The organism is Acinetobacter sp. 226-1, from assembly GCF_030329325.1.
GTDB lineage: Bacteria > Pseudomonadota > Gammaproteobacteria > Pseudomonadales > Moraxellaceae > Acinetobacter > Acinetobacter sichuanensis.
Window position 1 is genome coordinate 1 of sequence record NZ_JACANU010000005.1, and the last position, 115,343, is coordinate 115,343.

General features: G+C 36.9%; 109 protein-coding genes and 2 pseudogenes (1 of these 111 running past the window's edge). 87 read left to right on the forward strand and 24 right to left on the reverse strand.

Going from position 1 to position 115,343, the window contains the following annotated elements:
- Positions 1-127 precede the first annotated feature (127 nt).
- The 29 genes and pseudogenes from HX124_RS09965 to HX124_RS10105 all read left to right on the forward strand — a co-directional run bounded on the left by HX124_RS09965 (position 128) and on the right by HX124_RS10105 (position 18,962).
- Positions 128-1,672 (forward strand): DNA cytosine methyltransferase, encoded by a 1,545-nt coding sequence (locus tag HX124_RS09965; RefSeq protein WP_286384382.1) that lies wholly within the window; start codon positions 128-130, stop codon positions 1,670-1,672.
- Complete coding sequence (locus tag HX124_RS09970; protein ID WP_286384380.1) at positions 1,673-2,074, forward strand: DUF559 domain-containing protein; 402 nt, start codon at positions 1,673-1,675, stop codon at positions 2,072-2,074.
- Entirely contained in the window at positions 2,071-2,214 is a 144-nt protein-coding gene (locus HX124_RS09975; protein ID WP_286383991.1) for a hypothetical protein, read from the forward strand. Before HX124_RS09970 ends, HX124_RS09975 begins: the two co-directional genes overlap by 4 nt.
- Positions 2,215-2,224: 10 nt before the next feature.
- On the forward strand, positions 2,225-2,911 hold the full coding sequence (locus HX124_RS09980) for a hypothetical protein (RefSeq protein ID WP_286418681.1): 687 nt from the start codon (positions 2,225-2,227) through the stop codon (positions 2,909-2,911).
- Between the two features lie 120 nt (positions 2,912-3,031).
- Complete coding sequence (locus tag HX124_RS09985) at positions 3,032-3,373, forward strand: hypothetical protein (RefSeq protein WP_286384376.1); 342 nt, start codon at positions 3,032-3,034, stop codon at positions 3,371-3,373.
- Positions 3,374-3,573: 200 nt separating this feature from the next.
- On the forward strand, positions 3,574-3,732 hold the full coding sequence (locus HX124_RS09990; protein WP_286418683.1) for a hypothetical protein: 159 nt from the start codon (positions 3,574-3,576) through the stop codon (positions 3,730-3,732).
- Between the two features lie 950 nt (positions 3,733-4,682).
- The gene (locus HX124_RS09995; protein ID WP_286377385.1) at positions 4,683-5,132 is read left to right on the forward strand and encodes a hypothetical protein; all 450 of its coding nucleotides are present in this window, start codon (positions 4,683-4,685) and stop codon (positions 5,130-5,132) included.
- 86 nt (positions 5,133-5,218) lie between these two features.
- Positions 5,219-5,446, forward strand: a complete 228-nt coding sequence (locus tag HX124_RS10000) for a hypothetical protein (RefSeq protein WP_286418694.1) — start codon at positions 5,219-5,221, stop codon at positions 5,444-5,446.
- Entirely contained in the window at positions 5,443-6,375 is a 933-nt protein-coding gene (locus HX124_RS10005; RefSeq protein WP_180109598.1) for an IS5 family transposase, read from the forward strand. The genes HX124_RS10000 and HX124_RS10005 overlap by 4 nt, the downstream gene beginning before the upstream one ends.
- Positions 6,376-6,426: 51 nt before the next feature.
- A pseudogene (locus HX124_RS10010) lies at positions 6,427-6,648 on the forward strand (putative metallopeptidase); the annotation flags it as partial.
- Positions 6,649-6,706: 58 nt separating this feature from the next.
- On the forward strand, positions 6,707-7,171 hold the full coding sequence (locus HX124_RS10015) for a DUF2280 domain-containing protein (protein ID WP_286418685.1): 465 nt from the start codon (positions 6,707-6,709) through the stop codon (positions 7,169-7,171).
- Entirely contained in the window at positions 7,161-8,588 is a 1,428-nt protein-coding gene (gene terL / locus HX124_RS10020) for a phage terminase large subunit (protein WP_286383390.1), read from the forward strand. Before HX124_RS10015 ends, terL begins: the two co-directional genes overlap by 11 nt.
- Positions 8,585-10,081, forward strand: coding sequence for a DUF4055 domain-containing protein (locus HX124_RS10025; RefSeq protein ID WP_286383391.1), 1,497 nt, complete (start codon positions 8,585-8,587; stop codon positions 10,079-10,081). Before terL ends, HX124_RS10025 begins: the two co-directional genes overlap by 4 nt.
- Positions 10,047-11,156, forward strand: a complete 1,110-nt coding sequence (locus tag HX124_RS10030; RefSeq protein WP_286383392.1) for a phage minor head protein — start codon at positions 10,047-10,049, stop codon at positions 11,154-11,156. The genes HX124_RS10025 and HX124_RS10030 overlap by 35 nt, the downstream gene beginning before the upstream one ends.
- Entirely contained in the window at positions 11,153-11,368 is a 216-nt protein-coding gene (locus HX124_RS10035; protein WP_286383393.1) for a hypothetical protein, read from the forward strand. Before HX124_RS10030 ends, HX124_RS10035 begins: the two co-directional genes overlap by 4 nt.
- 114 nt (positions 11,369-11,482) lie before the next feature.
- Positions 11,483-12,247, forward strand: coding sequence for a DUF6651 domain-containing protein (locus HX124_RS10040; RefSeq protein ID WP_286383394.1), 765 nt, complete (start codon positions 11,483-11,485; stop codon positions 12,245-12,247).
- A gap of 9 nt (positions 12,248-12,256) precedes the next feature.
- Complete coding sequence (locus tag HX124_RS10045) at positions 12,257-13,204, forward strand: major capsid protein (RefSeq protein ID WP_107010288.1); 948 nt, start codon at positions 12,257-12,259, stop codon at positions 13,202-13,204.
- Between the two features lie 37 nt (positions 13,205-13,241).
- Complete coding sequence (locus tag HX124_RS10050; RefSeq protein WP_286383395.1) at positions 13,242-13,853, forward strand: hypothetical protein; 612 nt, start codon at positions 13,242-13,244, stop codon at positions 13,851-13,853.
- A gap of 4 nt (positions 13,854-13,857) precedes the next feature.
- A complete protein-coding gene (locus HX124_RS10055) occupies positions 13,858-14,241 on the forward strand; it encodes a hypothetical protein (protein WP_286383396.1) in 384 nt (127 codons plus the stop codon).
- Positions 14,242-14,248: 7 nt separating this feature from the next.
- Positions 14,249-14,626 carry a hypothetical protein gene (locus HX124_RS10060; RefSeq protein WP_286383397.1) on the forward strand — a complete coding sequence of 126 codons (378 nt, stop codon included), beginning with the start codon at positions 14,249-14,251 and terminating at the stop codon, positions 14,624-14,626.
- Entirely contained in the window at positions 14,619-14,990 is a 372-nt protein-coding gene (locus tag HX124_RS10065) for a glutamate 5-kinase (RefSeq protein WP_502872821.1), read from the forward strand. The genes HX124_RS10060 and HX124_RS10065 overlap by 8 nt, the downstream gene beginning before the upstream one ends.
- Positions 14,991-15,045: 55 nt before the next feature.
- Positions 15,046-15,348, forward strand: a complete 303-nt coding sequence (locus tag HX124_RS10070) for a hypothetical protein (protein ID WP_286383398.1) — start codon at positions 15,046-15,048, stop codon at positions 15,346-15,348.
- A 42-nt stretch (positions 15,349-15,390) separates the two neighbouring features.
- Entirely contained in the window at positions 15,391-15,645 is a 255-nt protein-coding gene (locus tag HX124_RS10075) for a hypothetical protein (protein WP_286383399.1), read from the forward strand.
- 5 nt (positions 15,646-15,650) lie between these two features.
- Entirely contained in the window at positions 15,651-16,031 is a 381-nt protein-coding gene (locus HX124_RS10080; protein WP_286383400.1) for a hypothetical protein, read from the forward strand.
- Positions 16,028-16,432 carry a hypothetical protein gene (locus tag HX124_RS10085; protein ID WP_286383401.1) on the forward strand — a complete coding sequence of 135 codons (405 nt, stop codon included), beginning with the start codon at positions 16,028-16,030 and terminating at the stop codon, positions 16,430-16,432. Before HX124_RS10080 ends, HX124_RS10085 begins: the two co-directional genes overlap by 4 nt.
- A gap of 264 nt (positions 16,433-16,696) precedes the next feature.
- Positions 16,697-17,206, forward strand: coding sequence for a Rha family transcriptional regulator (locus HX124_RS10090; protein WP_286383402.1), 510 nt, complete (start codon positions 16,697-16,699; stop codon positions 17,204-17,206).
- A 56-nt stretch (positions 17,207-17,262) separates the two neighbouring features.
- Positions 17,263-18,183 carry a phage tail tube protein gene (locus tag HX124_RS10095; protein WP_286383403.1) on the forward strand — a complete coding sequence of 307 codons (921 nt, stop codon included), beginning with the start codon at positions 17,263-17,265 and terminating at the stop codon, positions 18,181-18,183.
- 39 nt (positions 18,184-18,222) lie between these two features.
- Positions 18,223-18,738 (forward strand): phage-derived protein YdaY family protein, encoded by a 516-nt coding sequence (locus HX124_RS10100; protein WP_286383404.1) that lies wholly within the window; start codon positions 18,223-18,225, stop codon positions 18,736-18,738.
- Between the two features lie 53 nt (positions 18,739-18,791).
- Positions 18,792-18,962 carry a hypothetical protein gene (locus HX124_RS10105; protein ID WP_228199118.1) on the forward strand — a complete coding sequence of 57 codons (171 nt, stop codon included), beginning with the start codon at positions 18,792-18,794 and terminating at the stop codon, positions 18,960-18,962.
- A 28-nt stretch (positions 18,963-18,990) separates the two neighbouring features.
- On the opposite strand, the gene HX124_RS10110 is transcribed toward HX124_RS10105, so the two are convergent.
- Both HX124_RS10110 and HX124_RS10115 read right to left on the reverse strand, forming a co-directional pair.
- Positions 18,991-19,320 (reverse strand): four-helix bundle copper-binding protein, encoded by a 330-nt coding sequence (locus tag HX124_RS10110; protein WP_286383405.1) that lies wholly within the window; start codon positions 19,318-19,320, stop codon positions 18,991-18,993.
- Between the two features lie 74 nt (positions 19,321-19,394).
- Positions 19,395-19,628, reverse strand: coding sequence for a DUF2171 domain-containing protein (locus HX124_RS10115; protein ID WP_286383406.1), 234 nt, complete (start codon positions 19,626-19,628; stop codon positions 19,395-19,397).
- Positions 19,629-19,857: 229 nt separating this feature from the next.
- Here HX124_RS10115 and HX124_RS10120 point away from each other — a divergent pair, with 229 nt between their 5' ends.
- Positions 19,858-20,034 (forward strand): YdcA family protein, encoded by a 177-nt coding sequence (locus tag HX124_RS10120; RefSeq protein WP_286383407.1) that lies wholly within the window; start codon positions 19,858-19,860, stop codon positions 20,032-20,034.
- 70 nt (positions 20,035-20,104) lie between these two features.
- Here HX124_RS10120 and HX124_RS10125 read toward each other — a convergent pair whose 3' ends face one another.
- Positions 20,105-20,326 carry a hypothetical protein gene (locus HX124_RS10125; protein ID WP_286383408.1) on the reverse strand — a complete coding sequence of 74 codons (222 nt, stop codon included), beginning with the start codon at positions 20,324-20,326 and terminating at the stop codon, positions 20,105-20,107.
- 176 nt (positions 20,327-20,502) lie between these two features.
- Here HX124_RS10125 and HX124_RS10130 point away from each other — a divergent pair, with 176 nt between their 5' ends.
- The 12 genes from HX124_RS10130 (at position 20,503) to HX124_RS10185 (ending at position 33,722) form a co-directional block, all read left to right on the forward strand.
- Complete coding sequence (locus HX124_RS10130) at positions 20,503-21,114, forward strand: DUF3761 domain-containing protein (protein WP_286383409.1); 612 nt, start codon at positions 20,503-20,505, stop codon at positions 21,112-21,114.
- 77 nt (positions 21,115-21,191) lie between these two features.
- Positions 21,192-21,695, forward strand: coding sequence for a hypothetical protein (locus HX124_RS10135; protein WP_286383410.1), 504 nt, complete (start codon positions 21,192-21,194; stop codon positions 21,693-21,695).
- Between the two features lie 91 nt (positions 21,696-21,786).
- Complete coding sequence (locus tag HX124_RS10140; RefSeq protein ID WP_286383411.1) at positions 21,787-26,301, forward strand: tape measure protein; 4,515 nt, start codon at positions 21,787-21,789, stop codon at positions 26,299-26,301.
- Positions 26,302-26,393: 92 nt separating this feature from the next.
- Complete coding sequence (locus HX124_RS10145; RefSeq protein WP_286383412.1) at positions 26,394-26,810, forward strand: Sbal_3080 family lipoprotein; 417 nt, start codon at positions 26,394-26,396, stop codon at positions 26,808-26,810.
- A gap of 49 nt (positions 26,811-26,859) precedes the next feature.
- Positions 26,860-28,047 carry a hypothetical protein gene (locus HX124_RS10150; protein WP_286383413.1) on the forward strand — a complete coding sequence of 396 codons (1,188 nt, stop codon included), beginning with the start codon at positions 26,860-26,862 and terminating at the stop codon, positions 28,045-28,047.
- On the forward strand, positions 28,044-28,835 hold the full coding sequence (locus tag HX124_RS10155; RefSeq protein WP_286383414.1) for a phage BR0599 family protein: 792 nt from the start codon (positions 28,044-28,046) through the stop codon (positions 28,833-28,835). Before HX124_RS10150 ends, HX124_RS10155 begins: the two co-directional genes overlap by 4 nt.
- 2 nt (positions 28,836-28,837) lie before the next feature.
- The gene (locus tag HX124_RS10160; RefSeq protein ID WP_286383415.1) at positions 28,838-29,068 is read left to right on the forward strand and encodes a hypothetical protein; all 231 of its coding nucleotides are present in this window, start codon (positions 28,838-28,840) and stop codon (positions 29,066-29,068) included.
- 8 nt (positions 29,069-29,076) lie between these two features.
- Positions 29,077-29,253 carry a hypothetical protein gene (locus tag HX124_RS10165; protein ID WP_286383416.1) on the forward strand — a complete coding sequence of 59 codons (177 nt, stop codon included), beginning with the start codon at positions 29,077-29,079 and terminating at the stop codon, positions 29,251-29,253.
- Positions 29,240-31,930, forward strand: a complete 2,691-nt coding sequence (locus HX124_RS10170; RefSeq protein ID WP_286383417.1) for a phage tail protein — start codon at positions 29,240-29,242, stop codon at positions 31,928-31,930. The genes HX124_RS10165 and HX124_RS10170 overlap by 14 nt, the downstream gene beginning before the upstream one ends.
- On the forward strand, positions 31,923-32,615 hold the full coding sequence (locus HX124_RS10175) for a discoidin domain-containing protein (RefSeq protein WP_286383418.1): 693 nt from the start codon (positions 31,923-31,925) through the stop codon (positions 32,613-32,615). The genes HX124_RS10170 and HX124_RS10175 overlap by 8 nt, the downstream gene beginning before the upstream one ends.
- A 46-nt stretch (positions 32,616-32,661) precedes the next feature.
- Positions 32,662-32,976 carry a hypothetical protein gene (locus tag HX124_RS10180; protein WP_286377413.1) on the forward strand — a complete coding sequence of 105 codons (315 nt, stop codon included), beginning with the start codon at positions 32,662-32,664 and terminating at the stop codon, positions 32,974-32,976.
- On the forward strand, positions 32,973-33,722 hold the full coding sequence (locus tag HX124_RS10185; RefSeq protein WP_286383419.1) for an NlpC/P60 family protein: 750 nt from the start codon (positions 32,973-32,975) through the stop codon (positions 33,720-33,722). The genes HX124_RS10180 and HX124_RS10185 overlap by 4 nt, the downstream gene beginning before the upstream one ends.
- Positions 33,723-33,779: 57 nt before the next feature.
- Here the strand turns inward: HX124_RS10185 and HX124_RS10190 are convergent, their stop codons facing one another.
- Both HX124_RS10190 and HX124_RS10195 read right to left on the reverse strand, forming a co-directional pair.
- Positions 33,780-34,457 (reverse strand): DUF421 domain-containing protein, encoded by a 678-nt coding sequence (locus tag HX124_RS10190; RefSeq protein WP_286377415.1) that lies wholly within the window; start codon positions 34,455-34,457, stop codon positions 33,780-33,782.
- 101 nt (positions 34,458-34,558) lie between these two features.
- Positions 34,559-35,116 carry a lipocalin family protein gene (locus HX124_RS10195; protein ID WP_286377416.1) on the reverse strand — a complete coding sequence of 186 codons (558 nt, stop codon included), beginning with the start codon at positions 35,114-35,116 and terminating at the stop codon, positions 34,559-34,561.
- 305 nt (positions 35,117-35,421) lie between these two features.
- Here HX124_RS10195 and HX124_RS10200 point away from each other — a divergent pair, with 305 nt between their 5' ends.
- Complete coding sequence (locus HX124_RS10200; RefSeq protein ID WP_286383420.1) at positions 35,422-35,961, forward strand: hypothetical protein; 540 nt, start codon at positions 35,422-35,424, stop codon at positions 35,959-35,961.
- A gap of 75 nt (positions 35,962-36,036) precedes the next feature.
- The gene (locus tag HX124_RS10205; RefSeq protein ID WP_286383421.1) at positions 36,037-38,115 is read left to right on the forward strand and encodes a catalase; all 2,079 of its coding nucleotides are present in this window, start codon (positions 36,037-36,039) and stop codon (positions 38,113-38,115) included.
- Positions 38,116-38,250: 135 nt separating this feature from the next.
- Here the strand turns inward: HX124_RS10205 and HX124_RS10210 are convergent, their stop codons facing one another.
- A complete protein-coding gene (locus HX124_RS10210; protein WP_286377419.1) occupies positions 38,251-39,861 on the reverse strand; it encodes a tyrosine-type recombinase/integrase in 1,611 nt (536 codons plus the stop codon).
- A gap of 129 nt (positions 39,862-39,990) precedes the next feature.
- On the opposite strand from HX124_RS10210, the gene dusB reads away from it, so the two are divergent.
- Positions 39,991-41,010 (forward strand): tRNA dihydrouridine synthase DusB, encoded by a 1,020-nt coding sequence (gene dusB / locus HX124_RS10215; RefSeq protein WP_265935924.1) that lies wholly within the window; start codon positions 39,991-39,993, stop codon positions 41,008-41,010.
- 67 nt (positions 41,011-41,077) lie between these two features.
- Here dusB and ahpC read toward each other — a convergent pair whose 3' ends face one another.
- Positions 41,078-41,641, reverse strand: a complete 564-nt coding sequence (ahpC, locus tag HX124_RS10220; protein WP_068972746.1) for an alkyl hydroperoxide reductase subunit C — start codon at positions 41,639-41,641, stop codon at positions 41,078-41,080.
- Between the two features lie 352 nt (positions 41,642-41,993).
- On the opposite strand from ahpC, the gene HX124_RS10225 reads away from it, so the two are divergent.
- From HX124_RS10225 to HX124_RS10265, 9 genes are all read left to right on the forward strand, one after another.
- Positions 41,994-42,422, forward strand: a complete 429-nt coding sequence (locus HX124_RS10225; protein ID WP_286383422.1) for a hypothetical protein — start codon at positions 41,994-41,996, stop codon at positions 42,420-42,422.
- 125 nt (positions 42,423-42,547) lie between these two features.
- Positions 42,548-42,979, forward strand: a complete 432-nt coding sequence (locus HX124_RS10230; RefSeq protein ID WP_286383423.1) for a hypothetical protein — start codon at positions 42,548-42,550, stop codon at positions 42,977-42,979.
- Between the two features lie 79 nt (positions 42,980-43,058).
- On the forward strand, positions 43,059-46,913 hold the full coding sequence (hrpA, locus tag HX124_RS10235) for an ATP-dependent RNA helicase HrpA (RefSeq protein ID WP_286383424.1): 3,855 nt from the start codon (positions 43,059-43,061) through the stop codon (positions 46,911-46,913).
- Positions 46,914-46,960: 47 nt separating this feature from the next.
- Positions 46,961-48,076: a beta-ketoacyl-ACP synthase III gene (locus tag HX124_RS10240; RefSeq protein ID WP_286383425.1), complete on the forward strand. Its 1,116-nt coding sequence runs from the start codon at positions 46,961-46,963 to the stop codon at positions 48,074-48,076.
- Positions 48,077-48,299: 223 nt separating this feature from the next.
- A complete protein-coding gene (locus HX124_RS10245) occupies positions 48,300-49,073 on the forward strand; it encodes a lysophospholipid acyltransferase family protein (protein WP_286383426.1) in 774 nt (257 codons plus the stop codon).
- A gap of 91 nt (positions 49,074-49,164) precedes the next feature.
- A complete protein-coding gene (locus HX124_RS10250; RefSeq protein WP_286383427.1) occupies positions 49,165-49,563 on the forward strand; it encodes a GFA family protein in 399 nt (132 codons plus the stop codon).
- A 181-nt stretch (positions 49,564-49,744) separates the two neighbouring features.
- A complete protein-coding gene (locus tag HX124_RS10255) occupies positions 49,745-51,229 on the forward strand; it encodes an OmpA family protein (protein ID WP_502872822.1) in 1,485 nt (494 codons plus the stop codon).
- 115 nt (positions 51,230-51,344) lie between these two features.
- Positions 51,345-52,124, forward strand: a complete 780-nt coding sequence (locus HX124_RS10260) for a Rossmann-like and DUF2520 domain-containing protein (protein WP_286383471.1) — start codon at positions 51,345-51,347, stop codon at positions 52,122-52,124.
- A gap of 78 nt (positions 52,125-52,202) precedes the next feature.
- Positions 52,203-52,991, forward strand: coding sequence for a fatty acid desaturase family protein (locus HX124_RS10265; RefSeq protein ID WP_286383429.1), 789 nt, complete (start codon positions 52,203-52,205; stop codon positions 52,989-52,991).
- A 180-nt stretch (positions 52,992-53,171) separates the two neighbouring features.
- On the opposite strand, the gene HX124_RS10270 is transcribed toward HX124_RS10265, so the two are convergent.
- A complete protein-coding gene (locus HX124_RS10270; RefSeq protein ID WP_286383430.1) occupies positions 53,172-54,572 on the reverse strand; it encodes an aminotransferase-like domain-containing protein in 1,401 nt (466 codons plus the stop codon).
- Positions 54,573-54,762: 190 nt separating this feature from the next.
- On the opposite strand from HX124_RS10270, the gene HX124_RS10275 reads away from it, so the two are divergent.
- The 4 genes from HX124_RS10275 to HX124_RS10290 all read left to right on the forward strand — a co-directional run bounded on the left by HX124_RS10275 (position 54,763) and on the right by HX124_RS10290 (position 58,383).
- Positions 54,763-55,584 carry a hypothetical protein gene (locus HX124_RS10275; RefSeq protein ID WP_286383431.1) on the forward strand — a complete coding sequence of 274 codons (822 nt, stop codon included), beginning with the start codon at positions 54,763-54,765 and terminating at the stop codon, positions 55,582-55,584.
- A gap of 54 nt (positions 55,585-55,638) precedes the next feature.
- The gene (locus tag HX124_RS10280; RefSeq protein ID WP_286383432.1) at positions 55,639-56,019 is read left to right on the forward strand and encodes a CidA/LrgA family protein; all 381 of its coding nucleotides are present in this window, start codon (positions 55,639-55,641) and stop codon (positions 56,017-56,019) included.
- A complete protein-coding gene (locus tag HX124_RS10285) occupies positions 56,016-56,714 on the forward strand; it encodes an LrgB family protein (protein ID WP_286383433.1) in 699 nt (232 codons plus the stop codon). Before HX124_RS10280 ends, HX124_RS10285 begins: the two co-directional genes overlap by 4 nt.
- Before the next feature lie 151 nt (positions 56,715-56,865).
- Positions 56,866-58,383 carry a flavin-containing monooxygenase gene (locus HX124_RS10290; protein WP_286383434.1) on the forward strand — a complete coding sequence of 506 codons (1,518 nt, stop codon included), beginning with the start codon at positions 56,866-56,868 and terminating at the stop codon, positions 58,381-58,383.
- Positions 58,384-58,505: 122 nt separating this feature from the next.
- Here the strand turns inward: HX124_RS10290 and HX124_RS10295 are convergent, their stop codons facing one another.
- Complete coding sequence (locus HX124_RS10295; RefSeq protein WP_107008015.1) at positions 58,506-58,967, reverse strand: DUF441 domain-containing protein; 462 nt, start codon at positions 58,965-58,967, stop codon at positions 58,506-58,508.
- Between the two features lie 123 nt (positions 58,968-59,090).
- Here HX124_RS10295 and HX124_RS10300 point away from each other — a divergent pair, with 123 nt between their 5' ends.
- Entirely contained in the window at positions 59,091-59,813 is a 723-nt protein-coding gene (locus HX124_RS10300) for a pseudouridine synthase (protein ID WP_286383435.1), read from the forward strand.
- A gap of 63 nt (positions 59,814-59,876) precedes the next feature.
- On the opposite strand, the gene HX124_RS10305 is transcribed toward HX124_RS10300, so the two are convergent.
- From HX124_RS10305 to HX124_RS10315, 3 genes are all read right to left on the reverse strand, one after another.
- Positions 59,877-60,320 (reverse strand): GNAT family N-acetyltransferase, encoded by a 444-nt coding sequence (locus HX124_RS10305; RefSeq protein ID WP_286383436.1) that lies wholly within the window; start codon positions 60,318-60,320, stop codon positions 59,877-59,879.
- An 88-nt stretch (positions 60,321-60,408) separates the two neighbouring features.
- On the reverse strand, positions 60,409-60,705 hold the full coding sequence (locus HX124_RS10310) for a type II toxin-antitoxin system RelB/DinJ family antitoxin (protein WP_286383437.1): 297 nt from the start codon (positions 60,703-60,705) through the stop codon (positions 60,409-60,411).
- A 102-nt stretch (positions 60,706-60,807) separates the two neighbouring features.
- Positions 60,808-61,722, reverse strand: a complete 915-nt coding sequence (locus tag HX124_RS10315) for a pseudouridine synthase (RefSeq protein ID WP_286383438.1) — start codon at positions 61,720-61,722, stop codon at positions 60,808-60,810.
- Between the two features lie 147 nt (positions 61,723-61,869).
- Between HX124_RS10315 and tsaE the strand changes: the two genes are divergently transcribed.
- The 4 genes from tsaE (at position 61,870) to hfq (ending at position 65,934) form a co-directional block, all read left to right on the forward strand.
- Positions 61,870-62,340: a tRNA (adenosine(37)-N6)-threonylcarbamoyltransferase complex ATPase subunit type 1 TsaE gene (gene tsaE, locus HX124_RS10320; protein ID WP_107007993.1), complete on the forward strand. Its 471-nt coding sequence runs from the start codon at positions 61,870-61,872 to the stop codon at positions 62,338-62,340.
- An 8-nt stretch (positions 62,341-62,348) separates the two neighbouring features.
- The gene (mutL, locus tag HX124_RS10325) at positions 62,349-64,370 is read left to right on the forward strand and encodes a DNA mismatch repair endonuclease MutL (RefSeq protein WP_286383439.1); all 2,022 of its coding nucleotides are present in this window, start codon (positions 62,349-62,351) and stop codon (positions 64,368-64,370) included.
- Positions 64,371-64,376: 6 nt separating this feature from the next.
- The gene (gene miaA, locus HX124_RS10330; RefSeq protein ID WP_107007991.1) at positions 64,377-65,321 is read left to right on the forward strand and encodes a tRNA (adenosine(37)-N6)-dimethylallyltransferase MiaA; all 945 of its coding nucleotides are present in this window, start codon (positions 64,377-64,379) and stop codon (positions 65,319-65,321) included.
- A gap of 91 nt (positions 65,322-65,412) precedes the next feature.
- Positions 65,413-65,934, forward strand: a complete 522-nt coding sequence (gene hfq / locus HX124_RS10335) for an RNA chaperone Hfq (RefSeq protein ID WP_286383440.1) — start codon at positions 65,413-65,415, stop codon at positions 65,932-65,934.
- A gap of 419 nt (positions 65,935-66,353) precedes the next feature.
- On the opposite strand, the gene HX124_RS10340 is transcribed toward hfq, so the two are convergent.
- Both HX124_RS10340 and HX124_RS10345 read right to left on the reverse strand, forming a co-directional pair.
- On the reverse strand, positions 66,354-67,670 hold the full coding sequence (locus HX124_RS10340; protein WP_286383441.1) for a peptidylprolyl isomerase: 1,317 nt from the start codon (positions 67,668-67,670) through the stop codon (positions 66,354-66,356).
- A complete protein-coding gene (locus HX124_RS10345) occupies positions 67,670-70,156 on the reverse strand; it encodes an LPS-assembly protein LptD (protein WP_107007988.1) in 2,487 nt (828 codons plus the stop codon). The genes HX124_RS10340 and HX124_RS10345 overlap by 1 nt, the downstream gene beginning before the upstream one ends.
- Positions 70,157-70,275: 119 nt before the next feature.
- Between HX124_RS10345 and HX124_RS10350 the strand changes: the two genes are divergently transcribed.
- The 5 genes from HX124_RS10350 (at position 70,276) to HX124_RS10370 (ending at position 74,415) form a co-directional block, all read left to right on the forward strand.
- Entirely contained in the window at positions 70,276-71,289 is a 1,014-nt protein-coding gene (locus HX124_RS10350) for an aminoglycoside phosphotransferase family protein (protein WP_286383442.1), read from the forward strand.
- On the forward strand, positions 71,289-71,978 hold the full coding sequence (gene murU / locus HX124_RS10355) for an N-acetylmuramate alpha-1-phosphate uridylyltransferase MurU (RefSeq protein ID WP_286383443.1): 690 nt from the start codon (positions 71,289-71,291) through the stop codon (positions 71,976-71,978). The genes HX124_RS10350 and murU overlap by 1 nt, the downstream gene beginning before the upstream one ends.
- Positions 71,979-72,084: 106 nt before the next feature.
- On the forward strand, positions 72,085-72,717 hold the full coding sequence (gene rsmG, locus HX124_RS10360; protein ID WP_107007985.1) for a 16S rRNA (guanine(527)-N(7))-methyltransferase RsmG: 633 nt from the start codon (positions 72,085-72,087) through the stop codon (positions 72,715-72,717).
- Positions 72,718-72,742: 25 nt separating this feature from the next.
- Complete coding sequence (locus tag HX124_RS10365; protein WP_107007984.1) at positions 72,743-73,525, forward strand: ParA family protein; 783 nt, start codon at positions 72,743-72,745, stop codon at positions 73,523-73,525.
- The gene (locus HX124_RS10370; protein WP_107007983.1) at positions 73,522-74,415 is read left to right on the forward strand and encodes a ParB/RepB/Spo0J family partition protein; all 894 of its coding nucleotides are present in this window, start codon (positions 73,522-73,524) and stop codon (positions 74,413-74,415) included. Before HX124_RS10365 ends, HX124_RS10370 begins: the two co-directional genes overlap by 4 nt.
- 60 nt (positions 74,416-74,475) lie before the next feature.
- Here HX124_RS10370 and HX124_RS10375 read toward each other — a convergent pair whose 3' ends face one another.
- Positions 74,476-76,893: a penicillin acylase family protein gene (locus tag HX124_RS10375; protein WP_286383472.1), complete on the reverse strand. Its 2,418-nt coding sequence runs from the start codon at positions 76,891-76,893 to the stop codon at positions 74,476-74,478.
- 362 nt (positions 76,894-77,255) lie between these two features.
- The gene (gene trmB, locus HX124_RS10380; protein ID WP_107007982.1) at positions 77,256-77,972 is read right to left on the reverse strand and encodes a tRNA (guanosine(46)-N7)-methyltransferase TrmB; all 717 of its coding nucleotides are present in this window, start codon (positions 77,970-77,972) and stop codon (positions 77,256-77,258) included.
- Between the two features lie 192 nt (positions 77,973-78,164).
- Between trmB and HX124_RS10385 the strand changes: the two genes are divergently transcribed.
- Positions 78,165-80,612: an ExeM/NucH family extracellular endonuclease gene (locus HX124_RS10385; RefSeq protein ID WP_286383444.1), complete on the forward strand. Its 2,448-nt coding sequence runs from the start codon at positions 78,165-78,167 to the stop codon at positions 80,610-80,612.
- 54 nt (positions 80,613-80,666) lie between these two features.
- Here HX124_RS10385 and HX124_RS10390 read toward each other — a convergent pair whose 3' ends face one another.
- The 5 genes from HX124_RS10390 to HX124_RS10410 all read right to left on the reverse strand — a co-directional run bounded on the left by HX124_RS10390 (position 80,667) and on the right by HX124_RS10410 (position 87,385).
- Positions 80,667-82,502, reverse strand: coding sequence for a sensor histidine kinase (locus HX124_RS10390; RefSeq protein ID WP_286383445.1), 1,836 nt, complete (start codon positions 82,500-82,502; stop codon positions 80,667-80,669).
- A 115-nt stretch (positions 82,503-82,617) separates the two neighbouring features.
- Positions 82,618-84,468 carry a sensor histidine kinase gene (locus HX124_RS10395; RefSeq protein ID WP_107007979.1) on the reverse strand — a complete coding sequence of 617 codons (1,851 nt, stop codon included), beginning with the start codon at positions 84,466-84,468 and terminating at the stop codon, positions 82,618-82,620.
- Positions 84,469-84,518: 50 nt separating this feature from the next.
- Complete coding sequence (locus HX124_RS10400; RefSeq protein ID WP_286383446.1) at positions 84,519-85,205, reverse strand: response regulator; 687 nt, start codon at positions 85,203-85,205, stop codon at positions 84,519-84,521.
- A gap of 223 nt (positions 85,206-85,428) precedes the next feature.
- Entirely contained in the window at positions 85,429-86,064 is a 636-nt protein-coding gene (gene coq7, locus HX124_RS10405) for a 2-polyprenyl-3-methyl-6-methoxy-1,4-benzoquinone monooxygenase (RefSeq protein WP_286377446.1), read from the reverse strand.
- 1 nt (position 86,065) lies between these two features.
- The gene (locus tag HX124_RS10410) at positions 86,066-87,385 is read right to left on the reverse strand and encodes an MFS transporter (RefSeq protein WP_286383447.1); all 1,320 of its coding nucleotides are present in this window, start codon (positions 87,383-87,385) and stop codon (positions 86,066-86,068) included.
- A gap of 181 nt (positions 87,386-87,566) precedes the next feature.
- On the opposite strand from HX124_RS10410, the gene HX124_RS10415 reads away from it, so the two are divergent.
- The 9 genes from HX124_RS10415 (at position 87,567) to HX124_RS10455 (ending at position 102,586) form a co-directional block, all read left to right on the forward strand.
- The gene (locus HX124_RS10415; RefSeq protein ID WP_286383448.1) at positions 87,567-90,293 is read left to right on the forward strand and encodes an autotransporter assembly complex protein TamA; all 2,727 of its coding nucleotides are present in this window, start codon (positions 87,567-87,569) and stop codon (positions 90,291-90,293) included.
- A 29-nt stretch (positions 90,294-90,322) separates the two neighbouring features.
- Entirely contained in the window at positions 90,323-94,861 is a 4,539-nt protein-coding gene (locus HX124_RS10420) for a translocation/assembly module TamB domain-containing protein (protein ID WP_286383449.1), read from the forward strand.
- Positions 94,862-95,074: 213 nt separating this feature from the next.
- On the forward strand, positions 95,075-95,449 hold the full coding sequence (locus tag HX124_RS10425; RefSeq protein ID WP_107007973.1) for a hypothetical protein: 375 nt from the start codon (positions 95,075-95,077) through the stop codon (positions 95,447-95,449).
- 116 nt (positions 95,450-95,565) lie between these two features.
- Complete coding sequence (locus HX124_RS10430; RefSeq protein ID WP_286383450.1) at positions 95,566-96,474, forward strand: tetratricopeptide repeat protein; 909 nt, start codon at positions 95,566-95,568, stop codon at positions 96,472-96,474.
- 169 nt (positions 96,475-96,643) lie between these two features.
- Positions 96,644-96,913: a hypothetical protein gene (locus tag HX124_RS10435; protein WP_286377452.1), complete on the forward strand. Its 270-nt coding sequence runs from the start codon at positions 96,644-96,646 to the stop codon at positions 96,911-96,913.
- 388 nt (positions 96,914-97,301) lie between these two features.
- Positions 97,302-99,941, forward strand: coding sequence for a bifunctional aconitate hydratase 2/2-methylisocitrate dehydratase (locus HX124_RS10440; RefSeq protein WP_107007970.1), 2,640 nt, complete (start codon positions 97,302-97,304; stop codon positions 99,939-99,941).
- Positions 99,942-100,001: 60 nt separating this feature from the next.
- Complete coding sequence (locus HX124_RS10445) at positions 100,002-101,012, forward strand: hypothetical protein (protein ID WP_286383451.1); 1,011 nt, start codon at positions 100,002-100,004, stop codon at positions 101,010-101,012.
- Positions 101,013-101,257: 245 nt separating this feature from the next.
- Positions 101,258-102,316 (forward strand): hypothetical protein, encoded by a 1,059-nt coding sequence (locus HX124_RS10450; RefSeq protein ID WP_286383452.1) that lies wholly within the window; start codon positions 101,258-101,260, stop codon positions 102,314-102,316.
- Positions 102,317-102,370: 54 nt separating this feature from the next.
- Positions 102,371-102,586 (forward strand): hypothetical protein, encoded by a 216-nt coding sequence (locus HX124_RS10455; protein ID WP_286383453.1) that lies wholly within the window; start codon positions 102,371-102,373, stop codon positions 102,584-102,586.
- A gap of 111 nt (positions 102,587-102,697) precedes the next feature.
- Here the strand turns inward: HX124_RS10455 and HX124_RS10460 are convergent, their stop codons facing one another.
- Positions 102,698-103,183, reverse strand: coding sequence for an Lrp/AsnC family transcriptional regulator (locus HX124_RS10460; protein WP_107007967.1), 486 nt, complete (start codon positions 103,181-103,183; stop codon positions 102,698-102,700).
- Between the two features lie 403 nt (positions 103,184-103,586).
- On the opposite strand from HX124_RS10460, the gene HX124_RS10465 reads away from it, so the two are divergent.
- Complete coding sequence (locus HX124_RS10465) at positions 103,587-104,594, forward strand: sensor domain-containing diguanylate cyclase (protein ID WP_286383454.1); 1,008 nt, start codon at positions 103,587-103,589, stop codon at positions 104,592-104,594.
- Between the two features lie 44 nt (positions 104,595-104,638).
- Here HX124_RS10465 and HX124_RS10470 read toward each other — a convergent pair whose 3' ends face one another.
- The gene (locus HX124_RS10470) at positions 104,639-105,553 is read right to left on the reverse strand and encodes a LysR family transcriptional regulator (RefSeq protein WP_107007965.1); all 915 of its coding nucleotides are present in this window, start codon (positions 105,551-105,553) and stop codon (positions 104,639-104,641) included.
- Positions 105,554-105,656: 103 nt separating this feature from the next.
- Here HX124_RS10470 and aptA point away from each other — a divergent pair, with 103 nt between their 5' ends.
- From aptA to HX124_RS10505, 7 genes and pseudogenes are all read left to right on the forward strand, one after another.
- A complete protein-coding gene (aptA, locus tag HX124_RS10475) occupies positions 105,657-107,027 on the forward strand; it encodes an omega-aminotransferase AptA (RefSeq protein ID WP_502872820.1) in 1,371 nt (456 codons plus the stop codon).
- Positions 107,028-107,082: 55 nt separating this feature from the next.
- Positions 107,083-107,391, forward strand: a complete 309-nt coding sequence (locus HX124_RS10480; protein ID WP_286383455.1) for a hypothetical protein — start codon at positions 107,083-107,085, stop codon at positions 107,389-107,391.
- A gap of 102 nt (positions 107,392-107,493) precedes the next feature.
- A complete protein-coding gene (locus HX124_RS10485) occupies positions 107,494-108,885 on the forward strand; it encodes an amino acid permease (protein WP_107007962.1) in 1,392 nt (463 codons plus the stop codon).
- 420 nt (positions 108,886-109,305) lie between these two features.
- On the forward strand, positions 109,306-110,664 hold the full coding sequence (locus HX124_RS10490) for a spinster family MFS transporter (RefSeq protein ID WP_286383456.1): 1,359 nt from the start codon (positions 109,306-109,308) through the stop codon (positions 110,662-110,664).
- Between the two features lie 217 nt (positions 110,665-110,881).
- Entirely contained in the window at positions 110,882-111,871 is a 990-nt protein-coding gene (locus tag HX124_RS10495) for an AraC family transcriptional regulator (RefSeq protein ID WP_286383457.1), read from the forward strand.
- A gap of 113 nt (positions 111,872-111,984) precedes the next feature.
- Positions 111,985-113,089, forward strand: a pseudogene (locus tag HX124_RS10500) (NAD/NADP octopine/nopaline dehydrogenase family protein).
- A 1-nt stretch (position 113,090) separates the two neighbouring features.
- Complete coding sequence (locus HX124_RS10505; RefSeq protein ID WP_286383458.1) at positions 113,091-114,074, forward strand: 3-hydroxybutyryl-CoA dehydrogenase; 984 nt, start codon at positions 113,091-113,093, stop codon at positions 114,072-114,074.
- Between the two features lie 111 nt (positions 114,075-114,185).
- Here HX124_RS10505 and HX124_RS10510 read toward each other — a convergent pair whose 3' ends face one another.
- Complete coding sequence (locus HX124_RS10510) at positions 114,186-114,653, reverse strand: MarR family winged helix-turn-helix transcriptional regulator (RefSeq protein WP_107007957.1); 468 nt, start codon at positions 114,651-114,653, stop codon at positions 114,186-114,188.
- 148 nt (positions 114,654-114,801) lie between these two features.
- On the opposite strand from HX124_RS10510, the gene HX124_RS10515 reads away from it, so the two are divergent.
- Positions 114,802-115,343 carry the 5' portion of an amidase gene (locus HX124_RS10515; protein ID WP_286383459.1) on the forward strand. 571 nt of this gene lie beyond the right edge of the window, so 542 of the gene's 1,113 nt are visible here — the first part of the coding sequence; the start codon lies at positions 114,802-114,804; its stop codon lies off the right edge, out of view.

The window sequence follows — 115,343 nt, forward strand, 5'->3', positions numbered from 1 at the left end:
CCGTTGAACACGCCCATCATCAATGAATGGCCAGATCCATTTGAACAACCTGATGCGTATTTAAAACAATGCGAGTTAGATGGTTGTGTGGTACCTGCAACGATTCGTAAGCAGTTGGGAGGTGGTCATGTTTAATTTACTTCCTCATGAACTTATTGTTGACAATTTTGCAGGTGGCGGCGGTACCAGTACGGGTTTAGAGCAAGCTTTCAATCGTCCAGTTGATGTCGCAATAAACCATGATCCAAAAGCTTTAGCGATGCATCGAGTGAATCACCCTGAGACTAGGCATTACTGTGAGTCTGTTTGGGATATAGATCCGATTCAAGTTACAGGTAATCAACCAGTAGGGTTGGTTTGGCTTTCTCCAGACTGTAAACATTTTTCAAAAGCCAAAGGTGGTAAACCTGTTGAAAAGAAAATTCGTGGTCTTGCTTGGGTGGCACTACGTTGGGCAGCTAAAACTCGCCCTCGAGTCATCATGCTTGAAAATGTTGAAGAGTTTAAAACATGGGGTGATCTTGCTGCAGATGGAAAACCATGCCCGAAAAACAAAGGACGTACTTTCAAGTCATTTGTAAACGCACTTAAAAAACAAGGTTACCAAGTTGACTATCGAGAATTACGAGCGTGTGACTATGGTTCACCAACTATCCGTAAGCGGTTTTTCTTAATTGCACGTCGTGATGGTTTAAAAATTCAATGGCCACAACCGACACACGGTCATCCTGATTCTATCCAAGTTCAAAAAGGAAATTTAAAACCTTGGCGTACGGCTGCAGAGTGTATTGATTGGAGTATTGAGGCACCAAGTATTTTTACTCGTAATCGTCCATTGGCTACAGCAACCATGGAGCGTATTGCTGCAGGTATTAAGAAGTTTGTATTAGATGTTCAAGATCCTTTTGTTGTAAACGGAATTGCACCTGTATTAACTGAATGTGCTAATGCATCAAATAAACGATCTATGCCGATTGATGAGCCTTTGCGTACGATCTGCGCTCAGACTAAAGGTGGTCATCATGCTTTGATTGCACCCAGTCTTGTTGTGAATACGAGTAATCATCCTGGTAATCATGTTTCTAAACCCTTGCATACGATTACTACAGGTGGACATCATGGTTTGGTCTCTGCATTTTTAGCAAAAAATTATACTGGTGTGATTGGGAGTTCAGCACAAGAGCCAGTACATACAATTACAGCTAAAGACCATAATTCACTTGTAATCAGTCATCTTTCTAAAATGAAAAATAATTGTGTTGGCCAAGATTTAAATGAGCCGATTCATACCATGACGACAGTTAATCAATTTGCTGAAGTTCGTGCTTTTTTAACAGCATTCTATGGTAATGAAAAAGATGGTAATTCGGTTAATGAGCCTTTACGGACAATTCCAACTCGTGATCGGTTTGGATTGGTAACTGTTGGTCAACAACAATATCAAATTGCAGATATTGGTTTTCGCATGTTGCAACCCGTTGAACTTTTTAAAGCACAAGGTTTTCCAGATTCTTATATTTTTGAAAAAGGGCTGGACGAGGCAGGCAATGAAATCAAGCTAACTAAAACAGAGCAAACACGGATGGTGGGTAATTCAGTTTGTCCCCAACTTGCGCGTGCATTGGTCGAAGCAAACTTTATGCATGAGAAGAAATATAGAGGTGCGGCTTAAGTGACGAGTATCTCCATTGCTGATTATAAAGCCAAATATGCAAAACCACGGCGTACCAAGCGCCGTGTTGTTGTGAAGAAGGAGCGAGTTATTAGTGAGGGTGAGGCTAAACTCGCTCAGCATTTGAAGTCGTACAAGATCGAGTTCCAGACCGAGTTTCAATTTAATCCTGAACGGAAGTGGAGAGCAGATTTTTATATTTTAGGTAGTAAGGTGTTAATCGAAGTTGAAGGTGGGATCTGGAGTAATGGGAGGCATACAAGGGCACAGGGTTATTTAGGGGATATGGAGAAATATAACTCGGCACAAGAGTTAGGTTATTCAGTGTATCGGTATAGCACTGAGCAGGTGAAAAGCGGTAAGGCGATTGAAGACATTAGACGGTTGATAGGTGATTTATGAATGGAATTGAATTTCTTGCATGGGTAGCAGCTGGAGCAATCATCTTTGGTGTAACTGCGGCAATTTTTATTTTTCGAATGACGTGTCGGGAAAATAAAAAAGCGGTTGAAGAATTTAAGAAACGTAGAAATTTAGGGTGATGGAATGAATATGGCGACAGAAGATTTTGCAAAACATAAAGACTTAATGATTGTTCATGATTTACGCCGTTTATTGTTTAAACCAAGTGCTGCACTTGTAGATTTCACACTATTGGATCTTGCACAAAAAACAATGGATGGTTTTAAAGATGGGGTGGGTGGTGCTCCCACATATGGTAGCAAAGCAAATAGTTCTGCTTTGATGATGCAGGATATGAATGTAGAAAATTGTGCAATGTTATGGGCTTTGGTTCGATCAATTACTCCGAATGATCGTCACTTTGCCTTATTACATAATCTCCTAACCAGTGAGATCCGTTTAAAATTTAAAGAAGATGGATTCCAAACAAAGCAGATCCCAAGCAAAGAGGCTGCTAAAGGTGTGGCGCGTTCTGCATTGATTCAGTTTTTATTTAAACGCGGTCTTTGTGCTAAGTGTAATGGCAAGGGTTTTTTATTTGCTAAAGATGCTAGAAAGCATATTGAATGTAGCAAGTGTGAGGGTAAAAAAGAGAACTCTTATAATCAGTCTGAGCGTCATCGTATTTCAGGGTTAGCAATTGCTCGACAATCTTATATGGAAAGTTATGCAAAATATGAGCAATACGCCTTAGTGAAACTTGGTGATTGGCGAGTTGACTTGGATGCACATTTGCGTGGTTACTTCTTTAAAGTTGCTGAAGAGTATGATTTGTAATTGCATACCTGCAAAAAACAGGGTATATTTTTCTATACTGGTCGTATTACGGTTTTCCGAGACCAAATCATTAAAACCTCGCATTTGCGGGGTTTTGTTTTATTAAGGGTTGCAATAGAAATGAAATGGATTTTACCTTTAGCTTTTACAATATTTTCTACATCAAGTTTTGCTTATAAAATTACTGATTATTCAGGTAAATGTTTTACAGTAAATGAGAACAAAACTGAATCTTGCTTAATTCAAAGAGGTGTAAGCTCTGGTGGTGGTTTTATATATTTAGAAGTTGGTCAAAAAGAATACCTGATTGAGCAATCGACTACTTGTGGTGGTAATTGTAAGCCTTATTTGGGTACGACTCCTGAAGATGTTCTTCCTGCTAAAAAATATAAGAAAGGACAGTGGGATTGTTATAAGCAAGAAAAAGGGAAACTAGATTTGTGTTACTCAATTTCTAAATAAGCCTTATATTTATAAGCTTGGCTCACATTAGTGGGCTTTTTTGTAAAAAAGATAATTATTTAGCGGTAAAAGGTGAGTATAACTTTAGATTATACAATCCAAAATTGTAGATACATTATCGATTAGAAACTTTATTAGTGGTTGATACCACAGCTAATAATTGATAATTTATTGTTTACAAATAAATTGTAGAGATAATAATGGGTAGTTCTAATGACAAAGAAAATAAAAGTACATTGCTTTCAATTATCTTATTTATTTTGTTGATGGTAGCTTATGCATTTATTGGAACTAGCCTTTTGAAAACAGATAAAAATAATGTACAGATTAAACAGGCGAAGTCTCAAAAGTATTTTTAAGCAATAAAATTTAAAGAACCATATTCATACTCCTGATGATCTGGGTATTTTTTTACTTATTATTTAAGTGATTAATTAGGTTATATAGGTTTATTGTTGTATATTAATTAAGCAGTAATTAAATAAGGTAGTAAGATCATGGACTACTTTTTAAATGTTGTGTTTTTCTTTGCTGTATTTTTGGTAGCCACATTAACTATTTTTCTTTTTGGAAACATTGATTCTGGTATGTGGTTTATAGGTAGTGTTCAGTCATAAATAAAGCTCACTTTTTAGTGAGCTTTTTTGTAGTTTGCAAAAAGAGGTAGTCAAATCGAATCAGTTGTATCGGTTACTAAATTACATAAATCCATCATTAAGGTGGTTAAAAACATATAAGCTTTGTAATCTGATCTAAAAAGTGGTTTTATGAGAATAGTGTAAATGGTTTCACTATTTTGAAAAAACGATTAACAGTTTATATTTCCACAGATCAGCAAATATTAATACTCACTACTCCGCAGAGTGAGTATTTTTTTCATTTGTAATTTTATTGACACTTATTTGCTTTTCTCTAACAAACTTACCAATGATGTTTACTTTTAGAATCATTATGATGTCATTCTATTCTAATAAATAGATAGAAATAACCTTGATCAGCGCAAACAATTAAGGTCAAAAGCCTCATAGCAATATGAGGCTTTTTATTTGCAGGTAATAAAATCTTTGGAAGACCATAATTTATAGCTTTATTTATATAGTAAAAAATGTAACTAATTAATTATTTTAGGATATTTTTTTTAGAGCCTTTAGAAAAAATAAGAAAATATTGAGACTTAGTTATATTTTTGTGTAAATGACAATTACAAAAGTTACTTAACACGTCATTTTTGTAACTTTTGATTGTAGTTTTTATTGCACATCTCTTTATTCTTAAATTTCTATAGATTACAACTTAACAGGAGTACGAAATGCCTCAATATCTCGCACTAGCTGAAAGTGTACTGGAGCGTATTAAAAGGGATGATCTTCAAATTAATAAGATGGACAGATATGATTTTTTAAATTTAATCATTTCTAATGTTAGAGAGTTAACTCAGTCAACCCATTTAAAAATGAATCAAAAAATTTGTAATGCAATTTTTAATTTTGAATCGAAAGTTATAGATTTGAGTTTGCTTCCTAATAATCTAGAATATGAAGATGAATTTTTATTATGGTTAGCAGGGTTTATTGAGCAAATAACAATAGATGAAAATAGAGTAGATCTCCCGCCCTTAAAAACACTAATAAAAGATCGTGATAAAAACAAGGTATCCAAGGAAGTAAAGGAGTTGTTTACCGATAACTTAAAGTCTGCTGAAGAAATTAACCAATATTTCCGTCAGAATAAAAATCAAGTAGCAGCTCAAGTAAATTAACTTATACATAGACAGTTGTGAAATTGCCTATTAATTTTATACCTACGATTTCCTACAAATTGTAGGTTTTTTTATGGGCTAAATTTATGGAAACTTCCGAATACACCGCACTCACCAAGAAGCAACCATTAAAACCAAAATCCAAAACTCGACCATTACCCAAAGCAACACAAAAATATTTAGAAGCTGAAGAAACCTTATTCCAAGAATTAGAAGAAAATAACATTGGTTATCGAAGAAAATTCCAATTTGAATCGGCTTTGTTGCACAAAGCTATTCTTGAAGGCTTCTTCAGCAATATAATTTCCAGATGAAGAAGCCTGCACCTAAAATCTACCGTACAACCAATTGGTCCTCGTATAACCAAGCTTTAATCAAGCGAGGAAATATTTCAATCTGGTTTGATCCTAAGACCCAATGGTATGCACAACCACAAGGCAAGCACGGACGAAATCAAACTTATTCCGATACAGCGATTCAATGCTGTTTAATGATCAAATCTCTATTCCGTCTTTCTTTACGTATGGTCACTGGCTTTGCTCAAAGCCTGATTAAACTCTGTGGCTTGAATTGGACAGCACCAGATTACTCCACCCTCTGTAGACGACAAAAGCATATTGATATTGCGATAAGCTATCAGAAAAGTCGTGATGGGTTACACCTACTCGTCGACTCTACGGGTTTAAAATTTTTAGGTGAAGGCGAATGGAAGCGTAAGAAACATCAGCCTGAATACCGTCGGCAATGGCGTAAACTGCATATTGGTATAGATGCTGAAACACTGCAAATACGTGCCGTTCAGCTTACGACAAATAATGTCAGTGATTCACAAGTACTAAGTGATTTACTTGATCAAATCCCACCAGATGAGCGAATAGATTCTGTCTATACCGATGGGGCGTACGACACGAAGTGCTGCAGACAAGTGATTTCAGATCGTCAAGCACATGCAGTAATTCCACCCAGAAAGAATGCCAAGCCCTGGAAAGATTCTAAAATCAGTTCAATAGAACGAAATGAGTTACTTCAAACAGTTAAACATTTGGGCAGAACCCTATGGAAAAAATGGTCGGGTTATCACCGTCGCAGTTTGGTGGAAACCAAGATGCATTGCATCAAATTATTAGGAGATAAGCTGACGGCAAGACATTTTCAAAGTCAGGTCAATGAAATTCATGCGCGTGTGGCAGTTCTGAATAGATTTACGGAATTAGGTAGACCTCACACCCAAGTTGTCACTTAAATTTGAATGGATTGGGGAAAACTCAGCTTTTGAATGTTTATGCAACAAAGCCACATTGGTGTAGAACGCGATGAAGATGGTGAAACGCTTTATAGCGATATGACAGGTTTACCTAAACACTATTTGGCAGGTCACGACGTTGAAGAATTCTTTGGTGTTGTTAGACGTTGGGGTGCGAATGAGTCAGTTAAACGTTTGGTCGAAATCACAAAGCATGCACCGTTTGTTCCTGATGTTGATATTTCCAAGTGTTGTGGGACGTGTGTGATTTGAGCTGAAAGGCTCTTTTTTTTGGCAATCTTGCTTGACGTAGCATGACAAAGGTGAGTTTATGGCAGCACTAAAAGAGCCTGTAAAAATCTTTATAGTTCAGTCTCTTGCTTGCTTTGAAACCCCTCAACAAGTAGCTGATGCTGTCAAGCAAAGATTTGGGTTAGAAATTGAAAGACAGCAATGTGAAAATTACGATCCGACCAAATATGCAGGTCGAAACCTGAGTAAAAAATTAAAGGATCTATTTGAGCGAACTCGAACAGACTTTAGAGAAAATATTGAAGATATTGCGATTGCGAATAAAGCATTCCGACTTAAAGAACTTCAAGGGATGTATGACGACTCTGGTAGGAATAAGCGACTTAAGCAGAATCTACTAAAACAAGCTTTTCAAGAAACAGATGGGCGAGTTACACGGCAAGAAATAGACCATACAACCAATGGTGAATCAATTCAAAAGACGGTTAATGTCTCTAAAGATGAATATCTAAAAGCCCGTCAGGAGGTAGTGAATGACTACTGATTCTGCACGTGACTTGGCGATTGAGGTTGAAGCACAGCAGGATTTATATTTCTTCACTCGCTATATGTTCAAGGAACGCCGTGGCTATAAATGGAAACATAACTGGCATCATCGGGAAATCTGTGATGCTTTGATGCGTGTTTATAACGGTGAGATCAAGCGATTAATTATCAATGTTCCACCGCGTTACTCTAAAACTGAAATTGCTGTGATTAATTTTATGGCTTGGTCATTGGGTAAAAAGCCTGACTGCGAGTTTATTCATATTAGTTATTCTGCAATGTTGGCTGCAAACAATGCCTTTCAAACACGAAATTTAGTACAGGAAGAAGCCTATAAGAAAGTTTTTCCTGATTTAAAACTACGTGATGACAGCAAAGCCAAGGATAACTGGCGTACAGCAGGTGGCGGTGTGTGCTATGCCACAGGGACAGGCGGTACGATCACAGGCTTTGGTGCTGGCAAGATGCGAGACGGTTTTGGTGGATGCATTATTATTGATGATCCACATAAGGCAGATGAAGCATCCTCAAAAACTATCCGTGAAGGTGTTATTGACTGGTTTCAGAACACGCTTGAGTCGCGGACGAACTCGCCTGAAACCCCGATCATTGTCATTATGCAGCGCCTCCATGAAGAAGATCTTGCAGGTTGGTTGTTGGGGGATAGAAAAGACGGCGTTTCTATTGCTGGTGGTAATGGTGAGGTCTGGGATCATATCTGCTTATCCGCCATTCAGGATGATGGATCTGCTTTATGGCCAGCGAAGCATAACATCCAAAAACTTACTTTAATGGAAAAAGCAGCGCCTTATGTTTTTGCGGGGCAATACCGACAGCGTCCAGCACCACCTGCGGGTGGTTTTTTTAAACCTGATGAAATTGAAATCGTTGATGCTTTGCCTGCGGGTATTTTGAAAAAAACGCGCGCATGGGACTTGGCGAGTTCAGAAGGTGAAGGTGCTTATACAGCAGGTGTCGGTATGGCAAGTGCCAGTGATGGATACACCTATATTTTTGGTGTAGAGCGTGAGCAACTTGGTCCAGAGAATGTCAATAAACGTATTAAAAGTACTGCTGATCTTGATGGTACAGCCGTCACCATTCGATTACCGCAAGATCCTGGTCAAGCAGGTAAATCACAAGTGAAATCTTTTACTAAGCTTTTAGCTGGATATAACGTAGTGGCTTTACCTGTTTCAGGGGATAAGGTCACACGTGCACAACCATTTGCAGCACAGGTCAACGTAGGCAATGTGCGAATGCTGCGTGGTGAATGGAATAAGGATTTCAAAGATGAACTCCGTAACTTTCCAAACGGTAAATACAAGGACCAAGTGGACGCGGCTGCGGATGCTTTTAATGATTTATACGAAGGCTTTATGCCATTCTTTCCTACAATGGGGTTTGCTCGATGAGTGACGTAACTTTTCAACATCCAGAGTATGTTAAAAATCTTCCCTTATGGGAACAGGTGGATGATGTCTGTAAAGGGCAAAAATCGGTTAAGGATAAAAAAGAAGTCTATTTACCACGAAATAACCCGCAAGATCACAGTCAAGAAGCCAAAGGTTTTTATGACTCATATTTAAAACGCGCTGTATTTTATGGGGTAACAGGAAAAACACTAGGTAGTCTAGTTGGCGCTGCATTTGCAAAGGATCCAAACTTTAAGTGCCCAGCAGAATTAGAGCATTTAAAGAGAAATGCCAACGGTGCCGGTTTAAGTTTATATCAGCTTTCCCAATCTACCTTACGCCACACACTTAAACATTATCGTAGTGCTCTATATGTTGATTTTCCTGATGTCGCTCCATCACGTAATCGTGCTGAGGAAAAAGCCAAACAAGCTTATCCAATGATTCATTTACTTTCAGCTAAGGTGGTCATTAATTGGGATACGATCACTGTAGGTAACCAAACCAAGCTCAATTTAGTAGTGATTGCGGAGTCTGTATCTGAACGCGGTAAAGATGGTTTTAGTATTGAAACAAAACAGCAATATCGAGTATTGCGTCTCGAAGATGTTGGTTTGGGCGAGTTTGTATACACGATTGAGATTTATACCAAGTCGGATCAAGGGATCTGGACAGGTCAGGGGCGTAAGATTCCAACGGACTATAATGGTGATGTGTGGAGTTATATTCCATTTACCTTTGTGGGTGCAGTGGATAACTCGGCACAAATTGAAAATTCACCTTTATTGGAACTCGCGGATCTAAATCTTGCTCATTATCGTGATAGTGCAGACTTTCAGGAATCTGTGTATTACATGGGGCATCCACAATATTATGCTTCTGGCATGGATTGGAATTGGTTTGATAAGGCGCAGGAACGTGGTGTTTATATTGGTGCAAAGGTCATGTTACCCCTGCCACAAGGTGGGACTTTAGGTATTGCACAAGCACAACCGAATACGCTTTCACGTGAAGCCATGAAAGACAAATGGCAACAAATGAAAGAAATGGGCGCACGTTTAGTTGAGAAAGGCTCTGCAAATAAAACAGCAACTGAGGCTGATAATGATGATGCAGTACAGCATTCTGTACTTTCGTTATGTGTGGTCAATGTCAATGAAGCGGTGAATATGGCATTGCGTTGGTGTACTAAGTTTGTGATGTCAAATCATGATCTAAAACCTGATGTATTGACCTATGTGATTGCTCAAGACTTTAATAAACAAAAATATAGTGTAGAGCGCTCTAGATTGATTTTAGAAATGGTACAGGGCGAGTTACTCCCACCAGAAGTACTTTATCACTACGAGCAAACAGGTACTTTCCCAGAGGATAAATGGGAAGATATCGAAAAGAAAATTGAAGAATATCGTATGAGTAAGCCATTAGGTGGTTATCAACCTTATCAGGGTGTAGGTGATGGACAAGAAGGAAATACAGCAGGCAATTCTTGATGCTTTGAATCAGCATAATTCTTATCTACAACGCTTATCTTCTTCTGCAATCAATGAGCTGCTTAAAAAGTTTGATGGCTATTCTTTGGAGATGCTGACCAAGCTTAGAGAGTTACTAGACGACTTAACTGAAGCTGAAAAAACGATTTTAATGAGTGGCAAATACAGCACGGCATCATTAAAAGAGCTTCAGAGTGTCATGGCGAGTTGGCAACAAGCAATCGCGGTGAATTTGCCACAATTGCTTGATGTGTCGATGGTTGCTTTGGCGACATATGAAGCGGCTTATATTTATAAACTCGCAAATAAAGATGCTCCAGCAATCAGTGGTGAGTCTTTACTGAAAAAAGCTAAGAAAGCGCCGTATGCAGGTGGTCAATTAATCGATCATATCTTTCCCGGTATTGCGGATAGTGTCCGAAAGAAAGTTGAGTATGTTATTCGTGATGGCATTGATAACGGTCAAACCAATCAAGAGATTATTCGACGGATCAAAGGGACTAAGCAGCAAAACTATGCAGATGGTTTATTAAATCAAACACGCAGTTCAATAGATGCAGAGGTGAGAACAGCCAGAGCGCATATTAGTTCAACCACTTACTTAGATACTTGGATAGCCTTAGGTTATAAGTACACCAAAGATGTCGCCACTTTAGATGGTCGAACTTCAAAAGGCTGTGCAATGAGAGATGGTCGGATTCAAAAACTTGGAGAAGGGCATCAAAAACCACCTTATCACCGCCGTTGTCGTACCACTCAGATTGGCTGTAATTCAGATGGTGTAGTTGAAGGAGTTCGACCCTTTGTAGCAGATAAACGCGCTGTGAAAGATATTCCTAAAGATCAGCGCGTTGGCAAGATTGGTCAGATTGATGCAAATACGACATATAAAGCTTGGTTTGCACAGCAAGATGAGAGCTTTCAACGCGAATGGCTTGGACCATCGAAATACAAGCTTTATAAGGAAGGTGGCTATCCTTTGGATAAATTTGTGGATCCACTGAGCGGACAGCCTTTTACATTGAAGCAATTAAAGGCTGTGGATGAAAAGACGTTTAAGGAGTTGGGGTTGTGAGTTTAACAATTGATGAATATTTAAAGCTTAAACAGCAGTTTCAAGATGAAATTGCAGCATATCTTGTTAAAAAGAAAGAGCAGTTTCAAGGGGAGTCTGGTATAGAGGTTCAGGATATTTTTGTTTATTCAGATGAAATTACAGCTATTGGTGATAAGGAATCTCGGTTTGTAATTACTGGGGTAAGCATGAAAACCAAGGTATCTGACTAAACAACCAAGTTTTAAAGAATACAGCACCTATCAAGGTGCTTTTTTATTGCCTGAATTTCGGATGAATAAGGCGTAACGAGCGGATGCTCAAATCAAATTAAGGTCGGATGACTTATGAAACTTAAAACAACTCAGATTGATGGCAAAACATATGCAGAAGTGAATGAACAAGGTTTGCCTTTGTATATTCATGATGACGGTAAGGAGGTTGCACACGATGCAGCACAAACCGTAGCAACGATTACCCGTATAAATGGTGAAGCTAAATCAAATCGTGAGCGTTATGAAAAAGCCGAAACAGCATTAACGACTTTTGCAGGTATTGAAGATCCAGTTGCTGCCAAAAAAGCAATGGAAACTTTAAAAAACTTTGACGATAAAAAGCTTGTGGATGCAGGTGAAGTCGAAAAAGTTAAAGCGGAAGCAATTAAAGCCGTAGAAGAAAAGTATGCCCCAATCGTGCAGGAGCGCGATGCACTACAAAATCAATTACACGGCGAGTTGATTGGTGGTGGTTTTGCGCGTTCTCAAATGATCAAAGACAAAATCTCAGTACCTGCGGACATGGTACAGGCTCAGTTCGGTCGTAATTTTAAAGTCGAAAACGGCAAAGTCGTGGCTTATGACAATCATGGCCAACAAATCTATTCGCGTTCTCGTCCTGGTGAATTGGCTGATTTCGATGAAGCGTTAGATCAGTTGATTGATGGCTATCAGTACAAAGATCACATTTTAAAAGGTGGTCAAGGTTCAGGTGGCAACTTCCAAGGCAATACCAATACAAATACAGGTCTGAAACGCAGTCAAATGGATGCTAAGGCTAAATCAGACTTCATTCAAACTCATGGTCAAGCAGCATATTTAAAACTTGAAAAATAAGGAGTCATTATGACTACAACTGTAAATAGCGACATGATTATCTACAATCAATTGGCGCAAACTGCATATTTGGAACGTCTACAAGATAATCTGAATGTATTTAACCAAGCTTCAAACGGTGCAATCCGTTATGTCAATGAAATCATTCAAGGTGATTTTAATCAACAGTCTTTTTATCGTGTTGGCGGTAGCATTGAACACCGTGATGTGAACTCGACAGCGAAAGTGACCAATAAAAAAATTGGTGCAGGTGAATCTGTGGGGGTGAAAGTACCATTTAAATATGGTCCTTATGCTTCAACTGAGGAAGCGTTTAAACGCCGTGCGCGTTCTCCAGAAGAGTTTGCTGAAATTATTGGTTATGACTTAGCAGATGCTCTGGTACATGGTCGTTTGCAATACAGCTTAGCTGCACTTAAGGCGGCAATCACTAGTAATCCTGACATGATTGCCAAAGGCAGTATTGCTACAGATGGTCGTAAAGCCTTAACCAAAGGTATGCGTAAGTTTGGTGATAAGTTTGGTCGCATCTCACTTTGGGTGATGAACTCGGATACTTATTTCGACATTGTGGATGAAGCATTAACAAATCAAATTTATGGTGAATCTGAAATTGTGATTTATGGTGGTTTACCAGGTACGTTGGGCAAGCCTGTTTTAGTCACAGATTTGATTGAAGATGATGATGCTTTTGGTTTGCAGACTGGTGCAGTAACTGTCACTGAGTCTCAGGCACCGGGTTTCCGTGCATACGACATTAATGATGAAGAAAACTTGGCAATTGGTATGCGTGCTGAAGGAACTTTTAATCTGGATTTACTGGGTTACTCTTGGGATACCACAAAAGGCGCTAATCCAACCTTGGCACTATTGGGTGCTGATGCGAATTGGAAAAAACACGCGACCAGCAACAAGATGACAGCAGGTACATTGTTGGATCTCTCTGGCACACCATAACAATCGGGGCTTTAAGCCCCATTTTTGTGAGAACAAGATGAAAATTATTTATGCTCAAAAAAGCGCAGGGATTGATGAAAAAGGTTCATTTCAAAATCCAAAGTACTTTGATCGTCCAGATGTAAATGCAACATCAGTTTTGATTTACGGTGATTATCCTCAAATCAAAGCAGCTTATGATGCACTTGGTGTGGAAGTTGAGGTGCGTGAAGTACCAGAGCGCAAAGCTAAAGTAGAAAAAATTACTGTTCAATTGGGTGTTGAAACATCACCTGAACTAGAAAAAGTTCTTGCGGATACCAAAGCTGAATGTGAAAAAGTAGTTACTGAAAATGAAGCTTTGCAAGGTCAACTCAAAAAAGCCATTGCAGATCTAGAAACAGAACGCGCTGTACATCTTGCATTTATGAATGATGTGAGTGCGATGCAAGCTCGAATTGATGAGCTTAAGTCAGCTGCTGCAAATCCTGATCCGAGTGTTGAACAGTCTTCTGAAGCTCCGAAAGAAATGGAATTACTAAAATCTACTGAAAATGACTTTGCGAGTTGGACCATTCCACAAATCAAAGATTATTTGGCAGCAAAAGAAATTGGCTTTAAGGCATCTGCATCTAAAGATGAGCTTTTAGCATTAATTCCAAAGGGGTGATTTTATGAGCTTTATTACCATCAATGATGCAGATCGAATTTTAGGAAGTGACTTTGCACCAGGTGGTGATAAAGCGCGTTTGATCTTATTAGCAAATACTTGGATGAAGAATGAGGTTAGCTTTGTTCCTGATCCAGTTGATCCACTTCTACAAGATGCTGCATGCGAAATTATCAAAGGTATTCAAGCAGGGGTAATTTACAGTGGTGTTGCTCGGCAGACGGTCAGTGAAAGCGTAAAAGCTGACACGGTACAGGTCACAGAAACCTTTGTTGAGGGCAGTGTTGAGATTTCAGAGTTTGAACAAATTGCCAAAGCTTTGATTGCTTCACTTGATTTAGTAAATCCAAACAAAATGCCGTTTGGTATTTTGATCACGCGAGTTTGATACAGGTATGATTAATAATAATTATGTGCCTGAATGGTATATATCGCCATTCCAACATGTCAAATATACATTGGTTCGTAATCAGATTCACATGGATCTGCTATTTGAAAACATGAACGATGTAGATGAGTTTATGTCAAATGGTTGTGATGCTCAGGTGAATTTTTACAATGATGATTCAATGGCAATTGTCCAGATTCAAGACAGTGAGCGTCCTTTAATTGAAGTACATGGACTATTACTGCATGAAGCTGTTCATATTTGGCAGCGTATTAAACAGCGAATGAATGAGCGTGATCCAAGCACTGAATTTGAAGCCTACTCAATTCAGGCAATTGCTCAGGATTTATTTGCAATGTTTGAAGAGAGTCAATGTGATGATTAAGAATAAAATTCAATCCAAAGTTGCCAAAGCCTTTGATAAAAAACTCGCTGATGCAGTAGCGAGTTTTATCTGTACTAAAATGATCAACTCTGGCAAATATGATCCAGTCACTGAAACGTATCCTAATCAAATTGATGGTTCTTATTCAGGTCGTGGCGTGTTGTTTGGGAGCTATAAAAAAGATTTGGTTAAGCCTACGGATTACCAGGTGACAGATTCCAAAGCAACAGTTCTTCAAAATGAGGTTACGAGAGTACCGCAGATTGGTGATGTTTGGACAACGGCTAAAGGTGATTTTAAGGTATTGAATGTGGGTGCAGATCCCATCTCAGCTACATATTTAATACAGTTACGGAAATATTAAGTCATTGGATTAAACAAAAAGGCAAGCTATAAAAGTCTAAAAAGAAATCATACACTTGGCTTGGCTTGAAATGGACTACTTTGTAATTCAGGTGGATATACCTGCTGATAAGTGCCCTAAAGTGAGGGGGCGGAAATATTTAATAAAACAAGGAAGAGCAAAACTTTTACTATCAAATAATACTTCAATAAGACGTTCACTTCAGGGATTTACAAGGTATGGAGTGTCTAGTGGTAGAAATGTCATAGTTTTAACTTGTCATGAATTTAAGTATCGTGAATCTGAAATCACGGATTTTTTGGATAAGAGATTTGAGAACAATTGGGGGCTTAAGCTCATACCAATTCAAATTATTTAATGCAGCAACCCACTTCGGTGGGTTTTTTAATGGGTGAAAATTATGATTTATATAGAAGATTCTCAGTTAAAAGACAGAGCAGCAAATAGCGATAAGGCGCTTCATGCCAACATAAAAAATACAAACATTGAAGCAGTGTTTTTAAATGGTGAGCGTATTTTTGATGCGCTTTATGTTGATATTGAAAAAGGATTTTTAATAAAAGTAAAGTCCGATGTTGCGGGTAAAACTTTAGTGGTAAATGGTGAAATTGGGCATGAAGTTTTATTCGGCGATGTAACTGTTAAATACAGGTGAAAATTATGTCATGGCAAGGTACACGATTATCACAGTTCACCTTTGAAGTACTGCAAAGCGCAACTGTTCTACAAAGAAAAATCATTAGCGAGTTCCTACAAGGTGTTGTGCTTGCAAGTCCTGTGGATACAGGCGCATTCCGTGGTAATAACCTCGTTTCAATTGGCTCTGTGGATGTTCGCTATGATTTAAATAAAGTAGATAAAGTAGGTGGGCAAACAATTGCTGAGGGGAATATCAAAGTTCTTCAGGCAAAGATTGGTGATCTGGTCTATGTACAGAATAATTTGCCTTATTCCGTTGCTTTGGAAAATGGGTATTCTCAACAAGCACCAACAGGGATCTATGCCTTAACCTTTCAGCGAGTGACGAGTAAATACAAATGATGACACTTGAACAAGCAGAATTAGAGATCAGGACGCGCTTGGCACAGTTTGACGGTGTGGATGTGATTCAATTTGAAAACCAGGCACTTGATGAAGGGCAGCACTTCAAACCACCTAAGGATAAGTTGTGGTGCAAAGTTTATATTCAGTATTCAGGAAGTAATGTTGTAGGTATTGGTAACCAGCCCTGCATTCGTGACCATGGCATGATTTCAATCCAATGTTTTGCGCCGTTGAATTCAGGTACCACAGCAATGGCGAAGTTATGTGATGGGTGGCGCGCGTTCCTACAAAACTTCGGTGTTTCTCATTTAGAAGTTTATTTAGTTCATGCACCGCAATATATGGACGATAAACATTTTTACGCCAAGATCATTCGTGCTGAGTTTCGAGTGAATTAGTTTAATTACTTAGATTGAACCGTCCTTTTGGGCGGTTTTTTATTGCCTGAAATTTAAAAAATGAATTGGAACTTGGCATAAATCATCAATTTAAACCCTGAAAAAATAACTCCAATCAGTTATGTGTCGAAAACACACAACCAATCCTAACTACCCATGATCCCTAATATGAGAATCAGGAATGTTTATGCCTGAAATATCACAAAAACTACACATGCCATCCTATTTGCATTCAGGCATGTGTTTTATTCCAAGGAGATTTATATGAATGCGAAGTTTAATTTAGTTGATGTAAAAGATGCTCAACCACAGACAACCACTTTGCAAATTGCATTGGGATTGGGATTGCAGCATGCAAGTGTTATTAAGTTAGTTCGTACATATCGCCCCGATTTTGCCGAATTTAGCCCTATCAGATTTGAAATCCGAAAGGGTGAGGCTTTACCACAAGGTGGTTTTGCTAAAGCGACTGAATATGCTGTATTGGATGAGCAACAAGCCACTTTTTTAATGACTTTGCTGAAAAATAGCCCGCGTGTTATTGCATTCAAAAAAGCATTAGTGAAAGCCTTTTTTGAAGCAAGGGCATTACTGCAAACGGATTATTTTGCACTTGTTAAACAGCGAGAGGTGCTTAATGCGAAACTTGAATGTGAAAAAGATATCGCAAGTGTATGTGGTAAAGGTTTATCAGAATGGCGTAAACAGCGTGATTGCTTACAAACAGCAATTGCAAATGTAGATCGTCAAATTCAACCTTGCTTATTTGAATAAATAAACCAATCACCACCTTCGGGTGGTTTTTTAATGCCTAAAAATAGGAGAAAGCCATGTCGAGTGGTGCAAAAATCAAACTGTACTATTGTGTAGAAATAGAAGCGGGTGTAACACCTGCAAGCCCAACGTGGAAGACAGTACGCCGTGTAACGGATGGTTTAACTGAAAGTGTCACCACCGAAACATCAAACAGTGTAGCGGATAGTCGTTTTCGCCAAGGGGGTATGGCAACTGAAGCAGAAATCACAGGAACTTTGGAAGTCGAACTATCAATAGGTTTGTTTGATGACTTCTGGTCAGCTGTTGCTATGAATGATTGGGCAACTGATGTTCTTAAGTTTGGTGGTGATCTACGTAAAACATTTACTTTTGCCAAAGTTTTTGAAGATGTTGGGCAGATCTTTATTTATCGTGGTGTGCGTATTGGTGAAGCCAAAATGTCGATTGCGACCACAGGTAAAATTACTGCCTCATTTGGCTTAGTTGGTACCGAGTTTGAACGTACCACTACAAACCCAGTTACCTCTCCAACCTCTGTACCTGATGCAGTTCTTGTTTCGGCAATTAATGTGGGTGATTTAACCGTTAATGGTGAAACTATTGTAGGTAAAGCGTGTTTGCAATCGCTTGAATTGAATATCACCAATAATCTAGAAGCGATTCGCTGTATTGGTAATCAAAAGCTAACAGCGCAAATGTATCTAGAGAAGATGGTAGATATCACCTTATCAACGCAATACATGTTTAGTGCTCAATCTGCGGGATATATTGATTTTATTAAAACTCGCGCCGTGATGCCTATTAACTTCTCAATTGAAGATTCCAAAGGTAATGGTTACGCTTTTGAATTTCCAAGCTTGGAGGTATCAGAAGCCAATCACCCAGATGGTGGTGGTGAAGATACCATTACTATCGATATCAACTATAACCACATCAAAACATCACCGATTATTACTCGAATTCTCGTACCTTAATTCACACCGCCTTAGGGCGGTTTTTACTGAGATCAAATCATGGCTTTAAAAGTAGCAATTAAAGAAAGCAAAGAAATTTCATTATGGCGTGAATACAAAGATAAAGAAGGCAAAGTATTAGCGCGTTTTAAAATTCGTGGCATTGAGCATCAAGCCTATCAAGTGGCATTAGAACGCGCACAGAATCAGATTGTGTCTAAAGGCTATGACGTTAGTAAAGCCTCTGTTGATGACAAAGTGTGGTACCAGTTAACAATGGAGGCGGCAGCATGTCACCTGATTGAAGATTGGGAGGGCATTGAGTTTGAAGAAGGTGGGGTTGTTCGGGAGCAACCATACTCTGAGGAAAACGCAACAAAGCTTTTTCACATGGGTGATTTAGGTTGGCAGATCTGGGGCTTTGTAAAGTCTGAGGCTGAAAAGATTCAAAAGGAAGCCAATCAAGTCAAAGAAGAAGTTTTGGGAAAGTCCGAGAGCTCTACGACTGGCAAACCCTATACGGTGTCCTCACCGACCACGAAAAAAAGCAACGCCAAGCGCTCAACATCGAAATAGTTGAACCACCTGAATATTCTTATACTGCACATACCGTATTGCATGCTTATAACATGATCGCGCGTTCTAGACGATATGAACAAGGTACGCCGTTGGCATTGAGCATTGCGGATATCGAATCATATTTAGAATTACATGATTCTCCAGTTGAACTACATGTTTTTGTTGAATGTGTCTTGATGTTGGATAATTTATTTCTAGATCAGGCTTATAAGAAGAAGTGAAACCATCTTTCGGTGGTTCCACTCTACCTTAAGATGCCATTTGACGGCATTCATTTGCACATTTACGGCAAATTTCTGCACATTCTTGACAATGTGTATGGTCGTGTTTTTCACATTCCATAGCACAAGCATCACAAGCTAAAGCACAAATATTGCAAATTTCTTTCAAAAAGGATGATTGTCTTTGCTCCATTTTTGCACATAATTGGCAAATATCGGAACATTCCAAGCACTTTTTGATACATTCACGCATCATGTCTAGATGATCTTCATTCAGGCATTCGGAAGCACATGTGACACATGCTAAAGAACATTGATTGCATATTTCTGCACATTTTGAGAAGTTCAATGAATCCATTTTATTCATCCTGAATATTTATAATTTAAATAAAAATACTAAAAGAGCCTGCTAAGGCAAGCTCTTCATATCTTTTAGGCTTCCAACCAATTATCTTTAACTTCCTGTGAGTTTTTGGTCAAAACAATTCCGTTATCAGTGATTTCACCAACCCACGAAACAGGAATTAAGTGATGAAGACCATCCTCATGTTTTGTTAATTTGATTTGTTCCGTACCTTGCATGTGGTCAACTTCGCCAACCTTAGTACCACATGAAGCAATAACATTTGCATGGTGTTTGATATTCTCAACATTAATAGTAGTCATTTGATTGCTGTCCTATTTGAATGTGATTGAGTATTTAGCCTATATGAAATGATTTTAGATATCTAAGATTGAAATAGAAGGGCGACAAATAGGAGCTGATTCTTACGTTCTTATATAAATTCATTACATTGTAATATTTAGAAATAAGCTCTTATCAAATAGTTTGTTATTGATGTTTTAATGATCTATCTGTTAAATTCCAAATACATAAATGACAATGGTTTTCAGGATGAAAATATTTGTAATTGGGGTGACTTTGGCAATGGGTTTGGTTTCAGTTGCTGAGGCAAAAGGGCGTCAACCTTGTTCTGGTAGTAAAGGCGGGATTAGTCATTGTGATGGATCTAAATTTATTTGTAATGATGGTTCAACAAGTGCTTCTAAAAAGCATTGTAGTAAGCAATGATGATTAAGATTAAAAACATAAAACCACCGAAAGGTGGTTTTTTTAATTATCGTGTTTAGATCACTATAAATTACTCTTCAGATGTAGGCTGTTCTACAGATGTAGGTTGCGGCGAGTTGATCTGTTCTTGTTGAGCAACTTTAGCTTTACGACTAGGCATATAGTCAGGTTCATGAGACATCGCTAAATAGAGAAAAGTAAAAAATATAGTGGTTATAAGAGCGATAATGGCAACAAACTTCCATCCTAATGCAGTTGATTCTAAATGGTCTGATGAGGAGGTTTTTTTCATAAAAATGCCTAAAGAGCAAAAAGTTACAAAGAGTGTCCCTTATAACATGAATTGATTTATTGAAAGAAGTATTAATCTCCTATGTAGAGGTTCCTCTTATCTATACACTTTTGGGTAATGTTTATTAAATGCAACTTTGTTATTATGCTTACGAAAATTAACAAAGTTGATACATTATGAATAAAACTTTAATTCTGACATTATTGGGAATTACCATTTGTACAAATACGCAGGCTGGTAACTTGTCTCCAAAATCATTATTTGTTGAATATTCAACTGAAAAAGGCGAGTTTGAAAACAATATTGATGCTGACATGGATGGTTTTGGTGTGGGTATTTCTAGCTCACCTAAGGGTCATGGCTGGTGGGGGAAATTTGAGCACCAAAGTAATAGCGACTATGACGGTAAATATTATGAAGTTTCAGGTGGTGCACATATTAATTTTTTGAATACTGAACGTTTCTATGCTTTAGGTACTTTGGGTATGGGTATTGGCGCGTTAGATGTGGATGATTTTGATACATCTACATACTTTACAATTCCAGTGGGGGTTGAAGCAGGTGTAAATATTACTAGAAACCTCTCAATGTATGGTGGTATTGGTTATAAGTGGGCAGTGGATATTAGCAACAACGAAGGAACTCGCTGTAATGATGGCACAACAAGTAATAGTAGTGGATCAGGAACATGTTCATGGCATGGTGGTGTAGATTATTATTATACAAATAATACCATTGGTGACTTTGATGGGGTGACCTATAAAGCTGGTATGCGATATAACTTCTAAAATATAAAACCACCGAAAGGTGGTTTTTTTATAGCTAAATTAGTATCTTGGTCTAAATTTTAGGTTTGGAGTGGGGTATGGAAAAGCTAAATTCACCATTAACAGAGGATGAGTTGAGGAAGATCGATCAGTTTTATGAGATAAATAAAAGCCTTATTACATTACCTAAAAATGTTACGAATCTTGATACATTTATTAAAGAAAATAAGATATTTCTTGAAATGATAAAAGGATTATCTAATTTTGAAAAAACTAAGGCTTGGATGTACCTTTATAAGTTGGTTACTAATCAAAATAAAAATCTCAAGGGGGTACGGGAAGAAAATAAAACTAGATCGTTTTATGATCACATATCACTTGTAATTACTTGTGTAATAGTTTTTCTTATAATTTTACCAATAGCTTACTTTCTAGTTACCAAGGAACCTAAAAAAAGCAATTATGGTAAATGTGTTGAAAATGGTGTTCAGTATTTTAAAGATATCGGATCTTATCCAAGGCTTTCAGATGGTAAGCATGCTGAAAATGTTGTTAGAGAAAGGTGCAATAGAAGTTCAGTTGCCTTTGGATCAATAGATTAATTTTAATCAAAAAGCGCTTTAGTACGCTTTTTACTACCCTAAATTTATAGCCCGCATCTGCGGGCTTTTTTATGTCCGTAGGAAAGTAGATATGGCTCAAGAATCAATTTTAAGAATCGTGATTGACTCACGAAATGCTGAACGCAATGCACAAGCATTAGATCGCGAGTTGAGAAGTATTCAGAGAAGTGGTGATTTTGCCAGTCGCTCTACAGATGGTCTTTCTGAAGCCACTCGTCAACTTGCTAGTTACATGATGGGAGTTCTAACGGTTGGAGCGGCTATTGCAAAAACAGACATGTATACGGGTTTAAGAAATAGATTAAAACTAGTAACAGAAGATCAATATGCTCTTAATAAAGCCATGTTAGATACATTTAAAATTGCACAGAATACTGCACAAGCATGGGACTCTGTAGCACAAATCTACCAACGCTTTTCAGACAATGCAAAACGTTTAAATCTTACCCAAGAAAAGACAGCAGCATTAACAGATACGGTTGCAAAAGCCATCTCAATTAGCGGCGGTTCAGCCTCCTCCGCTGAGGCAGCATTAATTCAATTTTCACAAGCACTTGCGTCAAATGTGCTCAGAGGAGAGGAGCTGAATTCTGTCATGGAGCAAGCTCCTGGTCTTGCTAAAGCCATTGCTCAGGGGATGGGTATTGCTGTTGGGCAGTTACGTTCGGTTGCTGCTGAAGGGAAAATTACAGGTGATGTTCTTGTTGAGGCTCTTACCAAAGCTAAAGATTCTGTAGATGATTTATTTGCAAAAACAGATTTTACAATTGGACAATCTCTTACTCAATTATCAAATGCAGTAACTCAGTTTATAGGTGAGGCAGGGCAAGGAAGTGGTGCAGCAACAATGCTGTCATCTTCTATTAAAAATTTAGCAGATAACCTTGATTTAGTTGTTAATGCAGGTACAGCAGTAGCAATGGGGTATGTAGCAAAATCAATGATGCTTGGAGCTATAGCAACATCAAAAGCAACATATTCATTGATTGCAAAAGTTGATGCAACCATCGCTGAAAGACAGGCTAATATTGCGGCAACCCAAGCGGAGGTTGCATCCGCAACAGCAGAAGCCCGTAGTACTGAAATTACATTAATAAACGCTAAAGCAACTCATGCTCAGATTATGGCTGAGATTGAGCTTGAGAAGGTTAGATTAACAGAGCAAATAACCAACCAAGGTCGCATGGCAACAATGACTCGTATGGCTCAACTTGGCACATTGCAGGCACAAGTTGCTTTAGAAATTGCAGCAGCGGAAACAGCACAAGCAGCCGCATCTGCAAGATTATCAACAGCACTAACAGCACAAGCAGCTGCAACAAGTCGTTTAGCTTTAGGCAAAGCAGCTCTTATGGCTATGTTTAGTCCAATGGGAATTGCAATTGCAGCCACGGCAGCAGCTTTCTATTTTTTAAGTAGCAGTGCTGAGGAAGTCAAGGAATCTCTTGCAACACAGTCAGAATCAGTTGAAGCTCTAACTAAAAAATATTTAGAGCTAAATTCAGTGCAAGCGCAAGTTGAAAGTGTGCGATTACGTAAAGAGGTGGATGCACAAAAAGATTCAATTGATGATGCTGAAAGCTCAATTGGTCGATTTATCTATCTTCAAAAAGAACTATTTAAAATCTCTGGTGATGACTATAAGCAATATAAGCAGGCAATAAAAGCTATCGCCACAGGTGCGGATGATGCAGGCGTAATGCTGCAAAAAATGGTCGCTTCGGGTCACTTTAGTCAAGATCAAGTCGATAGATTGGTTGAATATTCGGGTGAAGTTGCTGATTCTAAAAATAAAATTAATCAAAATAATACAGCTTTAGAGTTATTAACAAAGACTTCTGGGCAACATACAGTTGTGACAAAAGAAAGTACCAAACAATTGGCTGATCAAGCTGGTGCATTAAAAATAGCGACTCAAAATTTTTCAGATATGAAAGCGCATGTTATTGAGTCACTACAAGCACAGGTTGAATTTTCTAAGTTGAATGGTGCAAGTAAGGATCAAGTTAAAACTCTAAATGGTGTTATTAAGCAATATTCTTCAAATCAAATTTCTGCAACAGATGCAGTAAGTAATTTTAATGCATCAGCTAAAATGCCTAGCAATGTATTAACAGGTTTGCAGAATTATGCTACAAAAACTGATGGAGCAAAAAAGGAGGTAAATTCTCTTGCAGAAAAGATTAAGCAACTCAATATATTAAGTCCAAATACAGTCAAAGCTACAGATGATCGCGCAGCAGCAGCAGACCGTGAACGCAAAGCAATTGAAGCAACTACTAAAGCTTATGCTGAATATAGGAAAGATGCTTTAGCAGATATCAAGGAAATGGCTGCACGAGCAAAACTACAGGAAATGGGATTAAGTAAGAATCAAATTGAAGAACGCTTAAAAGTCCTCAAGGCATTGAATTATGATCCTGCTAAAACACACTCTCAGGTAGGTATTGAGATGAAAAAACTCGCTGATATTTCAGCGGGTATGAAGGATGTTGAGGATGCTAAAGCGGAGGCGATTAAGAAGCAGAATAAAGAACTAAAAGACCAAGAGAAAATTAAAAATCGCTTAGTCGGCTTGGTGGGTAGTACAGGAGGAAGCACAGGCAATCATCTTGATATTCGATATGATCGTTCGTATTCAAATGGCGCTATCTCTGCTGAGCATATGGCGCGTTTTAAATTAGGTGGGAAGGCATTAGATCCTAAAAATTCTAATTCTTCTTATGGTATGCGAACACACCCAATATCAGGCAAACAACAGTTGCATCGTGGTTATGATTTTCCTGCGCCAGCGGGTACAGAAGTCACCACTAATTTTGCAGTGAAAGATGTTCAAACTTTCTATGATAAGAAAGGCGGTGGCTACACATCTAGAGTGACATTTGAAGATGGTGTGGTTGTAAATCTGTTGCACCAAATTCCTGAAATGAAATCTAAGATTAAAGGTGGGGCAAGTAAAGGGCACTCAGCATCTAGTAATGAAGCTTATGAGGCTTTTGAAGCTCAACAAAAAGAGTTAGATCAATTAGAATTGGAGCAATATCAATCTCGTGAGCGAATTTTTTATGACTTTGCAGATCGAACTGGCAAGATTGAGAAAGATTTAGAAAATCAAATTCGTGAAATTCAGCAATCGAATTTCAGTCCTGAGCACACAAAGCAATATATTGATGCTGCTACAAATCGAGCGCAATTAGAGAAAGAGATTTTCATTTCCCAGATTGAGTTTCAAGTTAATGAGTTTCAACTTTCCGAAGAAGGCAAGCTTAAGGCAAGGCATCGGATTAACAAGTTAATGCTTCAGGCTGACAGAGATGTATCTGAGGAAAATAAAGAAATCCAAGAAACATTTCTTGAAAAACAGCATCAAAAAGAACTCGCTGTAATTCAGTTTGCAAGAGAAGAGCGCGAGTTCCAAATGCGTTTGCAATTTATATCTGAAACGCAAGCAATGGAAAAGCGTTATGAACTTGAGGAAAAGAAGCTTATTGAAGTTAATGATCTTCAGGAACGCAATTTCAAGCGTGAAATGCTGAGACTTCAGAAACAAGAGGAGGTAAAAAATAGATCAGATAATGCTCTGAAAAACTGGGGTTCGATTCAATCTGAGATTTATGGAACAGGTGAGATGGATCAGCTCGGTCATACTCGTAATGAGCGATATAATGCATCTGAAGAACTATTTAACTCAAATATGTCATCTATTGATCAGCAAGAGCAAGATCCAACTGCTGACTTGTTTGAGATTGCAGCATTGAGAGAAAAAGCTTGGCAAGAACACAACGATCGGATGCTATTAATTGATCAGCAATATTGGTTATCCACTCGCAGTTATCAGCTTAGTATGGCGGGAGGAATGTTTGGGAGTTTAGCTGATATTACAAAAGCGTATGTGGGTGAGTCATCTGGTGCTTACCATGCTTTAATTGCAATTCAAAAAGGGGCTAATTTAGCGAGTGTTTTAATGAATAGCGTGACAGCTATTTCAGCGGCATGGGCGTCTGCTCCCTTCCCATATAATCTACCAGCAGTTGGTATGACATTGTTAGAAACAGGTGCGTTGCAAGCAACATTACAAGCCTTTACTCCAACTGGCTTCGCCACAGGCGGTCATGTCCGTGGTCCTGGTACTTCAACAAGTGACTCTATTCCCGCAATGCTCTCAGACTACGAGTTTGTGACTAAAGCATCCGCGGTGAAGAAAATCGGCGTTGCGAATATGGAGTACATGAACCGCACAGGGGAAATGCCATTCCAGAAAGAGTACGAGGAATTACATAAGCGAATTGCAGGGAATCAACTTCCTGAACCATTTATTGTGCCTAAGTATAAAGATGGTGGTTTGGTCGGATCTTCGCGCGTTCAGCCTGATGCTTATTCGCAAATTCAGCGTGAACGTCAGGTTGTTAAACAGATGCAGCAGAAAGAGGAAAGACAAGCTGCACCAGTTCAAACCCAGCCACAAGTTATTGACAATAATCTAAAGGTCATAATAGTTAAGGATGAAGATGAGGCACGTGAGCTTCTTTTCAGTAAAGAGGGTGAAAAGGCTTTCTTGTATCACATGAAAAGAAATGGACGATAAACCAACTTTTCAAAGTAGTTTTTTATTGCCTAAATTGATATTTTATAAAGACTTTAAAGGGGATTTGATGTGAAAAAATATTAATTGGGGTGATGGTCTTGGCGATAGTAGGTTGTACATCAATCCAAGTCAACAATAGCAATGGTTTTCAGCCACAATCAGTAAAGCAAATCTGCGTAATTAAAAATCCAAAAGTCATCATTGATGGCTTTGAGAATTCAATAGTGCGTAGTTTTGCTCGATATAATGTTAAAGCTGAAATTTATCCTGAAAATGCAAAACCATTATTCTGTGAAACAACAATGCAGTACACAGCATTAAGGACTTGGGATGTTGTACCTTATTTGAGCTACGCACGATTTACTATTTTAAAAGATGGTCAATTTGCATCTGAAGCTGAGTTTAAATTAAAGGCAAATGGAGGTTTGGCTTTAAATAAATGGCGCAGTACAGATACTAAGATTGATGAACTTGTCGACCAACTCATGGGGCGAACACCAATTAAGTAAACCAAACCACCTTCGGGTGGTTTTTTAATACCTAAAATTCGAGGACACGATGCAAATACAAACAAAATATGGACCAGTACATGTATTAACTGCGTGTCCTCTTTTAAGTTCAACCGAAACATTGGAATTTCTGACTGAAGTACATGAAAGCTATAACGGCTCAGAAGATCGGAATAATTTAAGGGATAGACCACGGCAGATTTTAAATTTTAACTATGTGAACTTTAAAAAAGCCATGGGCGATATGTTTCACATGCTTTTTGCAAATCTGCGTGGCTTGTGGGGCATTCCACTCAAACAATGCGCTCAAGATCTACCTAGTGTTGATGGTGATTTCATTTCTTTTGACACTTCAAGAAATTTATCAGATTTGAATCTTGGCTATGCTTTTATTCAAAGTAAAACTGAAAATTTGGTTGTAGAAATCATTAGTATTGGTCGTACTGTGCAAAACGGTGTTGATGAAAATGACGAGCCAATCTTTGAATATGAAGATGGTTTTCAACTCAGTGAAGCAATCACAATTGACAACGCTACGATCTGTCCGCTTCGAGTCTGCATTATCGATAATGATGTCGCAATCAGTGCGGGTGGATTTTGGGCAAATCAGCAAATTAGTTTTAGAGTCTTAGCTGAAGATATGCCTGAAATTGATGGTCTTGAACCTGCACAATTTTTGAATGAAGATATTTATTTCAAATGCCTGTTGTTAGAGGGGGATTCACTTTCAATGACGTTGACTCAAAATCAAATTATTGTCGATGGTGACATTGGGGGATTCCAAGACTTTACAAATTGGAAAAATCCACGTTATTTAAAACCGTTTCGATCTGTACTCAGTAATGAGTTTGAATACTTTGATTACAAATCATTCTTGTATCGCAGGCTTGGCAAATATAAAGCATTTTGGTTGCCCCTTTATGAGCAACACTTAAATACAGTCAGTGCAGGCGCCAACTGGATTGACGTTGATAATGACTATGTGACTGAAGCAGATCGAAAGCATATTGCAGTCAAAATCAATGATATTTGGTCAGCGCATACTATTACTGACAAAGTTCAAAGTGTTGGAAAAGTGCGCTTAAGCATTACACCTGCGCTAAATGCCACGTTGTCACAAGTGCAATCATTATGTTATTTGGGCTTATATCGCCTTGCTGCTGATACTGCTGAATTCTCTTTTTTAGGCGCACGAAAAGCACAAGTTAATATTCCAATTGTGGAGCTAAATTCATGATATTTAAATCAAGAAAAGAGCTTTTTCAGTTTAAGTTAGGTGATAAAGCCTGGTACTTCACAAGTTCATCAAAACCTGTAATTCATAATGAAATTACTTATCTACCAATACGTGGCTTAAAACGAACAAATATTGAGGATTCGGGTATCGATAAAGCGGATATTGATCTGACATTTCCGCAAATTGCTTTAAAAAATGCGAATGGTGATGATTTAGCACAAGTATTCATTGGCAAGATTTACTTTGAATCTGTGACTGTGACGATACTTGAGCTTTATAAAAATGAAACGCTTGTATTGTTTAAAGGTCGTGTAACGCAGCCCAAATTTGATGAATCTGCAAAGACAATGACACTGGTTGCTTCAACAAATGAAACGTATCAGCATCGAAATATTTTAGTGCGAAAAGTGCAACGTACTTGTCCAAATAAGATTTATGACCGGTTTTGTGGTTTGAATTTTGGGGAATGGTCGCAGGAAGCAACAGTTACTGCGATTAATGGTTTAAGTGTGAGACTGCAAACTGTAGCACCGATTGCTAATAATTATTTAAACCGTGGATTGATCGAAAAAGATGGTATTTACATTTTTATTGTCTCCAATACTGCTAATCAGATCCGCATGTACAGACCATTTCATAATTTGAAAATCGGTGATGTAGTGCGAATTGCACCAGGTTGTGATCAATCAATCGCAACGTGTAATGAGAAATTCAACAATCATATTCACTTTGCAGGCTTTCCAAATATCCCAAATGAAAATCCTGTAAACAATCAAATTGTGAGGTAGAAATGGAATTAGCAACGATTGCTTTATATGCATTCTATGCACTGGTTTTTGCTGCAGCAGTATACTCATTTTATACAGCGCGAAAGATGCAGAAAAAAAATAAACCAACAGTAGGACAGTTGGATGGATCAATTGCAGATGAAGGCACTTCATTTAGCGACATTGCAGGATCACGACCAATGTTCGGTGTCATTGTAGATAAATTTGGTGAGCGGACTGAGAAGATCAAATGAAAATTTATATGTCTGACATACGAAAAGCAGGAATGTGTGCTCGCGGATGTCGGGCATTTTTTTTGTCTCAAGGTTGGGATTTTCAGGACTTTTTGAAAAATGGAATAGATCTTGAAAAAGTTCGTGCAACAAATGACGCAATGGCTTTGCAAGTGGTGGAGATAGTAGAAAATGGGCAAAAGTAGCAAGGGTACTAAGGGTTATAAATACTTCACAAGCCTTGTTTTGATGTTAGGGAATCGTATTGAGTGCTTGCTTGGTGTCAACTTTGATAAGAAAGGATGGCAAAAACCTGTTGTTTTAAAAGACGATGAAAATATGTTGGCAGGTGTACACCAGTTTGATTTGCCAGAACTTTACGGCGATACAGAAGGGGGGATTTCGGGGCAGTTGGCATTATACGATGGCAATACGGTACAAATGCCAGATCCACACTATCAACAATATTTTCCACTTGCACCCGCTTATCGTCACCAGTCATATGTTGTTTTACGTGATTTTTACGTTGGAAATTCACCGTATTTGAAAGATGTCATGTTTTTACCGAAGCGTACACGAATCAGAAATGATGGGAGTGAGCAATGGTATAGAGTGCGTGAAGATGGGGTTGTTGTTTGTGAAATTGGAAGTAGAAATTTTAAAGGCATTTCTGCGGATATTAAAGCTGAAATAGAGTCAGCAAAGTGGGTTATTAAAGATAAAAATAATGGGATAATACACACTGAAACAAATTTAGTTAACTCAATTAGTTATCTATTTAGCACTGGGACTGAGGTAGGGGCAACTGGTGAGTTTCAAGCAAACATTAAGTTTAGCAAACCTGTGCATAATGCTTATTTTTACATCATTGGTGAAGCTGATGATATCGGTGATTTAAGTGTCACGAATGCAAGAATTTTTAAACTAAGTGAAATCGATATTCCGAGTTTTGGTAAAGGTTATGAATGGGTCGTTGATATATATGACGGCACCATCGAAGTTGATCTATCTTTTAAAATTAAAAATCTATATGAGAGTGTTCATCAGGGTTCGATTCAATTGTCATTTGAAAGCGAAGCAAGCTCTAGTGAAGCCGAAATCCAAGGATTTGATATAAACCCAGTTCATAAAGCGCGTGAACTCATCACTGATTACACAGCGATGGGAAAACCTGAATCTGATATTCATGATGAAAATTTTCGTGCTGCTGCAAGCCGAATCTGGGATGAGGGTTTAGGGATTTCGTGGGCAATTCAAGAAAAATCATGTAAAGAAGCACTGCAAGAATTGGAAGCTCACATCGAAGGTGGGTTCCGGATTAATCGGCAAACTGGCTTGTATGAATGTGTTTTATTTCGTGATGATTTACTTGATTTAGAAAATGCTCTGAACTTTGATGAAAGTAATATCAAAACAATTGAGTTTGATACGATCAATGTAGACGATGCGATTAACTCATATAACGTGTCTTATTATGATCGTGAGAATCTAAAGGATTCAACATTTTCAATTGATGATGTTGGTTTAATCCATACAGTTGGACATGTAAACGCTGAAAAGCTTGATTTCCCGTATTTTATGAGCAGAAGAAATGCTGAAATCGTGGCAAATTGGAAACTAAAACAAGCGAGTACAGCAGCTTGGAAAGGCAGTTTTACAACTGGTCGTTATGATGCGCGTAAGATCAATAAATATGATGTGATTTTACTGTCTTGGCAAAGCAAGCAGCTTGTGAATGTGCCTATTCGCGTCTTAAATATTAGTCTTGGTGATGGGGTTGATAACACCGTAACGATTGATTTTATTGAAGTTGTATCATATTCAGAAAATATGAATACACAGATCAATAGCGACGAATCAATGAATACAGTGCTTGAACCACAGCAAAATAATGCAGTTGTTTTTGAAGCACCATATTACGAACTTGTTCAAGAAAATGGACAAGCAAATGTAAATCTAGAGTTAGAAAATAATGCTGAAGCAGGGTATTTAATGACAGCTGTCAGCAAGCCACAAAACAATTCTATTTACGCTCTGCTTTATACAGATAAAGCGACTGAAGACTACACACAAATGCAAAAAGTTGGCTATGTTGATTACTGTCCAAGTCTTACACTTGATCAAGATATTTCTTTTACAGATTCTGTTTTTAGTGTCAAAAATGCAACAGAAATATTGCTTGCAGCCGCAGGCACATTGATTTTGCTTGATGGTGAATTGCTTGTATATCAAAGCTATGATGCTGTAACAAATAAGCTCACAGTCAAGCGAGCCGCACTTGATACAGTACCTAAACCGCATCTTTTAAATGCGGTTTTTTATTTCTTTGATGAGTTTCGATTTATTGATACTGAGCAGTATGTTGCAAGTGAAACAGTGCAGACACAAGTGTTAACGACAACACCAAGCGCTACACAAAAACGTGATCCGATTGATGTTAAAACACTTGAGCTGAATGCACGTGCGATCCGACCATATCCGCCCGCGAATGTAAAAATTAATGACGAATACTATCCTGCGGAAATTGATTCAGATTTGGTTTTAACGTGGGTAAATCGAAATCGATTACAACAAACTGGGGGTGAAATTCTTGGGTATTTCGATGGCGGAGTGACATTAGAAAATGGTGTGAATTATCAACTTATTCTCACGGAATTTGATGAAGATCAAATTGAACTTAGAACACAAAGCATCAATGTTGGTCAGCTTAATTCATACACTTTCAGTGCAGGTGCAATGCAAGCAAATACATTTGCTATTCAAATCACGTTGAAATCGATTAGAGACAGTTACGAGTGCTTTCAATTTTTTACACATACAGTGGAGTTATCACGTTTTTATTCAGCACCGTATGACCTAACAGTTGAGTTTAAAAATGACTAATCGCTTAGAACTAAATTGGAAATTGGATGGGTTTATTGATGAGCAGCGTTACTATTGCTCTGAAACGCCAATCAATACTAATAATTTGCCTTTGCCAAAATTTATTCTTGATAGCAGTGCTAGAAGTTACATTGATTCGGATATAGAGTTAGGAAAAACTTATTATATTCGTCTTGGAGCAGTAAAAAATAGTATTGAGAAGCTAAGTAATGAAATCATAGTGTTAGCATCAAATACATTCCGTTTTTACAGAATTTATATTACTAAAAATTCTGGAAATTTAGATAATTATAGTGAGATGCAAGAAGTTGAGTTTGCTGAAAATGAGGGTGGCGCTGATATCACAACACCGCAAACACAAACGGATCAAAGCTCTTATTTCGCATCAAGAACAGCAGCAAAGCTTGTTGATAATGATTTGACCGGGGGTGAAGCAATTTGGACATCAGGGAATCAGACTTTTCCGCAGTGGGTTTCTTTTGATCTAGATTTGCAAAGAGATATAGTTGAAATTCGAATCTATCCATCTTACTTAAATAACTATTATTTGCGAGCACCGACTGAATTTATTGTTCAAGCTTCAAATGATCAAGTGCTGTGGCATGATATTAGAAGTTTTGAAACTTCTAACTGGCAAGCTGGTATAGCAAAGAAATTTAATTTAAAAACAGGTGAAATCTCATAGCGCCCAATAGGGCGTTTTTTATTGCCAAAAAATTAAGGGGGCATATGTGAATGAGCCAAGCGCATCAATTTGGAAAAAGTTAAACGAAGTATCAGATCGACTGCAAAAAGTATCAGAGCAGTTGGTAGAAACAAATGCAATTAATAAGGGTTATCACCAGGCGCTTGATCAGCAACGAGTAAAAGTGGAATTGCTTGAGCAGCAAAACCATAAAGCACAAGGCGCAATTGCAATGCTGAAATGGGGGCTTGGTGTGGTGCTGACTGTTGCGTTGTCGGGTGGCACATGGACCATCAATTCAATTAATCAACTTAAACAAGATATGGCGATTATGCAAAGCCATCGAGAGGACAATAAATGAAATTAATCAATGAAAACCCGTGGCAATATTTGTCAGTAAAGCTCCCAATGTTGGGAGCTTTTTTTATGCTTGTATTAATTCCGCTTTTACAATGGGCATTAGATTTTCAGCTCATTCCAAAACAGCATGAAGCCGTAGTTGTTGGAATTATAATTCCATTACTTGGCTTGATCGGCAAGAAGATCTATCAACCAGAGCTACATGCACCACAATTAAATAGCATCAATAGTCTTTTAGCCACACCGCACTCAAATGATCTGGCGTGGATGGTTGAAGCGAAAAAACATATTGGCTTACGTGAAATTGTAGGTAAGCAACATAACAAAACTATCTTAGGATGGATCAAAGGACTTGGTGGTTGGTTCACTGATGATGAAACGCCGTGGTGCGGAACTTTCGTAGCTCATTGCTTAAAAGTGGCAGGTGTGAAATATCCAAAACATTGGTACCGCGCACTCGACTATGTGAACTACGGATCTAAACTCGCTAAGCCTGCTTATGGTTGTGTTGCGATTAAAACCCGCAAGGGCGGTGGTCATGTGTGTTTCGTAGTTGGTCGTGATCAAAAAACTAAAAAATTAGTCTGCTTAGGTGGGAACCAAGGCAATGCTGTCTCTTATGCCTTATACAGTGATTCAGATTTTCAGGAATTTCGTTGGTATGGGAAAACTAGCCGACCTGCTGAGTCGCGTTATAATTTAGCAGTACTGAGTGGAGTGAGTGCGACGAAGGTGAGTGAGGCTTAAAGTAAAATATCTAGATTTGTTCTGAGTAGCTTATAAAATAAGTTACTCAGTTGGATATTATTTGCTTCTTTTAGTATTAATAGATAGAACCCAATGCTGTTTTTGGCAGCGCTCACATATTTGGTCAATTTTCTTAATTAAATGAGTATTTCCACAAAACATACATGAGTAAAATCTTTCAGGATAATAGTTAATTGTTTGTTTGTATTGATCTGGAAAAATTGGAAGCCCCCATTTTACTTCATCATCGTGAAATAGTATTAAACTTAAGCAACCTTCTGTTTCCAATAATGCAATTTTTATTTGCCCTAAATGTTCAATTTGCTGTTGGCGCATCTCAGAAAAAAATTCATCATAAGAATATTTTTCATTTTTAATGCCATCTAAAACCAACATACCATCTCGGACAATATACATAGGTTTGCCTTCTAGTAAGCTTTCAATTTTTTTTGATTTCATTGTTAAATAAGTTGTACATCTATAGAGCACTAGAATACAAATAAAAATAGTAAGGGCTTGTATAAGAGGAAGATCCTCTGTAAACATTGGATCACCAGCAATTGATCCTAAACATAAGATAATAGCAATTTCGAAGATTGAAAGTTGTCTTACGCCACGCTTACCAGAAAACCTTAAAAAGATAATAATCATCAGGTACATGATGATACATCTTAAAATGATTTCAAGAATAAAGCTTAATGATGAATCATGAATAAAAATTCTAAATAGTTCCATTATTAAAATTCTTATATAGATAACTATGAATATACCATATTCATAGTTATAAGCTGATTGATAAATTAGTCTTTATAAAGTCTATTTTATAAAGCTAATAACTATTGCTGTTTAGTATAAATAATATCTGATAAATCAAAACCCAGTGTTTTAGCATAATCTAGATATTCATTTAATATTTGTTGATCAATATTTGGATCACGACTTAAAACCCATAAATATTTTTTATTGGGACTTCCCACCAGAGCAGTTTGATAGTTTTCATCCAGTTTCAAAATCCAATAATCACCACGACCTACAGGTAGCCATCGAATAATTTTAGGTAAGAAACTTACTTTAAGCTGACTATTTTTTGGAGCATTTTTTACAAAAGCTTCACCAATTGATTGGTTTAATTTCCCATTTTTACTAAAGCATTTATTATCAACTACGATATTTCCTTTCTCATTCAATGAGTAATTTGCAGTTACGTTATAATCACAAACTCTTTGAAAGTATAAAGGTTTTCTGGCAACTTCATGCCATTGCCCAGCATATTTGTATAGATCTACTTGTGGGGCTGTAGGTATATCATCAGTATTTGCATTAACGAAAGTTGCTACGCCTAATAAAACAAGACCACCAATAAGGGCAATTTTTTTTAAATTCGATTTAAACATAATTTTCTCTTAAAGTAGATAAGGTGTAGAACCTAGAATTTAGTTTAAGAAAACTTAAATCCTTGTAAATTTTTATTATTAAAATATTAATATTTGTATAAATGTAAGTTGATTTCATATAAATTAAAAATAATAGGATTTAATTAACAATTAAATAAACGATGAAAATAATATTTAAATATTTTTTACATTAGAGATACATCATAAAAATAAGGGGTGAAATATAGTAGATATTACTTTTTTTAAATGTATAAATGCTACATTTAAAAAAAGAAAATCAATATAATTTTAAGAGGAATAAGAAGATGACAAATCCAAATAGACCTGAAATTGATCGTGAAGTAGTTAAAGATTTACCAAAAGAACAAAGAGATGATTTAAATGCTGACCCTATTACAGGTGAACCAGGAGCTCATCCTGTTGGTACAGGTCTTGGTGCAGCTAGTGGTGCAGCAGCTGGTGCGGCAGTAGGTGCTGTTGGTGGTCCAATTGGAGCTGTTGTAGGTGGTGTAGTCGGTGCTGTTGTAGGTGGTTTGGCTGGTAAAGGTGCAGCTGAGGCAGTGAACCCGACTGAAGAGGAAGCTTATTGGCGTAGCACAGCCAATAGCACTCCTTATTATGCAGATACCTTAAATACTTATAGCGATCTAGATTACGACAAAGATTATCGTTCAGCTTATCATCTAGGTTATACAGGTCGTAGTGAATATCCTGCTGAAACGCGATTTGAAGATGCGGAACATGACTTAAAGTTGAAATGGGAACAGGTGAAGGGTACTTCACGTTTAACTTGGGAAGAAGCGAAACATGCTGTACGAGATGCGTGGAATCGGGTAACTCACTAAATGACAAGTTAAAAAAGAGAGGGGCTTTTAGGTCCCTTTCTTTATATTAATACTTCACCATATAAGGGAATACAAATGTCAAAACAGAATAAAAGTGAAAAAATTCAGCAGCTCGAATCGGAAGCCTATGTAGATCCTCAAAATAAAACTCTTACAAGCTCATTAGGAGTTAAAGTTGAAGATAATCAAAACAGTTTACGTATAGGTAGTAGTGGTCCAACCTTGTTAGAGGATTTTTTGCTCAGAGATAAGTTAATTCATTTTGATCGAGAGCGTATTCCGGAGCGTGTGGTACATGCACGAGGTGTAGGTGCTCATGGATATTTTGAGGCTTATCAAGGGAATGAAAAATGGACTAAAGCTCATTTCTTAACACACTCTGATATAAAAACTCCTATATTTGTACGGATTTCCACAGTTCAAGGAGGACGAGGTTCTGCGGACGTTGTCCGCGATGTACGTGGTTTTTCCATAAAATTTTATACTCAGGAAGGTAATTATGATTTAGTGGGTAATAATATTCCTGTTTTTTTTATTCAAGATGCTATTAAATTCCCTGATTTTGTTCATGCAGTAAAACCTGAAGATCATAATGAAATTCCTACAGGTCAATCTGCTCACGATACATTTTGGGATTTTGTTTCTTTAAATACGGAAGCTGCACATATGACAACATGGGTGATGTCAGATCGTGCAATTCCTCGAAATTTACGATCTATTCAAGGTTTTGGCGTTCATACTTTTAGGCTAATTAATGATAAAAATGAAGCTTTCTTGGTGAAATTTCACTGGACACCAAAGCAGGGTGTAGCGCAAGTAGTTTGGGATGAAGCATTAAAGCTCAATGGTAAGGATCCTGACTTTCATCGTCGAGACTTATGGGATGCAATCGAAAAGGGAAATTATCCTGAGTGGGAGCTAGGTGCTCAAATTTTTACAGAAGAACAAGCATTGGAGTGGGAGTTTGATGTCTTAGATCCAACTAAACTTGTACCAGAAGAATTAGTGCCTGTGACGCCATTGGGTAAATTTGTGTTAAATCGAAATCCTGATGAATTCTTTGCAGAAACAGAGCAAGTCGCTTTTTCTCCCGCAAATATTGTTTCTGGTATAGACTTTAGTAATGATCCTTTATTGCAAGGTCGTTTATTTAGTTATACAGACACACACTTGCATCGTTTAGGTACACCTAATTTCAATCAAATATCAATTAATAAACCAGTATGTCCGTTTCATACAAATCGTCGTGGTGGATTTGCAAATCAACATATCCATAAAGGTAAGGCTAATTATGAACCCAATTCAGTAGATAATAATTATCCGCGGGAAGCAACAGATGATAAGCAAGCATTTACTAGCTATCCAGAAAAAGTTCAAGGCAGTAAATTGCGTGTTCGTGCTGAAAGTTTTGCAGATCATTTTTCTCAAGCTACTTTGCATTATCGTAGTTTAAGCAAACATGAGCAGCAACACATGAAGGATGCTTATGCATTTGAATTATCTAAGGTGCAGGCGGAAGAAATTAGACAGCGTGTAGTATCTGAGTTACTAAGTCAAATTGATGAAGATTTAGCCCATTATGTAGCAAATGAACTAGGACTAAATGTGGAGAAAGCAAAGATTAAATCGCCCAATTCAGAAATAGTAATCTCCAAAAAGCTTAGTATAGATGCTTTTCCTGCCCTTGATATTGCACAACGTAAAATAGCAGTACTTGTACATGATGGTGCAAATGCCACCACTGTAAATAAAATTAAAAAATGGGCGGAAGAGAATAATGCTATCGCAGAAGTTTTAGCTCCAAGTGCTGCACCTGTAAAATCGGATGATGACCAAGAGATCAAAGTAGATGGTCGTCAAAATGGTGAGCCTTCAGTAACTTACGATGCTATTGTCGTTGTTGATGGTAATAATTTTGATAAGTTTAAATCTGATGGTGTTGCCAAGCACTATGTATTAGAAACTTATAAACATTTGAAGCCAATCGTTTTGGTAGGAGATAAATCCAAAATTATTGAGGTGTTAAATATTAAAGAAGACCAAAGTGTATTCATAACTGAAGATTTTTTATCTATACAGAAAGATTTCAAAAATGCTATTCAGCAACATAGAAACTGGGATAGAGAAGAGGTAGCAAAAGAAATACCTGCTTAAATGCAATGGTACTATGAAGCTTTTTTGTTATAGCTTTGATTTCTATTCATTGAGAGTAGCTATGAGTTGCTCAATATAAAATTTGAAACTATTGATAAGAGCCACCTACCTTTATAGATAGGCGGCTCCTTAACTTTATCTTTTCTCAATATGGTAATTTTCATCAAAGAAGTATGAGTCTGAAATGTCTAGCCATGCATTTAGTTCATATTCAAATTCAAGCACCCGATTTTTAAACAACCTAATAACACGATTATTCTTAAAACTAAAATGCGAAGTTTCAGCTGGTAGCTCAGACCAATCTACTTCACCACACTCAGAGAACCAGTCTTCCCAAGCTATTTGAATTTCAGATATGTAAAACTCTTGCTTCTCTTTATTCCAAGAAAATGGATGCTCTGTTTGTAATTTTTTCACATGTTTTCTAATAAAAAACTTATTCTTTTTGTGGTGCTCAATAAATTCAGCAATCTGATTTTTAATAAATTGATATGGAACATCAATTTCACTATTAATACTTAAATCATATGCTTCAAGAATATCCATTGCACCAAAAGCACGTTGAGTTTTATTCCACTCTTTATAGTGACTGCTATAGTCAGAGTCAGCATGACCAATTGCTTCAGCAAAGTCTAAACGTCGTTCACCACGCTTCTTTAAATTCACATATCTTTTTAATGTGTTCCATGATTCATGCAAAGTAATTGTTTGAAGTTTAGGGATAGAAAAACCATCCTCAGCGTAACGAGTTGCAGCTTCATGCCGTAAATCATGAAAGCGAAGATCTTCAATTTCAAGTTGAGAACACGCTCTGGTGAAGTATGTTGAAATAGTTGCTGCATTCATTGGAATTAATAATTTTTCATCGCCACCTAATTCAAGCATTCGAGCGCGTGTTTCTTTATCTAAAAATTTATTAATTAAGTCGATAGCCTTAGGTTCAAAGTGGGCATATTTATGGTTTCCTTCAGACCCATCTGGATGCTTAGCATCGCGCACGAGCCATTGTGTATTATGTTTATCATAATCAGAGAGTCTCAAAGAGCATATCTCATCTTCACGTCTACCTGAATAAATGGCAAACCATATGATTAAATGCATTGGAATGGATCTGCGTTTACGTTTCCATTTTTGATAAAAAAGTGTTGTGAGAGCTTGCAGTTCATCATTGGTGGGTAATCGATCTCGTACTTTAGATTTAGTTACAATCCGTGATTTACGTAAGCCAATTAAAGATTTATCAAACTCAGAAATAACATTCTCAATTTGCTCACCCCAAACATATTCAGCGTGAACCAAAACGGCTTTAATATGACTCATATCTTTTAAAGCGGTAGATGGAGCAACACCATCAATTCCTTTTAAAGGGTCTCCCTTGCGTCTAGAAATTGCATGATCCGCAAAATCCTGACGTGTTAATGAATAAATATTCTTCTCTGCAATCTCCATGTTAGATATATAGTTTAATGCTCCTGTTTTTGTACGAGCAAAATTATCTGCCTCGCTTAAATACCTTTTAATGAAATCAGCCAATGTTGCTTGCTTGACTTCAGCAACAGGGTTAAGAATTTTATCTGGATTCAATTCTATTTCAGCTTCAGTGCGTTTAATCCACTCATCAGCTAAAGATTTTTTACTAAAAGTTTTGGATGCTTTGAAATCAGGGTAGCCTTCTTTTTTTATGCGAACTTGAGCACGATAGCGTATAGTGCCATCCAATAGTTGACGTTTAGTGACTGTACCCATTAAATTGCACCCTGAGATTTCTACGGTGCAATCAGGGTGCAACAACAGGGTGCTAGAAGTCAATAAGAGTCGATTCAAAGAAGTTAAACGAGGTTAAAGAAATTGAGTCAAAACAATGTAGTTAAAGAATTGTTTGATAAACCAATAAGTAAGAAACTTTGGGTCGCACCTATGGCAGGAGTCACAGACCGTCCCTTTAGGACTCTTTGTAAATACTTTGGTGCAGGTCATGCCGTCAGTGAAATGATGACATCTGATCAAACTTTACGTATGACCAAAAAAAGTCTGTATCGTGCTAATTTTGATGGTGAATTGGCGCCGATTTCAGCACAAATTGCAGGTTCAGAACCTGAGCAACTTGCTGAAGCTGCACGTTATCAAGTGTCAAATGGTGCCCAAATTGTTGATATTAATATGGGATGCCCAGCTAAAAAAGTGTGTAATAAACTGGCAGGGTCAGCTTTACTCAAAGATGAAGATTTAGTTGCTCGTATTTTAGATGCTGTTGTGGCTGCGGTAGATGTTCCTGTGACTTTAAAGACCCGTTTAGGTTTTTTAAATGGTCATGAAAATATTATGCGAGTTGCCAAACGAGCTGAAGAAGCAGGCATCGCAGCATTAGCACTACATGGGCGTACGCGTGAAGATATGTATTTAAATACAGCACGTTATAGCTTAATCAAAGAAGTGAAAAGTATGCTGTCTATTCCTGTTATTGCAAATGGCGATATTGATAGCCCTGAAAAAGCCAAATATGTTTTGGATTATACAGGAGCCGATGCGGTCATGATTGGTCGAGCTGCGCAAGGTCGTCCTTGGATTTTTCGTGAAATTGCACATTATTTAGAAACGGGCGAACATTTAGCTGCACCAGATATTCAGGAAGTAAAAGAAGTATTACTCGGGCATTTATCTGAGCTTTACCAATTTTATGGTGAATACTCAGGTTGTCGTATTGCTCGGAAACATATTGCTTGGTATACCAAGGGCTTGCGTTCAAGTAATGAATTTCGTCAAAATATGTATAAAGTTGAAAGTACCATTGAGCAAGCAAAAGTTGTTGAAAATTATTTTAATCACTTACTTGATCAAGGACAGATCATGAGTGATGTTCAAGTTGAAAATGTAAACTTACTTGAAATTAAATAATTTAGCTTTGCGTATAAAAAACCACGCTAAAAGCGTGGTTTTTTTAAGCAGTTAAATCTAATTGAAATTAGATTTTACCAACTAAGTCGATTGAAGGAGCAAGAGTTGCTTCGCCTTCTTTCCATTTAGCAGGACATACTTCACCTGGGTGAGCATGTACATACTGAGCTGCTTTAACTTTACGAAGAAGTTCAGATGCATCACGACCAATACCACCAGCATTGATTTCGATGATTTGGATTTTACCTTCTGGATCGATAACGAAAGTACCACGGTCAGCAAGACCTGCAGATTCGATTAATACTTCGAAGTTTTTAGCAAGTGTCCAAGTTGGATCACCAACCATTACGTATTGGATTTTTTTGATTTCTTCAGAAGAATCATGCCAAGCTTTATGAGTGAAGTGAGTGTCAGTAGAAACTGAGTAGATTTCAACGCCTAATTTTTGGAATTCAGCATAGTTGTCAGCAAGGTCACCTAATTCAGTTGGGCAAACGAAAGTGAAATCTGCTGGATAGAAGAAAACTACAGACCATTTACCTTTAAGATCAGCTTCTGTAACTTCGATGAATTGACCGTTTTGGAAAGCTTGTGCTTTAAATGGTTTAACTTCAGTATTAATTAAGCTCATCATTATCTCCATGATTGAAGTGAGTATCTAATTTAAAATTAGCATAAAGTATATTTCTTTATTGGGGAAATAGTATTTTTTTATGGTTAATATCGGAAAAAGCGAATTAACCAAACACGAAAACTATTTCTTCAAAAGATCATTTTGTTCATACAAGACAATTTTCAATATTGATTGATACATTAAAAATATGTTAATTGAATGACAAAACAATCCAATCAAATACACAAACAAGATGCAGTCAGTGACAGTGCTTTTCAAGGGTATTGTTGCAAAAAAGAAATAAAAAATATTTTAGTGTATATATTTTATTCAGCTAAGATGCTCATGGCTTGGCATAAAATTGTATAAAATGATCATTGATCAAAGTATTCGCATTATTGCTGTGTTGGCTTTGCTGATTTCATCATTATCTCTGCTGGCAGGAGATAATGCATTTTGTCTATATGAATATATCGGTCAAAATACAGTCTGGTCACTTGATGAGTTAAATGGCGGTATCAGTAAAGATCCAAGTATATTTGGCATGTGTGCCATGACGGCATTGATTTTCTTGCTTCCCTTACTGTTGTCTTATCATCGGGGATGGTATGTGTTGTTTTTTGCCATACTGATCGTGCTGCAAATGATTTTCCTGAGTACCATGATCGATTCACCTTCGGTATTGGGCTTGGTTTATGACAGTATTGTGTATTGTCAAAATTATTGGCTCTTGCTGTGGGTGATTGGAGAATTGCTATTTTTTATTTTAAGTTTAGTATTTATTTTTCATGAATTTTAAAAATACAAAAATATTTGAAATCAATACTTATAAAATCATCATTTTAGTTTTCTTATTATTGGCAAGTTGTTGTATTTTTCAGATCGTCAAGACAGATTCAAACATCATGGGGGACGATGAAAATAATGGCTACTCATTATTATAAATTTATCGCAATTTTTATTTTAGTGCTTGCGTCCTTAAGTACCTTTGTTGCATTTGCCCATGATAACGCTTTTTGTGTAACAGGTTATGGTGCGGAAGGCGTGACTTATTTTAATCAACTGAATGGCTTTACATCGGATGAGCCTTTGCTTTTTGTTTTTGCAGGAATCATCGGAATATTTTTTGCTGTTTTTCTTGGTTTTACTCGAACTAAAATTTGGTTTTTGCTCATCAATGTTTTCCTGCTTTTGTGCCTTGTAATTCCGATGAATATGTTTTCTACAGCACCTTTTTATCAAGTCATCTATGACAGTATTTTTCTATGTAACCATTATATATTGTTGATCTCAGTTGTGATGTTTTATGTATATTGCGGGGTTGTCGTGCTGTATTTATTTAAATCTAAGCGTTGAAAATAGATTGATCTTTAATTCTATAAGCGCACAGCGTAAAATATACGGTTCAATTTTTAATATTTAGGAATGTGCATCTGTGCCAAATCAGTTTAATGTCGATCAATTGGTCATGGTTCGTGATCTTCATCGTTTAAATCGGCTTAAAAAAGGCAAAGAAGCCAACCCAGAAAAATTTCAAGAACTATTTGAAAAATCTAATCAACAAGTTAAAAAAAGATGTGCAAGTTTACCCACCATTAAACTGAATCAAGATCTGCCTGTCACACAATATGCAGATAAATTGATTGAAGCGATTCAAAATAATCAGATTATTATTGTGGCAGGGGAAACAGGTTCGGGTAAAACCACACAGCTTCCACAGATTGCCATGCTCGCAGGTCGTGGCTTGACGGGTATGATTGGTCATACCCAACCACGCCGTTTGGCTGCACGCAGTGTTTCACAACGTATTGCGGAAGAAGTGGGGCAAAAACTCGGTGAGTCGATTTCCTTCAAAGTTCGTTTTAATGAGCAAGGTTCCAATGATTCTATTGTTCGTTTGATGACGGATGGGATTTTGTTGGCTGAACTTTCCAATGACCGTTATTTAAATAAATATGACACGATTATTATCGATGAAGCGCATGAACGTTCACTGAATATTGACTTCATCATGGGCTATTTAAAAACCATTGTTAAAAAACGTCCTGATTTAAAAATTATCATTACCTCTGCAACTTTGGATGTAAATCGTTTTAGTCAGTACTTTAATGATGCACCAATTTTTGAAGTTGAAGGGCGCAGTTTTCCTGTAGAAGTCCGTTATCGTCCAATTTCAGAAATGACCATTGGTGGCAGTGATGACGATGACTTTGATGATTTTGAAGAAAATCTACCGCGTGCGGTGGTCAGTGCGGTAGAAGAATGTTTTCATGATGCGGAAAGTAAAGGGCATCCTGAACATGCGGATATTCTGATTTTTGCCAGTACCGAACAAGAAATTCGGGAATTACAGGAAACGTTGCATAAGTTTGGTCCAAAACATACCCAAGTTTTACCGTTATATGCACGATTGGCTTTGGCAGAACAACAAAAAATCTTTAATCCATCAGGTAGTGGACGACGCATTATTATTGCCACAAACGTTGCAGAAACAGCTTTAACTGTACCGAATATTCGCTATGTGATTGACAGTGGTTTTGCGCGTATGTCGCGTTATAACTATCGTTCACGGGTGCAGCGTTTACCGATTGAGGCGATTTCACAGGCAGCCGCAAATCAACGGAAAGGGCGTTGTGGTCGTATTGCACCGGGTGTTTGTATTCGTCTTTTTAGTGAAGAAGATTTTCAAAGTCGTCCTGAATTTACCGAACCTGAAATTAAGCGTACCAATTTGGCATCGGTGATTTTACAGATGCAAAGTTTAGGCTTAGGTTCGGTTGAGTCTTTTGATTTTATTGAGCCACCTGATCATCGTTTGGTGAATGATGGTCGTAAGTTGTTAATTGAGTTGGGTGCGTATAATGAACACAAGGACGATTTAACTAAAATCGGTCAGCAAATGGCGAAAATGCCAATCGACCCACGCCTTGCCCGTATGATTTTAGGCGGTGCGCATTTTGGTGTTTTAAATGAAGTCCTGATTATTGTCGCAGCCCTTGCAGTGCAAGATCCGCGTGAACGTCCTGCCGATAAGCAAATGCAAGCAGATCAGAAACATGCGTTGTTTAAAGAAGTGGATTCGGACTTTTTATTCTATATCAAACTATGGAATACCCTGACAGAAAACCGTGAAAATTTAACTGAAAATAAACGTCGTACTTTTGCCAAACAGCATTTTTTGAGTTGGTTGCGTTTACGTGAGTGGAAAAAAACCCATGAGCAATTACTTGATTTAGCTCAAGGTTTAAAACTGTCTTTTAATGACAAAAAAGCCAGTTATGAAAATCTGCATCGTGCATTACTGACAGGTCTATTGTCTTTTATTGCCAATAAAACGGATGAAAAAAATGTCTATATGGCAGTGCGTCAGCAAAAAGCCCGAATTTTCCCTGCATCTGTCTTGCATAAAACCAATACGCCGTGGGTGATGGCATTTGAAATGGTGGAAACCTCGCAGGTTTATTTGCGGACTTTGGCAAAAATTGAACCTGAATGGATTTTATTGGCTGCACCAAATTTATTGAAACATCATTATTTTGAGCCGCATTGGGCGAAAAAACCGGGTGTAGTCAATGCTTATGATCAAATTTCACTGTTTGGTTTAATTATTGAGCCAAAACGTGCCACCAACTATGAAAAAGTAGATCAGCCTGCGGCACATGAAATTTTCCTACGTGATGCTTTGACCACAGGAAATTTAGGCACAACACCGCCATTTTTAAAGCACAATTTATTAAAACTCGAAGAAGTTGAACGCGTTGAAGATAAGTTACGTCGTCGTGATTTGGTGGTGGATGAAGAAACCATTTACCAGTTTTATGCATCCAAAGTACCTGCGGAAATTGCCAGTCGTCGTAGTTTTGAAGATTGGCGAGCAACGATTGAGCCGAAAAATCCACGTTATTTGTTTGTGGATGATGATGACTTGTGGATGAATGATCGTCCAACCACGCAACAATTCCCAGACTATTTACACAATGGTCAATTGCGTTTGGCAGCGACCTATCGTTTTGACCCAAGTCATGATGAAGATGGCGCAACGGTTAAAATTCCTGTACAAGCCCTGCCACAAGTGGATGAAAATATTTGGTCGTGGGGAATTCCCGGTTGGCGTTCAGATTTGATTGAAGCCCTATTAAAAGCTTTGCCTAAAGATAAACGCCGTAATCTTGTACCAATCCCTGATACTGCCAATAAATTGATGAAAGCGGTGGATGCACAGCATTTACGTGAACATATTTTCGACTTTTTAGCATTTCAATTGCGTGGCGAGCAAATTACCGCCAAAGATTTTTCGTTTGAACGTATTGATCAATATCTGATTCCTTTGATTAAAGTGATTGATGAAAAAGGTAAATTGATTGAAAAAGGACGTGATCTTGACGAGTTAAAAGCACGTTGCCGTACAGAAACACATAGCCCTGTCAAACAACTGAAAGGTGAGTTTAAAACGTTCCCTGAACAGTTTGTGTTTGAAGCCTCGCAAAAAGTCACAGGCGTGGTGGTGAAACAATATCAGGCGCTTGTGGCAACCAAAGCATTTGCGCAGTTGGATGCAAAAGATGAATCGGGTGTGGTGATTCAAACCTTCAATGATCAGGATGAAGCGATTAAGCAACACCGTGAAGGGGTGATTCGACTGATTCATTTGCAATTGGGCGATTTGATCCGTCAGTTGAAAAAGCAAATCTCTAAACCTTTGGCGCTGGCTTATTCGCCATTGGGTGATCGCACTCAGCTTGAACAAATGCTGGTTTATGCAACCTTACAAATGAGCATTGAAAAGTTACCCATTAATGCAGAAGAATTTGCGACATTAACAGCAGATGTGAAAAAGTCATTTTTAAGTCATGGTCAGGAAGCCTTGAAACTGATCAGTGATATTTATATTCAATGGCAACAGATTCGTCAGCAATTGCTTGTGTTGGATCAAAATGTATTTGGCAAAAATATGGATGATATCGAAGATCAGCTTGATTTGATGAATCTGGCGAATTTTGTCTATACAAAATCGGCTGATGTTTGGCAAGAATATCCACGTTATTTAAAAGCATTGTTATTGCGTTTGGATCGTTTGCCGAATAATCTAAGTCGAGATGATGCTGCAATTAAAGACGTTGATCCGTGGATGGATAAATTGTTTAAGTTTAAACAGGATCCACGTGTCAAAGATGTGTATTTTATGGTGGAAGAGTTACGGATTTCCTTGTTCTCTCAACCGATGAAAACCAAGATGCCAATTTCAGCAACCCGTATACAAAAAGTATGGGAAAAGCTCGGAATCAGTTAGAATAGAAATAATTTGAAATATTTGTGAATTCAGAAAAGGAGTTTTCCATGGGCATCCGCATTACAGGAACAGGCTTATATCATCCTGAAGAAGTGATTACCAATGAAGAGTTGGTGGATTGTTTAAATGCTTATGTGGAACAATTTAACAGTGTCAATGCTGAAAAAATTGAAGCCGGTGAAGTGACTGCACGTCGTGGTTCGAGTGCAGATTTTATTGAAAAAGCTTCAGGTGTGAAACGCCGTTATGTGATTGAAAAATCAGGTGTGTTGGACATTAATCGTTTACGTCCACGCCTGGAAGAACGCTCAGATGAAGAGCTTTCTATTCAGGCTGAGTGGGGCGTAATGGCTGCGAAGCAAGCAATGGAAAATGCAGATGTAACTGCTGAAGATATCGATGTGGTGATTTTGGCATGTTCAAATTTACAACGTGCCTATCCTGCGGTTGCGATTGAAATCCAAACCGCGCTTGGCATTCAAGGCTATGCTTATGATATGAACGTTGCATGTTCGGCTGCAACTTTTGGTTTAAAACAAGCCTATGATGCAGTGAAAACAGGTGCACGTCGTGTGTTGTTGGTGAATGTGGAAATTACTTCAGGTCATACTGACTATCGTTCACGTGATTGTCACTTTATTTTTGGTGATGTGGCAACAGCTTCGATCATTGAAGAAACAGACAGCAAAACAGGTTTTGAAATTGTGGATACACACTTATTCACGCAATTTTCAAACAATATCCGCAATAACTTTGGTTTCTTAAATGGTTCAGAACTGACATCTCGTGATGATAAACAATTCCGTCAGGATGGGCGTAAAGTCTTTAAAGAAGTGTGTCCATTGGTTGCGAAAATCATTTCTACGCAATTGGAAAAGAACAGCATTCAGCCTGAAAATGTAAAACGTTTCTGGTTGCATCAAGCCAATGCCAATATGAATGAATTGATTTTAAAACTGATTGTGGGTAAACAAGTGGCGGAAGCTGACCCTGATTTAGTGCCAATTATTTTGGATGAGTTTGCCAATACATCCTCTGCGGGTGTGATCATTGCGTTGCATCGCACTGCAGATCAGGTCAATGATGGTGAATATGGCGTACTGTGTTCATTTGGTGCGGGTTATTCGGTGGGTTCGATTCTTGTGCAAAAGCATGTGGTTTGATGACTGAAAATATGAGTAAAAACAATGAACAATGTGATCTCTTGGATGATTTGTTTTTAAAAATAATCCCTCCCCTTGCGTAGCAAAACTACTTACCTTTAAAAAAGGGAGGGGTATCACTTAACTAAGTCTGAGTGGATACGCAAAATTCCCCTCTTTTTAAAAGAGGGGTTAGGGGAGATTAAATGATTTATCTAAAAATAAGTTTTTGTAGGGATACAGTATGGTAAAAAAACAATTAGAAATTAAACATAATTCCAAATTATTACGTGCAATCAGTGCATTGCAACGTTTTTATTTTCGTCCCACTTTTTTAGGGGCTGAACATCTCAATCCTCAAAAACCTGCCATGTATGTGGGAAACCATACTATTTATGGTGTGCTGGATTCTCCGATTCTCATCGACTATTTATATAATGAACATAAAATTGCCATTGTCAGTTTGGCAGATCATATGCACTTTCATATTCCTGTCTGGAAAGAAGTGGTGAAACGTGTCGGTGGTGTCGATGGCGTGCAAGCATATGCCAAACAAGCCATGCAACAAGGCTATTCCATTTTGGTTTTTCCGGGTGGAGGTCGTGAAGTCATTAAACGAAAGGGTGAAGCTTATCAACTGATTTGGAAGCAACGTTATGGCTTTTTAAAACTGGCACAGGAATTTGGCTATGACATTGCGCCATTTGTGGCTTTGGGTGGAGATGAAGTCTTTGAGCTGGGTTTTGATGTCAATATGCTGTTAAAGCAAAAATGGTTTAATAAAATTTTATCCAATCCAAAAATAGGTTCGTTTTTGAGAAATGGCGAGGTGATTCCTTCGATTCCAAAGCATATTATCCCCAAAAGAATTCCATTTTATTTCAAGTTTATGCCACGTTTAAGTATTGATCAGATTGAAAACATGGAGGATATGATTCAGTTTCGTGATGATTTACAGCAATTGATTTATGCTGAAATTGAAGCTTTAAAAGTGTATCGAGAAAGTGATTGTAAATAAATAATCAAAATTTTCTCTATTGATAATACTTCCATTTACATCAATGTCAGCTAATCTAGTCTCTATCAAAATAAATTAAAATGATGAAATCATGTATACAGCTTCATGTCTTTGTGGCGGAATTCAACTTAAAATTAATACAGAAATTCCTCAAGTGTTTGTTTGCCATTGTGGGCAATGTCAAAAAGCACAAGGTTCAGCTTTTGTTGCCATTGCACCCATTGAAACTAAATACTTAGAAATTTTACAGGGGCAAGCATTATTTTCAGAATATTTTGCAACTGCGAATAAGAAGCGCGTGTTCTGTAAAGCATGTGGTTCCCCTTTATTTAGTGCGCGTTTAGATTTACCAGAAGTGATTCGTTTAAGAGTCGGAATCATCAATGAACCATTGAGTGCACATATTGCATCACATGCTTTTATCGACTATAAAGCAGCATGGTTTGAGATTTTAGGTGATGCTAAAAAATTCCACGAAGGGCTCAATTAAAAACGAAAATATAGCGATATTTTAGTGTAATTTTATTTGTTTTTAACGAGAAAATAACGCATTCCATATTTATATAAGTTTAAGGAAAATAACAAAACTTAAATAATTTGCCGAATTTTTCGGCGCATACTGATCCATGTAATAAAAAGTCACATAACAAATAAAATTTCATGTGAGGAGTATTGAAATGGATCTGATTTCATTATTGAAAGAAAGAGTGACCCCCATAGTACTAAAAGGTGAATCGACGTATTTAACAGAGAAAAGTACAGCATTGGCTGAGTTTTTCCCTTTTCTTTTAACTGTATTAAAGGCGAAGCCCAGTTTAATCTCGTTGTTTCAAAATAATTTAAATCCAAGATTAGATGATTTATTTAATACACATAGCACTTTGAAGGAACAGTATTTAGATAGTGTTAGTCAACATGTGCCTCATGGTGAAATTGAAAATGTTTTAAATCGGTCAATTCCAGCGACCTTAAATGTATTAGAAGATAAAGCAGGCTCTCATGACCCTGCTGTAATACAGCATTTTTTAGAACAAAATTATGATGCAATTTCTGCAGGCTTAGCTCCTTGGGCGCGAGGGATTTTAGCCGCTTTAGGGCTAGGTACTTTAGCTGCAACAGCAAATACAACATCACAGACTGTTCCTCCTGTTACACCAACACCTGTTGTGGAGGAGAAGAAAAAATCAAATTTTTGGGCAGCCTTAATTGCTTTATTGATTCTATTGTTTTTGGCTTTTTGGCTACTGCGTAGTTGTAAGACAGAAGAGCCAACCCCCGTCACCAATAGCACAATGACAAGTCCTAGTCAGCAACCTGCATATTTCCAAATCTCAACAGACCAAGCAGGTGCATTAGTCACATGTCAGGCAAAGATTGGTGATGCAAATTATATTGATATTTTACAAAAAGAAGTCAAACAAATTTTTAGCCATCAAAATGGTTGTGGTGTAGATTCGAGTAATAATTTTAATGCAGCTCTCGTAGATCAGAATGCTTTAGTGAGTGTATTAAAATTGTTGAAAGGTGTACCAAATGTCAATTTGGTGTGGACAGGAAATCAAATCATTTTACAAGGTGCAGATACTGCGAGTTTAAAAGCGTTAGCAGATAAAATCACACCGTTGGTCAAAGATGTGCAAGTCGTTGTAGGTGAAGCAGCAAGTTTAGATGAGGGTGCAGCGGTGACAAGCAGCATTGACAAAGCGAAAGCAGCTTTGAGCAATATTGACCCAAATCAAGTTCGTCCCTTAGATATTGCGACTGCATTAAACTTACAGATCATTAACTTTGCGACAGCATCCGCTGAGATTCCTGATGTGAATAAGTCGGTATTAGACCAAGCCGCAGCGTTAATGAATAAAGTACCGAATGTACAATTGGTTGTAAAAGGCTATACCGACTCGACAGGAAATGCTGAAGCAAATAAAGCATTATCACAAAAACGAGCAAAATCGGTTGTAGATTATTTGGTTGCAAAAGGTGTAGACCCAAGTAAATTACAAGCACAAGGTTTTGGTCAAGACCAACCTGTCGCAGATAACGCAACCAAAGAAGGGCAATTTAAAAATCGCCGCATTGAGTTTGAAGTGATTAATACTGAAACAGGTACAGTGCGTGAAGTAGATAACAACGGGGTTGAAGAAAAAACGCAATAATCACCAATAGCATTAAAACGGGCGATTTAGGTCGCTCGTTTTTATTTGCTTTCATTTTAGATTATCTTGAAAATATGCAGCTAGAAATAAAGTCTAAAATTGAGAAATTGACATGATGCGTATAAGTTTTATTGGTTCGGGTCGAGTTGCAACCCATTTAGCACAGGCTTTTGCTCGGCAGTATCAAATCGTACAAATTTTTAGTACTCATTTTGAAAATGCACAAAAACTTGCCAGTCTTGTGCAGGCAGAAGCAATCCATCATCTTCAAGATTTTCAAGATAATATAGACTTATGTGTTATTGCTGTAAGTGATCAAGCTATTGCGCAGGTGATACAGCAGCTCAAACCTTATTTAAAAAATACACTGGTTGCGCATAGTTCTGGAAGTACACATTTAAAAGTATTGGCTGACCATTATGAGAATGTAGGCGTATTTTATCCTTTACAGACCTTTAGTTTTGATCGTGAAATTGACTGGGAAAATACCCCTTTATTTATTGAAGCACAGTCCGCAGCGAGTCAACAAAAACTAGAAACAATTGCAAATAGCCTAAGTAATAGGGTTTATCTCTATTCTTCAGAGCAGCGTTTGAGTTTACATTTAGCTGCTGTATTTGCCTGTAATTTTAGTAATGCATGTTATGACATGGCAAAACAAGTTCTTGATGCTCAACAAGTAGATTTTAGTTTATTGTCTCCTTTGATTTTAGAAACCGCTCAAAAAGCGGTTCAAAATGAACCTAGATTGATGCAAACAGGTCCTGCGATGCGTGGAGACCATGTAATTTTGAATATGCATCAAGAAATGTTAGCTGCTTCACAACAACCTCATTTGACTGATATTTACCGCATGTTAAGTGAGCAGATTATCAGTCGACAAAAAATAGAATAGTCTTAAGCTATATTTAGCTTGCAAAGAAAATATGTTCATTTTATAGTCACTTTATTCTCTAAATAAAAACTTATAAAAATGAATGATCAACAATATTTATTAAAAGTCGTGCAATGGAAAGATTTAGTACATTTACAAACAAGAGATGTTATTTCTGAATTATTGATTTCAATACCTTGGTTATGTGCATCTTTGGCTTTTGCGTATTTGGCTTGGTATCCATTGGCATTATTTTGTTCGTTTATGTTTTTTTTAACAGGCTTACGTCAAGTGCATAATGCTTTTCATTTTGCACTTGGAATAAGCCGAGAAAAAACACATTGGGTCATGTGGGTATTAAGCATTCTCATGTTAGGTTCAATGCATGCTGTACAAATTAATCATTTACGACACCACCAATTTTGTATGCAAGATGAAGATGTTGAAGCGAAAAGTGCCCGTATGAAATGGTGGCAAGCCTTATTATTTGGTCCATTTTTTCCACTCATGTTGCATCAAAAAGCATTTAAAGTTGGCACAAAAACTCAGAAAAAATGGATGTTTGCAGAGTTGATTGCAAATGTATTATTTCTGATTTTAGTTTTTGCAATTTTAGATTTTACTTTTTTAAAATATCATGTATTGGCAATGCTAATAGGACAATGTATGACGGCATTTTTTGCAGTTTGGACAGTCCATCATGATACTGAAGATCATATTTATATGGCACGTACTGTGAGAAATGAGTTTAAGCGAGTCGTGACTTATAATATGTTTTATCATGTAGAGCATCATTTATTTCCTGCTGTACCCACTCGGCATTTACATGTGTTGGCAAAGCGTTTAGATGCTTATGATCCAAATGTGGAAATTAGAGAAGTATTTTAGTCGCTCTAAAAATGAAAAAATAAGCATGATTTTTTAATATCAGCTTTTAAACTGATTCATGAAATCTGTCAGTTTTATGCAGATGACGGATTTTTAAATCATTCAAAAATTAAAAGCTAAACAAGATATTACAGTCTTTTTCAAGTAAATAAGCCAATCAATCAGAAAATAACGCTGAAGTTATTTAAAGTGAATAATGGCAGAAATAAATAGATCTAAAGCATTTTGAGTGTGTTGATTTAATTCAAATGAACAATTGATCCGAAGATGATGCGGTGCTTGTTCTGAACGATAAAATAAAGCCCCCGAAGCAATACCAATATTTTGTTGTAATAATGCATGATAAAGCATATTACTGTTGATTTGCTCAGGCAAAGTGATCCATAAAAAATAGCCCGATGGATAATAATGCACCTTACATGTTTCAGGTAATCTTTTACTGAGATATTGATAATACTGATTTTTTAAACGCTTTAAGGTGTTTCTTAAGGTTTTGAGATGCTTTTCATAATAACGATGTGACAAATAATCTGCCAAGGCACTTTGAATAAATGAATTGACGGAGAGCGTACTCATCAATTGCAAATGCTGAATACTTTCAGAAAATTTGCCTGCATAAACCCAACCAATACGAAAACCTGCGCCCAGTGTTTTAGAAAAAGAAGAACAATGCAAGACCAGATTTTGTTGATCAAAATACTTCATCGACAAGGGTTTTTTATGATCAAAATAGAGTTCTTCATACACATCATCTTCAATCAGATAAATCTGATGTTCCTGCAATAATTTTGCCAATTGTAATTTAATCTCATCACTGACCGTAAACCCAATCGGGTTGTGACTGTTGAGCATGAGTAAACAGACTTTAATTGGATAATTTGACACAGCATTTTTAAAAGCTTCAAGGTCGAGTCCATGTTCAGGGTGTTCAGGAATGGTGATGACCTTTAAACCCAGATGTTCTGTCGCCTGCCACGCCCCATAGAAAATAGTTTCTTGCAGTAAAATATAATCCCCAGGTTTGGTCAGGGTTTGTAAAGCCAGATTCAGCGCATCCAGACCACCAGACGTGATGACAATATCGGAAGGATCGGTGGGAATGCCTTGCATACAATAACGCTGTGCAATAAGTTTGCGTAGTTCCAGATTGCCTGGAGGCAAACTTGGCATTTGTTCATAGCTGAGTCGATGTCTTGCACGCTGTGCCAAAGTTTGCATGAGCTTGGAAGAATACAATAATTGGCTGTCTGGAAAAGCAATCCCAAAGGGCACAATCTGTTCCGACTGGATGGATTTTAAATAACGAAACACCGTTGAGTTAATTTCTATTTTTTCATTCAGAATCACTGTCTTGGCAATTTCCACACTGTCTGGATCTTCAGCAATAAAATAACCCAGTTTTTCTTTGGAATAAATCAGTCCCTGCGCCTCCAACTCTTGATAGGCATTCATGACTGTAATTAAGCTGAATCCTGATGTTTCCGCCTGTTGTCGCAAAGAAGGCAATTTTTCGTGAGCTTTCCATGCACCACTTTCAATCAAGTGCTTGAGACTGAGAGCAAGTTGTTCTGATTTGTACATAGGAAAGCACTCAAAAGATTGGACGGAAGATGAGGATGAAATTTTACATTTTAAATATTATAAAATATAACAGAATGAATTGTGCTGATGATGTTGTTATAGTTTTTTCCTGACTTTTTGTAGCTACACACTCTTAGACTTAGGATCTAAAATCTTTAAAGATAAAGGATGAAAGGGCAGAGGTGCTACGGTGTTTGTAACTGAAAAAATGAATGCAATTTCAATGCTGATTGAGCAGCAAGGCTTTTCAGAGCGGCTACACAAAAAACTCGAACAGCACTATGTCAATCTGGAAGCCACTTTATTACGTGCCAAAGTTTTACGTGAATTTTCCACCTCCAAAGTACATTATATTGCCCAATCTGCCATTCAAGAGCAACAGAGCAGTCTGGCTTTTTTATTTGCGCCCTTTATTTTGGCAAATCTGAATCAAAGTGTGATCTACCATAGCCCTGCAACGCCATCTGTACTCAATGTGTTGAACCGTTATTATCAGGCGGAACAAAAACAAAATTTGAAAATTGATGATGTATTGTCTGCTTTAAATCTATATCTGGATTTGGATGAAAATGAATTAGACGAAGTGGAATTTTTATATTTTTCCTTGCTCAAAGCTTTGTGCCGTGCCGATGTTACACAAATTTTCCTGATTACCGCATTGAAACTGGATATTGCCATCATTGCCGAAATTGAACAGTTTTTCAGGGTGGTCATCCATGTGATTAGCACTGATCCACAGGATAAAATCATCGCAGTTGATGATGTGAATATGCGCAAACTGTTATTTAAAAACAAGGATGATCAATATGTTGCCTTGTGTGGGAAATTTGCCACGCTCAATGCACAATTGTTATTGTGCTATGGCAGTTATAACCGTGCTCAGGCGACGCATTTGGTGGATGATATGTTCTATGCTGAACATATTTATGAAAAATTATCGGTATATGCCGAATATATGCAGACCCGTTTACAGCATCAAGCCAGTCTCAAACATGTCCAATTTCTCGCTTAAAGCGATTTTGGGCTTACCCTTGTCTCGGCGTTTAAGGTATCAGGATAATGTGCCATGCGTTTAGGCAGGCTTGGCAATATGGTCACTATTGCACGACAAATAACGGTCATTCTATTGGTTTGGGGGTTGAGTTTTATTTTACAAAAAATCCTGCATATTCCGATTGCATCCGGTGTGTTGGGTTTTTTTATCTTACTGTTATTATTGCATTTTAACGGACTGAAACTGACTCAGGTGGAACAGGGTGCAGATGTGTTACTGGCTGACTTGCTCCTGTTTTTTATTCCGCCTGTGGTCGGGATTCTTCAATATCAACAGTTGCTTTGGCACAGTGGCTGGAAAATTTTTGTGGTGATTTTTATCAGTACAGCGTTGGTGATGATGGCATCAATAGGAACAGTGCGACTGTTTTTGGATGAGGATGTCGAGGCATGACTGAGTTTTGGGGTATTTTTTATTTGGTGTGGACGGTTTTGTGCTATTTTTTTGCAAAAAAATGCTTTGTTCAAACCCAGAAAATTTATTTTTCACCCATTATTACGGTGCCTTTACTGAGCATGCTATTGATTGTGATCCTGCATCATGATTTTTCTGATTATTATGGATATACCCAATATCTGGTGGCGATGCTTGGACCCATTACCGTGGCTTTTGCCATTCCTGTGTACCGTTATCGGGAAATGATTCGACAGCATTTCAAAGTGCTGATTGTCAGTTCAGCGGTTGCCATGTTGGTGGGTATGTTGAGTAGTTGGGCATTGGCAAAAGCATTTGATTTTGATGATATTGTCACCAACAGTTTATTGGCGCGTTCCATTTCCATTCCATTTGCCTTGGTGTTAACAGAAAAATTGGGTGGATCCATCAGTTTAATTCCGTTATTTACCGTGATCACGGGCTTGGTCGGTCTGCTTTTTGGCGATATGTTATTGCTTTGGATGAATTTTAAAAATCGTATCGCACAAGGGGCAGCATTGGGCAATGCAGCGCATGCAATGGGCATTGCCAAAGCTCGTCAACGCCATACATTAGAAGGTGTAATTGCCAGTTTATCCATGATTATTTCAGGTATTTTGATGGTGTTATTTGCACCTTTTATTGTCAGAATTTGCCAATTTTTAATTTTTTAAAATGGTATTTTTGAAATTTTGTTAAATTATTGATAATAGGTGAACACTGGCAAAAAGCATCACAGAATGCTTAAAACTGTCTAATCAGGAAATTGACAAATAGGTCAGGTTTTGACAGATTGATTTGCAGTGCTATTTCGTGATTTAAAACATGCAACACAACAAAAAAAATGAAAACTTAAGTGATTTCGATCATTATCATCGCGTGACCATTTTAGGTGGTGGTTTTGCTGGTTTAGGTGCAGCCATTAAGCTCAAAGAAATGGGGATAGATGATTTTGTGCTATTAGAAAAAGCTTCAGAATTAGGTGGGGTATGGCGTGAAAATACTTATCCTGGTTGTGCTTGTGATGTTCCTTCAGCTTTATACTCTTATTCATTTGCACCAAATCCTGCTTGGAGTCGTGTCTTTGCCCCTCAAGCTGAAATCAAAGCGTATTTATTTGATGTTGCTGATCAATATAAAATTATGCCACATGTCAAACTGGAACATGAGGCATTACAAGCAACATGGTCAGATGAAGATGAGTGTTGGATTATTCAAACAAATCAAGGGGAGTTTCGCTCTCAATTTGCGATTATGGCATGTGGTCCAATGCATGAACCCGTGATTCCAAATATTAAAGGAATTACATCTTTTGACGGTGAAATTTTCCATTCATCTCGTTGGCGACACGATATTGATTTAACAGGAAAGCGTGTTGCTGTCATTGGTACAGGTGCATCAGCGATTCAATTTGTCCCACAGATTCAACCAGATGTAAAACAACTGACCATTTTTCAACGTACCGCACAATGGATTTTGCCAAAATCAGATATGCCATTACTTGCACCTGTACGAGCTATGTTTAAATTTTTACCCTTTACTCAGCAGCTTATGCGCGGCTCAGTGTATGGGATTTTTGAAAGCATAAATGGAGGAATTCAAAGTCCTGCGGCAATGACACAATTTCAAAAAATTGCTCAATGGCACTTAAACTTTCAAGTGAAAGATCCGATATTACGTAAAAAACTAACACCAAACTTTATTATGGGTTGTAAACGAATTTTGCAATCAAATCATTGGTATCCTGCATTAGCACAAAAAAATGTAAATGTTATTGCGGATGCACTAGCAGAAATCAAAGGTCGAACTTTGATTGCTGCAAATGGTGAACATTGTGAAGCTGATGTGATTATTTTGGGCACAGGTTTTGAAATTGCAGACCCACCTATAGCCAGTCGTGTCTATAACCGTTTTAATCAAAAAATGTCTGATGTTTGGCAGGGTAGCGCAGAAGGCTATATGGGAACGATGGTTGAAGGTTGCCCAAATGGTTTTTTAATGTTTGGACCAAATATTGCAGTCAGTTCTTCGGCATTTATTATTATTGAAGCTCAATTAACTTATATTATGGATGCAATTCGACAGGCGTTAAAATTAGGTATTCATACAATTGAACCGCATCCTGAAATTACTCGAAAATTTAATGAAGAGGTTCAAGCTGCATTACAAACAACAGTATGGAATAAAGGCGGATGTCAAAGCTATTTTATTGATAAAAATGGTAAAAATAGTACGGTTTGGCCTTGGACAACATTTAAATTAAAACAAAAAATGAAACACTTTGATTTAAGCGAATATCGAGTGAACTATAAACCTGAAAATGCTACAAAAGTCACTCAATAATCGGTTGATTCTGATAAATTTAGATGATATTGTTTTTTGTATTAACACATTAAGTTTTTCATGTGTTGATTTTATTTAGCTCAAAGTGAGTACTCCTCTTTGAGCTATTTTTTTGTCAAATGTTAAGAAAGCCCGATAATAATGGATAATAAACCTGCTGCGATGAGTGGACCAACAGGTACACCACGTAACAGAGCAACGCCAGTTACTGTACCAATCAATAAACCTGCAACAATATTTGGTTGATTACTCATCAATTTCACGCCACGTCCACCTAGCCATGCAACTAAGATCCCAATCGCAATTGCTAGCAAGGATTTCCAACTGAGGAAAGACTTTAAAATAGCATCTCCTGCGATTTTACCACTTGCTATAGGCGTGAGTACACCAATCGTTAAAATAATGATACCAATGTTTAACCCATGATTTTGAAGAAGATAAAAATATTCACTAAGAGGCGTGATACGAAAAACAATCAATACAGCAGCAGCAATCGTGACTGCACTATTATGACTAAAAATACCACATGCCAATAAAACTAAAAGTACGATTAAGTTTAAATCTAGATGTGACGCAAAATTCATCATGAAGGTAGGAGACTAGCATTTGAGGAAAGCTTGAATAGTATAACAATCTTAAATGGGGCATACAAAGATTGGCGATTCGGCTACAATCTTTAGGCTAGATTCATACGATGGTAGATCAGAATGTTGCTCGAAAAAATTTTACAATCTCAAGGCTTTGGAAGTCGTAAATATTGCCAACAACTCATTAAAAATGGTGCAGTAACAATTGAAGACCAAGTGATTGATGATTTAAAATTTAAAATATCAGAACAACAATTAAACTTTAAAGTTGATGGTAAAGCTTATCTTTATCGTGAACATGTATATTTAGCACTGAATAAACCAAAAAATTATGAATGTTCTCATCAGGCTACACATCACTTTAGTGTTTTTGACTTGGTGGATGACCTGTTATTGAATCGTGGAGTGCAATGTATTGGTCGTTTGGATCAGGATACAACAGGTCTGCTTTTATTGACCGATGATGGTAAGTTCTTACAAGCATTAACGCACCCTAAAAAACATGTACCTAAGGTGTATATTGTTGAAACAGCAGATGAAATTAGTGTGGAACAAATTGAAAAACTCACATCAGGTGTAGAGCTTCGAAATGAAAAAGGTATTTTTGCTGCAACAGATGTACAAAAAATATCAGAAAATAAATTATCATTAACGATTCATCAAGGTGTTTACCATCAAGTAAAACGTATGCTCGCTGCTGTAGGAAATAAGGTGATTACATTGCATAGACAGCAAGTGGGGTTATTAGATTTAGGGCAATTAGCACAAGGTGAGTTTATATTTTTAGATGAGCAGCAGATTCGGGCTGCAAAAAATTTAGATGAATTAATTGTCACGTTATAATTCATTGAATATATTTCAGCATATAGAAAAATAAAATTATAAATTTTGCTGTTTCATTGATTTTTATTTTAAAAAGCAATGATAGGTAGAAAATTCATCATCTCGAACAAATCCCATTTGCTCATATAGCTGATGGGATTGATAATTATTTTTTTGTGTTTCTAGGCTGATTCTTAAAGCATTTTCATGACGAGCAAATAAAATAGCAGTATCAATCAACTGTTTTGCTGAGCCTTGTCTGCGATAAATAGGCGTAACATAAACGTCATCCAAAATATAATAAGTTGAACAAGCTAAAGAGGAAAAACCTAGATAAAGTAAAACAAAACCTGTAATCACTTCATTTTTGATGTGAATAAAAATAACACTTTCTTTATTTTCAAAACGTTGCTTTAAAAAATTATAAGATTCTTGAAGGTTGGATGATGCACCATAAAACTGGCGATATTCATCAAATAAGACAGAAAGTTGTTTTAAATCTAGTTCAGTTGCACGTTTGACGATCATCCTGTTCTCTCTGTTGTTATCATTCTAAGAAATAATAACGAAAAAACGGGTTGCTCAACTCAGTAAATTGTTTGCAAATGCGACACTGTTAAGTTTTGTCACTTTTTTCATTTAAGATGGCATTGAGTTCTGCAAAAATGTCTTCTTCATCTAAAGTTGATTTTTGGGTGTTTTCTGTACGTTTTGTATTTTTTAGCTTTAATAATTGCTCCATGTCTATGTTTTGATTTTCAATAGTAAAAGGAATAGATTTGGTTAATACAACTTGTTTGAAAAATAAACGAACTGCCTGTGCAGGTGTGATCCCTAATTGTTTAAAAACAGCAAAAGCTTGCTTTTTTTCTTGTGAATCAAGACGTACTTGATAAACTTCGGTTTTTCGCATCAATTAACCAAAAAATAAGTGAAATTTGAAGCTTTCATTTTAATCAAACTAAATGTAAATTCAATAATTGCTACTCAAAAAACACAAAACGTCATTACGTTGTCATGCTAATGTCAGTTCTTTTTTTGAGATGAAGTACATTTTTTGTTGACTAATTGGATCAAAAAACGCCAATTCTTTAGCCAATAGCTGTAAGGGTTGACTAAAATCAGCATCATCTTTATGTGAAACTTCAGGATAAAATGGATCATTTTTTATAGGGATATTGAGATGATTTAAATGTACACGTAACTGGTGCTGCTTACCTGTTTCTGGCTTAAGTTGATACTTTGCCCATTTGAAATTATGTTCAATTAAATCAATTTCTGTAATTGAATTAACTTCACCTGTCACAACTTGCATGGTGTAAAAAGGATGCCCTTTTTCCATTCTTAACTGGACAGTTTGTGGAAACTTTAAATCAGCATTAAAGGGTGCAATGGCATGATAGAGCTTTTGTACTTGTCGTTCTGCAAAAAGTTGTTGATAAATACCGCGTGTATCAGGGCATTTGGAAAATAAAACAAGACCTGCTGTTTCTCGGTCTAGACGGTGAATTGGGGTTAGATTGGGGTTTTGGGTTTGTTTTTTAAGTCGAACAAGTAGTGTTTCTTGTAAGTACTTACCTGTCGGACTAATGGTTAAAAAATGTGGTTTATCTATCGCAATAAAATGTTCATTTTCAAATAAAATTTCTTCTTTAAAAGGAACAGTAATTTCGTGTGCTAAAAAACGATAATAATAAATATGCGTATTTTCAAGATACATGCTGTGAAGCGTCAAAATTTGACCTTGTTCATCAAAAATAAGTTGATCTTGAAAACGTTGTTGCCATTCTGTTGGGGTAATATGTGGGAATTTTTCACATAAAAAATCAAATAAAGAGTGAGGTCTATTTTCAAATTTGGGTAAATAAACTTGACTGGCATTCACACCATTTATCATGGGTGGAATAAAGGTTGAATGTAAAGTTTGCATCAAAAATAGAGATCCAACTGGGATAAAACAAGGTTAAGAATAAAATGCTTTTACACTTTTGTTGGTTAAATTCTACGGGATCGTGAATAGGTTTTAAATGGTTGCAGTGTTATTATAGTCACTTGTTTCTACCCTGTAGTGAGTAAAATGCAGTATTCAGTTCAACTAAGCTTAAACAATGAGCAAGACACACAAACACTAGCGCAAATATTGGCGCAGCATATTGCTCAAGGTGTAGTTTATTTGATTGGTGATTTAGGTGCAGGAAAAACAACATTAACACGCTATTGGCTACAAAAATTAGGTCATCAAGGGGCTGTTAAAAGTCCAACCTATACATTAGTTGAGCCTTACGAGATCAATGGTAAAAGCGTTTTTCATTTTGATTTATACCGTTTAAATGATCCTTATGAGCTTGAATTAATGGGTATTCGTGATTATTTAGATATCGAAAATGCATTATTTTTATTTGAATGGCCATCAAAAGGTGGTGAGGAAATCCCTCAAGCTGATGTTGTCTTAAATTTGTTAAAAACAGAAGATGAAGATGTACGTAAGCTCATCATTGAATTAAATGATGCGGTACTTTATGAACAGTTACAGGCAAAAGCCGTATAGGTCGTCGCATGTCAACTCAAGAAGTGAATTTAAAACGAATTCAAACATTACATCCTGCATTGGCTAACCAAATTGCAGCAGGAGAAGTGATTGAGCGCCCATCTTCAGTTGTTAAAGAATTATTAGAAAATTCCATTGATGCTGGTGCAACAGCATTAATTATACGTATTGCAAATGGCGGCAGCACTTTGGTTGAAATCATTGACAATGGTCATGGGATTCATCCTGAAGATTTAGCGTTGTCTGTGACACGCCATGCAACCAGTAAAATTCAAACAGCAGATGATTTACACGCAATTGTAAGCTTGGGTTTTCGTGGTGAGGCTTTAGCATCTATTGCGGCTGTATCACGTTTAACATTGATCAGTAGTCAAGATGATTCTGGCGTTGGTTATCAGGTTGAAGTGAACGGCACAGCTTTTGATCATCAAGAAATTCAGGCTGTTGCAAGTCAAAAGGGTACGCATATTCGTATCCAAGATTTATTTTTTAATGTTCCAGCGCGTCGTAAATTTTTAAAAAAGCCAAATACAGAATTTGGTCATATTGAAGAAATTGTTCGACGTTTAGCTTTAACTCATTTTGATATTCGTTTTGTGTTGGAACATAACGATAATATTCGTTTGAATCTACCTGTAGCAGATAGTGGTGAGTTGCGTTTTCAACGAGTGCAGCAACTTTTAGGTCGTCAATTTACTGAAAATGCTTATTGGATTGATGCAGATAGCATTAGTATGCGTTTATCTGGTTGGTTGGGGCATCCATCTGATGCGCGGGCACAAACAGATTTACAATATGTTTATGTAAATGGGCGTATTGTGAAAGATAAAACAATTTCTCATGCATTACGTATGGCGTATGATGGGATTTTACATGGGCATCAACATGCAGCTTATTTGTTATTTTTAGAAGTTGATCCTGAAAATATTGATGTGAATGTGCATCCAACTAAACATGAAATTCGTTTTTTGAACCAACGTGAAGTGCATGAATTTGTACGACATTTTGCTAAAGAAACATTGTCACAATTTCAAACAGCAACGGCAGATTTAGCGAGCGCAATGAAAACAGAACAGGCGCAAGCGATGCAGCAGCCTATTCAACCGCGTTATCAAGAACAGTTCCAACTTCATCAAAATAATGCGTCATTCACGCAACCTGAGATACAGGAAAATAGCCTAAGTTTATCTAGTGTCAATTCTCCTAATCCTTCTGAAGCTGATACATTAACTGATTTTAGTTCGAAAGAACCCAAAGCTGTGCATTATCAACCGCAACCACAATATCGTAGTTCACCGCAGTTAAATAATGCGCTAAAAAGCTATCTTGCACCATTACGAGATGAGCAAGATCACTCATCTACGGTACAACATGTATCAGATCAAGAATCTTTTGATCAGTCTGTAGCAGCTTTAAAACAGCAAAAAAGTGCAGTAGTTGATGAATATCCTTTAGGCATTGCCATTGCACAGTTACATGGTATTTATATTTTAGCTCAAAATACCGAAGGCTTAATTATTGTTGATATGCATGCCGCACATGAGCGTATTTTATTACAACAAATGAAAATGGCATGGGACAAACCTGAATTTTGGACATCACAACAATTGTTGATTCCAAAAGTCATTTCAATTACCCGAATGCAAGCCACACGTATTGATGAATTGAAACCTCAGTTAGAGCGATTAGGTTTAGAAATAGACCAATATGGGGATGATCAAGTCATTGTGCGAGGAGTTCCTGCTATTTTGCATAAAGCTGACTTTACAGCGCTTGTACCAGAGTTATTGAATGATCTAGATCCAAATGATGAAGCACAAGCATTACAGCAAAAACGTGATCAAATTTTAGCAGGTATGGCGTGTCATGGTGCCGTGCGTGCGCATCGTATGTTAAGCCTTTCGGAAATGAATGCTTTATTACGTCAAATGGAACAAACTGAATTTGCCAGTCAGTGTAATCATGGTCGTCCAACATGGCGTGCCTTTCCATTGGCACAATTAGATAAATTATTTGCTCGAGGAGAGTAGTTGTTCATGTCAAATAAAATGCCTGTTATCAATTTAATGGGACCAACTGCGAGTGGTAAAACAGCTTTGGCATGTGAACTTTATGAGCAAGGCAATGTTGAAATTATTTCTGTAGACTCAGCATTGGTTTATCAAGATATGGATATTGGTACCGCTAAACCGAGTAAACAAGAGCAAGCACAATATCCACATCATCTCATTGATATTATTAGCCCTTTGCAAGTGTATTCAGCAGCAGAATTTGTCGAAGATGCATGTGGCTTAATTGATGATATTCACGCGCGTGGAAAAACCCCTGTGCTTGTTGGCGGTACGATGTTGTATTTTAAAGCACTACTTGAAGGTTTATCTTCAAATTTACCTAGTGCAGATTATGCTGTTCGTGCGGCAATAGAAGCAAAAGGTGAGTCAGAAGGTTGGCAAGCTGTTTATGAAGAATTAAAAGCGGTTGATCCTCTTGCGGGTGAAAAATTTAAAGTCAGTGATAAGCAGCGAATCATTCGAGCATTAGAAGTATATCGTTTAACAGGACAAGCAATTACGCAGTTACAAGCGGAGCAACCTAAAAATATTGCATACCGTTATAACTTCCATAATTATGCTTTGCTGCCCGATCGAGCAGAATTGCATCAAAAAATCGACATTCGTTTAAAAAATATGTGGAAAATCGGATTTTTAAATGAGGTGGAGGCTTTGATTGAAAAATATGATCTTAACGAAAATTTACCTTCTGCAAGGTCAGTTGGTTACCGTCAAGCTTTAGAATATCTTAAAAATAGTGATAGAAGTCTTAAAAGTAAGCAAGAAATGGAAGATAAATCGTTGTACGCGACACGACAATTAGCCAAACGTCAATACACTTGGTTACGATCTTTGCAAGAATCCCACCAATTTAAAACCTATTTGACGATAAAGCAAGCACAAGAAGACTTGCGAAACTTATATGGATAAAGCAAAATTTACCTACTATCTTTTTTATAAATTTTAATTGAAAAATAAAGATAGTTTTTGCGCTGATTTTTAAAATTTTTTGGAGTATAAAATGTCTAAAGGTCAAACTTTACAAGATCCGTTCTTAAATTCTCTCCGTAAAGAACGTATTCCAGTTTCTATATTTCTTGTAAATGGTATTAAATTACAAGGCCATATTGAATCTTTCGACCAATACGTAGTTTTATTGAAAAATACTGTAAGCCAAATGGTTTACAAACATGCAATTTCTACGGTTGTTCCTGCACGTAATCCTCGTCCTGCTGGTGCTCCTGCTGGTGCTCCTGGTCAAGCTGCTAGCGGTTTTGGTGGTCAAGGTAGCTTCGGTGGTCAAGGTGGCTTCGGTGGTCAAGGCGGCTTCGGTGGCGGTAACCAAGGCGGTTTTGGTGGTAACCAAGGTGGCTTCGGTGGTCAAGGCGGCTTTGGTGGTCAAGGTGGCTTCGGTGGTCAAGGTGGCTTTGGTGGTCAAGGTGGCTTCGGCGGTAACCAAGGTGGCTTCGGCGGTCAATCATCTTCAGGTTTCGAAGGCGAAACTAAATTTGAAGATGTACAAGATGATGAAAATAATCGTTAATTCATGATTATTGCATAAATTAAGCGTTTTAATTAACGCATTGAAATGGGTGCTTCTAGAGTGCCCATTTTTTTATGTGCTAAAAATAATAATAAAGATCACTGTAAATATACAGTGCTTAATACATTGGTTGCATCTAATGCGAGTGCCATAAATAATTTACTTAGCATTTAAATTTACTGTAAAAAAAATAAGCTGATGTATTTTATTATTTTTCTATAATATCTTTATTAAATGATAAGGTTTATTTTTTAATTTTTGTAATATATTTTTACTTTTCAATGATATATTTTCTTTTTTGTATTTGGTTTTTAATTAAAAATTATTTTTGATTGTATGGTCATTATTTATTGAAGATATTTTTCTTTTTTTATAAAAAAACCAGTCAATTGAGACTGGTTTTTGTGTTATTGATAAAATTATTGAGACTGGTTGTTATCATCTAAGCTTTTATCTTTAATTTCAACATAGGTATTAGCACGTAATTCACGTAACCAACCATCTAGTTCAGAGTCAAATTGACGTTCACCTAGGATTTGACGTGCCATACGTTTTTGATATTCATTGGTCATGTCTTGTTTACGAATATCTTGTACTTGTAAAATATGCCAGCCAAACTGTGTTTCAAAAGGTTGGCTAATTTCACCTGCTGGCGTATTCTGCATGACTTTATCAAACTCAGGTACCATCATCCCTGGACTTACCCAACCGAGGCTTCCTGCATCACGTGCTGAGCCTGGATCATTTGAATAGGTAGAGGCAAGGGTAGCAAAGTCGTCACCTGCTTTTAAACGATTGTAGATGCTTTCAATCATTTGTTTTGCATTTTCAGGTGTAACAATTTCCGAAGTTTTAATTAAAATGTGGCGTGTTTCATATTGCGTAACCAATGCTTTTTGTTCATTGCCTTTACGGTCAATTAATTTTAAAACGTGTAAACCATCTTGTGCTTTGATCAAATCTGTCGTTTGACCAGGGTTAAGTGTACTCACACGCGCTGAAAGTTCAGAAGGGATTGCTGAAAGTGGACGAAAGCCCATATCTGCACCTTCGATTTTTACATGCTCATTTGTGAACTTTTGTTCTAAAGCTTTGACATCATTGCTTGTGTTTAAGTCATTTTTAATTTGCTTAGCTACATTTTCAAGCTCTTCTGGTGCAGCATCTCCAGAGATGCGTAGGTGTAGAACATGAACTTCACTTCCTACAGCAGCTTGACCTTCAGGAGATTTTAGAAAGTTTTCTACATCTTGATCTGAAATTTTGATACGTGACATGACTTGTTGTTGGCGTAAACGCTGGATTAGAACATCATCAGCAACTCGATTGCGTAGTCCTTCATAGGTTCCTGGTGCAATTGCATCTAACTTCTGCTGAAATGCTTCTAAGCTCGTAGAACCGGACTGATTTGCAACTTTGAGCACAGCATCATTTAATGTTTTTTCATCTAGTTTTAAACCATAACGTTTTACTTGCTCAAGCTGAGCATTTTGTAGAATCAATTGATTTAAGATTTGACGCTGTAAATATTCTACAGATGGAACTTCTTTCTTTTGTGCTTGAAGTTGATGAGCTGCTTCTGCTACACCTTGATCTAAGTCACTTTTTAAAATCGCTCGATCACCAACAACTGCAATCACTTGGTTGGTCGGTGCAGCAAATGTTGGCATTGATGAAGAAATAAATAATGCTAATGCAGTAGCTTTAAAAAGTTGTTTTAAGTTTTGCGTCTTCATTAATGTGTCCAAGTTTGATTAATTTTATCGAAGCCTAAGATACGATTTTCCAAGAGTGAGCCTAATTTATTGTTTAAGCCACCTAAACCTTTTAATGTAAACTCAACCATGACTGCGCGTTTAGGCTTAACATTTGGATCATTTACATTGTCTAAATCATTGAAATATTCACGACCATAGAGTGAAACACCCCAACAGCATGATTCATAATTTACACCAGCAAGATATTCACGTGCGACATTATTGTCCATGTCATATTGAACATGTCCCATAATACGCCAATTATCTTTTACAGGTTGTATAAATGATGCAACCACTTGATCGTATTGATCTTGTCGGTCTGGTAAATAATCTCGGTAGAAGTAACCTATATTGTACAAGTTGCCTTTATTACCTGTGTAGTACAATTGGAAGTCACGTTGAGCATTATCACCATTTGACATCCATGCAGAGTTAGCACTCACAGTGAAATTTTCAGAGAGCTGGCTAGATAAACTAATGACAGGACCAGATTGACGGTCAGTATCAAACTCATCTTTTTGGCTTGCTTGTTCATTGAGTGTTACACGGCGGTCTGAAAAATAAAAACTTTGACCAACGCCTGCACGTAAACGCTCTAAACCTACTGTATCAAACAGGCTATAGCTTAGCCCTAAAGATAAGAAGTTATTATCTTCTAAACGGTCATGCCCATAAAAACGGCGAGGGTTAAACAATTGATCATAGCTAATAGATGCTGTGGTTGAGTCAAAGTTTGGATAACCATTTTGGTTTTCATAAGGTGCATAAGCATAAAAAGCACGAGGGGTTAGGGTTTGAAGAAATTTACCTTCACGTTCAAAAGTTAAACCAGTATCCAAAGTAAATTCTGGAACGACAACGGATTTGTTTTTATTGTCATTACTTTGGTTTGGATTGGTTGCATCAATACGGTCAATGGTCTTTTGATCATAAAATGTGTGTAAAGTACGTACGCTGGCTTGAGGAATTGCAAAAGCCCAAGGGTTTCTAAAGTTATAACGTGCTGAAAACTCGTTATATAGACGTGTACCACTAGGTTGATAAATAGAAGAATCTGAATTATTGATCAGATTAAAATCATTGATATCTTTTTGAAAATACGCAGTATCATTATTAAACTCAAACTGTAAACCTTGTGGGTTACCTTTGACATAATTGACTAATAATTGTGGCAAGCGTGCATAAGGTTTATCAATATCAGAAATGGTTTTATCCAAGGTCTGGAAATCTTCAACACGTAGCTGCGCGTTTAAACCAGGAATACCATGCCCATAGTTGAGTTCCCATGCACGACGTTGGTTTAACTCTGTACGTGAACTTGGATCACTGTCTAAGTCTGAGAAAAAGTCTTTATCTGAAACGTAGTTATATTCTAAATTTGTTGACCATTGATCATTGATTTGCCAATCATGTAATAAATGTAAATCTTTACGGTCTTGGTCGTTATATTCTTTGTCAGAAGGTAAATAGCTTCCCCAAATACGTCCTGCACCAAAGTCTTCAGTTAAATAACGAAAATCTCCAGCAGCTTGTACACCACGATCACTGATAATTCGAGGTGTAATGGTCGCATCATAATTTGGTGCTAAGTTTAAATAGACGGGTACAGCAACTTCAATACCACCGTCATTTGTAAAACCAAAGGTTGGGTTTAAAATCCCTGTTGTACGTCGATCATCTATCGGGAAATTAAAATAAGGTACAGCAAGTACAGGGGTGTCTTTTATATACAGTTTAGTGCCACGTGTGACACCACGTCCTGTATCTTGGTTGAGTTCAATTTCTTTTGCTTTAATTTGCCATGTGGGTGACTGCTCTGGAGGGCATGTACTATAGCTTGCATCTTCTAGAACCACCGTACTTGGTGAGGTCTTTTCAATTTTTTTCGCATGCCCATGCGCATGTGTTGCTTCAGCAATATAAAAACTATTGTTGAGCTCACCTGTTTGCTCTTTTAAGTTGTAATCAATTTCATCACTTTGTGCAATTAAGCCCCCTTGAGCCATTTGCACATTACCTTTGGCTTTAGCAAAGGTTTGTGTTTTATCAATAACCACTTCGTCAGCGCGTACCATACGACCATTTTGGTCAATGACAACATCTCCAGATAAAGTAGAGTCGCCATTTGGATTGTAGTACCCATGATCTGCGGTGATGATAGATGTCGTTTCTTCAGGTGATACGGCTTTTTGTTCTGTGTTAAATGGTGTTACCCAAATACCATCACAATAGCGATTGCTGACCCCTTGGGTATCACGAACTTGGGCTTGAGCAGAATCTTTATCAACATAATATTGACTATAAAAGTTTTGCCCAGGATAACTTTCTTGGATTGCTGATTTTAATGTTTCATTATCGGCAGCAGATGCAGTGTCCGTTGTTTCGGCATAGCTGGATACTGAACTTCCACAAAGAAGTGTCAAAATAGCAGTCGCTAAAGGATTAAATTTAAACTGATGCTTCATTTGTCTCATTAACCAAGTATGCAGATCGCAATTAATTATTGTCGAATCATAGAGAAAAAGTTGATAAGTAGCTACACTTAGCACTTCAAAAAATCAGCCTGTAATAGATTTAATTGCAAATGAAAACACAACGTGAACAATTGATACAAAAATGGATAACATCTGTACTCAATTCAGATCAATTTGAAATCAACTTTTTAGCAGGCGATGCTAGTTTCCGTCGTTATGCACGAATTAGCTTGAATAATAAAACATTTATGTTGATGGATGCACCACCTGAACAAGAAGATTGTGTACCTTTTGTGTCGATTGATGAATTCTTTGACCAACATGGCGTGCGTGTACCGCATATTGTGGCAAAAGACCTTGAGCAAGGCTTTTTATTGCTCGAAGATTTTGGTGATGTTTTGTTATCAACTTTATTGAATGATCAGACTGTTGATGAGTATTATGCACAAAGTTTTAAGCAGTTGGTGCAACTTCAAACCATTCAAGGTGAAGGGCATTTTCCAGCGTATGCATATGAAAAACTGATTTCAGAAATGGAATTGTTAACAGATTGGTTATTGCCTTCTTTAAAGATTCAGCCAACAACCGAAGAAAGTGCCTTGATTAAACGCACTTTTGCGATTTTAGCCAATGCTGCATTGGCACAGCCTCAAGTCATTGTACATCGTGACTTTCATAGTCGTAACTTGATGAAATTGGACAATGAAACAGACCTCGGTGTGATTGACTTCCAAGATGCTGTAATCGGTGCAGATACCTATGACTTGATCTCGATTACCCGTGATGCTTATGTACAATGGAATCCAGAGCGTGTTTATACATGGTTCAAAGTGTTCTATGACTTATTACCAGAAACACAAAAACAAGATCGTGATTTTGCTCAGTTTAAACAAGATGCTGACCTCATGGCGATCCAACGTCATATTAAAATTCTAGGAATTTTTGTACGTCTGTTTGAGCGTGATGGTAAGTCAGGTTATTTAAAAGATTTACCACGTGTGATGTGGTATTTGCTTGAAGAATCTAAACCTTATGCAGAATTACAACCATTTATGCAGTTTATTCATGCTACAGTTTTGCCGAAATTTGAAAAAAAATATGGCAAATACGAGGTTGTTGCATAATGAAAGCCATGATTTTAGCAGCAGGTTTGGGCAATCGTATGCGTCCATTGACGCTATATAAACCCAAGCCTTTACTTGAAGTTGGCGGAAAAGCCTTGATCGTTTGGCACATCGAAAAACTAAAAAGCATAGGTGTGACTGAGATTATCATCAACTCTGCATGGTTAGCAGATGTCCTGATTGGTGCCTTGGGTGATGGTTCGCAATATGGTGTCACCATTCGTTGGACACGTGAAGACGAAGGTTTGGAAACAGCAGGCGGTATTATCAATGCTTTGCCTTTGTTGGGTGATGAGCCATTTATTTTGTTAAATGGTGATGTGTGGACAACCTTTGATTTTGCACCTTTGCTAGATGTGAAGTTAAATGGTGATTTAGCGCATTTAGTTTTTGTGCAAAATCCTGAGCAACACCCCCATGGTGATTTTACCTTGGCAGAAGGTCGAGCGTATACTTTCGATCAAAATGTGCAGGGTGAAAACCTTACTTTTAGTGGTATTTCGATTATTCACCCTCAACTGTTTGATGGTTTGGCGCAAGGAAAACGACCTTTAGCACCATTGCTAAAACAAGCGATGTTAGACAATAAAATTTCTGCGGAAAAAATGTCAGCAGCTTGGGTCGATGTTGGAACACCTGAACGTTTAATGGCGCTAGACTTACAAATTCGTCAAGGTGTCTATGCTTAAGTTGGACTTAATGTGCTTAATTGCGTATTAACTCAGCGTTCACTAGTGTTCCACGATTTAGAAATCGGTATACTTTCCCCTAATTTTTTAGAGATGTTGTGTATTTATGCATCCATTTTTTCAAGAGTTAAAACAAGGCAGTGAAAAGCTTGGCTTAAAACTCAGTGATGAATCGCTTGGTCTATTATTAAAGTATCAAGATGCTTTAGTGCTGTGGAACAAAGCATATAACTTAACCGCAATTCGTGATCCTAAAGAAATGTTGGTGAAACATCTTTTGGACAGTTTAAGCATTTTAAATGACTTACCTGAAGGTCGTTTATTGGATATTGGGACAGGTGGTGGCATGCCAGGGATGATTATTGCCCTGTGTCAACCTGAACGTCAGTGTGTATTGTTAGATTCAAATGGTAAGAAAATTCGTTTCCTTAAACAATTTATTGCCGATTTAAAACTACAAAATGTGATTGCTGTACAAACACGCGTCGAAAACCCTGAAAGTATTCAAGCATTAGGAAAATTTGACGTGATTACCAGTCGTGCATTTGCATCATTGACTGATTTTGTGACGGCATCAGCTCCATTTATGCATGAAAGCAGTGTCATTGCTTCGATGAAAGGTTTAATTCCTGAAGATGAAGTGGAACAGTTAAAAAACCAATTTAGTTGCGAAATTATTGAATTGCGTGTTCCACGTTTAGACGAACAACGTCATTTACTTTTATTAAAACAAATTTAATTCATCTTAGGAATTGGGGTTTACCATGGCTCAGATTATCGCAATTGCAAACCAAAAAGGTGGCGTAGGTAAAACCACAACGGCTGTCAATTTGGCTGCTTCATTGGCAGTACTCAAAAAACGCGTTTTATTGGTCGATATGGACTCACAAGGCAATGCCACAATGGGTTCAGGTGTTCAAAAAAATGATTTATTGTATTCAATCACTGATGTATTGTTGGGTGAAGTGTCGATTGAAAATGCAATTGCAAAATCAGAAGTGGGCTATAAAGTTTTAGGCTCAAATCGTGATTTGGCAGGTGTAGAATTAGCCATTGCAGAACATGAGGGGCGTGAGTTTATTTTACGTCATGCTTTGCAAGAAGTAGCAGATCAATTTGATTATATCATTGTAGATTGTGCGCCAAGTTTAAGCCTGATCACAGTGAATGCTTTGGCTGCTGTGGACAGTGTTTTGATTCCAATGCAATGTGAATACTATGCTTTGGAAGGTTTGGCTGATTTAACACAGACGATTGATAAAATTCAGCAAGCACTGAATCCAAGTTTAGAAATTGAGGGTGTATTACGGACAATGTATGATGCTCGAAATGCATTAACACGTGATGTATCTGCTGAACTTGAACAGTATTTTGGTCGCAAACTTTATGAAACCGTCATTCCACGTAATGTACGCTTAGCAGAAGCACCAGCGCATGGTTTACCGATTATTTATTTTGAGAAAAGCTCTAAAGGTGCAGTTGCTTATTTAAATTTAGCAGCTGAAATTTTAAAAAAGAGTAAATTGAAAAAAGGAACGAAAGCATGACCACCAGAAAACGAGGCTTGGCGAAAGGTCGTGGCTTAGACGCATTATTAGGCTCTATTCAAAAAGAAAGATTACAACTTGAGTCACAAACATTAGATTTGGGTCAGTTTAAATATATTAATGTGCATTTATTGACGCGTGGTGAATATCAACCACGTCGTTTCATTAAAGAAGAAGACCTACAAGAGTTAGCGGCATCTATTGAAAAACATGGTGTGATGCAACCTATTGTCATTCGCCCGATTGATAATGAAAAGCATCCGTATGAAATCATTGCAGGTGAACGTCGTTGGCGCGCAGCGCAGCTCGCTGGGTTAACTGAAGTTCCTGCAATTGTTCGTGAGTTAAATGACCAAGTTGCGATTGCTTTAGCACTCATTGAAAATATTCAACGCCAAGATTTAAATCCAATTGATCAAGCGATGGCGTTGCAGCGTTTTCACGAAGAGTTTGGTTTAAGTCATCAAGAAATTGCAGATACGGTGGGCAAGGCACGTACTACAGTCAGTAATTTATTGCGTTTGTTAAGTTTGGCTGAAGAAATCAAAGATTTTATGCAACAAGGCTTCCTTGATATGGGGCATGCACGTGCAATTTTGACATTGAAAGCCAAAGATCAACTGCATATTGCACAAGTTGTCATAGAAAAAAGTTTATCTGTACGTCAAACAGAACAACTCGTTCGAGATTGGAATACACCTAAGCAAGATAAAACCAAGATTATTGCGCCTGATGTTGAGCAATTGACTCAAAAATTATCTGAACGTTTTAGTGCCAATGTCAAAATTGACTATAACAAGCAAGGAAAGGGTAAATTGGTCATCAGCTATAATTCTTTAGATGAATTAGATGGTATTTTAAATATTTGTCTTGCTGAAAATGATGCTTAATATACTTTCGTGTTGGTGAGAAAAAGTGGCGTATAAAACGCCACTTTTTTATTGTCTAAATTAATATGTTAGTGTGATTTCTGATTTTGTCGCTTCAGAAATTTGCTTTTTGCTCACAGGGTCTTGCTTACAGTTAAAGCTTTCAAATAAAGCCAATTGATCTGCAAAATGTGCATCTAACTGACCATTTTTATGTACAAAACCACTTTGACCCGGTGCAATGACTGAGCACATTGACACTTGATTTGGGCTAAGTACCACCTTGAAGCTTGCACTTCCTGCATTACTATAAGTCGATAATTGCTGTTCTGATTTTAAATCAGCCCAAGGAATACCCACTGAATTTTTTGCAGAAAAGTGCATATTGGCAACTGGCGTTTTCCAGTCATTTGGGTTTTCTGATTTATATTGTGTTTTAAGTTGTTTTAAGGCTAACTCAAGCGCATTTAACACAACATGATCGGGGTTTTCACCTCCTAAAAAGTCAACTTGTTGTGGAACGCCTGCATTTTTTTGTAAGGCATTCCAAATCAGTTTAGATGCTGGTGCAGGTTGGGCACTGCGCGGATCATTTTGTACAGGATATAAAGTATCGGTATATTTTTGATAAATTGTAGCAGGCAGGTTTGGTTTTAACACCAAAATGATCATTTGATCTAACCATGCACGCATAATTGTTGGTGCTGCACCTTGATAATATTTTCCTGTACTATCTGGGTTTAATTTCATATCCCATTGTTCAAGTAATGGGGCAATACTTTGTGCCAAAGCAGATGCATGTTCACTTTTGGCAACTTTAATCATATCTGGAATGAAATATCGCGCATTTAAATCAGAACGTGATGAAATACGATTGATTTCCCAAATGTCTTGTTGGCTAAATTTTTCTTTGGCTTTTAATGGTTCTAAGATTTCATTCACGCGATCGACATAAGAAAAGTTAGAAGAATCAGCGAATAAGTTGTTATAGGCTTTATTATTCCAACTCGCAATATAGCCTTTAGCTGGGTTTAATTGCTGCGGATTTTTTGAAAAATCATAAAATCCTTGCCATTCCATTGAGCCATCACCAACCGCAGGTAACTGAATATTTTGGTTAGTCGGGCGAATAGGTAAACGTCCAAGTGCTGCTACACCAATATTATTTTGCGTGTCTGCATAAAACCATGTAATAGATGCCGCAACACGTGACGCTTGGGTTAAAAAGTCCTTCCAATTGGTTGTTTTGGCTGCTTCTGCCCAACCGAGTAAGGTTTCAATTTCTTGTCCTTCCCAACTGCGACGTGTCGCATAGGCAGTATGATTGCTTTGGTCCCAACTACTGACAAAACCTTGTTTGGTTTTGTAGACATCAAGAAGATGATCTTCTTGGTTTAAAACTTTAATTTTGATTTGTTTATGTTCAAAAGGAATATATTTCCCTTGATACAAATACTCTTTAGGGTTAGATGGGTTAAGCTGAATTTGATAAATATCATTGGTATCTAAAGAGCCAACAGTAGAGCCCCAAGCGATTTTGCCATTTGTACCAAATAAAATTGCAGGTAAGCCCACAGGCGTAATACCTGTTAAATCATAACCTGCACCATGTAATCCTATGCCATAGGTAATTGCAGGTGTATACCAACCTTGTTGTGGTGCATTATATAAAACTGCTTGACCTTCTTGCGTCTTATCTGCATTTAGCACCCATGCATTACTTGCAGTGGGTACATCATTAACTACACCATTTCCCATAGTTAAACGCATTTGTTGCATATAACTTTGTGCGCTATAACTTGAGATGGGTTTTAAATTTTTACTGATTTGAGCCTGAGCTTTTAATGGAGAATTTTCAGTATCTACAATGGTTGGGGCGGTAGGGTCATTGAGCCAACGCAATTGATTATATATTTTCTTTCCTTCCTCAGCACCTTTGGCTTTTTGTAACTCTGTATATAAATCTAAATTTGCAACTTCAGAACTTGATGCAAAGAAGCGATTTAAAATCAGTCCAACCCAAACCATAGCGATATCTTCAGACTTCCATTCTGATGGTTTAAAACCATAGTCAATGAATTCTTTAGGCATAAGTTCAGGATTGGCAATGACTTCTTGAACGCGACGTGTAAAGCCTGCGGCATAACCATCAAAAATGGCTTTATCTTCAGGAGAAAGTTTGTCGAGTTGTTGGCGGATTGATTCAGGATCAAAGCGACTATGTGTAGCAATATCAAAAGCAAGATATTCTTTGCCTAAGACTTCTGCTGTCGTACCCCAGCCTGTACGTTTAGACATTTCCATTTGAAATAAACGATCTGTAGCAATCGCATATCCATAACCATAAAATAAACCATAGGTTTCATCTGCATAAATATGCGGCATACCATATTGATCTCGTTTGATCGAAATGGTTTTACTGGTTTCAGGGGGAGTACTCGGTGTAGATGATGAATTACAGGCAGATAGCAATAATGCAGCTATGCTGAGGCAACTCACCGTTACATTTTTTTTTAAAGCTGTACGATCCTTCGTCGATTTAACACATCCAGAGTTAATCAAGTTTTTGCTCCTTTTTGTTTTAAATAACCTAATAAAAATATTCAGATTTTTATTGGCTTTAAAAATATTAAAGACATAACATATATTATTCAATGTAATAATTAATTTAAAATTCCATTAATGAATGGAGTGATTTGCCATTGTGATTTTTTAAATTTTTAAAGATGCATTGTTTTAATTTAAGTTTTTCTAAAAAATGAGATTAAAATCTCATTTGAATGGTGATAAAATTAAAAAAGGTGATCAACTGAGCTTGATCACCTTATATCATTTCTAGGCAATAGATCATTGCCAAAGCATTAATCTATTTTCTTGAAAAGAAAATCATTGATCTTGTGACCTGCTTCAATACCACGACGCTCAAATTTAGTTTGAGGACGCCATTCAGGACGTGGGTAGCTATTGCCTTTACCTGCTAAATTTTCTAAGCGAGGACGGTTGTCAAGAACATCAAGCATCCACTCAGCATAAGGTTCCCAGTCAGTAGCAGCGTGGAAAGTTCCCCCAATTTCTAGTTTTTCTTCAACAAGAGGCATGCGGTCATGTGAAACAAAACGACGTTTGAAATGACGCTTTTTCTGCCAAGGATCAGGGAAATATAATTGAATGGTATTGATACTATTGTCTGGCATTTCGCGCAATACTTGGATCGCATCTGCATCTAAAACACGTAAGTTGCTTAGTTCTGCCATACCTGCTTCATAGACACATTGTGCAATACCCGGAACATGAACTTCAATACCAATAAAGTTGCGTTCAGGATTGGCTTTTGCCATGAGTACTAACGAACGTCCCATACCAAATCCAATTTCAACAGTAAGTGGGCGTTCAGGATGTGGAAAATGTTGGCGTAAATCACCAACAGGGTATTCCAAAATTAAATCACGATGTTGTTCAAGCGCAGAACGTTGTGAAGTATTTAGAGGCGCAGAACGACGCATAAAAGTCACAATTTCACGGTGCTCGTGCAAATTGTCTAACTCTACAACTTGCGCTCCAATTTGATCGTTTGACATAAGCTTGGGGATTACCAAAAATACAAAAGCGCTATTTTAAGTACTCTACTTTTCAAGTCAAACCTTTTATAGAGAATTCAAGCATAAAAAGTGTAATGTGAACACTTTAGCTGGAATTGTCATGAAATATTCATGGCGATGTCATGTATGAAAACTAAGCTAAATTTAATTTAAACAAAAAATGTTCAAATCATGAAATTATTCAAGCCACATACACTTGCACTCAGTTTAACGCTGCTGAGCTGTTCTTTTTCAAGCCATGCACAATTGATGTTTAGCCAATATATTGATGGGTCAGCCAATCGCAAAGGTCTAGAAATTTATAATCCTGATGCCAGTAAAGTGAATTTAGCAGATTATGAAATCCAACAGTTTAGCAATGGCGGTACAATTAAAACCTTAACAGTCACATTACAAGGTGAGTTGCCAAGTCAGCAGAAGTTCGTCATTGGTCGTTCAGAGTTAAAAGCAGCTATTGGTGATCAGGTCAATCAAGTTGCAGGATTATCCTTTAATGGTGATGATGCTTTAGTTCTACTTTATCGAGGAGTGCCCGTAGACCGTTTTGGTCGTGTCGGAGAGCGTCCCGAGGGTGGCTGGGGAACAGCAGTTAAAAGTGTAGCAAATAGCTTTCAATGTATAGAAACACAAAATAATGTTGTGAGTATCGAGAGTACTGCAAATTTTAATTTAGATCAGTCATGGACAGTATGGATAGATCGCAACGCTTTTTCAAATTATTTAACAGGGGCAGTAACACCACCTGTAACGTCTATAAGTTGTAATGCAACAGATACCGCTATTGCTGATTTACAAACAGCACAGCAAAATCAAAATTATATTATTCGTGGTGTAATCACCGCAGATTATCGTTATCAAGATGGTTTTTCAGGTTTTTATGTACAAACTGCGGACAGTAAAGCCAAAGCTGACGTAAGCAATGCGATTTTTGTTTATGTTCCTACAAGCAGTCATATAACAGGGGGCAAAGTTGGTGAAGAAGTTATTCTTAGAGGGCGCCTAAGTAATTATCAAAACCAATTACAGATTGATCAACTCAGCAGTAATATTCAAACGTGTAATACTTATGCAGCAAGTTTAGTTAGCCCACAAAATTTAACTCTGCCATTTACAGACTTAAACTCAAGTACAGGGCATGTACCAAAGCGCTATCAAGGGATGTATGTCAGATTGCCTCAAACATTAACAGTGAGTGAAAACTATAGCTATGGGCGTTATGGAGATTTGTCTTTAAGTCTTGGGCGTTTGTATATTCCAACAAATTTATTTGCAGCAAAATCTCCTGAAGCGATTCAGTTAGCAAAACAAAACTTGCTCTCAAAAATCATTTTAGATGATGGTTTTAATAATCAAAACAGAACCCCTTGGTTGCCACAGTATTTTAATGCTAAAAATACACTGCGTTCAGGTTATCAACTCAAAAATGTTGAGGGTATTTTAGAATATCGTTTTAATGCATGGCGTATTCAACCTATTCAAGGTCATACAGCACCTGAAGTGATTCAGGACAGTAATTTGCGCTCAGGTGTGATTGCGAAAGAAAAACAACAGATTCGTGTCGCTGCTTTTAATGTCCTAAATTATGATAATGGTGCAGAAAAAGGTTTTCCTACAGAACGTGGTGCTAGCTCACAAGCTGAATTTGATAAACAACATCTTAAAATTATCAGTGCTTTAAAGCAAATTGATGCTGATGTTTATGGCTTAATGGAAATTGCAAATAATGGCTATGCTGAAAATAGTGCAGTTGCTTACTTAACGAAAGCTTTGGGTGCTGATTGGAAATATGTGATTCCACCTCATTCAGCAAAATTAGGTAGCGACGCGATTGCTGTTGCGATTATTTATAATGCTAAACGTGTGAAACCTGTAAAAGATGCTGTCATTTATGATGATGCAACGCAAATGAATCGCGTGACAATGGCACAAACATTTCAGGCTGTAAATGGTGGTAAGAAATTTACAATTGTTCCAAATCATTTAAAATCAAAACGTTGTGATGGTGCAACAGGTTTGGATCTCGACCAAAATGATGGGCAGGGTTGTTATAATCAAACACGTTTAACTGCGGTACAAAAATTGAGTCAATGGATTGCCACCAATCCAACCAAAGTACCAAATCCTCATTATTTATTGGTGGGTGATTTTAATAGCTACGCCAAAGAAGCACCTATTTTAGAACTTGAAAAAGCCAATTATAAAGCTTTATTAAATGATGAAAAAATCGGTCAAGCTAAGACGGCTTATAGTTATGTTTTTGGTGTGGCAAGTGATGCCAATGGTTATGGTGGTGCAGGAAATTTAGATCATGCGATTGCTGATCAAGATTTATATCCACGGGTAAGACGTGCATTTGCATGGCATATTAATGCTGACGAGCCTACAGCACTGGATTATAACGAAGAATATAAAACAGATGAGCAAAAGCGTGATTTCTATGCTGCTGATGCCTATCGTTCATCTGATCACGATCCGATTATTGTTGATTTAGATCTCAGAGGAAATGCACAGGATCCTGACCATAATCAAGGAAATGGAAATAATCAGACAGGTTCTACCATCGCTGATTTTTTTGCAGCTTTATGGAATTGGTTAGGGCAAATTTTCTCAGCGAAATAAAATATAAACATAACTGAAAAAGAGAGTGTAACGCTCTCTTTTTTATTTTCACTTTTATAAATAAAGGATGACACGAATTAAAGTTGAGGTTGGGATGGATTGGATTTCAAAATGACCTCTTAAACGTTGCACACGAACTTGCATACTTTGCAAACCAACATGAAAGCCTTGTTGTACAAGGAGTGGGTCAAAACCTTGCCCATTATCATGTATTTCTAAAATAAGTTGTTGTTGATGTTGTTGTAATTTAACTTCAACATGGTTTGCATGGCTGTGTTTGACAATATTCGTTAAAGCTTCTTCAGCAACACGTAAGAGGGTTAAGCATTGTAAGGGAGTGGGTGTAATCACCCATGTTGGTGCGACAGTCCATGTGGACTGAATATCCATTTCTTCAAAAATTTGTACAAAACGATGCCGAATAGAAGCCACCCATAAAATAGGATTTTCGGGGGTTTTGGTGTCCAAACTGGCACTGGTATCAATCACTTGACGCAAATCATTGCGTAGTAATTTTAAAATAGACAGCATTTGTTGTTTTTCAATATGTTCATGATGGTCAACTAAAATAATGGAGCGAACTATTGATCCTCCAATACCATCATGTAAATCTTGTGCCAAATGGATTCTTTCTTGTAATTTAACATTGTCTAAGGCGAGGGCATGTTGCTGGTTCAGCAAAGTTGATAATTCGGACTGTGCATTTCGCACTGTATCTTCTAGCGTTTTGTTAAAATTCTCAATTCGTTTGGCATTGTTTGATAAACGTAAAGCCAATACAAAACCAATAAATAAACTGGTAATCGGTGCTGTGTATGGAGAGAGAACACTGCCTTCAAGTGTCATCATGTAATAAGCATCATTAAAGGCGATAGGAAGAAATGAAATTTGTACAAATGCTAAAAAATAACCTTCAGGAACTTTTGAACGATAGGCAATATAAGGATAAGTTATACATTTTAAGACAAAAATTAGCACTGCAAGTACAAAAATTACTTGATGAATCACAGGTTGAAAATGTTCAGGTGTAAACAAAATCGTCATGCTGCTGATTGCAACAAAAGCCCATAATGCTCTTTCGATGACTATAAATTTTTGCTTGGCAAATCGCCAAATCGCAATACAACTAAAAGTCACATAAAAACAGAAAACAATGAGATGAAGTTGATCAACTTGTAAATTATTTAAATGAAAAATCGGTTTAGGATACATCGCGATGATTAAATACATCGTCCAAAAACAACCTAAAATAGAAAACCAAATAAACGATTTATTACGACGATCAAATAACCAAACCAATATACATAACAGAGCAATAACTAAATTAATCATAATATTGAGAATAGTGAGTGTACGTTTCTCAGTCAGATGATGTTGATAAATTGGCTGCATTTTTTGTGGCGAGCCAATATATAAGCGTCCTAAACCTGCTTTTTGTGTAGGGACGCCAATGACATGAATAATCAGTTGATTTTTCCCATATTTTAAACTTGCAGCGGGCAATAACCATTGTTGTGGTAAGTGCCAATTTCGTGATATAGGGTCTGTTAAATATTGATCTTGATAAATCAGTTCATCATTTAAAAAGATTTGTGCAGCCATGTTGATATTTTCAATGACGAGCTGTTGTGCAGTATGGGTATTGGTTGGGCAAAGATATGTCCAGTCGATGCTATACCATGCACTTTTTTGATTATTTTTCCATTCTTTAGACCAATAGTCGGGTAGTTTTTCAACATTACGCCAACCTGATTGGGGGAAAGATTCTCCAGTTTGCCCTGAACCTTGAGCAACACTTATTTTCTCGATTTTAGCGGTACAAATATCTTGAATTGTAGGGGAAATAGGGGCAGCATTTGTTTTAGAAATAAAGAAAAAAATGAAAAACAAGAATATGAAGCAGTGACAAACCCATATCTTTTTCAATGAGCGATTTGTTTGCACCTGAAGAACATACTGTTGAAGCATATAAGCCATAACTCTTGATTTATTTAATCTTTGATCTCTATGAAAGTGAATGAGATGAAAGATCTTTTAAAATGTGTAAAGTTGCCCGAATGGTCGTTTCACCTTGAGTAGAATGCATTTCAAACTCACCCCCTAAGCGTTTAATCCGAACTTGCATGCTTTGTAAGCCAACATGAAAGCCTTGTTGCACACTTAGTGGGTCAAAACCGCACCCATTGTCTTGAATTTCTAAAATTAAAATATGATTTTCTATTTCAATTAAAGACACTTGAACTAGACTCGCTTGACTATGTTTGACAATGTTGTTTAGTGCTTCCTCAGCAACCCGTGCGAGCGTTAAACACTGTAAAGGGGCTGGTGTAGTCACCCATGTCGGTGGAATTTGCCAAATAGATTCAATATCCATTTCTTCAAAAATTTGTACAAAACGATGCCGAATAGGGGCTGCCCATAAAATCGGTGTGTCAGGGATTTTTGCGCCTACACTAGAACCCATATCAATGACTTGACGTAAGTCATTGCGTAATAGTTTTAACATGGACATCATTTGAGCTTTATCAACATGCTCATTTAGATCAAGTAAAATCATAGAACGAGAAATAGAGCCACCCAGTCCATCATGTAATTCATGTGATAAGTTTAGTCGCTCTTGTAAACGAATATTATTGATTTCTAATTGATATTTTTTATTTAAGGAATGTTCTAAATCAACGGTTACTTTTTCAACTGTATGGCTTAAGTTTTGATTAAATAATTCGACTTGGTTAATATTTTGTGCAATACGCCAAGCCAAAATACAAGAAATGGCTAAACTGGTAAATGGTGCAGCAAAAGGTGTCCAAAAAAAAGCGTTAATATCAACATGTCGAATTGTTAAATCATGAATCGCAATAATAATAAAAATTAAAAAAATAGCAGCTAAAAATAAAACTTCTGCATTTCGATTTTTAAAAGCGAGCCATTGAAAAAATAAACAATTACTTAAAAAAACAGTACAACTATAGAGAAAACAAAATAGGCTAACCTCTCTTAAATAGGTAACAGGTGTAATAAAAAGAATTACACTGAAAATGATGGTTAATCCTAAAAGAAAATATTCAGTTTTTTTAAAATTTTTGTGTGCAAAACGCCATGAAAATAAGCATAAACAATAAACATAACCCAGCAATAAAATAAGATTCAAACGTGCTGTCATTAATGTATCTGTTAAAGGGATTGGCTTCGTCATTAAAATATTACTAATGAATCCAATCCAAAAAAATGAGGTTAATGCAAACCAGCCAAAAGCAGATTCTTTACGGCGAAATAACCAAATAAATAACCCCATTAAACCTAAAACTAAAGTAATAATTAGGTTAATCACATAGGTGCTGCGTCGTTCTAAAACCAATCGTTTATATAATTGAGTAATATCATCTACAGAACTAAATTCAATGTTATTGATTCCAGAAGCTTGAGTATGGACGCCCACAACTTTCACTAAAATTTCATTGCGGTCTGTATGAATGGTCGATGCGAGTAGTGTCCACATACGTGGCATATTCCAACTACGAGATAATGGCTCTACTAAAGATTCATCTTGCCAAAGTAATTCGCCATTATGATAAACAGCACCTGCCATATTAATACGGTCGATGAGGAATGCAGCAGGTTGTTGTTGATCAAGTTTAGATGCACACTGTCTTTGCCAAATAATTTTATACCATGCCGTGCCTGAATAATTTCTCCAGTCCATATCCCAATTATGCGGCAGTACTACAGTTTTCCATCCTGTCTGCGGCACAGGATCATTATAATGAGATACTTGGGCAACTTGAGTGCTTAAAATTTTAAAATGACAATGAGCATTGCTTGCGTTATTTAAAGGTGTAGACGCATGGCTAGACATGATCCAGAGACTAGAAAAGATCAGGAACAGCCATGAGAAAACACCTGAGTTCAATCTAAGATCCCCATATGACGTGCTGCATCTACAGCCATAATTCGTGTTGAAACAGCAAGTTTTCTATAAATATGTTTAATATGTGACTCAATGGTATAGCGTGAAAGTGATAATAAATCAGCGATTTCTTTATTGCTTAGACCTTGAGAAACTAAAATTAAAATTTCTTGTTCACGTTTTGATAATACTTCAGTTTTTTCTTTATTGCTTGGATGATTAGACTGTGTTGCTAAGGTATCAATTTGCAATTTTTTTAAAATTTTTTGGGCAATAAATGGGTCAATTGGCGCACCGCCACGTAACATACTACGAATAGATAACATGACTTCTAAATTATCCCGTTCTTTGAGGACATAACCTGTTGCTCCTGCACTAATGGCATTTAAAATGACATCCTCAGTACTCCATGCAGAAACCACCAAAACCAAAATACTCGGATCATATTTTTTTAGGGTTTTAATAAAGTCGATTCCATTTCCATCAGGCAAACCTAAATCTACCAATGCAAAAGAAGCAGAATGCTTTTCTAAAAGTGAATTGGCTTGTGCTAAGTCTGTAGCAAACAATAAATTTTCTTTATGGTATCCCATATCTAGTAGGATTTCTTTCAAACGAATTTGTATGAGTGGTTCATCCTCCACAATAATTACAGGAACAGGTAAACTTAACTCATTATTAACCATAAAATTTCTCTAATAATTTGTTTTATATAATGTGCCTGTATTCTAGGCTTATAGATATCCCTGATATTAGGTATTTTTCTAAGTTTTTTATGTATTTTTGTATGAAATGCTTAAAATAAAAGCAGTTGAAAAATACATTTGATCACTTTTGGTGCAAAAATTTTTTTGAATAAAAAAAGAGCCTAGGATTAGACTCTATTTATAAGAAAATAAATCTTAAAAACTAAATGAAGTAACTGGTTTTAGTCATTAACTTTGAAATAGCCGTCATCGTAATTTTGACAGGGATCGGGAGGTTGACACCACCTGCATCTAAAGCAGTATCACGATGATGCAGTTCATCTTCATTCATTTGCACCAAAATTTTACGCGAGCGTTCATCTTGAGGTGGCAATTGGCTGATATGATGTTGTAAATGCAAACTCACTTGACGTTCAGTTTCAGCGACAAATCCTAAGCTATATTTGTCGCCTGCGATTCCTGCTAATGCACCCATACCAAAAGATAAACCATACCAAACAGGGTTCAGCAAACTTGTATGACTATCTAACTCTTTTAAACGGTCTTCACACCAAGCTAAATGGTCTTGTTCTTCAAGTGCCGCAGCTTGCATTTCACGACGTACATTAGGAAGTTTTGCAGTCAATGCTTGCCCATGATAGAGCGCTTGAGCACACACTTCACCGCTATGATTAACACGCATTAAACCCGCAACATGACGCGCTTCGCTTACTGCCAATTTAGTTTCGGTATTGACTGAAGGATTCTCACGTTGTGCAGAGGTTGTTCCTGGCACTAAGCTTCTTAGGGCTTGATCAAAAGAATGAATAAATTTGTCGATACCCGTGTAATGACGCATGTCAATCCTCCAAAGTAATTTGGGTTGTTGCAAGTAATGGTTTTAAGCGTATGAGTAACCATATACAAAATAAGCCACTTAAAATCGCAGTGATACTGAAGAGTATTTTAATATCAAGCTTGAGTACACTTAAAATAATTATAGAGAATATTGCAGATGAAACCATGAAAATTGCATTAAAAATATTATTGGCTGCAACAACACGCGCACGATGGGATTTAGGTGCATATGCTTGCATTATGGCATATAAAGGCACAATATAAAAACCACCACAAACCCCCAATAATGTTACAGCACACATCACATGATAATATGCCCAACCTGCTTGGAAGACTTGGGCAATTCCCATTAAATCACCTGTATGTGTTGGAATAAAAGCTAAACTTGCTGCAAAATAAAATGCAAATAAAGTCAAACCGATTGCACCAATGGGCACCATTTTAATATTCACTTCACTGCCACCAAACTTACGGCACAACAATGAACCAATACCAATACCAACAGAAAAAAAAGTTAATAATAAGCTAGAAACATTTTCATTGGCATGTAAGTTCTGCAAAGTCACTTGTGGAATCTGAGTTAAATAGGTAGCACCATAAAACCAATACCAAGAATTTCCTAATAAAACTAAAAAAATTAAAGGTAAGCTTTTTGCATATTTAATGGTTTGAAAACTGGTGCGAAAAAAATTCCAATCAATTTTTAAGTCATTATTTAGAGTAGGTTGTTTTAATATAAAACGACTGGCAATAAAACCAAGTACAGCAATAATAATGACAGTTAAACTAATCCAAAGTAAATTGCCTGCCGAAACTGAAATAACAGCACCACCAATAATCGTTCCTAATAAAATAGCAATCGAGGTACCTGATTGAAATAAAGCATTTCCTGACATTAATTCATTGGGTTTTAAAATTTCAGGCAAAATAGCGTATTTAATGGGACCAAAAAATGTACTATGAGTACCCATTAAAAAGAGGGCAAATAATAAAACCCATAAATTGCCCATTAAAAAACCTGCGGTTGCCAGCAGCATAATGAAAATTTCAAGAATTTTAATTGCACGAACTAAAAAGGAACGCTCATATTTATCGGCAATTTGTCCTGCTGTAGCAGAAAAAATAAAATACGGTAAAATAAATAACAATGCCGCAAGATTATTTAAAGTGCTGATGGAGGTGCCATTTAAATGAATCCAACCATAGGTAATGACAAGTAGTAATGAGCCTTTGAAAACATTATCATTTAATGCACCAAAAAACTGGGTGAGGAACATGGGCAAAAAACGTCGAGTTCCTAAGATATGTTCATTTTTTTCCATTCAGTAAGCCATTCATTTAAGTTATATTAAGAAATGTGAGCATTTGGTAACTATATCGCAAAATCATGTATGATATTTTTAACGTCCAAGATAATGTGAAAAGCCAAGTGTTTTCAGTTGGTTTTGGGAACTTTCATTACTCTTATTTTCCATTTATATATTATGGTGTTTAGAGCTTGCTATGCTAGCAAAAATCAAATTTAAAAAATCTATGCTTGCACATTGTATGTATGGCATTTTTAACACAAATGATCTAAATAAACTGTTGTGTGCGAGTATTTTTTTGAGTGTTTGTGCGGCACAAAGTTCCCATGCCTTAGAGACCGAAAATGTGGAGTCGCGCTCACAAACGTTGGCTGGAAATACGCAAAAACAGCTTGAAAATGCAGCTGAACAGCAAGGTTTAGGCAAAGAAAAAATTGACCAAATTGATGAACGAATCAAGGAAATCAATCAGGATAAAGTCGCTGTAGATAGTGTAGAAATGCTGCAACAGCAAGAGCAAAATCCTGCAACTTTAAACGACTTTAAGCCGATCGAATTTGAACAATTAGAAGAACTACCTGAAAATAATGTTGATAGTGTTTTAGCGAATGAAATTTTTAAGGTTGCAGAAGAAGCCAAAGTCGAAGCACAAAACTTTCGAAATGGTGTGGCTCAGGCACCTGAAATTACGGTAAATGATGCAACACAACAAGAAATTTCTGAAATTACCACAGCACCTACAGATGTAAAGGATGTCAATGAGCTAATTCGCTCTATTCGTGCAGACAATAAAATTGTGGTTGAAGCCAACGAGTCTGGTCGGACTTTGTCTGACATGAGCGTTGAAGATCAAGAGCCGAAAAAAGAAGCCAATATTTTTAAGCGTATTCTTTATAGTATTCGTCCAGCAAAATTTGATACTGCAAAAGTAGAGCGTATCAGTGCAGAGGTTGAAGGTGCGCCAACGATACTAGCCAATAATATCAAAGCAAAACTTTCGAGTTTTACAACGGAAGCATTTTCTGATTTTAATGCGGCAGTTCCTCAGCTTAGAACATTATCAAACCAAGCAGCACAAGCCGTTGGTTATTATAATGCGAAGTTTAAATTTCAAGAAATGAGTGAAAATAAAGTTAAAGTTATTGTAGAAGCCAATGATCCTGTTTTAATCGAAGAACAAAATATAGAATTCGCTGGTGCAGGGAAAAATTTAGCTCAATTACAAGTCATTCGAGTTTTACCTGAGCAAGATGTTGGCGATATTTTAAATCATGGTGCTTATGAAGCGACAAAAACACGTATTGTTGATGCTGCAACGAATAATGGTTTCTTTGACAGCTATTGGCGATTACACGATGTAAAAGTGAAACAACCACAGAATAAAGCAGATATTAACTTACGTTATGAAACGGGAGAGCGATATAAACTCGGTGAAGTTGAGTTTAGAATGAGTGACCCAACGAAACCTCTCCCGATTGATTTGAAAGTGTTGCAGTCGATGGCGCCATGGAAAGCGGGCGCTGATTATACCGCTTGGCGTGTAAACTCATTAGCAAATAACCTAACCAATTCACGTTATTTTAATTACACTTTGGTTGATGCTGTTAAACCAGATCCTATTGAAAAACCTTTAGAGTTACCTCCTGATTTACAAGCTTTAGTCGACCAAGAAAAAATTTCAGAGGCAGCATTTGCCGACCAAACTGAGAGTAAAAAAATACACCATTCAGCGACAGAAGTGACGCAAAATGTTGTGGATGAAAATCAGTTCGCAGGGGCAAATAGTGCTGAGATGAACCCTAATGCACGTATGATGCAAGCACAACAAGAAGTAAAACAATCGGAAACTGAGCTATTACAAGAAAAGGCACGTGAGGAAAAAATCATTCCTGTTATTGTGACTCTAAATGCGGATCGTTTGAATAGTTTAGAAGCTGGTATTGGTTATGGAACAGATACAGGGGTACGTTTACGTGGGCAGTATCGCCGTGCCATTGTCAATCATTTAGGTCATTCTTTTGATGCCAATATGGAGTTATCACAGATACGCCAATCATTTGATGGTCGTTATAATATTCCTTATAAACATCCACTTAATGACTATATTAGTTTAGTAGGTGGGTATGAGCGTGAAGAGCGAGACAGTATAGGTAATGACATGAGTCTTGTGATTGAGTCTGCTGTTGCAGGGGCAGACCGTATTATTAAAGGCTCACGTAAAGACTGGCAGCATGTATTTGGTGTGCGTTATCGTTTAGATCGTGTGACTCAATCGGGTTTAGTTGATCTTGAAAATATTCCAGATGCCTTTTTGATTCCTGGTGCAAACCAAGAACAAGAATCTTTATTATTAGGTTATGAAACTTCAAAAACCACTAGTGATAATCGTTTAAATCCAACACAAGGTTTTAAACAATCTTATAAAGTCCAAGTGGGTAGTAGTAGTTTATTAACAGATACAGACATGGCGATTGTCAATGCGACATGGAAAGGCTTGTATTCATTAGGTGAAAATAACGATCATCAATTTGTTGCAGGTTTAGAAACAGGTTATATTTTTGCTAAAGATTTTGCCAAAGTACCTTATAACTTACGCTTCTTTGCAGGTGGTGATCAAAGTTTGCGTGGCTTTGATTATAAAAGCTTATCTCCAGAAGAATATGGCTATAAAGTAGGCGGTCAGGCACTGGCAATATGCTCTTTAGAGTATAATTATCAGTTTAAAGAAGGTTGGCGTGCTGCGGTTTTTAGTGATGTTGGTAATGCTTTTAATGATAAATTTTCGAATGATCCTGAATATAGTGTTGGGGTTGGTATTCGTTGGAAATCACCGATTGGTCCAATACGTCTAGATGTTGCTTCTGGGATTTCTGATCCAGATAAGCCTATACGCTTACATTTCTTTATTGGTTCACAACTTTAATGACATAATAATTTAAATTTGGGATGGTTATGGCTGAAGATAAGCAGCAAGATATTCAAAATAATGATCAACAGCCTCAGCAAAAAACTGGGCATGAACCTCCAAAGCGGCATATATTACGCAATATTCTGCTGTCTATCGGTTTGGTCATTGTTTTACTGATAGCTGCTTTAGTGGTGATGTTTTCGACAGATAAAGGCAGTAAATTTTTATTAGATCGTGTCGCAGCAAGTCAAAAAATTATCCATTATGATTATGAGGGTGGAAATTTATTACAAGGAATTATTTTAAAAAATATTCTTGTGACACTCGCAGCAGTTGATGTAAAAATTGATCGTGCTGATATCTCTTTAGGTTGGCGTGCAATTTTAGATAAAGAAATTCATCTGGGGCATGCAGATGTTCGTAATCTCAGAGTCATTAGTAAATCTCCGCCAAGTGATGAACCTTTTAAGTTTAATGAAATAAAACTGCCTTTTGTATTACGTTTAGACAAAGCAGATGTAGACCATTTACAAATACAGACTGCAACGAGCAAAATTGATTTTAATGATGTTCATTTAGAAGAAGCTTTGTGGTCTGGTACTGCACTTAAGTTTAAAAATTCCCGTGTTGATATGGGATATTTGCTGGTAAAAAATGCAGAAGGTGCGATGGATTTTCAAGGGAAATATCCATTAAAAGCCAAAGCAGTGGTAAGTTTACCAGCCTTAAAAAGCTTAAATGTGCAAGATGTTTATATTCATGCTAGAGGCAGTTTAGATACCATTCAAGCAGGGGTTGCCACCCATACACCAGACTTGTTGACAGGTTGGGCGGTATTACACCCTATGCGCCCACATGTACCTATGCAAGGTGCATTAAATTTAAAAAATTACCATTTGCCTATTTTACCTGAACAAAAACTTTTAGCTAAACAGGGCATTGCAAAATTTAAAGGTGATATTCAAGGTTTAGATTTAGAGTTAGATACAAATCTAAGCGGTGCAAATATTCCACAAGGTCAATATAGTGCTTTGGCACATACTGATTTAATGACGCAATTAAATATTCAAAATTTTAATGGTCAGGTGATGGGTGGTGCAGTAAATGTCGCAGGTTTAGTGAGTTGGAAAGACCATGTTCAATGGGATGTTAAAGGACGTTTAGATCGTATTAATCCTAAAGATAAGTTGATACCACAAGCGATTCAAGACTTTTTACCTCCAAGTTTAGATGCCAATATTGCTTCTAAAGGCGCATTACAAAAAGGAATGCATTTAACTGCAAATGTAGATTTTGATAAATATGAAGCATGGAATCTGAAGCTTGATCAAGCTGAGCAGAAAAAGAAAACACCTGAACCCATGCTGATGGACGTGCAGTGGAAAAATATTGATCGTGCAGTGCCTTATATTGGTTGGCTGAGCAGTGAGAGTGGGCAAGTTAAACTGGCACTGGTTGAAGGGCAACAAAACGTTCATGTGGCAACTGTGGTACGCCAGCATGAAAAAGGATCGCTTCCTGCAGGTCAATACAATGCACAATTAGATTTAAAAGGTCATAATTTACATGTACCTACATTTAGCTATATTGCTGCTAAAGGTCGTTTAACAGGACAAGCCGTTGTAGAGTTACCAAGTGAAAAGCGCCAGTTAAAATGGAATGCTTCTTTAAATGCGACAGATTTTAATCCACAAGCTGTGCTTGTGACTGCACCTGTAAACTTGTTGAATGGTCAAATTAAAGCCAATGGTTATGCAAAACCAAATCAACAGATTATTCATTTAACAGAGATTGATTTGACAGGCAGAATGGCAGATCAAGCCAAAGCCGAAACGATTCAACTCAAAGGGACAAGTACTGCTGCAATCATTTTAAAGGATGAAAAAGCAGGTGGTGGCTTTAAAGGTTTTGCAGTCAATTACGATGGAACTTTGAATGCTTCACAATTTAAACAAGGCAGTGGTTTACTCAAAGTTCGTGTTTCAGGTACACCTGAACTGATCAAAATTGCTGACTTACAACATGATGGTATTGCTGGAAAAATTTCTGCAAATGGTTTGCTTCATATCAGTAACGGTATCGGTTGGGATGTAAACGCTTCTTTAGTGCGCTTTAAACCACAATATTTTGTTTCTGCTGTACGTGGTGAAGTTTCAGGTAATGTGAAGACACAAGGCACTTGGTCTGATCGTTTGAAACGCATTAATATTCAAAATTTGAATTTGGCAGGTATTATTAATAATAAACCTTTACGCGGCAAAGGAAACTTAGCTGTAGTCTTAAATTCAAATGAAAAAGGCTTTATGCCACAACAGTTTGAAGCAAATAACCTATTTTTATCTTATGCACAGAACCAAGTTCAAGCGACAGGAAATGCACAAAATTTACGTTTAAAAGTGAATGCTCCTGCACTTTATGAGCTGTATCCAGGGTTACGAGGTACAGCTTATGGCTATTTAAACTTACAAGCGCAACCACGTTTAAGTGCAACAGCAAACTTAAAAATTGATAATTTTGGTTTTAATAATAGCCTAAGTGTTGAAAAAATTAGTTTAATTGGTGAATTGCCAACATCTGAAAGTACACCATCTAAAATGGTGGCACGTATGGACAATTTACGTAGTGGTAATCGTCAAATTCAATATGCAGGAGTCACCTTAACAGGTACGCGCAAAGCACATTTATTGCAGTTACAAGGCTGGAACTATTATTCAAAATTTTATGTGCAGTTAGCAGGTGGCTTTAATGCGCAAAATGATTGGTTAGGACAAATTCAAAAAGGTGAATTTGACTCTGTACGCGCACATCTTTTACAAGATCAAGCTGCACCTGTTATTTTTACTGCTGCAAAGTCTGAGGTCTATGTTGGACAGCATTGTTGGTCAAGTAAGCAAAGCAAACTATGTTTTGATCAGCCTGTACGTGTAAGCCCAACAAAAGGTAATGTGTCATTTCTTACACAAAATTTAAATTTAACTGATTTTGCTGCTTTTATGCCAGAAGGTTTGGCATTAACAGGTGAATTAAATGGTTATGCTAAAGCGGCTTGGGCGCAAGGAGCACGACCAAAAATTGATGCTAAATTAATTACACGCAAAGGTAATATTGGGATTTCAGCAGAAAACCCAGATGATCCTGCAACATCCATGAACTATGATGAAGCAAGTGTCATTGTAAAAAGTGTTGCTCAAGGTGTATTAGCACGAGTAGATTTAAAAGCGCCTAATGTCGGTACGGGTTATGCAAGTGTAGTGATTGACCCATATTCAGAAGCGAAGGCAATGAAAGGTGAGGTTGCGTTTAATAAAGTGCAGCTAAAAATTCTTAAACCATTTATTGCAGATGTACGCAAGATTGATGGTACTTTGTCTTTGGCTGGAAATATTGGCGGTACATTATCACAACCTACTTTTGATGGTACATTACGTGTAGTCAATGGTGAGCTCAGCATGATTTCACTACCAATTAACCTTAAAAACATACAGCTTTATTCAAATATTCAACAAAACCAAGCCAGTATTGATGGCGCATTTAACAGTGGTCGTGGTGTAGGGAAACTAACAGGAAATATTGATTGGAAAAATGAACCACGTATCCAGTTGGTGCTTAAAGGTGACAAATTATTAGTACGTCAAGCGCCATTAATTACTGCTGTAGTGGATACTGATATTAGCTTAGATGCTTTGCCATTAAGTAAACGTGTGACGGTCAAAGGTAAAGTTGATGTTCCAAATGCTTTAATTTCAATGCCAGAGTCAAGTGCCACAGTTGTCAACGTTTCTTCTGATGTACGTATCGTACATGAAGGCGATAACCAACTGGCAATTTTGAAGGCTGCAAAACCTTGGGATATTCGTGCCGATATTGATGTAAGTTTGGGTAATAAAGTGATTTTCCAAGGCTTTAATAGTCGTATTCCATTGGTTGGGCGAGTGTATTTATCGCAGCGTGGTCTAGAAACAGCAATGCGTGCTAATGGTGCGATTGGTGTGAGTCAAAAAGTAACGATAGAAGCTTATGGGCAAAGACTTGATTTAAATCGAGCGATTGCACGTTTTAATGGTGCTTTGGCAAACCCAACATTAGACGTAGATACCAATAAGATCATCTCAGGAAGTACAGTGGGTTTACGTGTTACAGGCACGGCAAGCAGCCCAAATATCCAAGTTTATAATGATGCAGGATTGTCTGAACAAGAGGCAATGAATGCTCTAATTACAGGACGTATTAATGAAGGAAATAGTGGTTTGAGTAATGAGGCGGGCTTTAAGTCTGATATCAACAATACCATTGCAGCAGCAGGTATTAGTTTAGGCTTAGGCGGTACTCGTGCATTTACCAATCAAATTGGTCAAACTTTTGGTTTAAGTGGTTTAGCTTTAGATGCTCAAGGCACAGGTGATGATACACAAGTGAGTTTAACGGGTTATATTACGCCAGACTTATATATTCGTTATGGTGTCGGGGTATTTACACCTGTCAATAAACTGACATTACGTTATCAAATGAATAAACGTTTGTATTTAGAAGCAAGTCAATCTTTAGAAAAAGCAATCGACTTGTTCTATCATTGGCGTTTCTAAAAAATAATATGTGGGTAAAAAAGGCTTTATACAGCGCGTTATAAAGCCTTTTTTTTTAGAAAAATATTGTTATACGAGGTGAAGCACACCTAGATTTTACTTTGCTAAAAACAGGCGAATTTAAAAAAATATTGACTCAATGCAATGAAAATAACAAGAAAAACTCCAAATTGAAGTGAATTTCAGTATGATAAGGCGCGATAGGAGATATTTATGAAAAAGTCAGTTATCTTTGCTGTACTCGGTACAGTATTGGTCTTATCAGGTTGTGCAGAAAAGAAACCTGCAACTCCAGAAGAAATTTGGCAAGGCTATTGCACAAGTATTGGTAATGCTGCCCGTTCGATTACATTAGATCGTCAAAATGGGATTACGAAGAAAGAAGCAGTTGAGTATGCAAATAAAGTTACAGACCCAACAACTAAAGGTTTTGTACTTGAGTATTTGGAAAAAATTTATGCTGTGCCTGATGCTGAATTAAAAGCAGATAAAGATGCAATACAAACAAAGTTTAAAGAACAAGCGTATGAACAATGTTTAAAAACACCGCATGACCCGAAAAAAATGCCTGATTATAAACCGTTCTAAAAGAACGGTTTTTTTATGTAGCCAAAACTTGAACTGATCGCTACTATTTTTAATAATATTCTAACTATCTTTATATTATTTAACATAAATTTTTAAAAATTTAGAAAATTAAGGCAATGATGAAATTTACTCAAATTAAGCAATGTTTTCATGTACTCAGTTTTTCATTATTACTGGGATTTTCTGTGTCCAGTTATGCAGATTCAAAAGCTGTTTCAAAATCTACGCAACAACTGATCAAGAAAGCGGATCAAGGTGATCTTGCAGCGATTCATCAACTGATCGCAATCTATGGCAAAGGTGAAATCGTTGCCAAAGATGAAAATAAAGCACTGTACTATGCCAAACAAGGGGCAGTTTTAGGTGATACACAGTCAAAATATATGACGGGTATGATCTTATTACATCGTACAGATGTCTCGAAACCAGACATTGCAGAAGCAACAAAACTTTTAACTGAAGTTGCCGAATCAGGACATGCACAGACCCAAGCGACCTTAGGAAGTTACTATTTAACAGGGGAGCGTTTACCTAAAAATATTGAACTGGGCATCAAGTGGACAGAGGCTGCTGCCAAACAAAATCATGGTCTTGCACTCAATAATCTGGGTTGGATGTATTACAAAGGTACAGGAGTAAAGCAAGACAATCAGAAAGCAGTAGAATATTTAGAAAAAGGCGTAAAACAAAATAATGCTTTGGCTTATGCTAACTTGGCAACACTGTATAGCCGTGGTGATGGTGTAAAACAAAATGATAAAAAAGCAGTCGAGTTATTGGAAAAAGCGGCTGAACTTGGCGAGGCAACAGCAAAAGTAAATTTGGCTTTGGCGTATTACAACGGTATCGGCACGAAAAAAGATCAGGATAAAGCGTATCGTTTGATACAAGAAGCTGCTGAAGCAGGTGTACCGCAAGCCATTGCAATGTTGCAAGAGGCACAAACAGATTCAAAAGGTTGTCGTGAAGTTAAAAGTAGGGTTGATGGCAAGGTGTATACTGCGATTGAATGTCCATTATTCTAAATCAGTATTTCAAGATCACACAGCATTATCACTGAATTGGCTTATATTACAAATGTGAACAGAGCTTGTCATAAGTTGTTATAAAATATGATTAGCATAAAAAGTGAAAAGCATATATAAAATATAGAAATAGAAAATTAAAAAATAGCCATAGCCAAGGAGTAAGAAAATGGAAGTTATTGCGTATCTACACAATGCAGACTTGCTCTTAGAGGATGCACAAGGTGTTGCTGTGATTGGTGGAAGTCATTATGTACTGAGTTTAGGTGATCAAGTTTTTTTTCATGAAATGATTGATGAACAGGCTAAAATTTATCAAGTTAAAATTTCATTTGCTTGTGCTGAACATGTGATGTTGCATGAAGATGAAGTGCAAATAAAGTTCGAAGGTGGTCATGATGCTTATCAGCAGTATATAAAGCGTACAACAGTCCACTAAGGTTGAATATTTTTGTAGAAAAAAATCAGGCAACTTATTTGTTGCCTTTTTTATGGTTAAAATCAAAGAGAAATTTATAGAACATAATATCTTGATATTTTTCTTTATTTAATTCTCATAATGGGAGAATTTCTTTGCTATTTAAGTTGTTTTGTTGAATAGTGAGCGAAGCTATACGACGTAAAATGAAAAGCGTTAGCTAAAAAGTTGCTGTTAAATGATCAAAGTTGATGAGTATTTATTTACAAAATAATGGTCATCACGAATAAACACGATCTTTGCATTAACTTTTAACGCGATTTTTAGTAAAATTTGACAGTCCATATTGCTTGTGTAGCTTTTATAAGCAGGAATTCACAGGTAAATTTTTAAAAAGAGGAATAACACCGTGCTAGAAGCTTACCGCCAACACGTTGCAGAACGTGCCGCACTCGGAGTCCCACCGAAGCCACTTGACGATGCTCAAACTGCTGAACTAGTTGAATTATTAAAAAATCCACCAGCTGGCGAAGAAGCATTCTTAGTTGATTTGCTTGAAAACCGTGTTCCAGCGGGTGTTGACCAAGCTGCATACGTTAAAGCTGCATTTTTGACGGCTGTGGCTAAAGGTGAAGCAACTTCTCCATTAGTTTCTAAAGAACGTGCGGTTTACTTACTAGGTACTATGCTTGGTGGTTATAACGTTGCGCCTTTAGTTGAATTACTTGATGATGCTGCGCTTTCTGGTCTAGCTGCTGATGCATTGAAGAAAACGCTTCTTGTATTTGATGCATTCCATGACGTTGCAGAAAAAGCAAAAGCTGGTAATGCAAATGCACAAGCTGTTATGCAGTCTTGGGCTGATGCTGAATGGTTCACTAGCCGTAAAGATGTTCCAGAAGAAATCAAACTTACAGTTTTCAAAGTAACTGGCGAAACAAATACAGACGACTTGTCACCTGCACAAGACGCTTGGAGCCGTCCAGATATTCCATTACATGCAAATGCAATGTTGAAAAACGTACGTGATGGTATCAACCCAGAAGTTCCTGGTGAAGTTGGTCCATTAAACCAAATTAAAGACCTCATCGCAAAAGGCAATCAAGTTGCTTATGTGGGTGACGTTGTTGGTACAGGTTCATCTCGTAAATCTGCAACTAACTCTGTACTTTGGTTCTTTGGTGATGACATCGCTCACATCCCGAACAAAAAAGACGGTGGTTACTGCTTAGGTTCTAAAATCGCGCCGATTTTCTTCAACACCATGGAAGATGCTGGTGCGCTTCCAGTTGAAATCGATGTTCAAAACATGAACATGGGTGACGAAATCGTTCTTAAAATTGACCATGCTGCTGCGAAAGTAACAGCGTTCAAAGACGGCGAGCAAATTGCTGAATCTGAACTTAAAACTCCAGTGCTTTTAGACGAAGTTCGTGCTGGTGGTCGTATCAACTTGATCGTTGGTCGTGGTTTGACAACTAAAGCGCGTGAAGCTTTAGGTCTTCCTGCTTCTACTTTATTCCGTGCGCCAGTTCAACCTGCTGCTACAGGTAAAGGCTTCACTCAAGCTCAGAAAATGGTTGGTCGCGCTTGTGGTCTTCCTGAAGGTCAAGGTGTACTTCCAGGTACTTACTGTGAACCTAAGATGACGACTGTTGGTTCGCAAGATACCACTGGTCCAATGACTCGTGACGAATTGAAAGACTTAGCTTGCTTAGGTTTCTCTGCTGACCTTGTTATGCAATCTTTCTGCCACACAGCTGCGTATCCAAAACCAGTTGACGTTCAAATGCAACACTCGCTTCCTGATTTCATCATGAACCGTGGTGGTGTATCACTACGTCCAGGTGACGGTATTATCCACTCTTGGTTAAACCGTATGCTTCTTCCAGATACTGTTGGTACTGGTGGTGACTCACATACTCGTTTCCCAATCGGTATTTCATTCCCTGCAGGTTCTGGTCTTGTAGCGTTCGCTGCTGCGACTGGTGTTATGCCGCTTGATATGCCTGAATCTGTACTTGTTAAGTTCAAAGGTAAAATGCAGCCTGGTATCACTCTGCGTGACCTTGTACATGCAATTCCTTATGTTGCGATTCAGCAAGGTGACTTGACTGTAGAGAAGAAAGGTAAGAAAAACATCTTCTCTGGTCGTATCCTTGAGATCGACTTAACAGAAATGGAAACTGACTTAACTGTTGAGCAAGCATTCGAACTTTCTGATGCTTCTGCTGAACGTTCTGCTGCGGGTTGTTCTATCACGCTTTCTGAAGAGAAAGTTGCTGAATACCTGAAATCAAACATCACTATGCTTAAGTGGATGATTTCTGAAGGTTATGGCGATGCACGTACTATGGCTCGCCGTGTTGAAAACATGGAAAAATGGTTGGCTAACCCATCACTTCTTAAAGCTGATGCTGATGCTGAATATACCAAAGTATATGAAATTGACCTTGCTACAATCACTGAGCCAGTTCTTTGCTGTCCAAACGATCCAGATGATGCGAAATTGTTATCTGACGTTCAAGGCGTGAAAATTGACGAAGTATTCGTTGGTTCTTGTATGACAAACATCGGTCATTTCCGTGCGGCTGGTAAATTGTTAGAGAAAGTGCCTGGTGGTTCTTTATCTACTCGTCTTTGGTTAGCTCCTCCAACTCGTATGGACGAACGCCAATTGATGGAAGAAGGTTTCTATAACACTTATGGTAAAGCTGGCGCGCGTACTGAAATGCCAGGTTGTTCATTGTGTATGGGTAACCAAGCACGTGTAGCACCGAACACAACTTGTGTATCGACTTCTACTCGTAACTTCCCGAACCGTTTAGGTCAAGGTGCTAATGTTTACTTAGCGTCTGCTGAACTTGCTTCTGTTGCTGCTGTATTGGGTAAATTACCTTCTCCAGAAGAATACCAACAGTATGCAGCTCAAATTGACAGCATGTCTGCTGACATCTATCAATACTTAAGCTTCGACAAGATGGAATCTTATACAGATGCATCTAAAGAAGTAGATACGAAAAAAATTGCTGCTGCTCAATTGTCTTAATTGATTAAGTAGTTGAAAATAAGGGCTGATTAATCAGCCCTTATTTTTTGAGATTTTAAAATGGTTAAAAAAGTTCATAAAGTAAAATTTTTAAATAATCAAAAATCAAAAGTGGCTCTGTCATCTAGACGCTTTTTATTTAATTTTGTGAGTAATAAAGATATATGGAGTGATGGATTTCATGTTGACTATATGAGTGGGGGAGGGAGTGGAATACTGATAAAATATAAAAGTAAGTATTTTGTTTTAACTGCTTATCATGTAATTAAAGAAATGATTGAAAATCCTTTACAAAATTCCTCACCTTTTTGGATTAGGTCTAAAGAAAAACTTATAGAAAGTATTAATGATTTTTTAATGCCAAAAAAAATTTGGTTTATTGGTGAGTTAATTCCTGAAGTAAAAGGATGGCAAGATTATACGGATGTGGTTTTTATTGAAATGTTTGACCCACATAACAATTTTGCACCAGATAATTATGTTGATATAACTCAAAAAGGAGAATGTACTGAAATTCTATCTTCAAAGAAATTTTTTGAAGATCAAGTATTGGCGGTTTCAGGGTATCCATTAGAGGCTAATTTATTTGAATTTGAAGTAGTACCAGAAGGTTACACTCACGCAACTAACTTGCAGCGCCATCATGATATTGGAGTGTGTTTGTTTGATGAATATCGACATCCATATATAGATTATGAAAAGTGTGCAGATAAATTTACTGGAATAACTTATGATCATAATGGAATGAGCGGTGGTGCTATATATAACTTTGAACCGAATAGTAAAGCAAGATTGGTTGGAATGGTCTTGAGTGGTAATAATAAAATAATTAGATTTATTCCAATATCAAAAATTTTATCTCAAATACGTAACTATGATAATGCAAGTTTTATAATTTTAGATTATGAGGAGGCTGTTTTTAAAGGATATTTAGAAAGATCGGGTGTGTATTGTGTAGAAACAATGCAGACATGTTTGGATAAAATGTTGAGTTTAAAGGGGGATTATGATTCATATAAAGATTGGCTCAAAAATAGAAAGTTGAAAAATCCTAGAGTTGGTTATTTCTAAAATGTGAAATAAATAATTGTAATGTTTTTATTTCAGCTAAACTATCAAACTTTTATATTCCATCGAAAAGTGGTTAAAATAAGATGCCCAAACAATCCCGCTTCCTCTGTATAGGTGGTTTCCTCAACGGAACCCAAGTCAAAAACCAAGGCGATATTTTGCCTACTCTGAACAAGAGTGGAATAGTTGATTGAAATTAAGTTTTTAAAATATTGTTAAAAAAATTATTTAATAGGAAATGGAATGTGCATATAAATAAAATATATCTACTGTCTAAGTTTTTAATATATACATCATTTATATGTGTGCTGAATACTACACAGGCAACGCCTCCACCTATTCCTCAGTATTATTATGATGATATTTATATTCCACAAAATAAACTAAAACCTAACGACGTTTTACTAATGATCAGTTTTAAACCTGTAATTATGGATTTTGATTTTAAAAAAATCATGGAATACTTGTATGGATTGCCTGTAGATAGCTTTATCAGTGATCAAACATATTCAGATTTGTATGCGAGTAATCCAGCAATAGGTTTTACACTTAAAAATGAATTTCAAAACCAAAAAATATTATTTCAGTTCGTACCAGATCGAGCCATATTTTTTGATTTGAAAGGAATTCGACATGAATTGATTGGTGTACGACAAGTTCCTTTGACAGATGACTTCAAGAGATATAAATATGAAGATCACTCTGCGATGTCCACTCAATTTTTTATTATTCAATATTTAGATCCCAAACAACCTAGAAAAATAAAGATAGAAAGTGCTTTAAATATTAAGCAAAGCCTTAAAGAATCTATTTATACAGACCCTCATACTTTAAATAGGTTTGGGGTTTTAGAAAATAAAAAAAATATTTTAAAAATTTCAGAAGATACTCAGGCATTAATTTTATTTTTTAAAAATAGTTTTGATCAGCCGACAAAAATACAATTCAAATTACTTGAGTTGAATATAGAAAAACCTTTGCAAATTATAGATGTGGATGTGATAGGAGATATTACTGAAAATATTGATTTTATTCCTGCTCCTGGTAGCAGGATTATGAATAGGCTTAGTTATTATAATACTTATGATTTTGAAAAATATATTAAAATTAATGTGGTAGATGAAAAAAATAATGGCTATTATGATTTGGATATTGTTTTACAACATCAATTAATCAAGCCTTTAGTTGACGGTGAGAAACCCTATGAGATCTATAGAAAATATAGATATGATACAGTTCAAAATAAATATGTGAAAATTCATGAAGAAAAGCGAAATATTGAACAAAAGCTTAATCAGTCATGAAGTAATGGTTTATGATGATGTGTAAGAATTGAATTTAACAAGTTGTATTTTTCAATGCCCAAACAATCCCGATTTCTCTGTATAGGTGGTTTCCTCAACGGAACACAAGTTAAAGACCAAGGTGACAACTTCGTTTGCGTCGAAAATGGCAAACAAGTTACGTACTTTAAAAAGGAAATCTTTAACCAAGACGCATGGGATCATGATTATTATGTTTGTGAAACCACGACAGATCAACAAGCACGAAATTGGGTCTATGACATAGACTGAAACTTATTTTTAAAAAGACAAATATTTCAAAGCCCCATTTTTACTTTTTAGGGGCTTTTTCTTCAGATATATCACACAAAAATATGAATATTTTTATAAAAACATTAAAAATTATTCGATCATCAACAAATCTGCACTATTGGCGAGTTTCAAAGGTCTTAATGCAAAAATAGAACGAGTATGACGAATCCCTTTCATCGAATATAAATTTTTCCGTAAAAAACGTTCATAATGTTCGGCATTTTTTACAGCAACTTTCACCAAATAATCATAATCGCCTGTGACCAAATGTGCTTCTACAACCTCAGGCATATTTGCAAGGGTATGACTAAACTCATCTAAAATTTCATCATCATGCCGTTCAAGCGTGATTTCAATAAAGAATAATTCATTAATTCCTAAGGCTTTAGGGTTAATATTTGCTGTATAACCATCAATGATATTGGCATTTTCTAAACGTTTTAAACGTGTCCAGCAGGGAGAAGTTGAAAGATTTACCTTTTCAGCCAGCTCAGTCACACTCAAACGACCATCTTTGCGGAGTTCAGCTAAAATTTTTCTGTCTATGCGGTCAAGTTGATAATGGGTATCAGTCATTGTAAGCCTAGCGAAAATTGGGTGAATAAAAGCTTATCGCATTTTTAGAAGAATAAAATGAAAAATACGATATTTCAGCGTTTAATTGCTATAAAAGTAAACGTCTTATTTGGGCTTGAATTAATGATCATAAAAAGATTTAGACAATAAAAAGCCCCATTTTTCAGGGGCTAGTCGTATATAAAATCTAAGTTATATACTGTATGAGGCTCATCTCAAACTAAGTGTATTAAAACATAGAATGACAGAATATAAAAGTTTAAAAACAAATGTATTTGTTGTTAAATTGAACAAAAACATCTGAATAATTTGAACCAATTCAAAGAAGTGCTATGAAACAAGCTATACAAAAAATTAATTTATTCCTAGAATAAAATTACCCCTAAATGTTTATTTATAGACTATGTCAAAACCTAAGCAACCGACACAAAAACAATTATTGGCTGTCATTCAAACTCAGACAGCAATTGCGAAATTAGGACTAGATCTTAATGCTGTTATGACACTTGTGGCTGAACAAGCACAGTTAATTACACATGCGAAAGGTGCAGTTGTTGAATTGGCTGAAGATGGTGAGATGGTTTATCGTGCAGTGTCAGGTGGGGCAGCGCATCTTTTAGGCTTACGTTTGGGGCAACAAAATAGTTTGTCAGGTTTATGTGTTGAGCAAAATAAAATTTTATATTGTGAGGACAGTGAAGTCGATGCACGTGTTGACCAGATGGCATGTCGTAAAGTTGGACTACGTTCAATGGCAGTTGTACCCTTGATTCATTGTGGTGATGCTATTGGTGTTTTAAAAATTTATTCGGAAAAAATAGCAGCCTTTAAAGAAGGCGATTTGCAATTATTAACTTTAATGTCTGAGTTGATTGCTGCTGCAATGTATCACGCGACTAAGTTTGGCGCACAAGCATTGTATAAACTTGCAACACAAGATCAATTAACTGGACTTGCCAATCGAGCTTTATTTTTAGATTGTTTGCGTCAAGGGCTACTTACTGCCAAACAAAATAATAAAAAATTAGGGATTTTAATGATTGATATGGATGGTCTAAAGGGGATTAATGACTTACATGGACATCGTTTGGGAGATGTTGCTTTAAAAGAAATTGCGCAACGTATTAAGCAGTCTTTACGTCATGATGATTTAGTGGCACGTTTAGGTGGAGATGAGTTTGCTGTGATTTTAGCCTCTGTTGAAAATCAGGAATTGGCAAGACAAGCAATGAATCGTATTTCTGAAACGTGTGGTTTACCTTTTGTATTTGAAAATCTTGATCTTAAAATTGGTGCAAGCCTTGGTTTGGCAATTTACCCTAAAGATGCTGAAGGTATTGATCAACTGATTGAATGTGCTGATCTGAATATGTATCACGATAAACGCAGTAGAAAACAGATTCAACAATAAAATAGATTCAACAAAACTAAATCTGTTTGATACTGATGAAGCGTTTAATGAGCAACTTTATTTTTGAGCATGTCCATAAAGGTTTTTAAGATCATATTTTGATTTTTTCCTTTACGTGTAATCAGGCAAATTGGGGTGCTGTAATGTATTTTATTTTGTAAAATAGGTTGCATGACACGGTCTTCAACCCATTTTTTTGCATAATGGTCAGGTAAAAAGCCTAAAAATTTTCCTGTTAAAATCAAAAAGGCAATGCCTTCACGATCACTTGCTGTCGCGGAACAATCTAAAAGTTGGTGTAATTTTGCAGCTTCAGGGCTGATGGCGTAATTGGGTAAAACCGCTTTCCAATTTTTTAAGTCACTGCTATTTATTTCATGTAAATGATTAAACAGTGGATGATTTTTGCCGCAATATAAAAATGAATTTTCACTATAAAGTTCAAAATAATCCAAGCTAGATAAAGGCGTAACCAATGGAATTGCACCTGCATGTAACCGATTGTCTAAGACACGGCATTCAATATCTGAGAGGGTACACATACTGATATTAATGACGACTTCAGTATTTTCTTCAGCTAATTGCGCTAAAGTGTTGGTAATATATTCGCTTTGCATCGTCACTAAGTTATTAATTAGACCAATATTAAATTCGCCTTTTAATGTGTGGTGCATTTGGTTGATTTTGGCACGAAAGTCTTCAATCGAAGCGGTAAGCACTTCAATATATTCTAAAATCTCTCGTCCTTCGTCTGTTAAAGCAAAACCTGCACGTCCACGTTGACATAAACGGACACCTAAGCGATTTTCTAAATCACTCATATGTAAGCTGATTGCTGAACGACTAATACCTAAAATACTTTCAGCAGAAGTAAAGCTATGACAATCGCATACTGTTTTAAATATTTTCAGTAATTTTAGATCAAAATCAGTCACTTGATTTAATTTTTTCGGTTTCATTTACTTTGGTTTTTTTATATCTAAACTCAAGATAATTTGAATTTATCAAAACTATGGCGCTATGTACACTCAAATGATAACCCTAAGAACAAGGAGAGTGAGGATGTTTGATCTTATAGATAATGGTGATGTGGCAGTAGAAAAAAATGAAACCACAACACCGATGAAATTAAACTATCAAGCGCATTGGATGCCGTTTTCTGCAAACCGTAATTTTCATAAAGATCCACGCATTATTGTGGGAGCAAAAGGTGCTTATTTGACGGATAGTAATGGACGTCAGGTTTATGATTCACTATCAGGTTTATGGACGTGTGGTGCAGGGCATACTTTGCCTGAAATTCAACACGCTGTGAGTAAACAATTAGGAACATTGGACTATTCACCAGCATTTCAATTTGGGCATCCATTGGCATTCCAACTTGCAGAAAAAATTGTTCAACATATGCCAGAAAAAGTACAGCATGTGTTTTTTACTGATTCTGGTTCTGAGTCTGCCGATACCGCAGTGAAGATGGCACGTGCCTATTGGCGTATTAAAGGTAAACCAAGTAAAACCAAACTGATTGGACGAGCACGTGGTTATCATGGTGTCAACGTTGCTGGAACAAGTTTAGGTGGTATTGGTGGGAACCGTAAAATGTTTGGGCAATTGATGGATGTAGACCATTTGCCACATACATTACAGCCAGATTTAAGTTTTACCAAAGGCTGTGCTGAAACAGGCGGTGTAGAGCTTGCAAATGAAATGCTGAAGCTGATTGAGTTGCATGATGCATCTAATATTGCAGCAGTAATTATTGAACCTGTTTCTGGTTCAGCAGGTTGTCTTGTTCCACCAACAGGTTATTTACAACGTCTAAGAGAAATTTGTGATCAGCATGAGATTTTATTGATTTTTGATGAGGTGATCACAGGCTTTGGGCGTATGGGAACATGGACAGCCGCAGAATATTTTGGTGTATGTCCAGATATTTTAAATTTTGCTAAACAAATTACCAATGGCGCAATTCCATTAGGTGGCGTCGTGGCGAGTCGTGAAATTTATCAAGCCTTTATGCAGCAAGATTTACCAGAACATGCGGTTGAATTTACACATGGATATACGTATTCAGCTCATCCTGTTGCTTGTGCGGCGGCTTTAGCGACACTTAATGTTCTTGAAAATCAACAATTGTTAGCTCAATCAGCGGCTTTAGCACCTACTTTTGAAACTTTATTACATGATTTAAAAGGGGCACCTCATCTTGTTGATATCCGAAATTGTGCATTGATTGGCGCATTACAATTAGCGCCACGTGATGGTGATGCAACGATTCGTAGTTTTGAAATAGGCATGAAACTTTGGAAAGCAGGTTTTTATGTTCGATTTGGCGGTGACACGATCCAATTTGGACCGATGTTTAATAGTACTGAAACTGAATTACAACGTTTAATGAATGCCGTGGGAGATGCGTTATATCAGGTGAGTTAGTCATATGCTGAGTGAATAATATTTTTTAGAAAATAAGAAATGGATAGGGAAAATAATGAAGCGTATTGTAGGTTTTAATCTGGCTAAGCCCAATAAAGACAGTGCTCAAATGAGCCTATTTCAGGTGAAATGGCAGCGAGTCAAATCATTGAATGATGATCAGGTGCTGAGTAGAACTGGAAAAATATGGGTGAGTCCGTTTATGCCAGATACACAATTTTCATTATTTTTTGATTTAGATGTTTGTGGTTTAGATGTATCTGATTTAGAAGATATTACGCCGAACACATGTCATAAAATAGTCATTCAGCAATGGTTTATTACAAATGTAGCGATTCAATTTGCAATGCCTAAGATGAGTTGAGCCTAAAAAGGGAAAATATGATATTTTCCCTTTTTCTTTTTTTAAATTGTGTTTGGAGAAATGTCGTTTAAATTTTTAGAATTCATTTTGAAGGAATCAAAGATGAACAATGAAACAACAACAAAATTAGGTGAAGGATTATCCAACCGACATATTACGATGATCAGTATCGGTGGTGTGATTGGTGCAGGTTTATTTGTTGGCTCTTCTGCAGCAATTGCTAAAGCAGGTCCAGCAGCAATACTGGCGTATATGATTACCAGTATTTTAGTTTTTTTTGTAATGCGCATGTTAGGTGAGATGGCGGTCACTCAGCCAGATACAGGTTCATTTTCAACATATGCACGTAAAGCGATTGGTCCTTGGGCAGGGTTTACCATTGGTTGGCTATATTGGTGGTTTTGGGTTTTGGTGATCCCAATTGAAGCCATTGCTGGTGCAGAAATTTTACATGCATGGTTTCCACAAATTCCAAGTGCAATTTATGCTTTTGCTTTTATTATATTGTTGAGTTTGGCAAATTTTTTTAGCACCAAAAGCTTTGGCGAGTTTGAATTTTGGTTTGCTTTAATTAAAGTCATTGCGATTGTGGTGTTTATAGGAATCGGATTAACTGCAATTTTTGGTTTTTGGCCCTTGGCTAAAGATGTCAGTGGAATTGGAAATTTAGTTTCAAATGGCGGTTTCATGCCACATGGCATGGGTGGTGTTTTATCTGCAATTTTAATTTCGGCATTTTCATTTTTTGGTATAGAGATTTTATCTATTGCGGCAGCCGAGTCTAAAAATCCAGAAGAAAAAATTAAGCGTGCCACCAATTTAGTGTTATATCGTATTATTTTATTTTTTGTCGTGTCTATTTTTCTTGCGGTTGCTTTGGTTGACTGGCGTTCGCCAGATTTACAAAAATTTGGAACATTCCAATATGTATTAATGAGTCTGAATGTACCTGAAACTAAACTGATTATGGATTCGGTAGTTTTTATTGCTGTTGCAAGCTGTATGAATGCCGCAGTATATACCTCTTCTCGGATGCTATTTGCTTTAGGAGCACGTAAAGAGGCACCAAACATGGTGATTAAGTTAAATAAAAGTGGTGTGCCTACCATTGCTGTTTTTGCGTCAACTTTCGTAGGGCTAATTTGTTGTGCTGTGAACTATATCTTTCCAGGTCAAGTGTTTGGGTTCTTACTTTCAACCACAGGTTCAATTGCATTATTGGTTTATTTGGTGATTGCATTTTCACAATTAAAGTTAAGAACAAAACTTGAAAAAGAAGGCGCAGTTGTTCCATTTAAAATGTGGTTATTTCCTTGGCTCACTTGGTTTGTCATTGTGGTGATTTTAAGTGTGTTAGGATATATGTTCTTGTCACCTGCTTATAGCTATGAAACAGCTTTGTCTTTAGGGGTAACGTCTGTTGTTGTGATTTGTGGCTTGATTGTGACGCGTAAGCGTAAATCTAGCCAATCTGTGGTGATGAACTTAGATTAGACTAGAACATTCAATTTTTTACAGCAGATAAAAACCATATAAAAAAATGAGTATTTATCTGCTGTATTTATTTTAAACTTATGAAAATTAAAACATTATTTATTTTATTTTTGAAAATTTAAAATATTCTGTGGTTCTAAAATATGGTCTCAATCTGGAGAATGAATAAAAAGGTATAAAAATATACTTAAAAAGTTATGGAAAAATACATTTAAAAGTGAACATAATATCGCGAATGGACATAGTTATTCACAATGAAGGGTAAAATGTTGCTGACTTTTAAATCGCTCATTTCATATTGATCCAATTGAAAATACTGCCATTTTAAATTTTATTCAACACATTTTCTTTACATTGTGCATTGCTTAAGGAAACGCAATAACGATAACACGATGTTATCGTTTCACAGGATGAAAATGGATGAGTAATTTAAATATCCATAGGGAAAAAGAACAAAGTAAATCAAGTGTATATGCATGGTATGTCGTTTTACTTTGTATGTTGGCATATATATTTTCATTTATTGATCGGCAAATTTTAGCTTTGATGATTGAGCCAATTAAAGCAGATTTAAATTTAACAGATACTCAATTTAGTTTATTACACGGTTTAGCTTTTTCATTATTTTATGCCTTTATGGGCTTGCCTCTTGCTTATTTAGCAGACCGTTTTTCACGCCCTAAAATTATTGCTGTTGGGATTGTGTTTTGGAGTATTGCCACAGCATTATGCGGTTTAAGTAAAAATTTTATTCAGTTGTTTTTTAGCCGTATGGGTGTTGGTGTTGGTGAAGCAGCATTATCACCTGCAGCATACTCTATGTTTAGTGATATGTTCAGTAAGGATAAACTTGGACGTGCTGTGGCGGTTTATTCTATTGGTTCATTTGTTGGTGGTGGGATTGCCTTTTTAGTTGGCGGTTATGTGATTGGCTTACTTAAAGATATGAGCTTAATCCAAATTCCAATTTTTGGTGCAATTAAAGCATGGCAAATGGCATTTATTTTAGTGGGTTTGCCTGGTGTTTTTATTGGTTTACTCTTTCTTTTAACAGTACGTGATCCACAACGTAAAGGTCAGAAGTTAAATGCAGCAGGTCAAGTTGAAAAAGTGAGCATGAAAGCCACCTTTCAATTTTTAAAAAAGCATCGTACAACATTTAGCTGTCATTATTTTGGTTTCACTTTTTATGCCATGGCATTGTATTGTTTAATTAGTTGGTCACCTGCATTTTTCATGCGCAAGTTTAGTATGACACCAACTGAAGCTGGATATATGTTAGGCACGGTATTATTGGTTGCAAATACCTTAGGCGTGTTTTGTGCAGGTTGGTTAAATGATTGGTTGATTCAAAAAGGTCGTAAAGATGCCCCAATGATTACAGGTGTTATCGGCATTGTGGGTTTGGTTTTACCTTTAATTGCATTTACACAAGTATCAGAACTTTGGTTAGTCGTGACATTATTAGCACCTGCGATGTTCTTCGCATCTTTCCCAATGCCAATTTCCACCACAGCAATGCAAATGTTAGCACCAAATCAGTTACGGGCGCAGATTTCAGCAATTTTTCTCTTGATTAGTAACTTAGTCGCAGTTGGAATAGGCACAACTTTGGTGGCTTTGGTCACAGATAAAGTGTTTGAAAACCCTTTAATGGTTGGAACTTCATTGTCTATTGTTGGTGGGATTTCGTGTGTTTTAGCCTTTATTTTATTGAAAAAAGGCTGTAAAGCATTTAGTACCAGTATGCAGCAAGAACAAGGTCAAGGTATCTCATAATGTTTGCAGGGCTTATATCTTATTTTAAAAGTAGTGATATATAGCCGAACAATATAAATGGATTAGACTTCTGATAAAAATCAAAAATGATCATTGATGAATGATTAAATTGATTTGAGAAAAAAGTCTTTGTGATAGATTTTTGTGATTGCCCATTTGTGAATACGTGGGCTTTTGCTATTTTAAAAAAGAACAATAAAGCCAATGGAGGGCAGTAATGAAACAATTATTTAACTTTAATCATTTGCATTATTTAGATGAGTTTTTATTATTTAATTCCAATGATTATCAAACAATAAAAGATCAAATTAGTCATTATTTATGCCCACATCAATTTGATGTAAAAGCAGTGACTGATTTAAATACACGTTTAAATGGTTTTAGTTTTGGTCAGTCTGCTTTGTATGATTTGAAATATAGCGCACCTGTTGCGATTACGCTTGATGAAGATTCACCATATTATTTATTTCGGATCACTTTAGAAGGTCAATGCAAAGTTGAATATGCACAAAACAAAGTAGTGCAATCTGTTGGGATTATGACAGTCACGCATCCGCATACCAAAAGTCGTATTATGACCAATCATCATTGTCGCAATATTATTCTAAAACTCAGTAAGCAAGAAGTAGAAACACAATTATTTAAAATGTTGGGTTATCGTAGTACAGAAGCAGTTATTTTTAATAGCGGAATGTCATGTACTGATGAAGGTTTAAGTGCCATTGTTGAAACATTAAACTATTTATGTCATGCCTATTATAATATTCAAAATTGGAGTTTTATTTCAGAAAGTTTTACCGCATATTTAATTGAACTTATTTTATTAAAAGTGCCCAATAATTATAGTTTAAAGTTAAATGAACGGCGGCAACAGGTTTTACCCAATTATATGAAAAAAGCTCAAAAATATATTCAACAACATCTGAGAGATAATATTACCTTAGCTGAATTAAGCCAGTTTTGTGCTGTTTCAACGCGTACTTTACAAAAAGGATTTAATCAATATTTTCAGCAAACGCCAATCGAATATATTCGTGATTTACGTGTGGAATTGGTGCATCAAGCCTTATTAAATAGTCATGAATATGAAACTGTATCTGATATTTTACTGGAAAATGGCATTCAAAGTTTTGGACATTTTTCGACGATTTATAAAAAGCGTTATGGTTGTTTACCTTCACAAACTTTAAAAATGCGTGTTGCTTAAAGTTAAAATGCTCAACATATTCTCTTCGTAAATGGAATAGTTCTGTCGCATACGGAGATGCCACCTGATTTTATTCGCTCTATGATGGAGGGTATCAATCAGGAGGATGAATAATGAAAATTACAGTATTAGGTGGCGGTCACGGATGCTATGCAGCAGCTTTAGAAATGGCAGAAAAAGGGCATGAGGTTGTTTTATGGCGTCGTGATACAGAGGCTTTAAATGAATTAGCAGCTACAGGTCAGCTTTTTGTCAAAGATTATCAAGGTGAGCGTTCAGTCACAGTGGGTTTTAAAGCGTGTCAAATCAACCTGCAAAATAATTTAGAGCAAGCCATTCAAGATGCTGAATTGGTGATTATTCCATTGCCATCAACAACACATTTAAATCTTGCAGCTCAAGCCGCGCCTTATTTTAAAGAAGGGCAAGTGGTGTTTTTACCACCGGGTACTTTTGGAAGTTTTGTGTTTGCTCAAGCGATGTATGATGCAGGCAATCATGCCAAAGTTGCTTTTGCTGAAACAGGAACATTGCCCTATTTAGTTCGTAAACATGGCGTTAATCATATCGTTGTGAGTGGTTATGCGACACGTTTACCTACGGGTGTCTTCCCAAGTCAGTTATCTGAGCATGCATTTCATATTTTAAAACAAGCTTATCCGAGTGTAGAGCCTATTGAAGATGGTTTAAGTGGGGCTTTGATGAATGCAGGTCCAATTATTCACCCACCACTGATTATGATGAATGCAGGTCCTCTAGAGCATTTTGAGGCATGGGATATTCATAATGAAGGAACACAGCCCTCTATTCGTCGGGTGACCAATGCGCTTGATGCTGAGCGTATACGTGTACGAGAAGCTCTAGGTTATGCTGCCGCATTTCCCACTCGCTGATCATTATAATAAGGATGGTGAGGGTGATGAGTGGATGTATGGACGTGGAGCACATGGAAAATTAACCGATAGCGGTGATTGGCGTGAAGATATTGACTTAGAAAAACATCGTTATATGTTAGAGGATACGCGTTTAGGTTTATCTTTGATTGTGTCTGTTGGACGTTGGGTTGGTGTGGCAACCCCTGTTGCTGAAGGTTTATTGAATCTTGCTTCTGCGGTTACAGGTAAGGACTTATATGCTGAAGGGCGTACTTTAGAAAATTTAGGTTTGGTCAATAAATCTAGACAAGACATGCAGATTTTACTGCAACAAGGAATTTAACATGTCTAAAATTCAAAATGTTGCAGTCGTTGGCGCTGGGCGTATGGGAAAAGCGATTGCAATCGCTTTCGGCTACGCTGGCTTACAGGTCAAATTAATTGATGCAAAAGTACGTGCTGAACAGGCGTTTTTACTTTATGAGCAGCACGTTAAGCAAGATCTTGCTCAAGAGTTGACTTTATTACAGGATATTCAATTTATTCAAACTGATCAAATGCAGATGATTCAAAATAATATTGAAATCATGGCAAAATCAACAGCAATTGAATTTTTGAAAAAATGTGATTTGGTGATGGAGGCGGTGCCTGAACAATCACAAGTTAAACAAGATATTTTTAGTTGGCTTGATCAATATATACCAACACAATGCATTGTTGCTTCAACCACATCGACTTTTTTAGTGACCGATATTGCTAAAATGTTGTCACACCCTGAGCGTGTTGTAAACGCACATTGGTTAAATCCTGCTTATTTGATTCCATTGGTTGAACTGAGTCGTTCAGAACAGACTTCAAATGAAACGGTTGAAGCGCTGAGATCTTTTTTAACACAAATCGGCAAAGTTCCTGTGCTATGTAATGCTAAAGCAGGGTATATCGTACCTCGTATTCAAGCCTTAGCGATGAATGAAGCTGCCCGTATGGTTGAGGAAGGTGTAGCATCAGCAGAGGATATTGATATTGCAATTCGTACAGGTTTTGGTTTGCGCTTTTCTGTACTGGGGCTGCTTGAGTTTATTGATTGGGGCGGTGGTGATATTTTGTACTATGCTTCACAGTATTTGCAAAAAGAACTGGGTGAGCGTTATGCAACACCTGAGGTTATTGTAGAAAATATGCAAAATAACCGAAATGGTTTACGTGAAAAACAAGGTTTTTATAATTATGAAAACATGGATGTCGCTGCATATAAGTTACAAGTATTAAATACATTTGCACAACGCATTGAACAGGCAAATTTAAAACCAAAATTTAATTGTGTTTAAAAAATATCTTGATAAATCAAATCTTAGCTTCATGTTTTATCATCATTGAATGCTTTGACTTAAAGTTAAAAAACCGTTGTTTAAACAACGGTTTTTTATTGGAAAATAATTTTAACTTGAAGGCATAAGATCGTAAATTTTTTTCATTTGAGCATTGAGTTGCTTCAGTTCATCATCATCAAAAGCATTCAAAATACCTGAAAGTGTGATTTGGCTAATGGTATTGATCTGTTCGACTAATGAAAACCCTTTTTCTGTCAGTTTTACCATTGAAATACGTTCATCTTGCTCAGATGAAAATACTTCAACAATTCCATCCTCAACCAGTCGATATACTGCTTTGGTTGCTGTTGTTAATTTGAGTGTAGATAAATTTGCAATTTCGGTAATACTGGCTTGTCCTAAGGCATTTGCGCTCAGAATGATTTTACGGCGAGTATTGTCTATACCTAATTTTTTTATAGATTTTTCAATAAGTTGAGTGTATTTCCCGTTCACTTGAGAAATCCAAAAAAATGGATAACTCTTCAAGCTTTCTGGCTCATTGTTGGGAAGAAATTGTTCTAAATTTTTAAGCATGGCCAAGCTATAACTGAGTTAAAAAATAATATATCCAATTATACAAGGATTTGAAAAAAAAACTTTAATTCTAAGTATAAAAAATACTTGACAATTACATTACTTTTTCTATTATTATAGTTATATATAAAAATACATGGAAAAGTGAATGAATATTGTTGCAGAGGATGTGCATTTAGGATCAGGAACGCTCACTGTAATGGTGAAAGATTCTATAGATATTCAAGGATTTAAAACACGTTCAGGCAGCCGTTCGTTAGAAGATAGCGCAGTGGCAGAAAATCATGCGGATGTCGTCGCACGAGTGCTTGCAAATGATTGCAAAATAACCGCAAAAACCAATTTACATGAGTTGGCATTTGGCATCACGGGTATTAATCATACATTTGGTACACCCCTTAACCCTAAATATCCAGCGTTAATTCCAGGTGGCTCATCAAGTGGTTCTGCTGCTGCTGTTGCCGCACAGCTTGCAGATTTTACTTTAGGTACAGATACAGGCGGATCAATTCGTATGCCAGCAGCATGCTGTGGTGTATATGGTTTAAAGCCTACATTTGGTCGTGTGAGTCGCAATGGAGTTCATCCTGAGACGAGTTCTTTGGACTGTGTTGGACCTTTTGCAAACTCAGTCGAAATGATTGAAACCGCCATGCAAATTATAGATCCAAGTTTTTCAGCATTAAATGC

Bases quoted from the DNA above. Each gene is read 5' to 3' on its own strand.
- HX124_RS09965 (WP_286384382.1), top strand. From the start codon at position 128: ATGTTTAATTTACTTCCTCATGAACTTATTGTTGACAATTTTGCAGGT.
- HX124_RS09975 (WP_286383991.1), top strand. From the start codon at position 2,071: ATGAATGGAATTGAATTTCTTGCATGGGTAGCAGCTGGAGCAATCATC.
- HX124_RS09980 (WP_286418681.1), top strand. From the start codon at position 2,225: ATGGCGACAGAAGATTTTGCAAAACATAAAGACTTAATGATTGTTCAT.
- HX124_RS09985 (WP_286384376.1), top strand. From the start codon at position 3,032: ATGAAATGGATTTTACCTTTAGCTTTTACAATATTTTCTACATCAAGT.
- HX124_RS09990 (WP_286418683.1), top strand. From the start codon at position 3,574: ATGGGTAGTTCTAATGACAAAGAAAATAAAAGTACATTGCTTTCAATT.
- HX124_RS09995 (WP_286377385.1), top strand. From the start codon at position 4,683: ATGCCTCAATATCTCGCACTAGCTGAAAGTGTACTGGAGCGTATTAAA.
- HX124_RS10000 (WP_286418694.1), top strand. From the start codon at position 5,219: ATGGAAACTTCCGAATACACCGCACTCACCAAGAAGCAACCATTAAAA.
- HX124_RS10005 (WP_180109598.1), top strand. From the start codon at position 5,443: ATGAAGAAGCCTGCACCTAAAATCTACCGTACAACCAATTGGTCCTCG.
- HX124_RS10015 (WP_286418685.1), top strand. From the start codon at position 6,707: ATGGCAGCACTAAAAGAGCCTGTAAAAATCTTTATAGTTCAGTCTCTT.
- terL (WP_286383390.1), top strand. From the start codon at position 7,161: ATGACTACTGATTCTGCACGTGACTTGGCGATTGAGGTTGAAGCACAG.
- HX124_RS10025 (WP_286383391.1), top strand. From the start codon at position 8,585: ATGAGTGACGTAACTTTTCAACATCCAGAGTATGTTAAAAATCTTCCC.
- HX124_RS10030 (WP_286383392.1), top strand. From the start codon at position 10,047: ATGGACAAGAAGGAAATACAGCAGGCAATTCTTGATGCTTTGAATCAG.
- HX124_RS10040 (WP_286383394.1), top strand. From the start codon at position 11,483: ATGAAACTTAAAACAACTCAGATTGATGGCAAAACATATGCAGAAGTG.
- HX124_RS10045 (WP_107010288.1), top strand. From the start codon at position 12,257: ATGACTACAACTGTAAATAGCGACATGATTATCTACAATCAATTGGCG.
- HX124_RS10050 (WP_286383395.1), top strand. From the start codon at position 13,242: ATGAAAATTATTTATGCTCAAAAAAGCGCAGGGATTGATGAAAAAGGT.
- HX124_RS10055 (WP_286383396.1), top strand. From the start codon at position 13,858: ATGAGCTTTATTACCATCAATGATGCAGATCGAATTTTAGGAAGTGAC.
- HX124_RS10060 (WP_286383397.1), top strand. From the start codon at position 14,249: ATGATTAATAATAATTATGTGCCTGAATGGTATATATCGCCATTCCAA.
- HX124_RS10065 (WP_502872821.1), top strand. From the start codon at position 14,619: ATGATTAAGAATAAAATTCAATCCAAAGTTGCCAAAGCCTTTGATAAA.
- HX124_RS10075 (WP_286383399.1), top strand. From the start codon at position 15,391: ATGATTTATATAGAAGATTCTCAGTTAAAAGACAGAGCAGCAAATAGC.
- HX124_RS10080 (WP_286383400.1), top strand. From the start codon at position 15,651: ATGTCATGGCAAGGTACACGATTATCACAGTTCACCTTTGAAGTACTG.
- HX124_RS10085 (WP_286383401.1), top strand. From the start codon at position 16,028: ATGATGACACTTGAACAAGCAGAATTAGAGATCAGGACGCGCTTGGCA.
- HX124_RS10090 (WP_286383402.1), top strand. From the start codon at position 16,697: ATGAATGCGAAGTTTAATTTAGTTGATGTAAAAGATGCTCAACCACAG.
- HX124_RS10095 (WP_286383403.1), top strand. From the start codon at position 17,263: ATGTCGAGTGGTGCAAAAATCAAACTGTACTATTGTGTAGAAATAGAA.
- HX124_RS10100 (WP_286383404.1), top strand. From the start codon at position 18,223: ATGGCTTTAAAAGTAGCAATTAAAGAAAGCAAAGAAATTTCATTATGG.
- HX124_RS10105 (WP_228199118.1), top strand. From the start codon at position 18,792: ATGATCGCGCGTTCTAGACGATATGAACAAGGTACGCCGTTGGCATTG.
- HX124_RS10110 (WP_286383405.1), bottom strand. From the start codon at position 19,320: ATGGATTCATTGAACTTCTCAAAATGTGCAGAAATATGCAATCAATGT.
- HX124_RS10115 (WP_286383406.1), bottom strand. From the start codon at position 19,628: ATGACTACTATTAATGTTGAGAATATCAAACACCATGCAAATGTTATT.
- HX124_RS10120 (WP_286383407.1), top strand. From the start codon at position 19,858: ATGAAAATATTTGTAATTGGGGTGACTTTGGCAATGGGTTTGGTTTCA.
- HX124_RS10125 (WP_286383408.1), bottom strand. From the start codon at position 20,326: ATGAAAAAAACCTCCTCATCAGACCATTTAGAATCAACTGCATTAGGA.
- HX124_RS10130 (WP_286383409.1), top strand. From the start codon at position 20,503: ATGAATAAAACTTTAATTCTGACATTATTGGGAATTACCATTTGTACA.
- HX124_RS10135 (WP_286383410.1), top strand. From the start codon at position 21,192: ATGGAAAAGCTAAATTCACCATTAACAGAGGATGAGTTGAGGAAGATC.
- HX124_RS10140 (WP_286383411.1), top strand. From the start codon at position 21,787: ATGGCTCAAGAATCAATTTTAAGAATCGTGATTGACTCACGAAATGCT.
- HX124_RS10145 (WP_286383412.1), top strand. From the start codon at position 26,394: ATGGTCTTGGCGATAGTAGGTTGTACATCAATCCAAGTCAACAATAGC.
- HX124_RS10150 (WP_286383413.1), top strand. From the start codon at position 26,860: ATGCAAATACAAACAAAATATGGACCAGTACATGTATTAACTGCGTGT.
- HX124_RS10155 (WP_286383414.1), top strand. From the start codon at position 28,044: ATGATATTTAAATCAAGAAAAGAGCTTTTTCAGTTTAAGTTAGGTGAT.
- HX124_RS10160 (WP_286383415.1), top strand. From the start codon at position 28,838: ATGGAATTAGCAACGATTGCTTTATATGCATTCTATGCACTGGTTTTT.
- HX124_RS10165 (WP_286383416.1), top strand. From the start codon at position 29,077: ATGTCTGACATACGAAAAGCAGGAATGTGTGCTCGCGGATGTCGGGCA.
- HX124_RS10170 (WP_286383417.1), top strand. From the start codon at position 29,240: ATGGGCAAAAGTAGCAAGGGTACTAAGGGTTATAAATACTTCACAAGC.
- HX124_RS10175 (WP_286383418.1), top strand. From the start codon at position 31,923: ATGACTAATCGCTTAGAACTAAATTGGAAATTGGATGGGTTTATTGAT.
- HX124_RS10185 (WP_286383419.1), top strand. From the start codon at position 32,973: ATGAAATTAATCAATGAAAACCCGTGGCAATATTTGTCAGTAAAGCTC.
- HX124_RS10190 (WP_286377415.1), bottom strand. From the start codon at position 34,457: ATGGAACTATTTAGAATTTTTATTCATGATTCATCATTAAGCTTTATT.
- HX124_RS10195 (WP_286377416.1), bottom strand. From the start codon at position 35,116: ATGTTTAAATCGAATTTAAAAAAAATTGCCCTTATTGGTGGTCTTGTT.
- HX124_RS10200 (WP_286383420.1), top strand. From the start codon at position 35,422: ATGACAAATCCAAATAGACCTGAAATTGATCGTGAAGTAGTTAAAGAT.
- HX124_RS10205 (WP_286383421.1), top strand. From the start codon at position 36,037: ATGTCAAAACAGAATAAAAGTGAAAAAATTCAGCAGCTCGAATCGGAA.
- HX124_RS10210 (WP_286377419.1), bottom strand. From the start codon at position 39,861: ATGGGTACAGTCACTAAACGTCAACTATTGGATGGCACTATACGCTAT.
- ahpC (WP_068972746.1), bottom strand. From the start codon at position 41,641: ATGAGCTTAATTAATACTGAAGTTAAACCATTTAAAGCACAAGCTTTC.
- HX124_RS10225 (WP_286383422.1), top strand. From the start codon at position 41,994: ATGATCATTGATCAAAGTATTCGCATTATTGCTGTGTTGGCTTTGCTG.
- HX124_RS10230 (WP_286383423.1), top strand. From the start codon at position 42,548: ATGGCTACTCATTATTATAAATTTATCGCAATTTTTATTTTAGTGCTT.
- HX124_RS10240 (WP_286383425.1), top strand. From the start codon at position 46,961: ATGGGCATCCGCATTACAGGAACAGGCTTATATCATCCTGAAGAAGTG.
- HX124_RS10245 (WP_286383426.1), top strand. From the start codon at position 48,300: ATGGTAAAAAAACAATTAGAAATTAAACATAATTCCAAATTATTACGT.
- HX124_RS10250 (WP_286383427.1), top strand. From the start codon at position 49,165: ATGTATACAGCTTCATGTCTTTGTGGCGGAATTCAACTTAAAATTAAT.
- HX124_RS10260 (WP_286383471.1), top strand. From the start codon at position 51,345: ATGCGTATAAGTTTTATTGGTTCGGGTCGAGTTGCAACCCATTTAGCA.
- HX124_RS10265 (WP_286383429.1), top strand. From the start codon at position 52,203: ATGAATGATCAACAATATTTATTAAAAGTCGTGCAATGGAAAGATTTA.
- HX124_RS10270 (WP_286383430.1), bottom strand. From the start codon at position 54,572: ATGTACAAATCAGAACAACTTGCTCTCAGTCTCAAGCACTTGATTGAA.
- HX124_RS10280 (WP_286383432.1), top strand. From the start codon at position 55,639: ATGCGTTTAGGCAGGCTTGGCAATATGGTCACTATTGCACGACAAATA.
- HX124_RS10285 (WP_286383433.1), top strand. From the start codon at position 56,016: ATGACTGAGTTTTGGGGTATTTTTTATTTGGTGTGGACGGTTTTGTGC.
- HX124_RS10290 (WP_286383434.1), top strand. From the start codon at position 56,866: ATGCAACACAACAAAAAAAATGAAAACTTAAGTGATTTCGATCATTAT.
- HX124_RS10295 (WP_107008015.1), bottom strand. From the start codon at position 58,967: ATGAATTTTGCGTCACATCTAGATTTAAACTTAATCGTACTTTTAGTT.
- HX124_RS10300 (WP_286383435.1), top strand. From the start codon at position 59,091: ATGTTGCTCGAAAAAATTTTACAATCTCAAGGCTTTGGAAGTCGTAAA.
- HX124_RS10305 (WP_286383436.1), bottom strand. From the start codon at position 60,320: ATGATCGTCAAACGTGCAACTGAACTAGATTTAAAACAACTTTCTGTC.
- HX124_RS10310 (WP_286383437.1), bottom strand. From the start codon at position 60,705: ATGCGAAAAACCGAAGTTTATCAAGTACGTCTTGATTCACAAGAAAAA.
- HX124_RS10315 (WP_286383438.1), bottom strand. From the start codon at position 61,722: ATGCAAACTTTACATTCAACCTTTATTCCACCCATGATAAATGGTGTG.
- tsaE (WP_107007993.1), top strand. From the start codon at position 61,870: ATGCAGTATTCAGTTCAACTAAGCTTAAACAATGAGCAAGACACACAA.
- mutL (WP_286383439.1), top strand. From the start codon at position 62,349: ATGTCAACTCAAGAAGTGAATTTAAAACGAATTCAAACATTACATCCT.
- miaA (WP_107007991.1), top strand. From the start codon at position 64,377: ATGTCAAATAAAATGCCTGTTATCAATTTAATGGGACCAACTGCGAGT.
- hfq (WP_286383440.1), top strand. From the start codon at position 65,413: ATGTCTAAAGGTCAAACTTTACAAGATCCGTTCTTAAATTCTCTCCGT.
- HX124_RS10340 (WP_286383441.1), bottom strand. From the start codon at position 67,670: ATGAAGACGCAAAACTTAAAACAACTTTTTAAAGCTACTGCATTAGCA.
- HX124_RS10345 (WP_107007988.1), bottom strand. From the start codon at position 70,156: ATGAAGCATCAGTTTAAATTTAATCCTTTAGCGACTGCTATTTTGACA.
- HX124_RS10350 (WP_286383442.1), top strand. From the start codon at position 70,276: ATGAAAACACAACGTGAACAATTGATACAAAAATGGATAACATCTGTA.
- murU (WP_286383443.1), top strand. From the start codon at position 71,289: ATGAAAGCCATGATTTTAGCAGCAGGTTTGGGCAATCGTATGCGTCCA.
- rsmG (WP_107007985.1), top strand. From the start codon at position 72,085: ATGCATCCATTTTTTCAAGAGTTAAAACAAGGCAGTGAAAAGCTTGGC.
- HX124_RS10365 (WP_107007984.1), top strand. From the start codon at position 72,743: ATGGCTCAGATTATCGCAATTGCAAACCAAAAAGGTGGCGTAGGTAAA.
- HX124_RS10370 (WP_107007983.1), top strand. From the start codon at position 73,522: ATGACCACCAGAAAACGAGGCTTGGCGAAAGGTCGTGGCTTAGACGCA.
- trmB (WP_107007982.1), bottom strand. From the start codon at position 77,972: ATGTCAAACGATCAAATTGGAGCGCAAGTTGTAGAGTTAGACAATTTG.
- HX124_RS10385 (WP_286383444.1), top strand. From the start codon at position 78,165: ATGAAATTATTCAAGCCACATACACTTGCACTCAGTTTAACGCTGCTG.
- HX124_RS10395 (WP_107007979.1), bottom strand. From the start codon at position 84,468: ATGTCTAGCCATGCGTCTACACCTTTAAATAACGCAAGCAATGCTCAT.
- HX124_RS10400 (WP_286383446.1), bottom strand. From the start codon at position 85,205: ATGGTTAATAATGAGTTAAGTTTACCTGTTCCTGTAATTATTGTGGAG.
- coq7 (WP_286377446.1), bottom strand. From the start codon at position 86,064: ATGCGTCATTACACGGGTATCGACAAATTTATTCATTCTTTTGATCAA.
- HX124_RS10410 (WP_286383447.1), bottom strand. From the start codon at position 87,385: ATGGAAAAAAATGAACATATCTTAGGAACTCGACGTTTTTTGCCCATG.
- HX124_RS10415 (WP_286383448.1), top strand. From the start codon at position 87,567: ATGCTAGCAAAAATCAAATTTAAAAAATCTATGCTTGCACATTGTATG.
- HX124_RS10420 (WP_286383449.1), top strand. From the start codon at position 90,323: ATGGCTGAAGATAAGCAGCAAGATATTCAAAATAATGATCAACAGCCT.
- HX124_RS10425 (WP_107007973.1), top strand. From the start codon at position 95,075: ATGAAAAAGTCAGTTATCTTTGCTGTACTCGGTACAGTATTGGTCTTA.
- HX124_RS10430 (WP_286383450.1), top strand. From the start codon at position 95,566: ATGATGAAATTTACTCAAATTAAGCAATGTTTTCATGTACTCAGTTTT.
- HX124_RS10435 (WP_286377452.1), top strand. From the start codon at position 96,644: ATGGAAGTTATTGCGTATCTACACAATGCAGACTTGCTCTTAGAGGAT.
- HX124_RS10445 (WP_286383451.1), top strand. From the start codon at position 100,002: ATGGTTAAAAAAGTTCATAAAGTAAAATTTTTAAATAATCAAAAATCA.
- HX124_RS10455 (WP_286383453.1), top strand. From the start codon at position 102,371: ATGCCCAAACAATCCCGATTTCTCTGTATAGGTGGTTTCCTCAACGGA.
- HX124_RS10460 (WP_107007967.1), bottom strand. From the start codon at position 103,183: ATGACTGATACCCATTATCAACTTGACCGCATAGACAGAAAAATTTTA.
- HX124_RS10465 (WP_286383454.1), top strand. From the start codon at position 103,587: ATGTCAAAACCTAAGCAACCGACACAAAAACAATTATTGGCTGTCATT.
- HX124_RS10470 (WP_107007965.1), bottom strand. From the start codon at position 105,553: ATGAAACCGAAAAAATTAAATCAAGTGACTGATTTTGATCTAAAATTA.
- aptA (WP_502872820.1), top strand. From the start codon at position 105,657: ATGTTTGATCTTATAGATAATGGTGATGTGGCAGTAGAAAAAAATGAA.
- HX124_RS10480 (WP_286383455.1), top strand. From the start codon at position 107,083: ATGAAGCGTATTGTAGGTTTTAATCTGGCTAAGCCCAATAAAGACAGT.
- HX124_RS10485 (WP_107007962.1), top strand. From the start codon at position 107,494: ATGAACAATGAAACAACAACAAAATTAGGTGAAGGATTATCCAACCGA.
- HX124_RS10490 (WP_286383456.1), top strand. From the start codon at position 109,306: ATGAGTAATTTAAATATCCATAGGGAAAAAGAACAAAGTAAATCAAGT.
- HX124_RS10495 (WP_286383457.1), top strand. From the start codon at position 110,882: ATGAAACAATTATTTAACTTTAATCATTTGCATTATTTAGATGAGTTT.
- HX124_RS10505 (WP_286383458.1), top strand. From the start codon at position 113,091: ATGTCTAAAATTCAAAATGTTGCAGTCGTTGGCGCTGGGCGTATGGGA.
- HX124_RS10510 (WP_107007957.1), bottom strand. From the start codon at position 114,653: ATGCTTAAAAATTTAGAACAATTTCTTCCCAACAATGAGCCAGAAAGC.